Genomic DNA, 115,343 nt, shown 5'->3' with positions numbered 1-115,343 from the left:
GAAATTTTATTGGACAATGCTTATTTATCTGGTGCAAAAAATATAACCCCTCCTCGAGAAAAAACTGGTTCTACTGATTTTAGCATTGTTACACATCGTGTACCTGGTTCTTGTATTAGAATGGCATTTGTCCCATATGGAACATCGAACCATACGATGGAATGGGTAAAAGCGTCTAAAAGTGAGGAAGGCTATGATGCCATTATATCTGCTGCTAAAACCTTATCAGGTTCTTGTTTCGATTTAATTAATTCACCCGACTTGTTATATAAAGTTAAAAGTGAATTTGATTCAGTAAAACGCTCACAAATATCAACGAATGAGAAACTTTCAACAGCAAATTAGTGGCCATATTTAAATTGGAGGGATTTTTATGAAATTCAAATTTACTTCTCTTTTTTTTGTACTCTTGTCCTTTGTACTTATTTTAGCTGGTTGTACCGCAACCACAAAATCACAAACATCATCAAAGGATGACAAAACATTAACGATTTCCTTAGGACCAGACCTTATGACATGGGATATTCATAATCATACGACGACATCTACAGAAGTGGTTCATGCTAATGTGTTCGATTATTTATTAATGAGGAATCAGGATGGCGAAATTAAACCTCACTTAGCAAAAAGCTGGAAGAAAACCAATGATACAACTTATGAATTTGAACTTGAACAAGGAGTGAAATTTCATAATGGGGAAGAATTAACAGCCGAAGATGTTAAGTTTACATTTGAAAGAGTTGCAAAAGATAAAAGCCTGAGAAGCCATAGTGATTACAGTAATATAAAAGAAGTTAAAGTCTTAGATGACTTAAAGCTTCAGATTATTACTAGTGAACCAGATCCAATGCTATTGAGCAGAATTTCAAGACAAGCTTCTGGAATCTTGCCTAAGGATTATATTAAGGAGAATGGATGGGACCACTTCAAGAAAAATCCAATTGGTTCTGGTCCGCTAAAGTTTGTTGAATGGAAAAAGGATAACCGCGTCGTTTTGGAACCGTACGATGAATATTTTGGAAAGAAAGTAACTGATTGGGGTAAAGTAGTTTTTAAAGCCATACCTGAGGATTCTACACGTGTGGCCGAGCTTCTCGCAGGCAATGTAGATATTGCAGCCAATATCCCCCCAAGTGACTGGGATCGTATAAAAGATTCTAAGAATAGTGAAGTTGTGAATGGACCATCTAATCGTACGTATTTGCTTTTTTTAAGAACACAAGAAGGTTGGCCGACTGCTGATCTAAAGGTTCGTGAGGCTATTGATTATGCAATTAACGATAAGGCTCTTGTCGAAAACTTATTGAGCGGTGGAGGAACACCATCACTTACTCGTGTGAACCCTGGTAATTTAGGAGCAAATGAAGAGTTATACGGTAAATATAACTATGACGTTGAAAAGGCAAAGAAATTATTGACTGAAGCTGGATTTAAAGATGGGTTATCGATACAACTTGCGGGTCCATCAGGAAGGTATTTACAGGATCGTGAATTACTACAATTAATCGCTGGAATGTTAGAAAAAGTCGGAATTAAGACTGATATGAACATCTTAAAATGGGGACCATTTGTAGAACTAAGGGAACAAGGAAAGTTTAAAGATGGTTATTTAATTGCTCTAGGCGCTTCATTCTTTGACGCTGGACAATCCCTAGATTACTACAGTTCAGAACGGGCTAAAACTATTAATGGCTATAGTAATAAAGAAATTGATCGGTTATTGAATAAAGCTGCGACATCCACAAATGAGAAGGAACGTATCGAAATGTACACACGTGTTCAGGAAATAGCAAACAAAGAGAAACCGATTTTACCTTTGTTCCAACTCGATCAATTTTATGGGCTTAGTGAAAATGTTAAGTTTCAACCAAGGATTGATGAACTCATTTATGTCCCGGACATTGAGAAGAAGTGAGTTAAGAGGAGATTTATTTCTCCTCTCTCTTCTCTTCTTTTCATTTAATTTATCTTTTTGGTAATGATAATTAATTCTTTCAATTGGAGAGGGTAAAGGTGTGGAAATATTTTATACGTCGATTACTACAAGTTCCACCAGTTATTTTTATTATTACACTTATGATCTTTGGCCTTGTTTATATTGCAGGTGATCCTGTCCTAATGATGTTACCTGCTGATGCAACACCACAGGAGATCCAACAACTACGACACGCCCTTGGGTTTGATCAACCATTTTATATTCAGTTCGGAAATTACATTATGGATCTGTTACGTGGTGATTTTGGTGATTCTTATCAATATGGGGAGCCTGCATTGTCACTTGTTTTGGAAAGACTTCCCGCAACTCTTGAATTAGCGACTGCTTCGATGATTGTTGCGATTATTATTGCAATTCCACTTGGAATTTGGTCCGCAATTAAACCAAATACATTCATCGACTTGTTTGCGACTGGGTTTTCCGTTTTAGGAAAAGCGATTCCGAACTTTTGGTTAGGGATTATGTTAATCCTAATTTTTGCAGTCAACCTTCATATCCTGCCAGTCTCAGGTACTGGAACTTGGTGGCATCTTGTATTACCTTCGATTACTTTAGGCACTGCAATGTCTGCTGAAATCACGAGACTTGTTCGGTCAAACATGCTAGAGATCATGAGCCAAGACTTCATTAGGACGGCTCGTAGTAAAGGTCTAACTAGTTTTATAGTTATTTTCAAACATGCATTTAGAAATTCATTAGTACCGGTAATAACCATAACTTTTCTTCAGGCAGCCGCCTTGGTTGGTGGTTCATTAATAACAGAAATGATTTTTGCGTGGCCTGGTCTAGGACAATTGATAATTCAGGCAGTCTATGAAAAGGATTTACCTATTATTCAAGCGGCAGTTTTTGTGACTGCACTGATGATCATATTAATTAATTTACTTACAGATGTACTTTATCGGATTTTAGACCCAAGAATTAAATTTAATTAAAGGGGGAGGAGTAGATGGAGGCTAATAATGCAGAACTATCTCCTTATCATGTAGATAAAAAAGTAAAAAAATCAATGAAAAACAATAAATATAGGACATATATCAAGAAGTTGATCAAAAGTAAAACTGGAATTGTAGGCTTTGTTCTTGTTTTGAGTATATGTTTTATAGCAATGCTTGCACCACTTTTAGCACCATATGATCCATATAAAATCAATGCTGCTCAGATGTTGATACCTCCAGTATGGATCGATGGGGGTACAAGTAATCATATCCTTGGAACAGATAATCTTGGGCGTGATATTTTAAGCCGTCTTATCTATGGTTCTCGAATATCTATTATTGTAGGAATACTTTCAGTAGTCGTTGCAGGATTCATTGGAGTCGTGTTTGGCCTGATAGCAGGTTACTATGGTGGTTTCATTGATACTGTTGTGATGAGATTAGTAGATTCGTTTTTATCAGTTCCAACGATATTATTTTGCTTAGTATTTCTAACAGTTTTAAACCCTGGTTTATTTACTTTAATTTTTGTAATAGGTGTTACGAGTTGGGTAATGTATGCAAGGTTAGTCCGTGGGGAGACCTTAAGTATAAGGGAACGGGAATATGTGAAAGCCGCAAGAACAATAGGTGTATCAAATTTAAAGATTATTACGCGACACATCTTTCCGAACGTGATCTCCTCTGTGATTGTTATTTCAACCTTAAGTGTTGCTGCTTCGATTATCACTGAGTCATCTTTAAGTTTCCTAGGTTTAGGTATCCAACCCCCTACCATTTCATGGGGAATTATGTTAAGCGAAGGAAGAGAGTATATTGCTACTAGCTGGTGGCTATCAACCTTCCCAGGTATCGCAATTACGTTAACCGTTCTCGGTATTATTTTTTTAGGAGAGTGGTTACGAGATGTATTGGATCCTAGGTCTCGTGGAATGTAATTTTAATTGACGGAGGGCATTCAATGAATAAACTACTAGAAGTAAATCAATTGAAAACATATTTCTTTACTGATAATGGTACAATTCCGTCTGTAGATGGAGTTTCTTTTTCAATCGATAAAGGACAAACGACTGCAATCGTTGGTGAATCGGGATGCGGTAAAAGTGTCACATCCTATTCGATTATGAGATTAGTTGATTCTCCCGGAAAGATCGTAAATGGAGAGGTTCAATTTGAAGGTAAAGACTTAACAAAAGTTACAGAAAAGGAAATGAGGACGGTACGTGGAAATGAGATTTCAATGATTTTTCAGGAACCGCTAACTTCCCTTAACCCCGTTATAAAAATCGGAAATCAACTTGATGAAATTTTAATTCTCCATCAAAAAATGTCGAGAATTAAGGCGAAAAAGCAAAGTATTGCGATGTTACAAAAAGTTGGTATTCCTAGAGGAGAACAAATATACCGATCCTATCCACACGAATTAAGTGGGGGAATGAGACAAAGAGTAATGATTGCCATGGCATTATCTTGTAACCCGAAGTTATTAATAGCAGACGAACCTACGACCGCGTTAGATGTCACCATACAAGCTCAAATCTTAAAATTAATGAAAAAGTTAACTGAAGACTATCAAACATCAATTCTATTAATCACGCACGATTTAGGTGTCGTTGCTGAAATAGCGGACCGGGTCATTGTTATGTATTCTGGTCAAGTTGTAGAAGAAGCAGATGTATTTACTTTATTCGCAAACCCGAAGCATCCGTATACAAGAGGGTTATTAGCTAGTACCCTCCAATTAGATGAATATAAAGGTAATCTAGACACGATTCAAGGAAATGTTCCTTCTCCATCAAATAAGCCTACAGGATGTTACTTCCACCCAAGATGTCCGGTAGCAAAAGATATTTGTCGAAAGGAAATGCCTCAATTAAAAAATTTAGAACAAACAAATAATCGGGTTCGATGTTGGCTTTTTGAAGATGAGAAGGAGGGTTTATTACATGCAGAAAACGCTTAAAAGCAACATTGAAGATGATAATACCCAACTGCTTTATTTAGAAGATGTAAAAAAATACTTTGATGTTAGCGACCGTATCTTTAGTAGGAAAAAGGAATACTTAAAGGCGGTAGACGGCATCAGTCTAAAAGTGAATAAGGGTGAAACATTAGGGATTGTTGGTGAATCCGGATGCGGTAAATCAACTTTAGGTAATTTAATCATGGGGTTATTGAAACCAACTGAAGGTAAAATTTTGTTAGAAGGAACTGATTTAACAACATTAAACGCTAAGCATTTAAAGAAAAAACGATCCGAATTTCAAATGATTTTTCAAGATCCATTTTCGTCTCTCAACCCTAGGATGCGAGTATTTGATATCATAGCAGAGCCGCTTATAACCCATAAAATTGTAAAAGGAAAGGAGTTAGAACAAAGGGTGTTAAATTTAATGGAGGATGTAGGACTAGATGTATCATATTCCGATCGTTTTCCGCATGAATTTAGTGGGGGTCAACGACAAAGGATTGGTATTGCCCGCGCTCTTGCATTAAAACCAAAGCTAATCGTTTGTGATGAGCCGATTTCCGCTTTGGATGTATCAATTCAATCTCAAATCTTGAATTTATTATCCAACCTTCAAAGAAAATATCAATTAACTTATATCTTTATTGCCCATGGTTTACCAGCTGTTAAACACATTAGTAATCGCATTGCAGTAATGTACTTAGGTAGTATAGTTGAACTAACGACAAAAGATCAATTATTTAGGAACCCCATGCATCCTTATACAAGAGGTCTGCTGTCTTCTATACCTATCCTCGATCCAACGCTTAGGGGAAATAAACAGAATAATCTTATAGAAGGAGATATTCCAAGTCCAGTTAATCCACCGAGTGGGTGTAAGTTTCATAATAGATGTCCTTTTGCTACAGATAAATGTAAAGAAGAGATTCCGTCCTTTACTGAGAGGGAACCAGGGCATTTCGTATCTTGCCACTATTCTATATTTGATTTATAGGTAGAGCCATTAGCACATGGCTCTTTTCATATGTTCAACAAAGTCATTTACAGTAATTAATTCAAGTGATGATTCTCGAAAAATCAACCAAGTTTTACGATAAATTAGTTGCCCAGTATCGTTATTTAAGTCACGTGTGTAGAATGTATCGTTATTTGTTAAACATGATTTTGGAATTATCGAATATCCTAAATTGTTTTGAACCATCTCTTTGCAAGTTTCAACTTTATCAACCTCCATACTAACCATTGGTGGTGCCTTAAAGTTTTCTTGCCACCAATTTTCAACTAATTCAGATAGAGGGTTTGTTGGCTTCTGAGTTTTTCGAATTAAGTTATTAGGCTTATACAAGATCATTGGTAAGTAGGGAAGTTCTTGTAAATCGATTGGTTTCTTAGAAATAATCGATATAGGATCCTGATTAAGGAGTATTTTTTCTTCAAACCAATTGTAGTTGCCAGTCACAATTCCAATTTGAATCTCGTTCTTCTTTAACAATTGTACAATTTCATGGCTCCAACCAGTACTAACTTTAACTTGTACCTTTGGATTTAATTCGATGAAAGTCTTTATAAGTGGGGGAAGTTTATACAAGGCAAAGTTACTAGAAACTCCAATTCTGAGCCTACCCTGTGTATCATTTTTGATCGTTTTGAGAAAGTCCTTCATTTTACTTAATTCAAGAAGCATTTTCCTTGAAAAATCAACCAAATATTCCCCTTCTAGAGTAAAGCGAATTTTGTTACCTTCCCGATTAAGTATTTTTATTCCATACTCTTGTTCAATTTGTTGTAATCGATAAGTAAGTGCTGGTTGAGAGATAAATAAACGGTCAGCAGCTTTGGTAATGTTTTGTTCCTCATAAATTGTAACTAATAATAAACAGTCCTGTTCTTTCATAGTTAGTCCCCTTTTAATAATGTGAAAACAGTTAAAATATTCATAATTCTCTTAAGTTTACTATAACCTAATAACTTATATAAAACTATAGATTAACAGGTACACCGATACCAAAAAATCTTTAACTCAAAATATAAAGAGCCTGCCAATGAAAAGGGGTTATCCAAACAGGCTTTATATATAGTCCATTACTTTGATTGACACTCATACGCTTTTTGAGAACCCCCCACCACTTGAGATTTAGTTTTAAAGGATCGAACTTTTTTGTGAAAAGGAAATAAAGAACTTATATCGAATTTTTATAGACTATATGTGCGTGTTCAAAAAGTAGACGAATCAGACTTTCTTATTGGAGGTCCGACTAAATACGTTACATCCTGTAACAACGTCGAACTGACTCACATCGTGTGAGCCCAAGGCACGACAGTTTTGAGGACCGGAACGACGAGCGATGCTTACATGAACGCTGCGAGTTGCACCGAGAAAGCCTGCTTCGAAGAATAAACTTGTAGACGCAGGTACATATGGAACTTCGACTAAGTACTTCACGTCCTGTGAAAACGTCGAAGTCAGCACGTCCATGTGCAAGTCCGGAAAAACCGAGTAACGTAGAAATTCGTCGTTTATCAGTTGGATACTTTTTGAACAACCTCTATATACTATCCTCTACAAATGAATTGATTTTTATCATAAGGAACGTAAATAGTAGTTTTAAAAAATACAAGACATTCGTAATAGTTGATCCACAAGTATGGGGAATTATTTTTTTGCAAGAAGGACTTTATATGGGGGCTGATGGCAAGTGAATAATACGGATTTTGTCTCTCAACGATTGTTCAATCACCGTATTGACGGTGAGAAGTTCGAGAAGCCTGAAGAGGTGGTTAAATGGATGGGTGCTATTCAGGCACAAAATTATTCGCAGTCATTGTGGGGGATTGGCCTTCGCATGCAATCCGGGACAATTACGAATATCGAGCAAGCCATAGCTGACAGAAAGATCATCAGGACTTGGCCGATGCGAGGTACAATTCATTTTGTGCCGCCAGAAGATGCTAAATGGATGCTGAAGCTTTCAGTTCAACGCATGCTAGCTAAGGATAAGCGAAGGATGGAGCAACTTGAACTTGACGATAAAATCATGGAACGTTGTAAGGAGCTTTTTTATAACGCGCTGAAAGGTGGAAACCGATTATCTCGTCCAAACATGATGAAATTACTGGAGGACGCAGATATTAGTACCAAGAATCAACGCGGTTATCATATCTTGTGGTACACATCTCAGACTGGCTTGATTTGCCAAGGTCCGATGCAAGACAAACAGCAAACTTTTGTCCTGCTGGATGAATGGGCACCCAATTCTAAAGAGTTATCCCGGGAGGAATCACTTGCCGAGCTCTCCAGGCGTTATTTTGCAAGCCATGGGCCAGCAACCATTCACGATTTCGCTTGGTGGGCAGGATTAACGGTCACCGATGCTAGACTAGGACTTGAGGTAGTAAAACCAGAACTAATTTCAGAAAAGATAAATGGTAAAGAACACTGGATGGCAACTAATGCCCAGAGTCATAAAGCGGATGATAAATCTAGTGTCCATCTACTTCCAGGTTTTGATGAATATCTGCTCGGCTACAAAGACCGAGGTGCCGTGCTGGACGTAGAACATGCACCAAAAGTGGTCCCAGGTAAAAACGGTGTGTTTCTACCAACAATTGTCGTCGGTGGCCAAATCGTCGGTACCTGGGAACGGACGATTAAGAAAAACTCTATCGACATAACACTCAATCCCTTCATACAACCTGGTGATTCGGAAGAGGGAATGATTGAAGCGGCAAAATGGTACAGCGATTTTATTGGGTTGCCCTTGTCATCAACAACAATAAAGGTGAGTACTTAATCGCCTTTTTCTATTGTTTTGGAAACTCTAGTGAGAACCAATTTTTTCATTTGAACTGTTCACAACGTCATAAATAAATGTTCCTATTATCCTTAAGTGTACTCCTTTTCAAAGGAATGAAGTAATTCGACAGGTATTTTTACTGGACTTTAAAATGATTAGAAATGAATTGTATGCGGAATGTAATAAGAGGAGGATTTTGTGGCTATTAGATAAGTTAATTTTCAATCGTTCTGCAGAGATTACTTTCCTTCTTTAAGTTTTTCCCGGAATTTCTGTAAGTCAAGTTGATCTAAGACCGGATTTTCATAGGAAAGTTGAAGTTCATTCTGTATAAGTTTAAAATCTAAATCATTATTACTAAAAAGAGTAGCATTTTCTACTATTGCAGTAGCAGCTATAATTGAATCAGGTGCTTTAAGTCTTTTTTGGTGGTTTATTCTAAGATATCTTCTTATCCTAGCTGCTTCTTGTGCAATTTCCCTTGTTAGAGGAATAATGTTGTTTTTAGCAAGACTAATATAATCGTCTATTTGTGCCTTTGTAACTTCTTTTTCTTCATACCTGGAATAAGATAAAAGTTCATGTTCTAGTATAGACGGCATAATAACAGTTGCATTTTGTTTTGCATTACTAATAAATGCTTCTACCACTTCAGGATATTGAATGGAAAGATCATTATAAAAATTGGTATCATAAATAACTTTATTCAATATCGTTATTCCCCCAGTCCTCATCAGTTTTATCTCCAATTTTATATAATTCAGCAATGGCTTCTTTATTCATTTTTTTCCCTCTATTTCTAATACGATCAATGATATCTAAACTCTCCTGAATTTCTTTTTTATGATCCTTATTTTTCATATCTTCAACACCTCCATTTTCAGCTTCATCACCAATGATGGTTATTTCACCTCTAAATCTCTCCAATATACGACTTACTTTATCATTCGCATTGAAGTCATCAGCTGTTACTTTATATTCCTTTATTGGCATTAGTGTCACCGCTTTCTTTTCCTTAATTATACCAATTATATAGGCTAAAAGCTAAAAAGTATTTATTAAGTCTCAACAAAATACATATAATTGGGAACGTTGACGCAATTGTTAGGATCTATTGATCAAATAATGTCATTTAAAATAGCTATATGGTTCTATGCTCAAGCATCTATATTAACAAATATTAAATGGACACTATAGCCCCTTTATTCTTAACAATCGTTATGGTTCTTGGTCCATTATTATTTGGACTTCGTTTTTTAACTGAAGAACCAACTAAAGAAATAGCAAAACCTTTTTCAATTATTAATATAGATGGAGAGCGTTTTAATTCGGAACGTTCGGAAACAAATTTGATTTCCGAGCAGATCGTAAAATCCAATGCAAGTACCGATGAAGATAGTGAAGGTATACCAGCGTGGACCTCCCAACTGAACCACAATAATAAACCCCTGTCATCTATCAATGAAAAGTACAAAACCAAGATTAAGCTCTTATATGAAAACCTCCAAAACCAATGAAGTAGTTTTGGAGGTTTTCATTTGAAATATATAAGTTTGCGAATTGATCTCTGTTCCCCAACAAAGTTCGGTTGTCGACCGTAAGACCCATGCCACTTTCTAAATGTGAGCGCCATGGCTTTTGAATGACATGGCGTTTTATTATTTTCATTTTCAGTATTTAGCGGGCGCTTCCACTTTTCTTATATTCCCGGCAGTACTGGTGACAACAAGAACAACACATACACAACTGCAAGAGCTGTCAATCCAGCGACGAATCCTCCAAGTGTCCATGTTTTCATAGTTTGAGGGATTGTGAGATTACCGAATTTGTTAACCACCCAGAATCCTGAGTCGTTAGGTAAGGACAATCCAATTGCACCGGCACAAATGGCAAGACCAAGTAGAACAGGCGAGATACCGAGTGCTGCGACTTGTGGCCCTAAGATACTGGATGTTGTTACAAGAGCCACGGTTGCTGATCCGAGTGATGCTCTTAAAATTTGTGTGAAAATGAATGCAAGTAAGAAGATATGGATATTCCAGCCTTGCATCACGGTAATCAAGTGATCACCGATTCCGCTTTGATTGATAACTTCCCCAAAAGCACCACCTGCACCCGTGATCAGTAGGATAACTCCTGCTGAGTTGACTGCTTCACTATATAATGTGCCGTAATTCTCTGAAATATATGGTTTTAAAACAATAATGGCAACGATAACACTGATGAATAAAGCGACATTTTTGTCACCAATGAACGTAAAGATCGTGGCTAGCAATGAGCCAGGTGCAACCATTTGGGTAACGGTATTCCCCACGATAAGTAAGATAGGTAACCCTAACATGAAGAAGGAAAGGCCTGTCGAGATTTCTTTTTTATACGTTTGTGTTTCAACTGCTTCCACTTCTACATCCTTGTCGACTTTGATTCGTTTTCCAATAAACATTCCATATAAGTAACCACCGACAAGTGTTGCTGGGATTGCGATGATAAGGCCGTATATGATGAATAATCCCAAATCAGACCCTGTATTTTCGGCAACGATCATCGGTCCTGGAGTTGGGATGATCGTACTGTGGGAGACGATCAAACCAACGGCTAAAGCGGTTACAAATGTAACTGCAGGTATTCCTGTTTTTTTAGATAAACTTTTAATTAATCCACTTAAAATAACGAATGCCGCATCGAAAAATACTGGGATAGAAACCGCTGTACCTGTCAATGCAATCCCTGCTGGAGACTTTTTCACACCAAACACGTTAAGAATCGCTTGAGCAATTTTTTCAACAGCACCTGATGCTGCAAGAAATTGGCCGAATATGACTCCTAAACCTATTAAAATACCAACACTGATAAGCGTGTCACCAAATCCACTTGCAACAATTTGAGAAACTTCATCAATTGGAAATCCTACTACTAATGCTGTTAAAAACGCTATCCCAATTAACGCTACAAATGGTTCAAGCTTTGCTTTTAATATCAAAAAGAATAATAAAAGCAATGAAGCAATAAAAATCCCGATTAATAAATTGCCTGTTACCATGAAACTCTCCCCCTATGATTTAATTATTCTAAGTTTTTCGCTATCGTATATAAATCCGTAACTTTCCCAACATTACCTGGGAAGATGACATATGGCATATTTGAGTATTTGCTGCTGCGATCTGTTTTCCATACTGGGATGCCTGGTAATGCTTGTCCTAGTACAAGTGCTTTTGTTACATCTAGTGCAGTTGTACCAATTTCGCTTGATGTAATACCACCTTTAGCGATAATATATTTAGGCTTACAGGTTAGGGATTGAATGATTTTAGTCAGCCCATCTGAAATTTTTACGGATAGCTCTAATTCTTTTTCAGCCATTCCCTCACCTAAATCCAACCGCTTTCTCTTTGTAAAAATCACACAGGTTTGACCTTGATTAATCGTTGAATCAACTTCGACAATTCGTTCATTGATTTCTTTTTCAAATTTACGTTCATCTAAAACGAGATCACTATTGAACTCGATCGGTTTTACTGCTTCCAATTTCAATAACTCATTCAACTGTTGTGTGGTTTTGTTTACATGAGAACCGACGATGATTAAACCACCAGATGTACTGTTCGTCTTAATCATATCGTCCTTTGATAAAAGAGCTTGATCGGAGACGTGGCCAATCACTTTTGTAAATGAAGCTGCTGTTCTAAATAAAAATCGTTTCCCGGTTGTAAGTGCTTTAATAAGTGAAATAGCAAAAACTTTCAAGTCATCATCTGAAATCGCATTTACGACAACTTTATTAAACTTGTTTACATTCATTAGTTGGTTCGTTATTTTTTCAATGTTGAGTGAACGTAAATCATTTAGATCGATGTAGGTTACATCTTCTTTTTTGAACGTTCCATTTGACTTTTCTTCTACATATTCACCTAAGTGACTCGTTTGAAATCCAAACGTCCGATCTTTAGCAAATTCCGTTTCATCTGCTGGCACTAATTCATCATTCATTTCGACATAATGAATATTGTCGATCGTGTACCTTCCACCCTCTTTAAAAAATGGAATGATGATTTCTCCGTCCGATGTTGATTCCAATGTTTCATTGATGGTTTGTGTTTCAAGAGGAAAGTGCCCTCTAAGTGTTGAATCACTACGGCTAATGATGATAAAAGGCTGATTGAATTGCTTGGAAGCCTTTTCAATTCGTTTTGTAATCGTTTCATGGACTTGTTTCGTTTTCTGTTTAGAAAAAGCCCTTGAATTTGTAAGGATAAAAAACATTTGCTCATCCGATTTAAATCCATCGATAATGGAAGCTTCGTCCCAATTCGTATATACATGAATATCATGCACTTTCTGTATACCTGTCGGGTCATCGTCAAGTACAATGATTTTATGATTGAACTGCTTCATCGCATCATCGTATATGCATTTTAGTCCAGAAAGATCGTATTCTGGATAGTTGTTCAGAATTGCCGGATTCATTTTATTTTTTTCCTCCTCTCGGTGTTTGAAAGTTTGCTAGTTTCTCGAAGTAGTCAATAATATAGGAATGATCTTTACCAGCATTGTCGTTAACAATTTCCGAATTGAAAATTTCTTTCACCTGACTTGTAATCGGTAAAGGTACACCTACCACATTTGCTGAAGATAGTACATTATTCAAATCTTTGAAGTTGATGTCAATTCGACCACCTGGTTCAAAATCTCGAGAAATGATTTTCGGCATTTTAGCTTCCATAACGGCACTACCAGCTAATCCCCCACGAATCGCATCGAACATTTTATTTAAATCGATCCCTGATTTACTTGCGAGTACAACCGCTTCAGATAATGCAGCAATGTTAACGTTAACGATGATTTGGTTGGCTAATTTAACGGTTGAACCAGCACCATTTTCTCCAACATGAATGACATTTTCCCCCATGGATTCAAATAATGGTAATACATGATTAAAGTGTTTTTCATCGCCACCTACCATAATGGATAGCTTTCCTTCAATTGCCATTGGTTCCCCACCACTGACAGGTGCATCTAAAATAAACATTTCATATTCTTTCAGTTGTTTAGAAAAAGATTTAGCATCCTCTGGTGATACGGAACTCATATCGATGATGATCGTATTCGGTCGACCATTTTTTGCAATCCCGTCATCATCAAATAAGACCCGCGAAACATGTTTTGCGGACGGGAGCATGGTAATGATGACATCCGATTTTTCCGCAATTTCCTTATTTGAGTTACATGGATGACCGCCTAATTCAGCTAATTCATTAACAGCATCTAGGTTTAAATCTAGTAAATTCGTTTCAAAGCCATCTTTGATCAAATGACTCGCCATCGGTTTCCCCATAATTCCTAATCCAATAAATCCGACTTTCATGTAAATTACCTCCGAGTAAACGTTTTCAACTTCGATTATATTGGCATTGTATACTATTATGAATATTTTGTATACAAATAAGTATAATTTGTATACATTTTTGAGATAGGTTTTGTTATGAGTGAAATATTGTATAATAATAAACGGAATAACAAATGGGGTGTACCAATGGAGAATAGTAAAAATGAAAAAACATATGAAACCTTACGAGATATGATTTTTAACGGTGATTTAAAGAAAGGTGAAAAGATTACCGAGACTAATTTAGCCAATACATTAGGAATTAGTCGTACACCGGTAAGAGAGGCAATTAGAAGATTAGAACAAGAGAAGTTAATCGATAATAATCGAATCGCGAATCCGACAGAAAGAGATTACCAAGATATTTTTGAAATGAGAATCTTGATCGAGAAGTTTGCTGTCGCTAAAGCCACACAATTTTTTTCACCGTCAGACATTGAAGAATTAGAAAACTATGTGGAAATTGGATATTCTGGAGAACTTGAAGCAAAAATGGATGTCAACAAGTCATTCCATGAGAAAATTGTAAATGGGACAAAAAATAAAATGATGATTGAATACTTCAATCAAATGCAGTCGATCATCTATTTATTCCGAAAAACAGTACTAAGTTATAAACGCCCAGGTTTGATCGATGAGCATAAAGAGATTGTTACGGCTATAAAAGAAAGAGATACTGAACGGGCTGAAAAGCTTATTGTGGAACATTTGAAAGCGGATTTGGAGTTTGGATTGTATTATTTGCGGGATGATGAGTAGGGATTGAGTCAATATAAAAATATTTAAGAGGCCTTTAATCAAGCATTAACTTGTCAAGGCCTCTTTACTTACTATCGTCCTTTTAATTTTAAAAAATACAATACAATCCAGAACATAGAAAAGTAGCTTATTTTTAACTGGGGGAAATTTTAGATAAAACAAAAAGTAAACGTTAAGATGCTTTACTGTGAATCCTCTAGGGTTTTAATAGTAATAAAAATAGCACCTACTTCATGTTCTGAGTAGTCGGGGTTAGAAAAGTGACTGTTGATGACCTCTATATACTCTGATTCTGTAAATTCAAACGTCCATCCCTGGCTTTCTGAAAGTTCGTACATAAGATTAGATATACCATGAAACTTTTGATTGTCAGTTAAGCTGTTCCACTGATCACCATTCATGTACATAACGTTTGTATTTACATCATCGTCGGTATCCATTTCAACAGTAACAGGTTCGCTAGTTTCATCAGTGAAGGTATCGGTAACCTCTTGCTCTGCTAATGCCCTTTTTTCCTCAGCAGAACTGTAATCATCATCATCAACAATCGTGCTCACTTCTTTATCAGGGCCATCATTAATCATAAACACATAAATACCTAAAAGTAATAAAATGGTCCCAATCCACATCCATGATTTATATCCCATTGTTTTCTCCCCTTTTTATCACGTTCAATTTATTATATTTATCAAAATACTTCTCTAACCCTATAAGGTGTCAAAATTGTGTGGGCACTTAAAGGGACGCCTAGGATGTTATGAAAGGGATCTAAGCTTTTGTTCATTGTCGAGGTGACGATTCTATACACGTGGCTTTATTCAAAAAAAATTCTAGGGGACCCATCTAATAAAAGCCTTGTCAGTGTTCTAGATGAATCAGACTCATCAACTGAAATATAAAAACAACGTCGTATTTAAGATGTTTAGTTGTCATGAATCTCCATGAATCGCAATTTCCGTGGAAATGTTCGCGGAATTTACATTGCATAAATGACACCATTCGGGTAGAGAAAGACTATAGTCCGCTTTCTTTTTTCGACACACCCCTCACTTTAGAATGTTACGTAAATCAAGTTTCCAAAACTAAAGAAAACTCGGCGATTGCCGAGCCTTTAGGCGAAGTCAGAGCCGTAGTTGAACTTATACTATAGAAAGTATTTTTATACTTTCTTAACGTGTAAAAAAAGCCAAAACCGGTATCAGTTTTGGCAAACAGGATGGATCATGGAATTATATAGTCGGATGCGACACAATACATTCTGCGTCACCCTTTAAGGAAAAACGTTTTACGGTGGATGGTATGATGAAATGATCACCCTTGTTAAAGGTAGATGCTTCCCCATCCGTCCTGACCTCACCATTGCCTGAAAGCACACTTACAAGCAAATACGCCGGATTATCATATTGGTCTACTGTTCCATTCAATTCCCACCGATAAACCGTAAAATAATCCTCTTGGATCAGCTTTTGCTCATTTAATCCATCAAACGAGTTTTCTACAGGATCAAATGCCGCATCTTCATGTGGAATCATAGCGACATCAATAGATTTTTCAATATGAAGCTCCCGTGTATTCCCGGCTGCATCACGGCGATCGTAATCATAAACACGGTACGTTACATCAGAGCTTTGCTGTGTCTCAAGGATCATAGTTCCTGCACCAATCGCATGAATCGTTCCATTCGGTACATAGACAAAATCCCCGGGTTTGATCGTTACAGTTCTAAGTAGATCATCCCAACGATTTTCTTCTACCATTTTTCCAAACTCCGCTTTCGACTTGGCATGGTGCCCATAAACGAGTTCCGCTCCTGGTTCACAGTCGATGATGTACCAGCATTCTGTCTTTCCGTACGGCTCACTCTCTACTTTTTGAGCATACGTATCATCCGGATGGACTTGAACGGATAAATCAGTTTTTGCATCTAAAATCTTAACAAGTAAGGGAAACTCATCTCCTTCTTGATTTCCAAATAATTCTGGATGCTTATCCCACACCTGATTAAGCGTTTTACCTTCCAATGGGCCATTCAATACTTCACTCGGTCCGTTCGGATGAGCGGAAATCCCCCAACATTCACCTGTCGTTTCAGTTGGAATTTCGTAACCAAAGGCTTCTCTTAGCTTTGTCCCGCCCCAAATCCGGTCTTTAAATACTGGTTTCAAAAAGATAGGTTCATTATACAAACTAACACCTCGTTTATTCGCATTTACACAATTACTTTACCATTTAATAAGGGTAGGGTAAAAATTGAGGACCTATTTCGATACGAAAAGGTCCTCAATTTTTATTTGACATTATTGAATTTTCTCTAGCAGCTGATAAGCTTCTTCCCTTGTTTGTACATTCAACAATTGTCCTCTGAAGGATTCATCCATCAATTTGCGAGAAAGCAGTTGAAGGATTTTCAAATGTTCGTTTCCTTCACTTTGTTTCGGAACAGCAATCATGAAAATCAATTTGGCATCTGTTCCATCGAGACTATTCCAATCTACGCCATTCCGCTTAAGTCCAAACACGACACTAGGTTTCTTGACAGCATCCGATTTACCATGTGGAATGGCAATGTTCATTCCGATCCCTGTTGTGCTTTCCTTTTCACGATTTAAAATCACTTCTTTAAAATCCGTTATGGACGATAGGTAACCGGCTTTATCCAGCTTTTGAATCATTTCATCAATGACTTCATCACGGGTTGCACCTACTAAATCAATATCAACAAGATCTAAAGTTGTAATATCCGTCAATTTATTGATTTCCTCAGTTTTCACTACGTTTTGCTCTGGAATGGTTTCTAAAGGTTCTTGTTCTTCTTGGGCGTTTTCTTCAATAGGTGTGCTCTCTGGTTCAACATCTTTTTTCAAAACGTTGACCATTAGAGCAGTTACAATGGCCCCGGCAATCACCGCAACAAAGAACATGAACACATTATCTATTGCACCGAGTACGGCAACAATTGGTCCGCCGTGTGCGACCCGGTCCCCGACATGGCCAATCATCGCAATCACTGATCCTGTCATCGAACCGACCATGATGCTTGGAATGACACGCAATGGGTCTTGGGCTGCAAAAGGGATCGCACCTTCTGTTATACCGAATAATCCCATCGTAAATGTTGCTTTTCCAGCTTCCCTTTCCGTTTCTTGGTATTTCTTTTTATTAATAAACGTAGCAAGCCCCATTCCGATCGGTGGAATACAAATGGCCGCTGCGATCGGACCCATGATTTCATAGTTTCCTTCCCCGATCATTGCCGAACCGAATAGAAAGGCGACTTTATTGACCGGACCACCCATATCAAAGGAAATCATCGCACCGAGAATCAGTGCTAATAAGATAGAGCTTGTCCCTTGCATTCCTGCTAACCATGCTGTCAATACTTCGAATACTTGTGCAACAGGAGCTCCAATCAGAAACACAAACGCTAGTCCGACAATTAATGATGCAATGACCGGAATAATGATGATCGGCATGATCGGTTGAACTGCTTTTGGAACTTTGATCCTTTTAATAGCTAATGCAACATAACCAGCTAAGAAACCGGCGATGATCCCGCCGATGAAGCCGGCACCAGCTTCACTTCCATAAAAGCTTCCATTCGCTGCTATATAGCCTCCAATCACACCAGGAGCTATACCTGGCCGATCCGCAATACTATAGGCAATGAATCCTGCTAAAATCGGTACCATGAAGGTGAAGGATGCGCCACCGATCGCTTCGATGTGTTTCCAGAATGAATCTTCTGGTATCACGAGACCTCCTGGCGTTTTCTCTCCACCAAGCGTCAAGGCGATCGCAATCAACAACCCACCGACAACAATGAAAGGAACCATGTAAGAAACCCCATTCATCAAGTGGCGGTATATCGGATTTTCCTTTTTCTTCGATTTTGTCGGCAATTCCGAATTGGATCTTGGTTGATAGACTGGGACATCTCCACTTATGACCTTTTTGATCAACTGCTCAGGCTTGCGGATCCCGTCTTGGACCCCGACAATCAGAACCTTTTTCCCGATAAATCGATCTTTGTTGACCGCTTTATCAGCTGCGATAATGATTCCATCTGCTTCTTGTATCTCGATTTCGGTAAACTCATTTTCAACCCCGATCGAACCTTGGGTTTCAACCTTCATTTCAATTCCTAATTCGTTTGCTGCTTTTTGAAGATTTTCTGAAGCCATATACGTATGTGCTATCCCATTGGGGCACGATGTAATCGCTAATAATTTCATTTTTCACAACCTCCTGAATCTATTCGCAACCGCTTACATCTACTATACAGTGAAACGAAAGTTGTAAAAGTTCTTTTTACTTCCGCAACTTCCGGTAAATTTGTTTTTTAAAAGAAAACTCGGTGATTGCCAAGCCTTTAGGCGAAGTCAGAGCCGTAGTTGAACTTATACTATAGAAAGTATTTATACTTTTTATACATGTAAAAGAAAAGCTCAAAGCCCTTAATCTATACAACAAAGTTTCATACTTTCTCACCTATAACCACCTAAGAAAGAAACGGATCGGCCATCGTGTGGGGAATCCGTTCATTTTCTTGTACATTAGGAGTTTAAAATTTTTTCATCAAGGAATCAAGCGCAAAATGGGACTATTTTACTTTTCGTGGCCGATATATCGGATTCCGTGACCGATATAATTCAATCTGTGACCGAAATATCAGACGCGTGGCCGAAATAATTCAATCCGTGGCCGATATAACGGATTCCATAGTTTAATTAATGTTTTGGATGGAGGTTAAAGCATATTAAATCCCCAAAAAGGCATCTCAACTCAAACGTTATTTGACTTTCCCACTTAATTGGGTTGCAACGGATGAACTTTACATCGTTAAGTGGACGTTCCTTCGATTTATTCCTCGTAATTGTCCAATACGTCATCAAAATGCCCACTACAAATGTCAAAAAGACAACACCTCCAGGTCAACTTATAAATTCACAACACGCTTTTTTTTGTTTGTGGAAGATTCGAAGCGACGATCTGCGCACCGTGCGCTGGAGCTAGACATTGCATCTATGCATCCAAATTTAATACCTTTTTATCCGTAAAATAAAAAGCAAGGCTCGATCACCTTGCTTCCTCAATGGTTCAAATGGGATAAGAAATTCATGATATCTGTTTCTTTAATCAGCTTTTGTATCAATTCAGGCTGCTCACTGATTTGGGAGATTTCAACAAATAACCGTTTGATATCCTCATGTCCATCATTCTTGACTGCCAGCATAAAGATAAGCGATACATGTTCAGTACCCCATTTGATCGGTTCTTTTAAAGTAGCGATTGCAATGGCTGATTGTCTGATAAAACTTGGATGACCGTGCGGAATCGCAATGCCTGAACCGATTGTTGTCGCTGACATCCGCTCCCTGATAATCGAATTGGGGGTATATTCCTTCTCTACATAACCTTTCTCATAAAGAGAGTCCGATAATTTATTGATGATCTCATACCGATCTGTTTCTTCCATTTGTAAAAATACTAAAAATGGATTGACGTAATGTAAAAGAACAGATTCCTTTGAATCATCATAAATCGGATTGTCAAGACGTTTCACCAACTGCTCTAGCCGCTCTTCATCAGATGCTTCTAATAGAGGTGAGATGACAACATGTGGAACATCCAATTCTGGAAGTGAAACAGTACTGATCACAAGGTCAACAGGGTGTTTTTCCAAAAAGTGCTTTAGTTCAGACCTTGCGATACATGCGATCACATTCACTGAATGGAATTTCCGATCTATTTTCGTCTGTAATAGCTGAGACATTCCGATTCCCATATGACAAACGATCACCGCATCTTTCATGTTCCGATCATCATCTTTCAGTCTTTCGATCGACGCTTGAAAATGCAAAGTCAAATAGGCCGCTTCTTCTTCTGGAATTTCCAAGGATGTCATTTGATTGATCTCTTCTAACACATGAATGATCGTATCAAACATGTAAGGGTACATTTTCTTAATGTCATGGAGCATTGGATTGGTTACGGGAAGGTTATGTTTCAAGCGATTCAACGTTGTATATAGGTGAACCGTCAGTCCGTTGATCAACTCCGTGTCCTCATTGAAGTCAATCATATTCAACTCAGACATGTCATCGATCAATTGATATAGCACCATTGAAAGAACGGGATTATGCTCCGTCAGTTCATCTGTCTTATCTTTTCCATTTTCATGTAGATAACGAATCTTCCCCCCAAGAAAATGCAATCCTAAATAGACCCTCTCTTCTTCTGGAAAACGAACAGAAAAAAATGATTCCAGTTTCTTGAGAAATTCAATGACCCATATATATTCCTTTTTATCCTTCAAGAAAGAGATCTCCTCTTCAGAAATGGATATCGTTTGTTTCAGCTTTGCCCTTTTGATCATAAGGAGCGTATGTAACAATAACCGGTCAAACGTCTCATCAGTAAAATACAACGATTGTTTCTTTTGAAGCTCTGCTAATTCATTTTGAACAATCGTCACTTCATGTGTGGAGAACTGCTTTTTTATAAATTGATGCGTAAGTTCTATATTGCTGATCAACTCAGATAATCGAGCTAGTGCTAGTCTACGGTTTTTCTCCGTACCCTCCACAGTCAAACCTACTTTTTGTTTACTAACTAAAACTAGATCTTGCCTACCCATCCATGCCTCTATTTTATCAAGGTCTTTTTTGATCATCGTTTTACTTACAAAATATCTGCTCAGAAGGTCCTGAACAGTAACTGGTTTTGTATTCATCAAAAGGTAGTAGGCAATCTGAATGATTCTTTCTTCATCACCTTGTTCTTTAACTGGAAAACGGTCGAAATGTATTTTCTTGAACAATCTTGTCTTTTCACTATCGTCAATTTCTAAATGAACACCAAGGCCTGGTTTACGCACGAGTACGGCGGTTGAATGTTCCTCCAAGTACTGTTGAATCCGTTTCAAATCATTTCGAACCGTCTTTTCCGAACAATCCAAACTCTCCGCAAACTTTTTCACTAACCTATATTCATCAGAATGAGTAAATAGAATTCGGAGGATTTCCTTTTGCCTAGCATTCATGGTTTCACCTACTTTCGTCCGCGGCCTAATGTCATGTTTTATTCTGCAATTTTCCATTACTAATGATACGGTTCGCATGAGAAAAAGTAAAATACCCTACTAAGCCATAGTAATAGGGTATTTTCCAAAATTCTAATCACCGCTAAGTACGGTTGGTTTTTTCAATTTCCACAAAACCTTTTGCCGCCCTCATGACGGCCCTCCTCTAACTGCTGAGCACGAGAACAGTGCAAAAAAGCGTTACAGTTTGAATATATTCTTTAAACGATCTTTTTCGGTGATTTCTTTATTTTGTTTTGTACGTTCTGGTTCTTGCAAGGAAACACCAGAAACGAGTGCATTCAGCATGGAAAAAACAATTGGTGCAGTCTCTGAATGGGACCTATCAGCAAAATGCACTGTAAACAACAAATCTGCATATTCGGAGATGGGGGCAATACTGGAATCAGTAATACCAATAACGATCCATCCTCGTTCCTTGGCCTCTTCTGCAAGCAACAATGTTTCGATGGAATAGGCATGAAAAGAAAAGGCGATCAGGATATGTTTTTCTGAACCTGTTTCAAGATGGGCATCTAAATCAGGACGAAACAGGTGAGCGTTTATTCCAATCGAGTTAAGCGCATATGTGAGCCAATGTGCCATAGAAAACGTATAACGCAAACCAGAAACGATTACTCGATCAGCGTAGGACAAGTAATTAATTGCTTGTCTATATGTGTCTTCTGATACATTTTTAGCTGAAATCTCAATATTAATTTGGTCGTATTTCATCACTTGTTCATGAAAAGGAAGTTCCTTTTCATTCGAGTTTGTTGATCCATAATTTTGAAAGATCCTTTTTTGTTCAAAAACATGTTCCCGAACCTCTTGTTGGAGTTCACTATAACCACTGTATCCTAATGTACGGCATAATCTAATCACCATTGTTTCACTTACATCGATTGCTTTACCAACCTTTTCCGCTGAGTTAGCTGCAAATGCTGTAGGTTCCTTTAACAAATACTCAGCCACTTTTTTTAACCCTTTGGAAAGAGTTTCGTAATTTTGATCTATTCTTTCAAAGAATGTTGACATTAAAGCCTCCTAAAATAAAAGGATAAGATTCAAAAAAGTATTGAAATAAAGGAAATACTTTATTATAATTTACCACAACATCATACTTTTCTCAATTTTCCTATAATCCAAAAAATTACGACGATTAGGAGATCGGGAATTACCTTTAAGGAGGGAGGAGGACTTCTAAAAGAAATTTTCAAAAAATTCAAAGAAAGAGGGGTAACTTTTTATATGTCAAAAAATAAAGCTTCTTCACTAAAAAATAAAAAGCGATTTAATATGCCTGACGCGTATATTATAATGCTTGGAATCATGCTGTTAGTTGCAATTGCTACGTATATATTGCCAGCTGGGTCATTTGATCGAGAAAAGAATGGAGACATGACAACTGTTGTACCAAATAGTTATCATGCGGTAGAATCAAACCCCACTGGTATAATGGACTTCTTTTTATCTATTCCAGATGGTTTGGTTGAAACTGCTGGGATGATTTTTCTGGTTTTAATCATTGGTGGTACCTTTGCGGTAATCGAAAAAACAGGAGCTATCAATGCATCCATTATGAGAGCAGTAAATAAAACGAAAAATAGAGAGTACTTACTTATTATCTTTGTAGGGGTATTACTTTCTATTGGAGGGTTAACGGGGGCAATAGCCAATGCTGTTATCGCCTTTATCCCAATTGGAATCATTCTAGCAAGGGCATTGGATATTGATGCTATTGCTGGTGTTGCAATGATTAAGCTGACGGCATACGTTGGATTTAATACATCCTTTATGAGTCCCTTCACTGTCCTGTTGGCACAAGAGGTTGCTGATTTACCTTTATACTCAGGAATTGTTTTCCGTATTATTATTTATGTGGTTATACTGGCAGTCACACTGGCCTATATTTGTCTTTATATCAAAAGGGTTAAAAGTGATCCCACGAAGAGTCTGATGGGGGCGACAAGATTTCCTGAAACGGATGTCGAGGTTAAGGAAAATGTACGACTTGAATTCACTGGAAAACATAAACTTATTTTGAGCTTTGTAGTTGTTGCTATCGTAATTTACATTCTCGGTGCGTTGAAGTTAGGATGGTCCCTGAATCATATGGCCGCCATCTTTTTAATTATATCAGCAGGAACTGGTATTATTGCTAAAATGTCACCTGATGATGTTGTAAAAGAATTTATGGGCGGTGCTAGAAAACTTGTATACGGCGCACTCATTATCGGATTCGCACGTGCAATCGTTCTAGTGATGCAAAATGGAAAAATTTTAGACACAATTGTGCATTGGCTTGCAATTGCAATGGAACCTTTTTCCTCCGTATTTGGAGCAATTGCAATGTTTTTCGGTAATTCTCTATTTGCTTTACTTGTATCTTCTGGTAGTGGAAACGCGGTTGTTATGATGCCAATTCTTACACCGTTATCAGACCTTATGGAAATCCCAAGACAGGTTGCAGTTACGGCATACCAATTGTCAGACGGATTTATGAACAGTATTACACCGGCTTCAGGCGTATTATTGGCATGTTTGGCAATAGGAGGCGTTCCCTGGACGAAATGGGTTAAATTTATGTTACCACTTATCGGCATTTGGTACGCTATATCCATTATTATTCTAACAATCGGTGTTATGATTGGCTGGGGTCCTAATTACTAAAGTGCTTTCATTTGATTCAAATATTTCAAAGGAGCTATTGGTTCTAATAAGAACTAGTAGTTCCTTTTTTCATGTGCTATTTTTAGGTCCTATTGGATTTTTATTGTGTGAGATAATAAACAGGGTGAAGCTTATTTAACGGGTTTACTTGCGGAGTGCTAAACAGGAAATAACAGGTCAAATCACTTGTTCATTCGCATGTTTTTTCACCACTCAAGTCATATAAGGATTTGTCCTTCATAACCCAGATGAAGGACATTTTCCTTGTTGCCCAACCTGTTTTGTCCTTCATAGCTTAAATGAAGGACAATTTTCATCTTCCCCAACCCAGTTTTGTCCTTCATTGGCCTGATGTTGGACATTTCTCTTGTTGCCCGACCCAATATTGTCCTTCATTGCTCAAATGAAGGACAATTTTCATGTTCCCCAACTCAGTTTTGTCCTTCATTGGCCTGATGTTGGACATTTCTCTTGATGCCCGACCCAATATTTTCCTTCATTGCTCAAATGAAAGACAATTTTCATGTTCCCCAACTCAGTTTTGTCCTTCAAGCATTTATATTCCTTATATTAGAAGCTTATTAGGGTAGTTATAGGCTCTTATGGATAAGAGTAATTTTCCTCTTCCATCCAGAGAACGGGAAGAACGCCATCGGTGCTTGTAAGCCGATATTGACTCCAAGCATGCCGACCTCGATGTTCTCCTTGAAGTAACGGAGATTGCTGCCATCCTGTGTGAATAGGCACGCTCCGTTTCCGAAATCAGAATGGTTCGTCAATTCGATCGCTTTTTTAATACTATTCACACGTACGACAGAAAGGATCGGTGCAAAGATCTCATCCTTCCGAATTTTCATAAAAGGAGTCACATTATGAAAAATTGTTGGTCCGATGAAGTAGCCATTCTCATTGAACTCATCCGCTCACACCCAAAATTGTTACTAAAAAATTTCCTGTTTGTAATTCACGTCAATATGTTTGAATGTTTTTACGTCAAACAATCCTGTATCTGTTAGCCTTAGTTCTGGGATAACGGGAAGAGCCAAAAAAGATAAGGTTAAAAACGGATTGAATTCCATCGTACAGCCGATTTTCCTTAACGCCTTATTTAATTCCATTAACCTCTCATTTACGATTGATGATTGCGCTTCAGACATTAGGCCTGCTATTGGCAGTGGGAGAGAAGCCAATATTTGCCCGTTTTGAACGACTGCCAATCCACCATTCATTTGTGCGGTTACTGTTACGGCTTTTATAATGTCATCATCTGTTGTTCCTGCTGCCACGACATTATGGGAATCATGAGCGACTGTTGAAGCTATTGCCCCGTTTTTTATCCCCAATCCATTTATGATTCCTACACCAATATTACCTGTGTTTCTATGTCTTTCTATTACTGCTAATTTCAAAAAGTCTTTTTCTGTGCTGCTTTGGAAAAGGCCATTCATACAATCTACTTTTTCAATCAGATGTTTTGTCACAATGCTGTTTGGAATAATGCCAATTATGTTGGCCAAGCTGTCATCGGTAAGCTTAATTTGTAAGTGCTCGCTTGTAATCAGATTAAGCCTCATGCTGTCAATAATGGAAGGAGAAGGAGACGTTGTTGACTTTGTCCTTGCAGCCATTTCTCCGTTTTTGGCCACGAGCTTCCCACTTTTAAATACCAAATCAACTTGAATATTTTTAGGATCATCAATAATTAAAAAATCGGCTTCATATCCCGGAGCAATGGCCCCCTTATGTTTAAGGCCGAAGCATTCTGCTGCATTCAAAGTTGCCATTTGTATAGCGAGAAGAGGGTCTAAACCTTCTCTAATGGCCACCCGTACATTATGATCGATGCTGCCTTCACTGATGATGTCATCTAGATGTTTATCGTCGGTTACAAACAGACAGCGGCGGGCATTTTTCTCATTAACAGCTTTTAAAAGGGTTGTTAAATCTCTTGCGGCCGAACCTTCCCGCAGCATGACGTACATTCCTTTACGCAGCCGGTCTAATGCTTCTTCAGAAGTTACACATTCATGATCAGTTCGGATGCCTGCAGCCATATAAATGTTAATACCGTCTGAATCGATTCCCGCGGCATGCCCATCTATCCTCTTTCCTTTTAAAGAGGCAGACACAAGCTTGTTAAGCATTTTTTCTTCATTATGGAAAACAGCCGGGTAATCCATTACCTCTCCAAGCCCTAGGACTCTTGGATGCGCATAAAACGATTCCAATTGTTCATCATTTAATACAGCTCCCGCGTTTTCAAAAGGTGTGGCAGGAACACAGGAGGGAAGCATAAAGAAAACATCTAGCGGAATTCCTTCAGAGGATTTGATCATATATTCTATACCCAGGGCTCCACTGACATTTGCAATTTCATGAGGATCTGCAATGACAGACGTTACCCCATTTGGGAGAACAACATTAGCAAATTCTGCTGGTGTTATCATTGCAGACTCAATATGAACATGCCCATCAATTAATCCAGGGGCAATGTATTTTCCTGAGACATCTATTGTTTCATATCCTTCATATCTGCCAATCCCGGCAAAATAGCCATCTGCAATGGCTAAATCCCCTTCCAAAGTTTCATGAGTAAAAACATTAATGATTTTCCCGTTTTTTATAACAAGATCGGCAGGAGTTCTTTTAGCTGCCACATCAATTCTCTTTTTCAGCTGTTCAATTGTTTGCTTCAACAAGGACTCCTCCTTTTTTAGAAGTAAAGAATGTATAAAATATTTGCCGCATCGATGTAATGTCCAGCTACAGCGACCAACCACTTGGATCACTTCAGCCCTCCTGCGGCGGCGACAGCCTCCTCGTCGTTCTGAAGTGACCTTCGTGGCTAAGCAGGGCGCTTCCGCTTTTCTTTTACGTGAATGGTTCACAGCGGTTCGATAAATATATCCATTATGCCTCCGTCTTCATAAAGCAGCCCGCTTGTAAGGTCCACACGATGCTGAGCAGGAAGGTTTGATTGAAGTACCTCAATAGCTTTTTCAATCACCGCTGCTTCACCGCAGCCACCGCCGATCGTTCCTTCAATTTTTCCGCAATCAAAGATAATCATTCTGCCGCCTGCTTTGCGGGGGGTAGAACCTTTTGTGCGAATAATGGAGGCTAATGCTGCTTTTTCATCCCCTTTCCTAATTTCAATTGCGCGTTTTATGAGTTGCAGCTGCTCCATTTTGACCCCCCTCTTGAAACCCAAGCTTGGCGTATTTTTTTACTTTTTCACTTAAGGAGTGACCGGATTTTTGATTTTTCACTTTTAAAATTTCCGCCATTATGCTCACTGCAATTTCAGATGGGGTCTGTGCCCCTATATCAAGTCCAACAGGGGTATAAAGCTGGTCAAAACAATCATCAGGGAAGTCCTGTTTCAGTTCTTCAAAAACGCCGGATATTCGCCTTCTGCTGCCGATCATCCCAATATAAGCTGGTTTTTCATTGCGTTTTAATAGCTCTCTTAAACTCAAAACATCAAATTTATGTCCTCTTGTCAGCAGGAGAATATAGGTTTTATCAGATAATTTGACAGTTTGAAAATAGTGGAGATAGGACCTGCAAATAACCTGATCTGCAAGAGGGAAACGATCCCTGCTGGCAAATTCTTCCCGGTCATCCAGTACAGTGACAAAAAAGCCAAGCATTCTTCCCATTTCTGCAACCGGTTCACAAACATGGCCTGCACCGGCAATAATTAAGTGAATGGGAGCAGGGAAATATTCTGCAAAACACTCTATTGAGACCTCGTTCCACTGCAAATGTATCGTGCCGGACCGCTTTTTTTTCATTAGCTTTTCGCACTTTTCTATCAAACTTTTGTTCAAATCTAACGAAATAGGGTCTTCAGTATAAAAATCTCCATCAGGCCATAATAGTGCTTTAGCGCCAATTAATTGCTTTTCAGGATGGCTGGTAATCGTTAATAAGAATGTATCTTTTCGCTCATTAAGCGCTTCAGTGAGTTTTTCATACATACTCTCATTCATCATTTCGGGTCACCTTGCAGATTGGATATTTTCATTTTTTAAGGCTTTTAATGCATTAAAAACTCTTTCTGGTGTTGCAGGAAGATGCTTGATCCTTGCGCCTGTTGCATCATAAATAGCAGACATGATAGCTGGAATAATCGGGATCATTACAACTTCTCCAATACCCTTCGCACCAAATGGCCCTGAATGTTCAGCTTCCTCGACTGGAAATGTTTCAATTAGTGGAGTTTCTCGAATGGTAGGGATGATATAGTCTGTGAAATTTCGTGTTTTATGATAGCCTTCTTCAATTAATACATCTTCGAACAATGTGTACCCAATACCCATAACAGCTCCGCCTTCTGCCTGGCCCTCTAGTCCCTGCGGATTTATCACCTTGCCGGCATCAGGAATAGATACAACTCGAAGAACGTCTGTTTCACCTGTTAATGTATCAACCTCTACCATCACAACATGTGTCAGATAGCCGTATATATGATGTGGTGCTCCGCCTGAACCTTCAATTTCTTTCTTTTCTTTTGGAAGGAAGAAGTGACCTTCAACTCGAGTTTGTTTCCTTTTTTGATAGAGGTAATCAAATATAGACTGATATGTTAGACATGATCCGTTTGCTGCTATACGATTAGGATTAACTTCTACTTTTGATGCAGGAACCTCAAGCATTTCTGCGGCAGTTTCCGTAAGTAGTTTAAGCATATTTGGTGCTGCAGCAGCAACAGCTCTGCCTCCTGTATAGGTAGAACGGGATGCGGTCACAGTACCTCCGTCAATCGTCTTGGATGTGTCGCCTTGAACCACTTTGATTTGGCTTATATCACATTTAAGGATTTCAGCGGCTACTTGTGCATAGACTGTGCCATTTCCTCCGCCGATTTCTTCACAGCCAACTGCAACAAGGAATTTTCCGTCAGGCAAAAGTTCAATGGATGCTGCGCCATAATCAGGCAATCCTACTCCCATGCCAATTCCATGAAAGGAGGTAGCGAGGGATACTCCTCTTTTTTTCCAAGGTTCACTGACATCAGCTTTGTATTTTTCCCTGTTTTTCCATAGATCACAATTTTCTGCGGTTTCAAGGGTTTTATAAGTACCTACGCTCGTTTTTACGATATGCCCTAAGCTTGAAATTTCTCCTTGGTGATAGACGTTTTTCTTGCGAATTTCGACAGGGTCTATACAGAGCATCTCCGTAATCATATCTAAATGAGTTTCAATGCCCATACAGACTTGATTGACTCCAAATCCTCTAAAAGCTCCTGCTATCCCATTATTCGTATATACACAAAACCCTTCCAGGTTTACATTCGGTATTTTATAAGGACCACATGAATGTTCAATTGCAAGTGCAATAACCTCTCCGCCAAGCGATGCATAAGCTCCTGTATCAGCAACAGCCCTAACTTCGTTCGCTAATAAAGTGCCGTCTTTTTTCGCAGCTGTTTTCATATAAACCTTGAAAGGATGCCGTTTTATCCCTGCAATGACCGATTCTTCACGGCTGTAATGAATTTTTACAGGACGGCCATTCGTATGCATAGCTAGAAGAGCGAGGTATATCTGGACTGTTATTTCATCCTTTCCGCCAAAGGCTCCTCCGATTGGACTGGAAATGACTCGAATCCGCTCAGGATTGTAAGCGAGCGCACGTGCGATTTGCATTCTGTCGCGATAGGCATATTGGCCAGGACAGCGAATGGTGATGAAGCCTTCCTCATCCATTACACCCCAGCCGCCCTCTGTTTCAATAAAAGCATGCATTTGGCGGGGGGAGTAATAGGTGTTTTCAACGATAATATCTGCTTCCTGAAAGGCTTGATCAACCTCACCATTTTTGATTTTTACGTGGCTGTGGATATTTCCGTCAGGGTGGAGGTTTAGAGCTGTTGGTAACATAGCCTTTTCAGCATCTGAAATCACTTCGAGCAGTTCATAGTCCACCTCGATTAATTCAAGGGCCTGTTCTGCAATTTCCAGGGTTTCTGCCGCAACCAAAGCAATCGCATCAGCCGTACACCGGACGACTTTAGAGCATAGTACCGGCTGATCGGGAATAACGATACCGAAGCCGTTAAATCCAGGGATGTCTTGATGGGTAAGAACCGTTACAACACCGGACAGTTGTTCAGCCTTTTTTGTATTTATTGATTTTATCTTGGCATGAGGGTATTTTGCGCGAAGAACTTTTCCCCACAGCATATTGTCGAACTGGTAATCGGTCATGTATTTTAATTCACCTGTCACCTTTTCGGGTCCATCAATTCGTTTGACCCTTTTTCCTACCCAATTCAAGGCTTCTGTATTATTTTTCTCCATCGTTTTCCCACCTCCTTAAAAGTCGATATAATCCGCGTTCGAGCAGCGAGCTTGCCATATCTCTCCGGTATGCGGCAGTTGCTCTTCCATCCGTTATCGGCATCACCTCTTTCCAGGCGATTTTTCCGATATTTTGAATTATTTCATCTGTCAAAGGCTGCTGTGTCAATAATGCCTCACATTTTTTTGCCCTGATAATGGTGGGTGCTACGGCCCCAAAGGCAATTTTTCCGCCCAGGCATTTGCGATCCTTACCCATTAAAAGCGAAATAGCTACATTCACGATCGAAATAGATTGTGCTTTTCTTGGACCGAGCTTTTGAAAAATACCGATTTCATTTGCTTTTTGAGGTGGGATTATAATGTTTGTAATCATTTCTTTTTTCTTTAAAATGGTTTTACCTGGTCCTATAAAGAATTCTTCGATTGGTACCAGACGTACAGAAGTAATGGAGCGCAGTTCAAATACTGCACCGAGTACATAAAGTGCTGGGATGGTGTCCCCGGCAGGTGAAGCAGTCCCGATATTTCCCCCGATTGTTCCCATATTTTGCATTTGAATTGCACCTACTTCACGGGCAGCCTCCACTAATACATCGGCTTTCTTTTGAAGCAGGGTGTGGCGAATGATATCAGTGTGTGTTGTTAATGGTCCAATGTGGATGGCACCGTCCTTTTCTGAAATGTAACGCAATTCATGTATACCTTTGATGTTTATCCAAACTTCTGGACGCCATTTTCCTTCCTTCATCCTCACTGCTGCATCAGTTCCGCCCGCTATCAATCTATGGTCAATGCTTTCATCGGATATCAGCTTTAAGCATTCTTGTAAAGAGACAGGGGAGACGAGGTCCAATTTCAGAGATTAGCATGGTGAACGGTCCTCCTTTATTGTTGTTTTAAGAGGTTGTTCAAAAAATCCGGAGGCTCACAGGATGTGAGTCAGTTCGACGTTGTCACAGGACGTGACGTTTTTAGTTGAACTTCAGAAATCTCGGCTCTTTTAATCCTCCTTTTTGAACACGCACTTTAAAGCCATTTGATAATCATCCGGGGTGTTAAGATTTAGTAGAATTGCTGGATTGTTTACAGGTACCTCCATAACAGTATCTTTATATTTTTGAAAAATGCTCCTAAGACCCATAGTTTCTTCATTGATGGTGAGCAGATCATTGTGTAATGACCCCGAAAAAAGAATGGGATGGCCTCTTTTTCCGAGGAAAACAGGCACTGCAATGGGGTGACCACTACCTGCTAGTGTTTCAGAAAGACTATTAATGGTATCAGTGTCTAAAGGCTGATCTAATGCTGCTATTAAAATATTATTTTTGGGATTTTTCATAGCTTGAAGTCCAGATAAGATTGAAGAGCATTTCCCGAATGGATAATTTTTATTGAATTCCATCCTTACTAGAAAATATTTTGCTAGTTTCATAAATTGTTCTGCGACTACGACAATGATTTCTTCCACGGAAGACTTTTCTAGTGTCATTAGCTGGTGCTCAAATAATGTTACCCCCTTCCAAGGAAGGAGACCTTTTAATTTGCCCATACGGCTTGACTGTCCGGCTGCAAGAAGAATGGCGGTCACACCCATTAACTCTATACTGTTCCTAGCTCTTTAAGATTCTTCTCCGCTGCTGTTTTTATAGCCTGAATGATTTTCGAATATCCGGTACATCGGCAAAGATTCCCGCCAAGGGCAGTCTTAATTTCATCAACAGAAGGAACATAATCTACGTCATTGAGAAAAGCCTTTGCGGATACGATGATACCTGGAGTACAGTAGCCACATTGTGTTGCGCCTTCTTCAATAAAGGACTCCTGTATATGATCCAGATGAGGAGTTAATCCGACCCCTTCACAAGTAATTACATTTTGATTTTCCACCTGCCCAACGAGAATCAGACACGAACAAACCACCTCATTATTAACAAGGACCGAACATGAGCCGCATTCTCCTTTACCGCAGCACTCTTTACTTGCTGTCAAATCCAAATCTTCTCTTAGAACATCCAACAGTGTTTTAGCAGGATGGCAAGTAATAGAGCAGGGAGCATCATTAACAGTAAAAAGAATTTTCCTCATCATAAAACTCCTCCAATTTACACAAAGATAGATTTTATCAAATCTGAAATACCCATCAACAATGGCAATGGCTCCAAAGATTAGTAATGTTTTTTATCTTTTGATTTTTCCCATGTTTTAAACGGTAAATCAAATTGATTTGGAGAAATTTGTTTCATAGTAATATTACGCTGGTCAATTGGAAGGGAAAGCTGTTCATAAATAAACTGATCGTCGAAACCTATTTTCGCCGCATCTTCCTTCGTACATGCATAATAAACAGCTTTTGGCCTCGCCCAATAGATTGCTCCGATACACATCGGACAAGGTTCACAACTCGTATAGATCTCACAATCGATAAGCTGGTAGTCGTTTAAATATTGGCAAGCTGCCCTTATGGCCTGCACCTCAGCGTGTGCAGTTGGATCATTTGATGCTGTTACCCCATTTCGGCCGGTACCAATTATTTTACCGTCTTTAACAACAACGGCTCCAAATGGTCCACCGTGGTTGGACATGACATTTTCTAAAGCCACTTCAATCGCTTTTTCCATAAAAGAGAAACCTTTCATATAACCACTCCTCGGTTCATATGATGCATTTATGCTAATAAATACGACTTAGCAAATAGAAGTATTACATAAAATAAGTTACATAGTTTTGTCGTGGAAGCCAAAATAAATGAGATTTTCGTATTTGGCCCAGTACTAGTGTAACCTGGGCAAAGTAGATTGAAATATTGGTAGGCTTAATGAGGAATTGTTTTATTGAAGCAGATGTTTATTATGATGAATTAGGACTCACATGGTAATTTCAAAAGGTTTATTTTTGTCGTTCAGTTGTTGGTTTTCCCCCATAAGCCTTCTTCATACGAATAGGTTATTGCCCCATTTTGTCGGGTAGAAGGGCGACCTCTTAGTCACTGTCCCCCCTAAGAACCGAACGTGTCAGTTTCCAACATACGGCTCAAGCATGCCTTTTATCCAGTCTGGGCTAGATTATTGAAATACAGCCTTTAATTTCAGGTACGGCAATAGTCCAGAGTATTTCCACTATGAATAACCTTATTCTAAGTTCTACCAAATTCTTAAAAATCCCTTCCCTTTTTAATAAAATGGCTCTTTAGTTGAATGAATAAGGTTGCAAATTTTCGGTATCCAATTCATTTGCACTACACCAGAAAAACTTTAGATGAGATTCGCTTGATTTTGGGATATAATTTGTATTTAATTCATCGCTTTAACCTTAAATACTTGGTTTATTTCGCAATGTAATATACCTTGTTTCTCCCATTTATGTTTTACTAATCTAAGGAAACCACCTACTGTACACTTAATACCTAATTCTTCTTTAATTTCTCTTATCAAGCCATCTTTTGAACTTTCCCCAAATTCAATGTGACCACCGGGTAAAAAACGCCTTTCGAGGGCATCATAGACGGCGTATGGTTCCCTTATCCTGGGGCATCATTGACTCCATACGAATACCTTATTCTGTAAAAACAGACCATCCTCCTCTAAAAGACCGAATATATCGACCACGGGTAGTAATAATGCACGGCTGGCTCACAATAATCTATACAAAAAGCCCAATTCCTCCGCATAAAAATTGAGAAATTGGGCTTTTCCATTAACAGGTTTATGTTTGATTGATGTCTTCGAATTCTCTTGCGATTCTTTCAAATGCTTCTTTTATAATTGGCCTAGGAGATGGGATACAAATTCTCTGATAGTTTAATCCCTCTTCTCCAAACATATTTCCATCTTCCAATAGAACATTGGCTTTGTTATAAATACGATCATGAACTTCTTCTGGAGATATGCCATAACCACTAAAGTCCATCCACATAATATAAGTGCCTTCAGGAATCCTCACTTTGACTTTAGGCATGCTTTCTGCTAAGAAATTTTTCACAAATTCCATTGTGCCATCTATATATTCTTTCAATTGTTCTAACCATTCTTCCCCTTCATTATATACAGCTATGAGTGCAGATATAGTAAATGGTGATGGTAATTGCATTCCCAATACGCCCCTGAATATTTCTCTCAGCTCTGGATTTGGAATGATTACATTCGTACAATGAAGCCCTGCTACATTAAATGTTTTGTTGATTGCTGTAAACGTGATAATATGATCCTCATTTTTCGCAGCTTTTCCGATTGGAATAAAGGTTTGATCACGTCTAATTAAATCTCCGTGAATTTCATCTGCAATGATGAGCACATCATTTTTTGCACAAATATCGGATAATTTTTTAAGCTCATCTATATTAAAGACTCTTCCTGTTGGATTATGAGGATTACATAAGATGAACAGTTTCGTATTTTCTTCTTTTGCTTTAGCTTCAAAATCCTCAAAATCTATCGAATAATACCCATCGTCATCACATTTAAGCGCATTATTCATTACTTCTCTTCCATTACCTTCTATCGCTGGTGTAAATGGTGGATAAACTGGACGTTGAATAATGATACCGTCCCCTGGACCTGTAAATGCTTTCACTGCAATATTCAACGCATGAACAGTACCTGGGCTGTAGATGATTTCTTCACCCTTGATATCCCAATCATGTCTCTTTTTAAACCAATGTTGAATCGCTTCAAAGTACTCATCGGGTAATACAGAATAACCAAATATTTTATGATCAACCGTTTTATGCAATGCATCTAATAATGGCTGCGGTACGGGCAAATCCATGTCCGCTGTAAATAAAGGTATCGTTTCTTCGTCGTATCTTTCAGTAAGACCCACCTGTTTTATAAGATCTCCGCCATCCCATTTAAGTGAATATGTACCTCTCCGATTTATAATTTCATCAAAGTTATATTTCATATTGACTACCCCTTTTCATGTTTAATCAACTTAGCTCAAACAGGTGATTTTTTATTTATCAGTGCTTTAATAGTAGCTTATCTAAATCACGGAAACTATCATATGACTCTAATAGTTGTTCAGGTACCACCGTTCTCCCAAATTCCCAAGCGTTCGCCTCTATTTTAGAAGTAAGGTCTTCTTTTTCTTCATCGTCACCAAACATCAGAATTCTTAAATCATATTTGTTTTTCTTATAATCTAAATAATAACCAATCATACGATAAACAATAAGTTTAACAAAGTTTTCTTCTGTCACTTTAATATTGATTTTACTTTTATAACCGTTAACTTGAAGGTAGTTAAATTTGATCGTATTTGTTGATACGTTATAACTCATAGGCACAGAAAGACTATTGTCAAAATCATAATTGATTTCTAAATTGAGCTCCTGTAATGTATTTTGAATAATATTTTCGATATTCCATATGTAAAGCACCTTATCGATCACTCCATTCCAAAATAGCTATGTATCCCACAATTCAATTTTAGTTCATTACCCCTTTTCTACGGGACGCAAATGTAAAAAATAATGGGATAACTTTTAGATTAAATTAACTATACATTCTGCAAGTGAATACGAATCCCTTCTTATGTTATCGTACTACTAAATCAAAGCACAATGATTTTGTAAACAAAAAAACCGCTAGTCTCTTAATAACTAGCGGTCAAGTTTTTCCTGATTATTTATCGTCTCCATTATTGTATGGTTTTTCTCGCTCCAAAACGATTTCTGCGGTCAATGGAAGGTGATCAGAAGCGTTGGTTGAAATCACTTCTGTTTCTCCCGTTTCAATATTATCGGACGTAAAAATGTAATCGATTCGCTTAGATGGGTCTTCTGCCGGATACGTGTATGCTTCTGGCGTTTTTGCAAAAGCATCTACATAATTAGCGTACATCAGCTTCATTTCATTGCTTGTTGGAGTCGCGTTCAAGTCTCCCATGATCACTTTTGGTCCCTTTTTTTCACCAGCGATTTCGATTATTTCTTTCAATTGAATTTCACGCTCTGCAGAAGTTAACGCCAAGTGCGTGTTATAGAAATGCAAGTGATTCCCTTTTACATTGATTGTTGTTTCCAAAAGACCACGTTGCTCTGTGTTCCCGATCTTCGTTAGTAGATGATTTTCAGACTCGATGATCGGATATTTGCTTAAAACAGCAGTTCCATACTGACGACGGTGCCCTCCCACTTCTAAAGGTTCGCGGTCAAGGTTAGGTGCATATGTATAGAACATTCCGAGACGCTTTGCCAGCTCTTTCGCCTGGTCTTTAAAATCGCTCCGTTCTGACCAATGATTGTCCACCTCTTGCAAGCCAACAATATCCGTATCAGAATCCTCAATGATTCGTGCAATTCGCTCTAAATCCAAAACACCATCAATTCCTTCAGCATGATGGATGTTAAATGACATTACCTTTACGTTTACCGGTCGTCCATGTTTCTCATCATCTTCCTCCGCATTCACATTGCTTCCGAAACCGGTCATGGAAACGATCATTAAGGCAACAATCAAAACCATCCATACCTTTTGCATGTTGAGTTTCCGTCCATTCTCTTGAATTTCCATTCCTACTCTCCTCCTATCTATTCAGGTTCATCATAAATAAAGTCTATAAACTTCAAATTAAGGAAGTGTACGGGTTTTGTTAATTTTATGAACCTTTTAATGCCATGTATAAACAAAACTCACAATTTGTCGATAGAAACTTTCGACTTTCGAAATATTCCACTGTTAATTATTCGAATATTCTGCTATATTAATTTGGTAGTTACTATATACATAGAAAGGAAGATTTTATGAAGAAACACGTTGCAGGTTGGCTGGTGTTCATAATGGTACTATCCATCTTTACACAAACTGCATTCCCTGTTTTCGCAAATGAAGCTGCAGAACAGTATGATGTAGTGGAACTTGAGGCAAGCAGATCTCTTTTTTCACTGACGGAAGCTCGTAAAGTTGAGGTAATAGCTGATTTTGGTGAGGAAATAGATTTAGATCAATTAGAATGGACATTTGGTGGAAAGAACCTATCTGATTGGAAAAAATGGAATAGTAGTGAAGAAAGTTTTTCTGGAGACCCCTTTATTACGGTTGTCGAAGAACCGCACTACGTTGAAGGGACAACTACTATCAAGGCAACTTTGGAGTTCGGACTTCTTTTTGACACTAGTAATCTATCAAACAGAACGATTCGGACGCAATATCAACAATTTATCGGCGATTATGAATTAGAATTGTTCCATCCGGAAAGTCGATCAAAGGCTGCAACGACTGTCAAGCTTAATGTATATGACGAATTCTTATTTTACGATCAAATCAAACCAACGATTGATCAAATATTTGAAAAGGCTGAAAAAACAAATGATCGCTACCTTGAGTACAAAAGTCTTGGTAAGACAGTACAGGGACGTGATCTTCACTTCGTAATCCTAGCAAAAGATAAAAATGCCGTTGATAAATATTTAAATGAAACATTACCTACCGCATTAGAAAATCCTCAAAGTTTAATCGAAAAACTCGAAAATGGGACAATGGGCAATTATCAAGTTCCGATTTGGTTAAACAATATTCATCCTGATGAAGTTGAAGGTGTGGATGCTTCGGTTGAATTACTAAAGAAGTTTGCGCTTAAGGACGAAATAACATTTAATACTGTTAAAAATGAGGAAGAAAGAAGTGTAACGTTAAATGTTGATGAAGTCCTCGATGATGTCATCTTCCTATACATGTTTACAAACAATCCTGATGGAAGAGTCGCAAATACTAGAGCGAATGCAAACGGCTTTGACTTAAATCGTGACAACCATTACCAAACACAAGTTGAAACACAAAAAGTGACACAAGCCATTGCAAAATGGACGCCGCTATCTTTTATCGATATGCATGGCTACGTTAATGGATTTTTAATTGAGCCAACAACGCCGCCACATAACCCTAACTTTGAGTATGATCTGCTTTACAATACGATGATTGAACAGGCTCATGCAATGGGAAAAGCAGGGATCAGCAACTCTGATTTAAGTTCTTATTTTATTCCGGCACTTGAGTGGAGTGATGGTTGGGATGATATGACTCCAGCTTATACTGCCATGTATGCGATGCTTCATGGATCATTAGGTCATACGATTGAAGTTCCTACGCTAAGTCAAAATTCTTTTAATGCCATGGTAGGTGCAGGTCTAGGGTCAACATTGTTTGTTACAGAAAACAAGGATCGATTATATAAAAACCAGCTTATGTTATTTAAGCGCGGCGTGAACGGAGAAGATAACCGAGCAGTAGACGAATACTTTGTTAATGCTGAAGGGGAATCGATTGGACGTAATAGAGGAGAAAATGAGAACTTCTTCCCGGATTACTATGTGATTCCGACAGATGATAAGGAGCAAAAAAATAATCTTCAAGCACACAAGATGGTAGAATATTTACTTCGTAATGGTGTGGAAGTTGTACAAACAACAAAAAACATGAATGTAAATGGGACAAAGTATCCTAAAGGAACATTTGTCGTACCTATGAATCAAGCAAAACGCGGGCTGGCAAATGCTGTGCTATATAAAGGTGAAAATGTGTCTGACTGGGGAGCAATGTATGACCCAGTAGTCGTCAATTTCCCGGACTTACGGGGATTCGATGTTCATGAAATTCGTGTACCAGGTGCTTTTGCAACGAACACTGTTGAATTAGAAAACGTAACCTTGCCAACGGGTAAAGCTGTTGGAAAGCCACCAATGCAAGTGTTGAAAAATACCAATAATGACACGATTAAACTAGTGAATGAACTTCTTAAAAATGGAAGAACTGTCGAAAAAGCGCTTGAAACAAAAGCCAGAGTCAATAAAGGAGACTATATTGTCCGTACAAAGGACCTAAAGATTTATGGAAAGAATTATTATTTCGAGTCAAAGCCTTTAGGTACTTCCAAGCATTTGAAAACGGAACAATTAAAGATGCCAAGAGTTGCGGTAACGGGGTCACCTCAATTAACATTCACCTTAAGAGAGCTAGGTTTTGAATTGGTCGATCAAGCTGATGCAGATGTAATTATCAGTAATGGAAGAAGCTTTGACCCGAATAGCTTATCCGGAAAATCCTTTGTTGGTATTGGAGTAAACACACTGAATGCTGTAGAAAAAAGCGGGGTGCTCACCGGGTTTGATATAGATTACACAAGAAATGGTCATGAAGGTCTTTTTAAAGCAAAGGTCAATGATCATATACTGACTTCTGGTTATGAGTCGAATGAACTTCTTTATACAACATCAGGTGCATGGATTACTTCAGTACCTGAGGATGCAGAGGTATTAGCATCCTTTAGTGAAGCTGATGATTTCTATGTTGCTGGATGGTGGCCTGGACACGAGAAAGCAAGGGGTCAAACACTTGCCTTCACAAAAGACCTTGAAGACACCACCATTACCCTTTTCGCTAATGACCTTGCATTTAGAGCACATACTCAATACAGCTATCGACTCCTAGCAAATAGTATCTTTGCTTCGGTAGGATCTGAGGTTAAAAAGAAAGGCAAAGGAAAAGCGAAAGGTAAAGCAATAAACGCTCAAAATAATAATGTGGAAAGATCCTACTATGAATTTGGCAGAGACCGGGATTAACCGTCCCTTGGCCAAACCGTATTTGTGAAAATAGCACAGGGGTTTAGTGATATACTACTAGGTTGAAATTCCTGCGAGTGAGAGAAAGTTTACCTTAAAAGGGGCATTTACGAAGAAAGTGTATTAGAATTTAAAGAAAACTTGGCAATGCCAAGCCTTTGGCGCAGGGTGAGCCTTAGTTGCCCTTATACTATAGAAAGTATTTTTATACTTTCTTAACGTGTAAAACAAAACAAGAGGTTCTCGATTCTTGAAATGAGAACCTCTTGTTTTTCATGTCTTTTCTTGATGCATATTGTTCATATATTGGTTTAGTCATTTTGTAAAAACCCTGAGTCACACCGTTACAAAAGGATTCTTAGGATTAAGTTCCGAAAATCAAAAGACATTTCTTAATGATTATGTACTTGAGCATAGAATGGTTTTAGAAATGGTATGGCAAGATAAAATTAATGACTTTACTTTTAATAACGATCCCCCTGAGGATGGTTTCTCTTTATTTTTACAATAATTACAAAAGTGATTAAGGCTACGTAGATACTGATAAGATTCCTACAATTTAGAACTAGAAAAGTAGATAGGAGCCTCGTAAACTACATTAAGTACTCCTATCTATTCGTTTGCTCATTTTAAGAGGTTGTTCAAAAAGTCCGGTAAAAATAGCTGTCAAATTTCTTCGTTCCTTGGAAAAGGAGTACGCTTTTCCTGCGTGCGAGGCATCGCTTCCGTAGAATATTCTTGTGCTCGGTCGTTTCGGTCCTCACGTATTAATAGCATACGTTCCGGTCCTCGAGACTTTTCGCGCCTCGGGCTCACACGATGTGAGTCAGTTCAACGTTGTCACAGGACGTGACGAATTTAGTTGAACTTCATAAAATTCGGCTCTTTTTATCCTCCTTTTTGAACACGAACTTTAATGCAAAAATTATATGTGCATTCCTGTCCATTGCCAATAAGTAAAATAGAATAGTATCATCATGAGTATATAAAGTGGCATAAGAATGGTGCTAAGTTTAACTAGCTGTTTGGCATCAAATGAGAGTTCGTCTTCTTCATAAAAAATAAGCAATGCCTTTGAACTAACAGGAAATGTAACACAATAATTCATACCAATTAAACTTAAAAAGACAACCGTTGAAGGATTAATCCCTATTGATTGACTAAATACGATTAAACTTGGAATAAAAATAACAGCACGAGTTGTATGAGAATGAATATATAAATGACTCGTAACCGAAATCAGTAAGATCATAAATACAATAATCCATTCTGGTGCATTTACGAACAAATGCAGGAAACTAAGTATTTCTTTTTCAACCCAACCTACTACCCCTGTATCAACAGTAACTTTCCCAAGGGCTGTAGCTGCAGCGACAAATAGGACTAAATGCCAGGAAACTGATTGCATTCCTTGCTTCCAACTAAGAACCCCAAATTTCGGAAACATAAATACCAACGCCCCCGCCATTGTGATAAATCCTATTTCATAACCGTGAATCCCTTGGGTCATCCATGCAAACATTAACAAGGAAATTAGGACCAACACCTTTTTTTCCTTCATATCCATCGATTGTTTTCCTAAGTTCCTACCTTCCGACCGTATGCTCTCTATCTCCTTCCTTGTATTTTTCGGCCACAACATCCATTTTGTAATCATAAGTGTGGATAGGGTGATAAAGATGGTAAAAGGCACACCCCATATCAACCATTGAGTATAAGAAATAGATTGATCAGTAGCAGTTTCGAGTAAACCAATCCCTATTAAATGAGACCCAGCACCTATTAATGTGGCTGATGTGCTCATTAATATAATGACCGGTACGATAATTGCCAATGCACGTCGTTCTTTACTAGAATGAAGGCTTTTGCTTAATTGTTTAATGATTGGCATTGATATGGCAGCCCGTCCTGATGTAGATGGGATGAAAAATGCTGATACGAATAGAGCCTTTGTTATTGAGAAAATCATAGTGCTTTTTTGATTGGATTGATTCAATAAGAAACGTATGAATCGTTCTGCGAGCCCTGACTGTTTAACAGCTTCCCCCATAATAAAAGCACCAATCATCAACCACACAACTTCCTCAGCCAGAGATTGATATAACAATTCAGCATCCGCTGCCCTCATAAAGATAATAAACACAATGACCATAACTGCCACAAAGCCAGCGGGTATTTTCGTAGTAGTCCAAAACGTCATTGCTGATAAGAAAGCTATGAAAGAAACCTTTGCTTGATAGTCTAGATCATCAATGACCAAAACGAACAATACGAATAGAATGTGGACAGCTATCATAACGAATGTTTTTTTTGATAGTTGATTCATCAACGTATGTATCCATTTATTGTTTCTGGTGTCCGTCCACCCTGTATATCAATTAATGTACCCTTTTTTTCAGCAATGTGTAATCCGATGGTAATCTGCCTTAATACGGACTCTGTACATTCTTCAATCCATTGGGGTGCTTTTCTCATCGCTTCTTTTAACGATATTGGCTTTTGAGTAATACTTAAAAAAGCGTCAATCCCGACATTATAATTTAAATTTGCTCCATTACCGATCGTTCCTGTTATGATAATGACTGGCACATTGTGTTTTTTAGCAATTCGGGCAACCTCTGACGGAATTTTTCCGTTTAGGGTTTGGAAATCTAAGCTTCCCTCTGCTGTGATCACGACATCCGCAGTTGCAATCGCTTGTTCAATATTAATAAAGTTCCTAATAATATCAAATCGGGGATATAAAGCTGCCCCTGCAAATGCGACCAGGCCCGCACCTAATCCGCCAGATGCTCCACTGCCTGGTAAAGATCGAACATCTATCTTCATTACCTCCTGAATTAACAGTGCATAATACTCTAACGCTAATGATAATTGTTCGACTTGTTCTTTTGTCGCTCCTTTTTGAGGACCAAAGACACGTGCAACTCCCTTTTCCCCACACAAAACATTTTGCCAGTTGCATGCAACATCTATGTTAATGTTACGCAATCGTTGATCAAGGTTTGTCGTATCAATAAAGTCAACTTCTAACAGATCCCCTCCCCCGTTAATGGTCAAAGCTTGGTGTTCTTTATCCAAAAATTGAACCCCTAATGCTTGGGCCATACCTGCACCACCATCGGATGTACCGGAATCACCACAACCGATTAGGATACTGTCAACACCTATGTCGAGTGCAGATAGAATCAATTCTCCGACACCGTAGGAAGTCGTCTTTAATGGATTTCTTCGATGAAATGGTACAAGCTTTAAGCCAGCAACTGCTGCCATTTCGATCACGGCTATTCGTTTACCATTCTCAACAAAAACGCCAAAGTAAGTTAAAATTCTCTCCCCTATCGGACCGGTCACTTCTTTATAAATCAATTCCCCTCCCTTTATCTTAATAATGGCCTTTGCAAATCCTTCCCCGCCATCAATCATAGGTATCACCTCAATGTCCATGGACCGAACAAAGTGTCGAGCTCCCTTTTCCATTGCTGCAGCTACTTCCTCCGCATCTAAACATTCTTTAAACCCAGACGGTATCATTACAACTCTCAACTGTAACCCCTCCTTGGTAAATATTTCTTACTTTGAATCTACCAATTGAAAATGAGTAAATAGAGAGAAGGGGATTAGAAAATAATGAGAGTATTATGAGAAGACTGAAATACAACGTTGGTTAGGTGGTTCCTCGTACTATTAAACTTTTGCTAACCTCATATAATAAATTTTTATGTTAACTAAAAATGCATATTAGATAATTTCAATCAAATTCCCGTCTCTCTGACACAGTCTGCAAATGCAGAGAACGTTTTGCTATGAAACTGTTCTTTTCGGAAAACCAGTCGCGTTGTTGCGAATCGGTACTGTTCCGGAACCGGATGAGCCCTTACGCGATCATCGCTCAAAGCAACGGCCGATTTGGTTAGAAGCGAGTACCCGATTCCTGCTCGTACGCAGTTCAGCATCGTCTCCAGCGTGCTGATCTCAACGATGTTCGTGGGGGTTGCACCGACGTCGTGAAGCCAATCTTCGATAGTTGCACGTAAAGGGCAGCCCTTCGAAAATACAACCCATGCTGCATTCTCAACATCCGGAAAAATTGAAGGTTCATTTCCATCAGCGGCAGTCAGAAGGACGACTTCTTCTCGAATCTCATAGGCGACTTGAAACTGGGATAAGTCAAATTCGCCAGTAAAGAAAGCGCCATCCAACTGGCCGTTCAACACTTTCTCGTAATTAAGCGGCGACGTCCCAGTGATCAGTGATAACGCAACTTCGGGGTATTTGCTTTGAAACTTGGATAACGCGCGAATAAATGGTCCAGAGGAAGCGACCGTCTCCACAACACCGATCACAAGCGGCCCACATGGGTAATCTGGTTCTTTTACAGCCCTCATGGCCTCCTCCATCTTAAGCAAAATATTCGAGGCATAAGTGCTGAAGACGAGCCCCTTCTCAGTTGGAATTACGCCTTTCGGATTTCTCTGAAAAAGCTGGGTGCCAAGCTCCGACTCCATCTTGCGAACCCGCATTGTAATGTTCGACTGAACGTAGCCCAGTTTCTCTGCCGCACGGGTTATGCTGCCCTCCTCTATGATCGCCATAAACACTTTTAAATCGGTTAACTCCATAGGAAACCCTCCAATTACACATCAATAATTTTGATGGGTATATCAATATTAATCATTTTATTATATGGAGTTAATGGAATACAATAATATTAATAAAACAAATCGCGTCGGTGGCAAAAAATTGCGCTGCCACGGTAAACTATAGGAGGAATTCAATATGAGTAAATATTCCAATCTTTTTTCTACATTCCAATTAGAGTCCCTGAAATTGCCGAATCGGGTGGTATTATCGCCAATGACCCGAACAAGTGCAGAACCGTCCGGGCTCGCAAATGAACGTATGGTCCGTTATTATACCCGTTTTGCGAAAGGTGGTTTCGGTCTCATTATCACGGAAGGCATCTATCCCGATACAGTGAACAGTCAAAGTTATGAGAACCAACCCGGCATAGCCAATGATGCACAAGCTGAGTCGTGGAGACCTGTCGTTCAGGCGGTTCAACGAGAAGGAGGAAAAATTGTCGCACAGTTAATGCATGCGGGTGCACTTGTTCAGCATGACAGATTTACGCCAATCGCTCCGTCAGCAGTAAAACCGGTGGGTAAGAAGCTCGAAGATCATGGAGGGAGTGGAGAGTTCGCCGTTCCGAAAGAGATGACCCAAGAGGAAATCCGCAAAGCAATCGACAGCTTCGCACAATCTGCTCTCCGTGCTAAGCAGATTGGCTTCGATGGGGTGGAAGTCCATGCAGCGAATGGCTACCTGCTCGATCAATTCATCACCGATTATACGAACCATCGAACAGATGAATATGGCGGTTCAACGGAGAGACGAATCCGCATCGTCGTGGAAGTGCTAGAAGCCATTCGTGCTGTCGTCGGCCCAGATTATATGGTAGGTGTTCGCATCTCACAAGGGAAAGTAAACGATTTTCAACACAAATGGGCAAACGGAGAGACGGATGCGAAGATTATTTTTGAACAATTAGCGGCTGCATCCCCAAGTTACATCCATACGACCGAATATAAAGCGTTTGTCCCGGCTTTCGTGGAGGACGGACCGACGCTTGCCAAGCTAGCTAAGCGATACAGTGGCCTTCCCGTCATCGCCAATGGCAAATTAGGAGAACCGGAGGCAGCAAAACTCCTCATTGAGTCGGGAGATGCTGACCTAATCGCAATCGGAACGAGTGCATTGGTCAATCCGGACTGGGTGAACAAAGTACAAGAAGGCAAAGAGTTAATCCCTTTCGACCATTATTTCTTGCACCCTATAGCGACACTGAAAGAGGAAGAAGTTATAGTCTGAGAACTTCCAGTCAATAAAGTCTGATCGTTTATAAAAAAGTTTAATCAAAGGGGCTGTCCCATAAGTCGGTGAAAACCGACTTCTAGGGACAGCCCCTTATTGACTTAATATTCTACTTTTCTGTAGTATCTTCTCAACTCCAACGGATGATTTCTTTCCCGTTCAAGGTAAACGCTGATTCGGCCTAGGACAGCCCAGTTTACGCTTACAGCAAAGTGTTTCCTGAACTCGTCGCTAATTCCGTCTAATGCAAATTCTTTTGTATCAATGACAGTAAGTTCCTTCGTTATTTTTTCAGCAAATCTTTCCACTCGATCCACCAATGGTCGGGTTTCGTCTTCTCCTTTCAAGAGGACGACACTCGTTTCTTCTTCTACAAGTTCAAGCGTTCCGTGGAAGAACTCTGCAGCATGAATGGATTTTGCCTTAATCCACTGCATTTCCTCTAGAATACACATGGCGTAGGAGTAAGTGTTTCCCCAGAGGTTACCGGAACCTACTAACATGTGATAGTCAGTATCCTTGTGTTTAATGGCAAATTGTTCTGCTATTTGATCGAATGCTTCCATCGCATTGACAATCCCTTGCGGAAGTAAAGCAACTTCATTGGTAAACTGGTTGTATTGTGGGAATTCGTCATTGTTATAAATAAAACGAAAAGCAAGCATGTATAGATGGATAAAGAATGTATCAAACGAATGTTTATCCGTTCCTGTTGAAATGCAATAATCTACTTCTTCTGCCAATGGCGTACCAGAAATAGCTACTAATCCAATGGTTGTACCACCCTTTTCTTTACAGAATTGAGCTGCGGCCACCGTTTCTTTTGTTGTACCCGTGACAGACGCAAAGATACAGATAGAATCCTTATTGAGGTGTCGATGGTTCATGACCACTAATTCTGCTGCGATCTCAGCATGAACTTCAAGCGATGAATTAGATTTAAGAATATACTCATACGGATACATCATCGCAATTGTTCCACCAGATCCAATAAGAAAAATGTTTTTGAATCCCTTATTTGAAATTTCATCGACCACTTTTTCAATTTCTTCTCTCTTCGCGATAGCGTCTTTGCCTACTAGTTCTAAAAAAGATTGTGATTCAAGTTTTAACATGCCTATACCTCCGAAATATTATTTTTATTTCTCCTGCAAACACTTTAAACACTTTGTGTGTGAAAGCAAAAAATATCTTTATAACTAAACTACCAAACTCTTAATAAGGTACCTTACAAATATTTCTTGTGTACATGAGCGAAGACGAACCGCCACAAGCCACGAAATAGACCCGATCAAGTTCTCGATTCTTAAATACATCTAAAACCTTCTTCACTTGTACTAGCATCACTTCATTCCATCTTTATTTATTTAATTTCACCGAGATTGCCCTTCAATCCTGGGTCCCTAGTCTTAATCCTTCACTGTAAAAATGGAGCAAGCCTTTTCAACGATGTCTCAATTGCCTTGTTTGGATTCAGTAAGTATTGTGAAGACGTAAACTCAAGTGTTAGGGCGCCATTATAGTTGTAGTCCGCTAGGGTATTGAGATATTTTTCTAAAGGTAGATTCCCATCACCCCAGGCTAAATGTCCGCTAGGGTTCCCATCGATAAAGTGGATATGAACAAAATTATCCCTTAATTGTTCAAAGTAGCCTACCAATTCCTCGCCTTCCACTGCCAGCGGAATCGTATCCACCATCCCTTTTAGAAAAGGAGAACGAACCGAATCCAGCATTTCAACCAGATCGGGAAGCGTGCAAATCAAGTTTGACTCGATTTTTTGCAATGGTTCAAGTGCCAAAACGATTCCCTCCTTTTCAGCATAATCAGTCAGTTGCTGCAATGAATCATTGGTTCGGTTCCAGGCTTCCTCCCTAGTTTCATTGCGGTAGCCCCAACCGGCTGTTACCAATACCATTGGTGCTCTTAACTCTACAGCAGCATCGATTGACTTTTTAAAATAATGAACACTTCTCTCACGTATTTCTTTTTCTCTAGCTGCCAGGTTGATTGGATACATACATTGTTCTGGGGTAAAGCAAACCACCTTTAACTCTCGACGGTTAATTTCGGCCCTAATACCACGAATATCGGATAGTGACAAATCCTCAACATACAGGTGTGGTGCAGCTCCCCACAATTCAATATGCTCAAACTGATAGTGCACCATGGCATCAAGAAAATAGTCTAAAGGATAATGTAAATAGTGAAAGTTCATACCCGTTATTTGCGACCGTTTGATTTCGCCCATCAAATCCCTCCTTTTATCATTGTTTGTTTTTACACCAACAGAATTAATGGTAAGAAGATGGTATATCCTATTTTGGTATATACCATTTACATTATTCCTGTAAAAATGCCTTACCTGAATAGGAAGCAAAAATAGCTACAATTCCTATCCACCATCAATGAGCATATCCCACAAGCAATGGACGGCTAATCATTTTCAATTTATCCTTTTACACTTCCAGCAGTTAAACCGCGAACAAATTGTCTTTGGAAGATGATATACACGATAATCATTGGTAGAGCAGAAATAGCTAAACCAGCCAATTGAATACCGAAGTTTGTGTTTAACTGACTTCTTAAATTCATCAACCCTACAGGAATGGTTCGAAGGCTTGAATCTTCCACGAATACTAAGGCAAACATAAATTCGTTCCACACATTCATGCCCGTTAATAAAGCGCAAGAAGCAATGATTGGTTTACCCATCGGTACTATAATATGCCAATAGACTTTCCAATTATTACACCCATCAATGATAGCGGACTCTTCTAGCTCCCTTGGTATGGAAAGAAAATAAGATCGCATTAAGAAAATGGAAAATGGTAATTGAAAAGAAACGTATGGCAAGATTAATGCCCAATAAGTATTGTAAAGCCCAATCACCTGTAGCATTTTATATAAAGAAATCAAGCCTACCTGTGGAGCTAGCATCAGCCCACACAAAATAATAATCAAGAGGACGTTCATCCCTTTAAAGCGAAACCGGCTTAGACCAAATGCAGCCATGGACCCGAGCAACATGACAGTCACAACCGATACAGTGGATACGAGAACGCTATTCAGGAAGAATTGTCCAATCCCAGCGTCCCAAGCCGCCTTGTAGTTTCCCCAAAGCCATTCTTTAGGTAGCGACCATGTATTCAAAAAGAAATCACTATTCGACTTAAGCCCACTTAACCCCAGCCAGATCATCGGATAAATGATAGTAAGTGAAAATAGTGCAAACCACACGAGTATGACCAAACGGATCATTCTATCTTTGATTGTCATCTGCGTTCGTTACACCTCCTGCCCGGATTTCCCCAGTTTCAATTGGATTAAAGATAGGGTTAATGTAATCAAAAATATCATTGTTCCGATCGTGGATGCATAGCCCATTTCATCATTCCGGAAGGCGGCTCGATAAAGCATAGTCCCTAAAACTTCCGTGGACCGACCTGGTCCGCCAAAGGTCATAATATACACTTCATCAAACACCTTAAAAGCACCAATAACCGTAACCACAGTTCCGACCAAAATCATTTCTTTTATTTGAGGTACCGTGATACTAAAAAATGTTTTAATCCTTGACGCCCCATCCATCATCGCTGCTTCATAATATTCGGCGGGAATTTTCTGCATCGCAATCAAGAATAGCATCGTCATGTACCCAGTGTATTGCCACTGGGAGACTGCCACAACCGCATAAATTGCCGTTTTACTGTCACCTAGCCATGAATGTGCCCAATCCGATTGTCCGATCGCATGTAATGCACCATTGACAAGTCCGATCTCAGGGTTATATATTAGCTGCCATAACAAACCAACAACGACAATGGAAACAACAGAGGGCATAAAAATAACAGTACGAAAGAATGGTTGAAACTTTCTAATTAATTTATCCTCTAAAATAGCGGCAATGATTAACCCACCGCCCACCTGGAACATAAGGGATATAACAGCAAATAGAAAATTGTTTTTTAATGCAGTATAAAAGATCGGATCTTTAAAAAGCCTAATATAATATTCCAAGCCGACAAAAACTCTTCCCGCCTCAAACGCATTCCACCTATACAAGCTGTAAAACAAATTTAAAACAATCGGCAGAAAAACAAAGGAAAGAATTAGAAGGAGTGCTGGCAAAATAAATAAAATCGCGGTACGGGCATTTTGATTCGTCTTTGTCATCCTTCTCCCTCCTAGGTAGGGGTAAGCAGCTAATACTGCCTACCCGAAAATCTTAGTCCATTTGCACTTGTTTCGCTACATCTTGAACTTCTTTCATGATCTCTTCTGGAGATTTCGTTCCGTCAAGAAGCAATTGGATATTGGTTAAATAAACACCCGCTACTTTTGCATGGACGTCCGTATCAAGCCATTCCACCATTCCCTCGGCTTCCTTCATCATGTCTACACCTTCTACAACCTGCTTCAAAGCAGTGTCAGGATTTGTTGCTCCATCAATAGGACTCGGCCATCCAAGCTGTTCCGCTAGCTTCACGGCATTTTCTTTACTTGTTAAGAACTTTAAGAAAGCAATCGCTTCCTTCGGATGTTCGGTTTTCGATGAGACGATAAATCCATCCGGTGCACCAGTGATGAAATTCTGATTCCCTTTTCCTTCTTTAATTGGAGGCATTGCAAAGAAGTCCCAATTCCCCTTCAAGTTCTTCTCAATATCTGGGAACTCTTCTAATTCCACATAGAAGATTGCTCCCTTACCCGCAAAGAACAATTGCAATGCCATGTCATGTGAACTCGCATTAACATTTTCCATAAAATAGCCTTCTTTATTCAAATCTCTTAACATTTCCATCGCTTTAATGTAACCAGGGTCCGTGAATTCTCCTGTACGAGGATTATAATCTTTCAATCTCACATCATTTGGCACCATTTTCTGGTTTAAACCAGTTAGATAATGGATCGCCGCCCATGGACCTTGATTTCCTAGAATAATTGGTGTTTCTCCACCTTGTTTTAATGTCTCCAATACTTGTAAAAACTCATCAAAATTCTTAGGTTCTTTTAACTGATATTTGTCAAAAATATCCTTATTGTAGACAAAAAACTTTCCATTAAAACGTAAAGGAATACCGTAGTTTTTCCCATCTGAAGAGAATGGCTGCAGGGATGCTGGAATAAAGCTATTCTTCCAGGCTGTATCTTCATTTAAATAAGAAGTAAGATCGAGTGCTGCTCCAGCGCGAACAAATTTCTTAGCAAATTCTCCTGACCAAGAGAACATGATATCAGGAACATCGTTACCTCCGAGAACAACACGAAGTTTGTCTTTCATCGGTTCATCGGCAATCGCTTCCATGTTAATCTTGATATTGGGATTTTGCTTCTCAAACTCTTTTACTACGTCTTCAAAATAAGGTGCGTATTGTGGTTGAGGCCACTTATGCAAAAACTTTAGTTCAATTTTATCAGAGGAATTTTCTCCACCGGTTGCAGAAGTGCAACCCGTGATTAGGAGTCCGAAGATCAGAGTAACCACCACCAAAACCTTTGTTTTCAATCTCATTCATTGACCCTCCTCATTTTTTTTAAAACAAAAAGATTACTACGAATCTACAAACCATCCACCTCCTATGTTTTAATTATTTTAAAATGGTATATATAGAAGTCACCCACCCAACAAGACAATTAGAATGAAATTCCACATCCAAAAGCACCCTCGACGAGGCATGTTTTCGCCGCGAATTTTGCTCCTTTCCCTAAGCTCCTCTTTAAGAGAACAGCTTTTGGAATGTTTGTATTCTCTTGTTTCGCGAGAAGATAATCCAAGATAAACCCTGTGAAAAAGGAATCTCCTGCACCCAAAGTATCAACTGGCTGCACAAAGTATGGCTCTTGGCGGTAAAATTCTTGACCATCATAAACCATTGAACCACGTGAACCCATTGTGCCGATTGCCAGTTCGCTTCCATAGGAATGAACTCGTTTTAATAGTTTTTCAACCTCCCCTTCCTGTAGTTGACTACAGGATAACAGGCTGAAGTCAACATTTTTGCAAACATTTTCTAAAATTTCATCATTATACTCATTAGAAAAATCAAACGAAACGAGTATTCCTATATCTTTCAATTTCTGAAGTTCTAATTCCATCCCGCTGTAAATGCTGCTATGGGCAATTCCAAACGTTTTAATATAGTTCAAGTCCTGCTTCGAAAGAATAATCGGATGGTCTTTTTGTACTCCGCCCTCATTCCCGCCGATAAACACCCGCTCCCCATCAATTAAGTCAACCGAAGCATATCCATTTTCGCCAACGAGTTTTCGGCAATGGGTAATATCCACTTCTAAACTCTGCAATGTCTCGATAATATGATTCGCTGCCTGATTATTCCCGAAGACACCTAAATATGCTGTATCCATACCTAACTGCTTAGCATAGACACTAAAATTTAGAGCATTTCCACCCGGATACATCATTTTCTTGTATAGATATTTATCGACCACATTGTCACCTACGCCTATGACTCTCATTTTCATTCCTCCAAAAAAATTTCATATATAAATGGTATATACCATTTTTCTTATAGCTGAGCTAAATCTTACTTATTTCAGATTCAGTTCAGTATAAAATTTTACAATGTCACTTCGAGTAATGGACGTCGAAAATTCAAGTTCCCGTTCCTCACGATCAAAGGCCACCGCTTCCTGAAAAATACAGGCACTGTCTGAGCGAATTCCTAATAGCTTGCTATCACTTTCTTCCGAAAACATTACATGCATATATTGTTTTGCTTTTACAAGGACGATACCATATTCCTCTTCTAAGATTTGGTATAAAGAAATGGAGTCAGTTATTAAGTTTTCAATATTAGGGCAAAATTTAACCGGGATAAATGATTCTTCGATTGCTATTGGCTTTTCGTTTGCCATCCTCAATCTTTTAATCGCGATCATCTCTTCTCCTGAAGGGACTTTCAATTTATTGGCTAAATTAGGCTTAGCTAGAATTTTCCTAACCGACAGCACTCTAGTACTTGGGATTAATCCCCTACCCAACATGGTGTTGGTGAAACTGTCAAATGTGATAAAATCCATTTCAATTTTATGGTTAGAGATAAAGGTTCCAGCTCCTACTCGCCGGTTCACAATCCCTTCCCTCTCTAATATCGATAACGTATGTCTCGCCGTCATACGGCTGATTCCATATTGTTCTGCTAACTCTCTTTCGGATGGCAGCTTATCCCCGTGCCTCAATTTTCCATTCTCAATGTCATCAAGGATTTTATCTTTTAATTGTTTATAAAAAGGGTTTAGTTCTTTCTCACTGAAGATTTCATTCATTTACAACTACTCCTATATGGTAAACTCTTTTAGTGAATTGCCTCGATAATAGATATCTTAAAGGAATATTTATTTATATCAAGTTTGGTATATACCAATTTGTTGAGCCAGAAAATATGTACACAAAAGTAGTAAACAAAGTTGCGTCAAATAGAAAAGCATTTATAAAGTGGAGACAACAATGTTAGTATCGTTACCATGATGTAATTTCGAATTTATATTATTAGATTAATCTAAATGTTCAGTCTTGTCAATACATCTTCCCAATTTAATAAAAATTTCTTTGATGTTGGGGCATGTGGACTACCCCCTGAATTAATTTTCCCGGCTAACCACTGAGAGGTATCATTTACACGATCAAGATGTTCCTGCTACCCACGCTTGATCGTACTTGGAGAAGATCGAGGGAGTACCACCCCCCCTGCAATTGTCGAATGCTTACCTCTTTTTTACGTACGGAGAAAAAGTACTTTTTTAGAGTTAAATCATTATACTTTTTATGATGATTTGTTATATAATATTATATAACGATTTACTTCAAGGAGGTATAACCTTTTGAAACTTAATAATTCAAGTTCACTTCCTTTATATGAACAATTATTGAAAAATATAAAGGACGAGATTGAAAAAAATGTTTATCAAACCGGCGAAAAAATTCCAAATGAAATAGAACTTTGTGATATTTATGGTGTAAGCCGAATTACTGTTAGAAGAGCTATTCAAGAATTAGTGGAAGAGGGGATTTTAGAGCGTAAGCAAGGGAAAGGCACCTTTGTTTCAAGAAAAAAAGTAGCAAGAGAATTGATTGCTGTTGAAGGATTTTCTGATTTTAGCAAACAACAAGGGATAAATTCCTCCAAAAAGGTTTTAGCGTGTGAAGAAATAAAAGCTTCAAAAAAGGTAGCGGATGCACTTCAAATAGAAATTGATTCACCAGTTTTGAAGCTCTCCCGTTTAATGTTTTTTGATGACCAACCATTTACCATTGATATCGCTCATTACTCACTTGATCGCTTTCCAAAATTGATGGAATGTATTTTTGATTACGAATCTACTTATGATGTTCTTAAAAATATCTATCATGTAAATATACCATCTAGCTCTTCCACAAAAATTCTTACAGCTATACCGGCTACAGGTATGGAAGCTGAGTATTTAGATTGTGAGATTGGGGATATGCTTTTTAATATTGATAAAACGGTATTTGATGAACAAGGGATTCCTATTCACATTTCTACTTTTAAGGTTCCAACAACACATATTGCTTTTACGATCTCAACTTAAAGAAAACTTGGCTAGCACCAAGCCTTAGCGCAGGTGATCGCCGTAGTTGCGCTTATACTATAGAAAGTATTTTTATACTTTCTTAACGTGTAAAGAAAACTTGGCTAGCGCCAAGCCTTAGCGCAGGTGATCGCCGTAGTTGCGCTTATACTATAGAAAGTATTTTTATACTTTCTTAACGTGTAAGAAAAGCGGAAGCGCCCTGGGTAGCCAGGAAGGTCACTGGAAGGCCACTGAGGAGGCTCGAACCAAACTCTGTTTGGTCCTGTNATACTATAGAAAGTATTTTTATACTTTCTTAACGTGTAAGAAAAGCGGAAGCGCCCTGGGTAGCCAGGAAGGTCACTGGAAGGCCACTGAGGAGGCTCGAACCAAACTCTGTTTGGTCCTGTGTGGGAATACACATGATGTAAATCAGTGTGTTGCCGCCGGAAGGGGACTGAAGTGATCCGAGTGGCTGGGCGCTGGAGCTAGACATTGCCTCTTTGCATCAAAATTTTATACTTTCTTACCTCTTAAAAAAGGAATGGAACTCAGCCACGATAGTTATGGCTAGTTCCATTCTTTTTACACAATTAATTGTTTTCCATTTCCAAATGCACCGATCACTTCACACGTTTGTGCTGCTTTCAATGCAGCCGTTTGTAAAGACTGTTCAATAGTACAATTAATTAAATAATTGGTAAGAAATCCGGCAATAAATGAATCTCCTGCCCCCAATGTATCAATTACATCGACTTCTTTAATCCCTTGCTGATATCTTTTCATTTGATCAGACATGATCACTCCTTTAGATCCCCTTGTCACGAGGACGTTTGGAGTACCCAATTTATGAATGGTCAGAATTAAATCTTCAATTTCTTGAGCAGATAAATCGCTGCCTGAAACAAATGCAAAGGTGAGGTATGGACACACCTTTTTCAACGTATTATCTGTAAAGTGAGTAGAGAAATCATAAGAAATTGGTAAAAGTTTCTGCAAGTGCGGCAACTGTTCTTCAAGACTACTATATATACTCGTGTGTAATACATCATACTTTTTAATATAATTATAATCCTCCTGGGTCAATCTCAGCTTCATTTTGGACTGAACTCCTCCTTTATTGGAGTTAACAAAAATTCGGTCCCCTTCTTCATCAAGGTCTACATAAGCTTTTCCACTTTCGCCATACGCTTTACGTAGTTTACTTACATCCACCTGATTATTTTTCAACGATTCTACAATATGATCTCCTTCAATGTCATCTCCAACAATTCCTATAAATGCAGTTTCTGTAGCTCCATATTGTCTAGATAAAACAGCTACATTCAATGCATTTCCTCCAGGGAACATTTCGTTTCGTTCAATATATATATCTACAACGTTATCGCCAATTGCTATTAATTTCATTCAAGTTCAACCCCTTTGTTATCCTTTTACACTTCCTGAAGCAAGTCCACGGATGAAATATTTTTGCATGAATAAAAACAATATGATAATCGGGGTTGCCGAAATCATTAAACCTGCTAACAAAACCCCCCAGTTTGTTTGTAGGGCGTCCCTAAATTGCATTAAACCTGCTGGAATGGTTTTTAACGCTTCTGAATCAATAAATATTAACGCGAACATAAATTCATTCCAAGTAAAGTATGCCGTTAAAACAACACCTGTTAACAGAATAGGTAAGTTAAGTGGAATGAATATTTTCGTAAATACGGACCAAGTATTGCAACCATCCAGAAAAGCCGATTCTTCCAATTCTTTTGGTACTTCAAGAAAAGCAGCACGGATTAGTAAGATTGTTATTGGTATACGATAAGCAATGTATGGAAGAATTAACGCTAAATAAGTATCATGTATTCCTAAGACTTGTATAAGTTTGTACAAAGGTACTAAACTTACTTGAGGAGATAGCATCATTCCGCCCATACAAAAGATTAGTAAAAGATTTTTACCTTTAAAATTAAATCTCGTTAATCCATATGCACCAAGTGCGCTAAGGAAAACAGTTCCTAAACAAGTGCTCACCGTTACTAGTGCACTGTTAAAGAAATAACCCGATATACCTGTATTCCAAGCATGTACATAATTGGACACCAGCCAACTTTGTGGTAAAGCCCAGCTATTAGAGAAAATCTCTTCTGTTGTTTTAAATGAATTGATGATCATCCAAAACAAAGGATAAGCAATAATGATGAAATAAAAGAGTAATATGGTGTATAAAGGAACAGATCCAAGGATGGCCTTTTGCTTGAATAGCTTTCTCGTACCAGGATTATATTCATACTTGACCGTTGCTTTGTCCGTTTCCATATTAACCATCCTTTCCTGTTCTAAATAATTTCATTTGGACTAATGAAACTAATAACGTAAGAATTAAAATGATAGTTGCGATGGCAGATGCATAGCCCATCTGATCTTTAAAAAAAGCTGAATTATACAGAAGTGTTCCAAGTACTTCACTGGCATTTCCAGGACCTCCACCTGTTAAGATGTATGGTTCATTAAATACAGTGAAAGCTCCTGTTAGGGTGAGTAAGGTGGCAACAAAAAACATCTCTCTCACTTGTGGAACCGTTACGTAAATAAACTTTCGAACCTTACCGGCACCATCTATTTCTGCTGCTTCATATAGTTCTCTAGGTATTGCCTGTATAGATACGATAAATAGCATCATGATGTAACCAATACTTTGCCACTGGGAAACAGCAATGACCGCAAAGATAGCTGTTTCGGATTCTCCTAACCAAGCTCTTGCCCATTCTTCTAGGCCTAATAAACTTAAAAAGTTGTTTAAAATCCCAATGTTAGGGTTATAGACAAAGCTAAATAATAAAGCAATGACAGTTATAGATATAACTACAGGTAGGAAAAATATGGTTCTAAAAAAACCACTAACAAATCTAGTAACTGGATCTTCGAGTATAGCTGCTAAAATCAGCCCTCCAAATACTTGAAAGATAATTGATATGACCGCATACCAAATATTATTTTTTAGAGCTATATAAAAAACCTCATCTTGAAATAGATTAAGGAAATTTTCAAATCCAACGAATACTTTATCTGGAGAAAAGGCTGAGAATTCATAGAAACTAAATCTAAAATTTTCTACAATGGGATAATACACAAAAAGTCCCATGATTAATATACAAGGTGCAATATATAAATAGGGCACGATTTTTCTAATAGACAATGTTTATCACCCCTTCTTTTTAAAAAAGGTGGTCGACATTCAAACCACCTTTTTTTTAATAATCTTTATTTTTCTTTTAATTTTTTTGCTGCTTCTTGCACATCAGCCATGACCTCTTCTGCAGTTTTCTTTCCGTCTAACATCAGCTGTGTACCAGTCAAGTAAGCATCTACAATCGTTATATCAACAGCTGTATCAAACCATAGATACGTTTTATCTGCATTAATAATTAAATCAATCGCTTCTTGTTGAAGTGCTGAAGCATTTTCAGAAGTAGTTGTTCCTTTTACTGCGCTATACTCACTTACTTCTGTAAGCTGCTCGGTTCCCTTTTCTTTAGAAGTTAAAAACTTGATGAATGCCATTGCTTCTTTAGGATGTTTTGTTTTTGAAGAAATCATGATCCCTTCAGGAGCTGCTGTAATGGAATTAGGATTACCTTCCCCACCCTCAATACTAGGAGTATTAAATACACCTAGATTTTCTTTAAGACTTGGCTCAATCAATCCGATTTCGGCTAATTGGAAGTATCCAATAGCGGCTTTTCCACCATTAAATAATTCCCGAGCAAATTGGTGATCAACAGAATTTACGCCTTTATTAAAATAAGGTTGAAGCTCGATGAATTTTTCCAATGCCGTAACATAGCCTGGATGAGAAAATTCACCATCTGGATTGTTAAGATTATAGTCTTTAGCAATTACCTCTTCTGGAACAATCAGTTCATTTAAAGAACCAATATAATGGGAAATGGTCCATGGTGCTTTACTACCGAAAGAGATAGGAATAATTCCAGCTTCTTTTATCTTTTCTGATACCGCGATCAGTTCACTCCAAGTTGTTGGAACTTCCAAATTTAAATCATTAAAAATCTGTTTATTATAAAAGAAGGCTTTTCCATCAGTAGACCAAGGAATACCATAAATCTTCCCGTCAAGCGTAAAGGGTTTATATTGAGACTCGATTATTTGGCTCGACCATTCTTTATCCTCATTAACGTATTCTGTTAAATCTAATGCTTGTCCAGCACGAGCAAAGTTCAATGCAAACTCGCCACTCCAAGAGAAGTAAATATCTGGTGGATTATTAGAACCTAACACGATTCTAATCTTCTCTTTATACGAGTCGTTTAACACAGCTTCAGTTTTAATTTTAATATTGGGATGTAATTCCTCGAATTCTTTGACAGCGTTTTCAAAGTACTGCTTTTTAGGCTCGGTAGGCCAGCGGTGAAAAAATCGAAGTTCAACGGTATCACTATTACTATCAGAAGATGTATCAGTAGAGGTACACCCTGCCATAATTGAAAGAAATAAAATGGACACGATACTTAGAATGAATAACTTTTTCATAAACCTTCCCCCTTCAGAAATAAAAGCTATCAAACTATAAAAATAAGGATAGTGGAAAAGCGAGCGATGACGTCGCTTTTCCACCTTTTTTATTTTAATACTCTACTTTCCACATATATCTTCTAGTAGATAATGGATGGTTACGCTGCTCTGCTAAATTGTCAGCATACTTTCTTAAAACAAAATTTAGCACTAATGGAGCAATATAGCCTTTTACCTCTTCTCTAATTCCTGAAAAGTCAAAATCTTTCGCATCTAATACTACTAGTTTTTTGCCATATTTCTTAGAGAACTTTAAAGCTCGTTCTTCTAAATGTCTTGTTTCGTCCAATCCAAGTAGAATAATAAATGGTGTTTCTTCATCGATGATTTCAAATGGGCCATGAAAATACTCTCCAGCATGAATCGCATGAGAATGGACCCATTGCATTTCCATTAGAATACAAATCGCATAAGAGTATGCTATACCATAGTTTGCTCCACTAGCCATCGTATAAATGATCTTTTCGTCTTTAAAGTATTGACCAAATTCTACAGCACCTTCATTTGATTGTGAAGCAGCTTTTTCATAAACAGGTTGTAAGTTCTCTAAGCTCTCTTCAATCAAGTCAAATTTCTCATTATTTTCTACCGTTTTAAGTACTCCAAAAACTAATTGGTAGAGTACAGAATAGTTAGTAGTAAAAGCATCTGCCTCTTCGCCCCACTCATATTTAAGGACAACTTCTGAAGCCTGGGCTAAAGGAGAACCAGTTTCGTTCGTTAAGGAAACCGTTAAAGCACCCTTTGATCTAGCAAACTTTGCAGATTCCACTGTTTCAGGAGTATTTCCAGAGTGGGAACATAAAATGACAAGAGATTTGTCACCAAGTTTGGAATGATTACGATGAATAAATTCATTAGAACTATAAAGATGAGCATCAATCTTTTTAGCTTCCCGATCAATTACATACTTGCTCGGATACATTAAAGCGGAAGAACCTCCACAAGCTACGAAAAAAATGTTCTCAATTTTTTTTTCCCTAACTTCTTCTAGTGCATGTTTGATTTGATTTTTTACATCTACTACCAGTTCAGTACCCATTAATAATATGGCCTCCTCAAGTTATTTTAGTGATAAGTCTAAAACCCACCCTCCTCACGAACAATACACAACATTATAATACGTTATATATTGTTATATTAATAAATATAAAGTATCATGCTTATAAAATTAAGTCAACAAATTATTCAGAATATTTAATCGACAATTTTCGCAATGTTTTTCCGGATGTTCATGACTCCGTTCCTTATCTATCACGTTTAGATCGTCAAATCACAAGGTTTGGTTTTGAAGTAGAAGCTGTCGCATTAGACTCAGGTTATCTTCTTAAGAATATAAAAAATGCCTGTCGTCAATTAAATCCCATCCACCACAAGAACTGCTTGAAAGTTGATTCGAAGCTTAATTTTTGGATCAAACGTTTGTTTGAACACAAAAAAGCCTAATTTCTCTTAGGAAACTAGGCTTTTTGAATGTTCATATTAACTACCTTCATCACTTCGCTTTTTTACCAAAATCAACCCAATACTCGCCATCGCGATTTTCCATTTGGAATCCTCGCCAACCTTCAGTAAGAAGAGCTTGCTGAGCGGCCATGTTGTCCATTCGAGCCGTGGCGACTTCTGTCCAATCTCTATCCCTTTCTTCCGCTATTTCCTTTACAAAGACATAGCGTACTCGGCCGCCATATTTTTCCTTCAACGCAGTAATTTCCATTCCTTGGTTGAATTTATCTTTTAAACTTGGAATATTGAATGGCGCGACTGTGCAACAAATATAGGAATAATCCTTGTAATCCTGTCCTAATTCTTGCATGACGAGGATCGCTAATGTTTGCTGCAGGCGATTCCCTCGGTACACAGGATGAACATTCGATATTTCCTGATAGATGACACTTGCTAAATCTTCTTCTGCTAACCCTAAGTCCCAACCTAAATGTTCTTCATCGATTGGAGGTACCAAGAGCGCACGAAAAGCTATGAGCTGTTCCTCCACGAATGCTCCGATTATCAGGCCATTTCCTTCCAAAATATATTGAAATTCCTCTTTGGTAAGGGGTTGCAGCGTGTCTTTGTTTTCCAATGATTCAATGACAATTTCCTGTAAGGCTAATATTTGGTTTAAATTATCCAAGGATAACGGTAGAACCTTGAATTGCTCGTTATTATTCAACGTTCCTTCAAAAAGAAGTTTCATAGATTTTCCTCCTTCAGTCAATAACATCTTGAAAAACAGTCAATTCATGTAGTATATCTTCATTGACATCTATACCTAATCCAGGCTGTTCAGTCAGTCGTATAAAAGGTACATCATAGTGAAGATTGCCAACATCTTTTGTAAACTTCAATGGGCCTGTTAGTTCTACACTTGTGATGATTTTTTTCGAAAAGGCGACATGAAATCCAGCAGAGGAAGCGATAGAAGATTCGACCATTGAGCCAACTTGACACTCGATTCCGGCCATTTCTGCCTGATGGGCTAATTTTGCTGCTGGGTAGATGCCACCGCATTTCATCAATTTAATATTCACTTTATCTGCTGCACGTTTCTGGATAATTTCTCGCATTTCACGAGATCCTTTAAGTCCTTCGTCAATCATAAGTGGAACATCTGTCTTCGATTTAATGAAAACCATTCCATCGATATCATCGGCCAGGACAGGCTGTTCAATCCAGTCAAGGTTCAGATCACGCAATGATCTTAGTGCAATTAATGTCGTTGCACTGTTTTTCCAACCTTGGTTGGCATCCACACGAATGGAGACATCATTTCCTACTCGTTCACGTACAGCCTGAATTCTTTCTACATCTTTTTGCACATCGGTTCCGACTTTCATTTTAAACGAATCATACCCTTTATCAACCATGGAAGCTGCCTCTTCAGCTATATGTTCAGGCTCTTTAATACTTAGCACATGGGTAATTGGGAACTTATCATGATAACGCCCGCCGATCAATTGGTAGGCTGGTTGTCCAAGCTTTTTCCCTATGAGATCGAAACAGGCAATATCGATTGCGGCTTTTGCAGTCGGTGCACCGTAAATCGCTCCATTCATGATATCGTGTAAGTTCTCAATATTCTTTGGATTACTACCCAATATTACAGGAGCTAATGTATTTTTCAAAATGTGATACGTGCTTTCCCACGTTTCACCAGTCACATGCTCGTCTGCTACACCTTCCCCATAACCGACAATACCCTCGTCGGTTTCGAGTTTCACAATAACAGATGGCATATGATTATAGGAGTGATAACTCACAACGAATGGAACACGAAGAGGCAAGTGAATGGCATAAAGGTGAATCGCTGTAATTTTCATGAAATTACTTCCTTTCAGTTTACAATGGTTTTTGTTATAGTTGACGTTAAATAGACGTAAAACAAATAAACTTTTAAATACTTAGGAGTTGTTACGATGACGACGAAAATAGCGGTCATTGGTTCAGCAGATTTTATCAATAACATTTTCTCTATTGCACCTCGAATTGAGGATATCGAAATCGAACCCTATGTATATCAACAACCACAAGAAGCTGCGGAGCTTATTAGACTTCTTAAACCATGTGACGCCGTCTTTTACTCTGGTGTATTACCATTCTACTTTTCTAAAGAGATGCAAGAACAATTACCAATTCCAGTTCTTTTCTTAGAGCAGGATGAAATGGCTATTTCGTCTTCTTTACTGTCCATTAACTATCATCAGAACATAGCAATTGAGCGAATTTCAATTGATTTAATCGATTCTTCTTTTGTCGAAAATGTATTAACAGACATAGGCATCGATCGTGCTCCTCGGCATGTGATGGATTATGCAGACATGTTACCTAACAAATTTGACGCAACAGAGATCATCGACTTTCACCACTCACGCTTTAAATCAGGAGAAACTGACTTTGCATTAACGAGCGTCCATGCAGTATACGACGAACTTCAACAGCTAGGCGTACCCTCGCAACGTATGCTTGATCCAACAAAAGCGTTGATTCGCGGATTGCAAGATGCAAAGGCACAAGCTGAGTCAGCTAAAAATCATTCTGCCACAGTGGCTGTCAGCTATATTTCGTTACCGGTGCCACATGGAGTTCAGAACAATTATCTGGACGTTTTCGCTAATTACATCCATGCTTCTGTTCAACAAATAGATGACTCGTCATTCAAACTTTATAGCACACGTGGCGATATTGAATCACTTATGAAGAACGGTGCCTTTCATGAATTACTATTAAATTGGCAAGAACCTGTAACAGTTGGTTTTGGATACGGAGCCACGACGGCAGAAGCCGAACAAAACGCAAAAATCGCACGAAGTTTCGCAACAAAGCATGAAAACGAAAGTTGTGGATACATCCTGACGGAAGAAAAAGAACTGCTCGGTCCATATCCAAAAGAAAACAAAACACAACGTCTTAGGAATGATCATCCAGAACTTCTACAAATAGCGAAAGAAACAAAGCTTAGCCCTGCTAACTTGTCTAAAATCATACAATTTAGCAAGTCACGTCAGTCCCTTCAATTTACAGCTGCAGATCTGTCAAATTACTTGCAAGTTACGCGTCGTTCGACAGAGCGTATCTTAAAAAAACTCGTCGACCATGGATCTGTCAAAATCGTCGGTGAAGAAATGACATACCAACAAGGCCGCCCTCGCGCTATTTATGAACTTAATATACCCATCTACCGATAAGGAAAACAAGGAAAACGGCGCTGGCTTATATATTTAATGTATGGTCTTCCTCTTCTTTCTTCAACGCAAATATTTCTGATTCTGTCAACTTTACAATGGTTAATCCAGTAAGTGCATATATAATTGATATAATTGGTACTATGAAATTAAGCACAGCATATGGGGCATAATCAAACGCATGTACTCCAAGTGTTCCCAATATAAACACACCGCACGTATTCCATGGGATAAAGACTGATGTTAACGTCCCTCCGTCTTCAAGTGCGCGTGACAAGTTTTTCGAATGAAGACCTTTGTCATTATATGCTTTTGCATACATACGAGAAGGAATGACGATGGAAATGTATTGCTCAGAACAAGTTGCATTTGTCGCAAAACAAGAAAGGACAGTTGATGCAACGACCCCTCTTGCTGTTTTAGCAAGCTTTAAAATTTGCTTCACAATTGACTGAAGCATTCCTGTGTGTTCCAAAATACCACCGAACGTCATCGCTACAATCGTCATGGAAACTGTATACATCATGGAATCTAAGCCGCCACGGTTAAACAAATTATCAACCATATCATTCCCCGTATCGATTACAAATCCACTTTGCAAAGTAGCAACCGCGTCAGAGACAGAACCACCTTGGATAAGAACTTGTGATAAAAATCCAAGAAATATCCCTACAATAAGTGCTGGAATTGCGGGTACCTTTTTGGCAACGAACACAATGACAAGTAACGGAATGATTAATAGAAAAGGTGAAATCACAAAGTTATCTTGTAATACGCCCATCGTTTGTTGAATATCGGCCGTGTCAACTCCGCTCTTACCAAAATCCTTTCCTAAATAGGCATACACTGCTAACGCAATGACTAAGCCCGGAATCGTTGTATAGAGCATATGACGAATATGGACAAACAAATCGGTACTCGTTAACCCTGCCGCTAAGTTTGTCGTGTCTGAAAGCGGTGACATTTTATCCCCAAAATAAGAACCTGAAATAATAGCACCGGCAATCATCGGTGCGGGAATACCCATGCTTAGTCCAATACCCATACCTGCAACACCAATCGTTCCCATCGTTGACCACGAGCTTCCGATTGCTAACGAAACAACTGCACAAATAATTGCAATGGAGACTAAAAACATTGAAGGTGTCAAGATTTTTAATCCGTAATAAACCATTGTCGCTACAACTCCGCCACCAATCCAAGCGCCAATTGTTAAGCCGACAAGAATAATGATGCTAACAGCTGGTAATGCAAGGCGGATTCCCTTATACATAGCCTCTTCAAGATCTTTCCACTTGAATCCGCAGCGCCATGCAACAAGTGCAGCAACAGTCGTTCCGACAATTAACGGAATATGCGGCCCCTGTTCAAGAACAACAATTGTTATCGCCATTACAACAATCATTACTACGAGTGGGATGATTGCCACCCAAAACGGTATCTCTTTTTTCATACTTCCCCTCCAAACCCATTTACAATTTTTTGATAATTTTAAATTGTCGTATAATAGTCGCTATTAGGGTAATAATAAACGTTCTCTCCCTATTCGTCAATTTGATTTTTTATTTTATTTTTAACACCAACATTTATGCTCTCTTAAATGCCTCTGCTACAATCCGCGCACCCATGTCTAGAGCCGACTTGTTGAACGACATATTCGGATGATGCAAACCAGGTACTAAATCTGCACGTTTACGTCGATAAAACGTCATGGCCGAAGCACCCCAAATGAAACCACCAATGATGCACAATACTTGATTTACAACGGGCCAGTCATTTAAGCCGAAATATAAAGTGAACATATAAGCGAAGTTCTGTACAATTCGAACATCAGGGATTATTATGACAAGTGTCACACTCATCATGATGGAAAAGAAGAGGAACAATGTACGTAGAATCCTATTTGTGGAAGCCTTGATCATGGCAACCGCGATACCTGCTCCAGCAAAGCTTATGATTCCGATAATAAAGCCACCGGCAATTAGCTAGATATTTACGGTCAATCGCTTGACGTGGTCTTTCAAACCAACCATGCTTAATCATTAAATTTGCAGCATCTCGATCAAATCCAAATAAGAGATGTAAAGTATTTAATCTTGAAGCAGAAAAAAAACCACTCAGGGTGGTTTTTTAATCACGCATTGCTCCTGCTTCTCGGGAAGTCATTGCTCCTTGTCCTTCGCTTACATCTTTTTGAATTTCTTGTTTTACTTTTTGTGCATCAGTTCCGGAAAATTCTGGTTTCATAATAGAACCCCAATTCTCTTTAGCTTGTTGATCCTGTTGCATACAAGTCCTCCTCAAATTATTGTTTAACAATCTTATTATTTACAAAAGAACTCTCGGTATATCCGCGGGGATTTCAGCGAATTTCACTTAGTTTTAATTAGAATATTCTGAAATACACGCAGTAGCTTTAATGACGGCATCATTCATTACTTTGTCGTTTCGAAAAACGCGGCATTCGGCAACAATTTCTTGTCTAAATCTTTCAAATAAGGAACTTCTTTGCGCACATCCGGAATAATTGAAAAATCCACGTCATGAATCAGAATACTTTGCTCTGATCTTGATGCTTCACATAGGACCTCACCGTTCGGAGCAACAAGCTTACTCTTTCCGCAGCTTCCTTCGTTTACTGTATTCACCCCAAGAATATAAACAGAATTATCGAGTGCGCGTGCAGGAAGCTGGATATCCCATCTTGTTTCAGCACCGTAACTCCATACAGATGGCACAATAATAAGTTCTACACCCTGAAGAGCAAGGATCCGGCTTGGCTCAGGAAATTCAATATCTGCACAAATGAGAACACCTATTTTTCCTTTAGAAGTATCAATTGCGTTATAAACCCTTTCACCAGGGGTAAAGATTTCTTTCTCCCTCCCCCACAAAAATGATTTTCGATAATTCGCAAGAACCTCACCAGTTGTCTCAATCACAGCTAATGAAATGTAAAGGTGTTCATTTTCTCCCTCTACATAAGGTACGATCAGCATGACACCTAACTTTTTTGCAAGCTTTTGAAATAATGAAACAGTCTCTCCAGTCGGCACCTCTTGCAATGACTGGAATTCATCCTTCGTCAAATAATAACCACTCACCCAAAGTTCAGGTAATACAATTAGTTCAGCTCCTTGTTCAGCAGCTTTTTCCACCATTTCTATACAATTTCTAATATTTTTATCCCTTTGACCAGGGAATGCTTGTAACTGGATTGCAGCAACCTTCAGCATCAAAAGCACATCCTTTTAAAAAAAATGACTATTGTCATACTATTTTGAAGTTTGGATCTGATTTAATACTATTTTATTTGAATGAATAAAGAAATGGAAATTTCTTTTTGTAATTGATTTTGAATTTTTTATTTCAAAAAATCTGAAGATTATGTAATATGTAATTAGTTGCTATTGTTTTTGTTTAGAAATTAATCACAAATGGTTATCAAATTATTATGTTAGGGAGGGCTTACATGAAAGTTAAAACGAATGAATTAGAACAATCGCTCAGTGCGCGTCAAATGTCTATGATTGCAATTGGAGGAGTGATCGGTGCAGGTCTTTTTGTAGGTAGTGGCGCTGCCATACACAAGGTTGGGCCAGGCATCTTGGTTTCTTATGTGATTTCTGGTGTTTTAGTGTTCTTGATTATGAAAATCCTTGGAGAAATGGCCACTGCTAATCCTACAAGCGGTTCATTTTCTGAATATGCCCGAGATGCCATTGGACCATGGGCGGGGGTAACAGTTGGTTGGCTTTATTGGTTTCAATGGGTAGTCGTTATAGCTATTGAAGCGATTGCCGGTGCAGCTATCATCAATATATGGTATCCAGGTATTCCTTTATGGTTGCTTACCTTAGCTCTGACTGTTGCCTTGACTTTAACGAATATCTATTCTGTTAAATCTTTTGGTGAGTTTGAATATTGGTTTGCCATGATTAAAGTAGCAAGTATTGTTGCATTTTTACTTTTAGGGATTTCTTATATATTCGGATTTGTCGGGGGATCGGCAGTTGGAACGTCTAACCTTTTACAAAACGGAGGATTTTTCCCAAATGGTGTAAGCTCCATATTTGTCGGGGTCATAACAGTATTTTTCTCTTTTGCAGGTACAGAGGTAGCCACGATTGCAGCAGCCGAATCAAAGGACCCTATTAAATCTGTTTCTAAAGCCATCAATAGTACGATTTGGCGTGTCGTGATCTTTTACGTCGGCTCCATAGCCGTCGTCGTCACCTTACTACCTTGGAATTCTGCTAATGTATTGCAGAGTCCATTTGTCGCTGTTTTAGAAAACCTTGGTATCCCTTTTGCTGCTCAATTCATGAACTTTATCGTACTAACAGCGGTATTATCCTGCTTGAACGCTGGATTATATACAACATCCCGAATGATCTTTTCTCTTGCAAAAAAAGGGGACGCCCCAAAATATTTTACCAAGTTAAATCGAAAAGGCGTTCCAGCAAGAGGCGTTTTTGCATCCACCATTTTTTCTTATGTGGCAGTTGTGATGAGCTATGTTTCTCCAGAGGTGGTCTTTCTGTTTCTAGTCAATTCATCAGGAGCTATCATTTTACTCGTTTACTTAGTCATCTCCATTTCCCAGTTGAGGATGAGAAAAAAATTGGAAAAGGAGAATCCTGAAACTCTGAAAGTGAAGATGTGGTTGTTTCCATATTTGACGTACGCGACGATCATTAGTATTTGTATCATTTTAATTTCTATGGCGTTTATCGAGTCTACAAGCAGCCAACTTTATTCAACACTGTTATTGACTGCCCTAATCATTGTTTTGAATCATTTTTTCGGCAATAGTGCAAAGAATAAAAGTAAAATAACCAATGAAATGGATTCATTGAAACATTCCAAAGCAAAATAAGGATTTTTCTAATTCAAGTAACTCCTGAAGCAAATTTTTCAGAAGTACGGTCATGTTTTCGTTCTCTCTAGAAAATCTTAAAAACAATGGAAATACAACACCTTCACCTCACTTGGGAGAGATCAAAACTGGAAAACCACAATAGGTCGGTCCTTCAGCTAAGGAGGATGTGTTAAACGAATTACATTGGGATGAAGTTCTTTCTTTTATTGAGGAGAAGCTATCAAGGCCTTCTTTTGACACTTGGTTCAAGTCGACAAAAGGGGAAATCGACGGCGATACGTTGACGATAGTTACGGGAAACGATTTTTCAAGAGATTGGTTAGAAGCTCGTTATCGTTCCCTTATTTCTGAGGCTTTCAGTAAGATTACCGGGCTAACGATGAACCTAACATTCAAATCGGAAAAAATAAGTGAAGACCCTAGCTTCTTAAAAGATCGAACCCGCCATGAGAAAACAACCGAAACATTGATGATGAGCTGCAAAACATAAAAACATTGTTAAAGCTCTCACTGGAGGAGCAACAAAAAACGAACAAGCTCCTTTCTGAACTACTTAAAAATAATTAAACTTTCTGCCTTAAAAGGACCGGAAATTTGCCTCCGGTCCTTTCGTTCGCTATATATATGAGTTGGCTTCGAGTAATGTACTCCATTTTCTAAGCCTAATTCTTTTCTATATTATTATTGTGTTCCTTTACCTTAGAAAATTGACTTTTGTATCTTGTAAATTTTTTAATGATAGAAAGTGATACGCCCAAAATAATTGTAATGATAAATAGCGGCATAACTACAAAGTTAAAAAGTATTACATCTATTAAGATAATATCTATGAAAACAAAAATTGCTATCAACGTCATTAACATTATTTCTATTTGTGTAAAAATTGGTATGAAATGTTTCTCCTTAATTATTTTCAGTAGAACACTCAGTTGTTTAAAGAAGAAATAGAACAATAATAGTAAGAAAAACAGATACATGGCGAGTTCTTTATTTCCACCCAACAAAGATACCCAACTATTAATTAAGAAATCTAATAGGATTTGTAAAAATGTTTCAATACTTTTCGAGTTTAATAGAAGTATAGTATAAACAAAAAGAATAAATATAATCAAACTAAAAAAAGGTAACATTTTTATTATAAATTTTTGTAGCCCTATCCTCTTTATCTCATCTTTTATTTCGTTGAATAGTTGCTTTTGTGTACTCTTATAATCACCCACAATCCTTATGAATTCCGAATACGTAAATGCCTCGTTGTAAGCACTTTCAATTAGGCCTTCTTCTTTAACTTGTTTTAGTGCTAAATTATATGCAGTTCTTCCACTACTCAATACTTGTGCAAAATTAAACATGATCCCTATGAGTATAATAATAGCGTTAATAAAGTTTTCATTATCTAGTTGTGGTAAAATGTATAAATTTATTTGCGTGAATGAAAAGCCTAAAAATAAAAAGAAAATAATTAGCCAAAAGACAAACTGTCTAAAAGTACGCTTTAATTCATCATTAGTAGCCTCAAGAAAAAGCATCATTAGAATTAAAATAAATACCACTCCGCCAAATAATATGTGGTTACCTTGTAGCTGTGGGTAATAAGAAAGTATTTTAACTCCATTCATTACCATTAAATTAACAATGGTAATTAGTAACACAAATGTAATCAAAGTGCTAAAGATTTTAATTTCTATTCTTCTTGTAAGTGATACAAAAATAAAATGCACTTCGATTAATACTTTAGGGATACTGTATTCTCTATTTGATTGGTTCAAGAGAATAGGTACCATAAAAATTAATACCAAAAGAAAATATATATACTTATACACTTCCAACAATGGAATGTTTGGATAAGGAGATAGTATTAAAATGAATGCTAACATAGGAAATGCTAATGGAATGCAAAATACAAACACGAAAATTGCTTGAATTAAAATACATAATATTTGATCAATAGGTTTTTTTCTATCTGGAAAAACATTCTGTAAAAGTGAATCTCCAAAAATACATGAATATAGAAAATATTTCCTAAAACTATACATAATATGACTCCTTCCGAAAGCTAAATTTATAGCATAAGTATATATGCTTTCAGCTTAAAGTATTTTTCCATATAAATGCTTTAAATTACAGTTCTTTATAACTTTGAATCTAGGATTTCTACAACCTCTGAAAACCCTATCCGCCTTATTCGATGGTATGACTCACTTCTATGTTTTCGCCCCTATCTCGATATTATCCTTCTATATATGTTCCGTCCTTTTTGAAGCAAGTAACCATCTACTTGGAGCAATATTAGTGGAGTATTTACTATAACCATCAAAAAAACTCATAACATCATATATTTGTCTAGAAATACACAACCCTATTTCTACACATGTCGGGTTCGTGAAAACTATAGTCCTATTGTAAATTCCTCTGTTTTTCTTCAGATAAATTTAGAATCAATTCAATATCATACAATGTCATATTGCATAATAGAGTTTATTCCTCTCCCTAGCTGCCTACAATGAGGTTTAGAGGTGGTTATGAATGCATTGGTTTAATGTGGATTTGATCGAAGTGGACAAGCTACAGCACTTTTCACTTTTTACAATAGTCTCTTTTATATTTGGGCTTGGGATCCTATGCCTCCCCCACTTTAGAAATACATTCTACCGATTAGCTGCTGTTGGGTTTTCATTGACTTTAATTGGAATCATTGAGGAGTACCGTCAATGGTTTGTTCCGGGGAGATATACTGAATTGTATGATGCTTTGGCGAATATTTCAGGAGTGGCTGTTGGGCTGACGATACTATTTGTTATGTATATAATATGGAGATTGTTACATAGAGGGAAGGAGAGAACGACTCTCAGAATAACCCCGATGTTTTTAACAACTGTTGTGGTGATTGGAGCATCATTATTCGGACTTCATTTCTTATCTGAAGAACCGAACAAAAAAATAGCTCATTCAAAACCAACTCACAGTATAAATACAACGGGTGTTAATTCGGAATCTAATATTCTCTCCGATCGGGACGGATTCATCATAAAGACTTCTAATGGAAGAATCTATAAAGAGGCTGAAAATATTTCTGACCAGCCCCACTTTAGAAGTACATTAATGATCCTTAAATGAAGCTTTCAATTGATCCAAATCCTAATTAGCCTTAACAATACACCTAATCCAATTTTCTTTACAATTGTGATTGATGCTGCTTCTCGCATTTCATCAGCTTGAACGCTGATCCTAAGATAGCGATTGTTTCCCTTCAAGACTTCCGGAACCGAATCGTTTCACCGCTTTTTCTACTAATATTCTTTGTTGGGCATTATTAACTCGTATGACGGATTTCAATAAACACAAAAAAATCTTCAGGCTAAACTTGTTCCATACTTTTAATTTTACTCGCCTTGACTACTTGTTCAAAAGACCTTAATATAGTCGAGATTGCAACAATCCCTACATAGTCAGCACCCTTTTTAAATGCATGCTGTGCTCCTGATGCACTAGCAGCCACTGTCCCAATTTTCAACCTTTCCTCTGCAGCTTTTCGGTATAGATCGTTGACAACCTTTTGAACATTTGGATGTTTTGGGCCTTCCGATTTATAGCCCATGTTGACCGACAAATCAGTGGTGCCGATGAAGGCCAAATCTATTCCATCTACACTCATTATTTCCTTAAAGTTCTCCGCAGCTTCCAGGGTTTCAATGTGTGGAATTACTAATATATTTTCATCGGAAGCATCTAGAAATGCTTTCCCACTATCTTTGCCAAATCGCGCTGCTCGGTGAGAGTAAGCTGCTCCTCTCGTCCCCCTTGGCGGGAATTTCGCTTTTTGGACAGCTCTTTCAGCATCCTGTTTTGTATTCACCATTGGAACTTGGATCCCCTTTGCTCCTCTGTCCAATGCTTTTTGGATGCTTGATCGGTCATAGGAAACACGGACAATCGGAACGACATCGACGGATTCCGCTGTGCGAATTATGTTTTCCAATTCAGAATGACTGAAAGCCCCATGTTCATCATCAATGACAACAAAATCAAAACCAGAATAACCGATCAGTTCAATTAAATTGGGGGAATAAATCCCTATAAAACTTCCGAGCACCTTTTCACCGTTTTTCAGCTTTTCTTTAACAGCGTTCTTCAATGATCATCGCTCCTTGTCATCGATAATAACCAACCTCTAACCAGTTGTTTTCACCTTACTGACTAGAGGTTGACTTGAATTTATATTGATTATGTCTAAAGTTTTTTCGTTTATTGATGAGCCAGCAACCAGCCCTGTAAAGCGCATGTGACATGCTCAGGTTGTTCCAAACTACTTAAATGACCACAATGCTCAACAACGACTAACTTAGAATTCGGGATAAGATCCGCCATTTGTTCGTGCAGTTCAACGGGGCACACCCTATCTTCCTGACCTACTAAAAGGAGGGTTGGACACTGAATGTCTTTTAATCGTTCGCATGCGTTTGTGCGAGTTTTTACTGCCATTAATTGACGTATATACGCTTCTGGTCCAATATGTTCGGACATATTAATAATCATTGACGTTAATTCGTTGTGACCCAATCGTTCTGAATGTATTAAATTCGGTAAAAGATGATTTTCTGTAATTTCACTGAAACGACCTTTTTCAACCATTGAAACAAAATTATCCCACGTTTTCAGTTGTTCTGGCTTTGGTGCATACGGATTGGAATCAAGTAAAGCGAGCTTCCAAACACGTTCAGGCGCCTGTCGAATGACTTCCATCGCAACAATACCGCCAAGCGACAATCCAGCAAGTGCGAAACGATCAGGTGCATTGTCTAACACCGACCTTGCCATCCCCTCTACGGAGTCGTCTTTTGTAAGGTCTCCAACTTTGACATCAGCGATATCTGATAAATTCCGGATCTGATGAGCCCAAAGCCTGTCGTCACACAATGTACCCGGTAATAAAACCAACGGCTCTTTCCCCATTTAAAGAATCCTTTATTTTTCGCCCGCGCGAAGTTTTTCTGCCATTTGTTTTTCAAGTTCATCGAAATTTTCCGGCTTAATCATTTTTCCAGTTTCATCAGCATGAAAACCGAATTTCGCCGCCTTTTTCATCACTTGCGGGGACCAATATGGATCTTTTCCATCGAAGGCTTCATGTTGTTCAAGTACCGCAAAGCACCAAGCATCCTCATCGCTTACATTTTCAAAGCCGCGCCATAATCCCGGTGGTAATGAAATCATGTCCCATGTGTCAATGATTGTTTCACCTTCAATTTCATCCTCACTGTTTCCCCAATAGAAACGCCATTTTCCAGTGAGTGGTAGGAATGCCTCAATGTAATCATGTGAATGAAAAGCAGGGCCACTTCCTGGAGGTGCTTTTACCATACCGATTTGAAAGCCGTGTGGTTCCGTAATTTCAGGTGAATATTTATCATTCTCACTTGCAGTGTCACCAATTAGTGCATAGTTAAGGCGTTGATGTCCAGGAACAATACTGTCGATAAACATTAACGGAATCGCTTTTGATTTAAGTTCATCAAAACGGACAATCCAATTTTTCTCCATTTGTTCATTAGATACAACTTTCTTTACTTTTGGCTGTTGTGTTTGCATTATGAATCTCCCTTTCAAAATCATTTTTTCTAGTTGGTTTGATAAATAAAGTTTCAAAAGATTAAAAGTTTAATTTATATAACATAACGATAATGCATTTTCTTACAATTTGAATGTGACAAGCTTTAGCTCTGTCATCTCTTCAACTGAGTACTTTATTCCCTCACGGCCTGTTCCACTGTTTTTTACTCCGCCATACGGCATTTGGTCGACACGGTATGTTGGAATGTCGTTAATCATTACCCCTCCAACTTCAATACGTTGCGCGGCGTCAAACGCTTTCTGAACAGAGGTCGTATAAATACCGGCTTGGAGCCCATAATTGGAATCATTCACAAACTCAATCGCTTCATTTAAAGTTTCATACGGTGTGATATTAACAATTGGTGCGAATGCTTCTTGACAACTAATCGATAGTTTTGACGATCCTTCCGTAATAATCGTAGGTTGTAAAACGGCTTTATCACGTTTCCCGCCGTACGCAATCACAGCCCCTGATTTTGCTGCCTTATGAAGCCAATCTTCCACTCTTTCTGCCTCACTTTGATGGATCATTGCTGAAAGATCCGTATCTTCTGACATTGGATCACCAATGACAAGCTGTTTGGTCTTTTCAATAAACTTGTTGACAAATTGTTCATACAATTCATACTTCACGTAAATCCGTTGGACAGAAATACATACTTGACCAGCAAAACCATAGGCCCCTTCTACGCAACGAGCAACGACGGAATCAAGATCATCTGTACTATCAACGATGACTGCAGAGTTTGATCCTAACTCAAGCGTTACTTTTTTCAGCCCGGTTTTTTCCTTAATCCCAAGACCGACTTCAAGGCTTCCAGTGAATGTGACCATTTTGACACGCGGGTCTTTCACAAGCAAGTCACCAATCACGCTTCCTTTTCCGGTAACAACGTTTAACACACCGGCAGGTAAACCTGCTTCCTCAAAAATTTCCGCTGTTAGTAATGCGCTTAACGGCGTCTGGTTCGCCGGTTTAAGAACGACTGAATTCCCTGCCGCAATCGCAGGTCCGACTTTATGAGCTACAAGGTTATATGGAAAGTTAAATGGTGTGATCGCCGCAATAATTCCTAATGGCTCACGGATCGTGTAAGCAAAGCGGCCTTTGCCATTTTTCGCTGCATCCATCGGAATTGTTTCACCATGTATGCGTTTCGCTTCTTCTGCTGCGAACTTATACGTTTCTATCGTTCTGGCAATTTCGGCACGAGCCGCCTTTAGTGGTTTCGCACATTCCTTTGCAAGAATTAAAGCCGCTTCTTCAGATCGTTCTTCGAGAACCCGAGAAGCCTTTTCTAGTATTTGCGACCGTTCAAGGGATGTCATATTTTTGATAACTTGCGCTCCCTTTTCCGCACTATCAAGCGCCTCTTCCACTTCCCTGGAATTGGCTAGTGGTACTGTCGCGATAACCTCATCATCGTATGGGGATTTTAATTCGTAAGATTCACTTCCTTCGTGCCATTTACCCGAAATGAACAATTTCTTTTTTTCGATATTTTTTAACATCTTCCTCACCCCATGTTTCTAGTTTTAGGACCCTGGTAAGCCTTTTCATAGATTTGTAAAATCTTCTGTTCTGTTAAACGATACGGGGTATTCGATAATAGCCGGTCGATTTTTGAAGCTTGTTGGGCAAGATGCGGCAAGTCTTCTCTCTTAATTCCAAGTTCTGATAATGATGTTGGAAGATCGAGCGTTTCTAGCAGTTCATATAAGTATTGAACAACAGCATCCAACGCCTTGTGAGGATGATTGTTAAAATCACCGAGGTGTAAGTAGGATGCCACGTCGACCATTTCTTCCGTGCACGTTTTCCCTGTCACCTCAAAAACAAACGGCATAAGCATCGCATTGGAGACACCGTGTTCAATGTGATACTTTCCTCCGAGTGGATAGGCTAATGCATGAACTGCACCTACTCCTGCATTTGCCAAAGACACCCCTGCCAATGTACTGACCCAGCTCATTCCAATACGACCATTAATATCTTTACCGTTGTGTACGGATTTGGTTATGTTGGAAGAAAAGAGTTTCATCGCTCGTTCAGCATAAATTTTCGTTAATGGTGTCGCCCGGACTGCAATATAGGATTCAATCGCATGGGTGAAAGCGTCAACCCCGGATGCAGCCGTTACTTTTGGCGGGCACGAAAGCGTAAGTGCCGGGTCAACAATCGCGAGATCAGGCAAGAAGCTTCTGCTGACAATCCCCCGCTTTAACTCCTGTTCTTCATCTCCGAAGATTGCGTTCATTGTCACTTCTGAGCCTGTTCCAGACGTCGTAGGCAGTAAAATGCATTTTACAGTTCGGGATTCAATCGTCGACTGACCGCTCAAATATGGTGCTAGATCGTCCTTATCTGCAAGCGCTGCCGTTGCTTTGGCAACATCAAGAGCACTCCCACCACCGATTCCAATCACAAGCTCACTATTTTCCTTTTTCACATACTCGACGGATGTTTTTAATAAATTGAATGTCGGTTCACCTGAAATTTCTGTAAAGGTGGTACATTTGAGTGACAACGGTTCGATTAAATCCAGTACACGTTGAACAACGCCGACACGTTCTAAACCTTTATCACTAATGACAGTAATTTTTTGTACCTTTAGTTTTTTAACTTCGTCTAGTAAGGTATAGAATGTGTCGACACCAAAGCGAAAATTACCGGGCATTAAGAAATCTTGAAATGGAATATTGGTCGACTGTTGCTGTTTTGATAAGGTTTGTGTTGACATTACTTTTCCTCCTAATCACATCAGTTTTTTCATCACTAATAATGAGTACTTTTTTACATCTTTTGAATGCGCATTCAAAAAAGCATAAAGTTTTAATCTGGTATATAAAGATCTAAGGTAAATTAAATTGCTGTCCACCCACCATCGACTTTAATCGTTTCACCGGTGATAAATTTCGACATATCAGAAGCTAAAAAAAGGACCGCCCCTGTCACATCTGATGGTTGTGCTAGATTTCCCAGAGGAATTCGACTAAGCACATCTTGTTGAAAATCTTTGTCTTTAAACATAGTAGCTGTCAATTCCGTTTCTATGAACGTTGGAGCAACAGAATTTACTTTAATGTTATAGGGGGCCCATTCTACTGCCAGAGCCTTTGTAAGTTGGACCGCTCCTCCCTTGCTAGAACAATAAGCTGCACGTTTAATATAACCGACAAATGCCATTTGGGAAACAATATTGATAATTCTCCCGCTTTTTTGCGGGATCATATATTTACCGGCGCGTTGTGAACAAAAGAAACTTCCCTTAAGATTCGTATCGAGAATCGAATCCCAATCTTCTTCCGTAACTTCCAATGCGGGCTTTGGTATGTTGACACCTGCGTTATTGACAACAACATCCAGACCGTCCATTAAGGTTGCAGCATCATCGACCATTTTGTATATTTTTGAAACATTTTGCATATCGGCGACGATTGACGAACACTCATGATGATGTTGTTTCAATTCATGTACAGCGGCGGATAAGGCGGATTCGTTCCGACCAGTAATAATCACCGTTGCTCCTAGCTTTGCAAAAGCCAGAGCAATATCCTTGCCAATTCCTTTGCTGCCACCTGTAACTAAAACTTTTTGTCTCTGTAATTCTTTAAAATATGTCAAATTGATCATCCCCCCAATCTTGTAAAATCGTTGTTTTAAACTCCATTTTGAACACTGTTTACGCCTGTTGTCCTTCGTTGGATTAATTCGGGCTCCAATATAATTTGTATTGGGGAACCCAATTCATCATTTTCTTCAATTAGCGATACAAGCTTTTCCAACACAAGCGTCGCCATTTTTTCTTTCGGCTGCGTTATTGTTGTTAATCCAATAAACTGATTTTTAGCCATATCAATATCGTCAAATCCTATTACAGAGAGTTCTTGAGGCACGTTTATATTTTCACTGGCCGCTGCGTCTAACACCGCCAGTGCCATTTGATCAGAAGTTGCAAAGAAAGCCGTAGGTCGAGTTGGTTTTTTCAGGAGTCTTTTGGTAAACTGGTACACTTCATCGTAGGAGAATTCCTTATCATATACGAATGCTTTATTCACATCGATCCCTAACTCTTTAAGACCATCTTGAAAGCCTAAATTTCGGAGGTGTGTTGTTAAGTATTTAGAAGGGCCTGCAATGTAACCGATAAGCCGATGGTTTAATTGATATAGATGGCGAACCGCAAGTTTAGCACCCTTGTAGTTATTAACAGCAATATAATTTACCTTTTCATGATTCATCAAGCTGTTATACAAAACAACAGGAAATCCCTGATCATAAAGTTCTTTGATTTTCTGGTTATCTTTATCAGCAGATGTAATAATGATACCATCTACTCGTTTTCCTATAAGTGTTTGAATGTATTTATAAAGATTCTCTTCCTTATGGTTTGTGTTACAAAGGATTACATCGTATTCCATCTCTTGCGCTTTTCCGGTAATCACCTTTGCCGATTCTGCAAAAAATGGATTTGTAATATCTCCAACAATCAAACCAATCGTCCTTGTTTTTTTACTTGCAAGACTTCTTGCGATCTCATCTCTGGTAAATCCTAATTCCTTAATTGCCATAAGCACTTTTTGTTTTGTTGACTCTTTAATGTGTGGATAATTGTTAAGGACTCTGGATACCGTGGATTGTGAAACCCCTGCTTTACTCGCAACATCATATGCACTAATTGTGCCTTTCATAGGCAAAAACCCTTTCGTCCAATTTAAACTTAGTGAGAATTTGAATTTGTATTACAACCCATAAGCAAAATTAAAAAGTGTAAACCATTCTCATGAATCCGAATTCAAACCTAATTGTGCCTTAACTTTCTGAAAACCTCAATTAATACTATTATTAATTTACAATGAACATCTATAATATGACATCATACCTTCAGACAAACAGTTGATGAAATACTTAGCATCTCCAAAAAAGTTGTAATTTCAATATATTTCCGGAACGTCATATTCAATTGTGGACCATTACTTTTGAATCCGCATTCAATAATGATTCTACATTACTTTTCTGATAATTTCAAACGCTATTTATTTTGCTTTTTAGATTACATATCAATGGACGAGGATTCGTTATCCATGCCATATTTACTCCGATTCATCTGAACAAAATAGTAAAGACCAATAATTACCCATGCACCGACAAGGACCCATTCAGTCGGCCATGACAGTGAAGCCGGCATCCCTGGAAGATAGAGGGTGATGAAGCCCAAACAAAAGACCGCTGCAATCCATCCGACAGCACTGCTTTTTCCGGAACGATAAGGTCTTTCCATATCGGGTTCTTTTTTCCGAAGGACGATAAATGCAATCGCTACCATGAAATATGAAATTACAATCCCAAACCCACCAGCGTTTACCAGCCACACAAGAGCTGGCCTTCCAAGCAACGGGCTTAATACGGACGGTACGCCGATTGCAAAAACGGCGTTGGTGGGGGTTTTATATTTGGGATGAAGATACCCAAACCATACTGGAATCATCCCCGATTTTGCCATGGCATATAAAACCCGACTTGCACCGATCATTAGGGCATTCCAACTAGTGATGATTCCTGCCACACCGCCAAGAATCAGTAGATAAGCGAAAAATTCTGAACCGAAAAGTGCTTTCATTGCATCTGCAGTAGCAAGTTCTGTAGTGCCAAGTTCAGTTTGATCCAATGCCAGAGATACACCCAAAGAGATGAATGCATAGAACACAGCAACACAAACTACGGATATCATCAGTATTTTACCAATCTGACGAAAAGGAAGGTTAATTTCCTCAGCAACCTGGGGAATGACATCGAAACCGACGAAAAGAAATGGAACCATCACGAGTACTGTTGTAACGCCAATTGCCCCATCAACGAAGAGAGGCTTTAAATTAGAAGAATCTCCGTTTATCATTGATCCAAAAATCAGCATAACCCCCATAAGGAGAATAACCGCGGATAGTACAATTTGAATAAAAGCAGCTTGTTTGATCCCGAAATAATTAACAGCTGTAATAATAATAGAACCGATTATACCAATTAATGCCCAGGAAAAATAAACATCCCAACCTGCAATGGTCCACATATATCCGATTTCATAATTTGGAACAATGTAATCGACGACAGTCGGTAAAGCAACAGCTTCAAATGCTACGACTGAAATATAGCCCAGGGCAAGCATCCATGAGACGATAAAGGACGCATTTCTCCCCATAGCACGTAAAACATAAGCATGCTCCCCGCCGACTTGCGGCATGGCGGAAGCCAGTTCAGCATAGGTCAGTCCTACAAAAATGATCAGGAAGCCACCGATCACGAACGAGACGATGGAACCCATGGAACCGGCGGAAGTGACCCAGGTCCCTGACAAGGCAACCCAGCTCCAGCCAAGCATTGACCCGATAGCTAAGAAGAACACATCAATTCGTGATAACACCCTTGTAAAATCACTTTGCTTTTGAGACATACTAACTCCCCTCCGTAATTTTAGGTAAACCAGCAACTTTTCTGTTCTCTAGGATGACTTTCTAAATCAGCCCCTACAACACATTCAAAAGGTATGATTTTGAATGCGGATTCAATTAAGACCTGAACCAAATCGTTCGTTAAGACAATCGTACAGTAGCGGATAATTTATGGCCTTCCAATCCTTCAATTTCAGATTGATCTTCTGCATGGGATGCAAGGAACTGTACCCCTTCTCCTGTAATCTCTTGATGAGTAATCACTTTTAAGTAGCTGCCGACCCATAGTCCACCGGAATATCTAGCCGCTTTTTGTGTCGGCAAAGTATGATTCGTTCCAGATACTTTATCAGAAAAGACGACCGAACTGTCTTCATTGATAAACAGTGAACCGTAGTTAGTTAGACGATCCATCAAGTCTCGACTGTTTTTAATATGCAGATGAAGATGTTCAATAGCATAGTCATTACAAATCTCCAATCCCTCCTCTAACGACTCCGCGTAGATGACTTCGCCTCGTTTTGCCCAGGATTCATGTGCTGGGGAGGATGGGGAGAAATTAGGTAAAAGTTCATTGATTTCCTTGATCGTATTTTCTGCAATCGTACGGGAGGTCGTTACAAGGATCGCCCTAGCATAAGGATCATGCTCCGCTTGGGCAAGCAGATCGGCTGCAATTTTACGAGAAGAAGCGGTATCATCAGCAAATACCAGGACTTCACTTGGTCCGGCTATCAGATCTATACCGACCTTTCCGAATACCTGACGCTTCGCTTCGGCTACAAAACGATTACCTGGTCCCGAAATGACATCCACTTCAGGGATGGATTCCGTACCATATGCCATAGCGGCAATAGCCTGTGCACCTCCAATTGCAAAAATATCCGTTGCCCCTGAGCGGATCAGACCGTACAGGACAGCAGGATGGATCCCACCTTCATAATTCGCCGGACTGCATGCGACAATCCGTTTAGCCCCGGCTACCTTTGCAGGAGCAACAACCATTGGACCGGATGATAACAGCGGGAATCGTCCCCCGGGTACATAAGCGCCGATCTTTTCTACCGGAACGATCCGGTGCCCCATACGAATGCCTTCCCCGAATTCCTTTTCAAACGGAGAAAGACAATCAAGCTGTGCCTGTGCAAAATCGGATACTCTGTCAACGACCCGATCGATAAGGACCTTTACATTATCAGGTAATGTCTTCATGCAATGATCGATCTCTTCTTCACTCACCCGGACCGGCCGGACAGAGTTGCCGAACTTTTCTTCATATACCTTTACCGCTGCATCACCACCGGACCTTACGTCTGAGATGATGCTTTTTACTGTTTGTTCCACTTCATCTGAAGTAGTCTTTTCCAATTCTTCTGCTAGCTTGATATATTCCATTTCTCTGCCTCCTAGATTTGATTAAAAGAACGGTTGACTAAGGTCCGCTCCGATTTAAGAAACCCCGGTAAAGTTCCCATCATCATTATCTGAACCCTTATCTTCTGCAGGCTCGTCCTCATCCGGCAAATGAATTTGACGTAATACTTCAATGCCATCAAATAAAAACCATTCTTCTGCAATTTTTTCATTTCGAATTTTATAATGATTGATTCCAGCAATGTCAATTGCTTTTCCACTTGGTGGACCGAAATACCCCGAACCCTCATGTATACCCTGGATTCTCCAGCGGACGGCGACATCCCAATTGCTGTCTGACCCGCGTTTGTTACACGTCACCCGTTCAATAATGACTTTTCCATTTGGAACAGAGGCAAAAAGGCTGACAAACATTCCTTGAATTTCACTTATACCGATAATGTCTCTATTGCAAACATAGTGAACGACCGCATTATCTTCATAAAACTCTCGCACAAAATTAAAGGACCGTCGTGCCCAAACCCGGTTGAAAACCATCTGCATGAACTCACCGATCTCGAATTGATCGGAAGATGGTGTGAAGATTTTCGGTGGTAGCCCCGTCTCAGCCGTTTCATTGAAACCGAACTGTATAGATGGGGCAAGTTTACTTGTGCTTTTGGCAATTTTTTTGGCTACTTCTACCGGATCCAATCCCAGTTGCTGGACGAGATGATACGTATCCATCGCGAGCCATTCTTCATATATTTTATTATTTAAAATCATACAATCGGCCGATGTTCTGAAAATCACTTTCTTCCCCGTGGCAGGGCCATAAAGGCTGTCACCAAGGTTTGTAGCAGAAGAACGACCACGGTGTGAGGTGAAGAAACCTTGTTCATCGTCACCTGACCAGATCACACTCCAGCCAAGTCCTTTTCGATCCGGAAATGCATGAAGGGTTTGTAAAGTGCCCGAGATAACTTCATTAACTCCATGGCTGTTGATCAAGCCTTTATGAACGGTAATACCCGTACTGTACGTGTCATAGATTAACCCGATATCTTTTTCTTTCCAGATTTGGCGTGTGATCTTCACAATATAATCCACGATATTGTTGTATTCATCATTAAATCCATTCATCCGCTGTTTCTTTTGATGAGTTTCGTCTATATGAATGTAGTCATAATCATCCTTCGAATCGATCATGTTTACATCATTTGCGTCTGCGTAAAAAATTAAATTGTTTGGTGAAGCAGCCATTTTCGTTGTAGCCTTCTTTTCTCTCACAGGAGTTTCGGGAATGCTCGTCTGTTTTTCTGCCATGATAACCATCCTTTATGCTTTTAAATTGAATTGATTCTTTCATTGCGTTGACCCTTCATAAGACCTTACCTTCATTCTACCTGTTGTTCTCCGTATAATTAATTCCGGTTCCAGTGTTAACTGTATCGGTTTTGATACAGTATCTCCTTTTTCAATCAGCATCACTAGCTTTTCCAATGCCAGTGTCGCCATTCTTTCCTTTTGCTGTGAAACTGTTGTCAAGGCGATCGTCTCATTGGAAGAAAGGTTCATGTTATCAAATCCGACAACCGAGATATCTTCAGGAATTCGAATGTTTTTTTTCGCAGCGGCATCTAAAACCGCAAAGGCCATCTGATCGGACGTGGTGAAAAAAGCGGTTGGCGCGTTTGTTGCAGAAAGTGTCCGATCGACAAAACGATAGATTTTTTCGTATAAAAATTCTTCATTTATAAACTCTTCATTATATACATTCTCTTGATACAATGGCAGATGATGCTTTTGAAGTGCAGCCTGAAAACCACTGAATCTTTGATTCAAAGTAGAATATTTAAAGGAGCCTGAAACGAATGCAATCTTTTGGTGCCCGGATTCAACCAAATGGTCAACCGCGAGTTCGGCCCCTTTTCTATTGTTCAAAACGACATAGTTTACATCGTCTCCTTCAACCAAATTGATGAATAGGACGACGGGAAAATTTGCTGCAAACAGATCATTGACTTTCGTACAATACAAGCTTGCAGATGCAATCAATAGACCATCCACCCTTTTATTGAGAAGCGTCTGTATAGCTGTGTCAAGATCCAAATCATTGTGATTGGTATTACTGATGATCACATCGTACCCCAAGGTCTTTGCTTTTTCGATGATCACCTTTGCAGATTCAGCAAAGTAAGGGTTTGAAATATCCCCTACAATTAACCCAAGCGTTTTCGTTTTTTTTGTTATCATACTTCGAGCGATGGGATCAGGGGTAAAGTTAAGTTCTTCGATTGCATTCAACACTTTCAATCGCGTCGATTCTTTAACCTTTGGATAATTATTCAAAACTTTTGAAACAGTAGATTGTGAGACTTTGGCTGCCTTCGCAATATCATTCACCGTTATTCTCATTGACCTTGATCCCTTTCAACGTTTGATAAAAAGATTATTTCACTCCGCCGGATGTCATACCAAGGATGAACTGCTTTCTTACAAGCAGCATAAAGACAACAGTCGGTAAGACGAACACGATGCCAGCTGCGGCCATTTGGTTCCATAATACACCCTTTTCTCCATTAAAGAATGACAACGCAACCGGTAAAGTTACAGCGTCTTGTTGTGTTAAAACAAGGGCAAACATAAACTCATTCCATGTTATGACGAAACAAAAGACGGTCGCAGTAATAATACCCGGTTTCGCAAGCGGCAATAAAATATGCCAGAGAACTTGTAGTCGGTTTGCTCCATCAATAGTCGCCGCTTCTTCCATATCAACCGGGATGCGATCGATGAACCCTTTTGTAAGCCAAATGGCATAAGGGATCGTATGACCGAGGTTCACAATGATCAAGGCAAGTGTTGTATCAATGATTCCCCAGTTTCGAAACATGATGAAGAAAGGAATAACGTTCACAACGAGCGGAATAAACTGGGTTGCTAAAATCGCAAACATAAACACCTGTTTCCCCCGCATCTGAAAACGAGAAAGGCTATACGATGCCAGAACACTGACCGGGATTGTGATGATGAGCGTAAACAGCACCACAATGATGCTATTGGTATAATACTTACCTAAATCGAAAGCTGAGCCGAACACCGTTTTAAAGTTATCCAGCGTCGCCTGAAAAAAGAGACTGGTCGTGTAAACTTCTGATTCTGGTTTGAATGCGGTTATGACAATCCAGAAGATTGGTAGAAATAAGAAGATGGCAACCAGAATGACGCACAGGACTTCCAGAATTGACATGGTCTTTTTTGAGATCAATTTTTTCTTTTGGGGTAATGCTGCGCCTCTACTCATCAGTTCCATTCATCTCCCTTCACTAATCTCCTCATATAAATGATGACAAACACGATGGTTATCAATGCTAGAATGTAGCCCAGGGCAGAGGAGTAGCCCATATCAAAAAATCGGAAACCAGTTTTGTAAATGAAGAAGTTTAAGACTTCCGTTGAATCACCAGGTCCGCCTTGTGTCAGGGTGACAATTGGATCAAACGCCTTGAGTGTGAACATCGTCATTAAAATCGATGCGATCAGAATGATCGGCTTAAGCATCGGCAGGGTAATATGAAACAGCGTTTGCAGGCGTGTTGCTCCGTCCATTTGAGCCGCTTCGAATACCTCTCTTGGCATCCCCATCAAGCCACTGATAAACATGAGGCTCATAAATGGAAGCCAGATCCAGACGACGACTGACACAAGCGCGATCATAGCGGTCGTACTGCTCCCGAGCCAAACGACATCTGCGAGCGGCGGAATCAGAAATCCGATGATTTTATCAAATAATCCATAGTCAGGATTCAACATAAAGCGCCAGGAGAACCCGACCAGAGCCGGGCTCAGGGCAAATGGTATAATAAGCACCACTCGTAGATAGGACAGATATTTTTTATCCTTACTAAGCAGCAATGCCACAATGATGCTCAACGTTAACGTGAGGATGACCGTACTTGCTGTAAAAATGATGGTTATCCATACACTGTTCCAGAACTGTGAATCCGAAAAAGCACGAATGTAATTATCAAACCCGATAAAAGGACCCATCTCTGCAGATTCTTTTAAATCCCAGTCATGTAGACTGATCCAAAAAGATCTCATTAACGGATATAAGGTTGTACCGCATATAAAAATGAAAGCTGGTGCTAACAACCAATATTTGAAAAGCTTTTTTTTCACTTTATCTTCCCCCTACTATTTGGAACCAATCCCGATCCAACGAGGTGATGAAAGACTGGTTTATTTTCTGGCTTCAATTGCTTCTGTTCGGGACTGTCCTGGATAGAAAGCTATACGTATTACCCTTGGCACAGCCGTGTAAAGAGAAGAAATCATCTGAACCTTAATCGTAATAACCTGACTCCTCTAATAACTTCTCTACTTGTTCAGCCGCTTCATTTAATGTAGGTTCGACTGGTTCACCTGTTGCAATCTTTGAAATTGCCGAACTGATGATGTCGGAAACACGCGGCCATTCCTTCATTTTTGGTAATGTTTTAGCATTTTCCAGATTATCAGCTGCTACATTATAAAAACCATCGGTTAACTTATTGAGTTCTTTATTCCTTAGGTTTTCCGTTTGCGTAATCACGATTGACTTTTGATTAGAAGGACTTTCGCCTTTTAGCGTATCCATGACGATATCCAATTCCAACTCTGGGTCAGAAAGCCATTTCAGGACTTCCCATGCTGCCTCTTTGTTTTTGGATCCTTTCATCATACCTAGAGGGAATGTCGTTATGCTTGGCACGGATCCTTTTCCTTCCCATCCCGGAACTGTTGCGAAATCGACATTTCCGACCACTTCTGGTGCTGAAGCTTCACTGTCATTGAATTCAGAGTAAACCCACCACCAGCCAATCCACATTGCTGCCTTCCCCTGCTTGAAGTAGGTTCTGGAATCCTGTTCACCGAATGTTACAGATCCAGGAGGTGCTACTTTATCTGTGACTAGAAGATCGATATAACGCTGCGTAGCTTCCAGGCCCTTAGGACTGTTAAATACTGGATTTAAATCCTCGTTAAAAATCTTTCCACCGTTACTCCAAAGGTAGGACGTCCACATAAATAAATTCTGGCCATTGTGCCCTGCCCCGTAGTAAGGGACAATACCGTACAAATCCGTTTCATCGGTAATTTTTTTACTGGCGGCTTCAAGATCCGCCCACGTTTTCGGAGGTTCAAGGCCGAGCTGTTCGAAGATATCCTTACGGTAGAACAGCATCTGGGCATGTGCTCGTACGGGTAAGCTATAAAGTTTTCCATCAAATGTAGAACGATCGACTGACGCTTCTGGCCAACGATCAACATTAAAGTTGTCACGCTCCACATACTGATCAAGCGGCTCTAAAAACTGATTGATAGAAGAACCCATTGTATCAAGATGTGCAACTAAGTCATAAGCCCCTCCCATCGCAATCCCATCGGCTGTAATTTCTTCCAGGAGGTTCTCATACGGTGTTTCAATAAATTTAATTTTAATGCCTGTCCGTTCTGTAAATTCTTTACTTCTTGCCTTCCAGGCATTAAACTGGCCAACATCTCCCGCAGAAAGCAGTACTTTCACGGTTTTCCCTTCCGTGCTTTCTCCTCCGGCATCAGAATTACTACATCCGGTTATGAGAAGTGTCATCATCAAGCCCAAAATAGCGACCATGCGGACTATTTTGAATTTTTTCATGAATCTTTTTCCTCCCTTTTTGTTGGATATGTTTTTCATATCCTGAATAATGTACCTCAATTTAATCGTTGAACCATTTTGAATGCGCATTCAAAAATGTATGAATGCGCATTCAATTTTAACGAATAAAAATGACTTCTATTGAAGTACCGTTGGTAATACTTTGAAAATAAAAACGAATACGTATTCCTTAGTCATTATCTTAATCTATACAAATTACCTGTGTCAATACTTAATGTGTGAATAATTTTATTTTTCACACTATTAGGATTAACCCAATTTACTTTCACCTTCACACTTAGCGGTTCTTTTTTTGTAAAACTCCGGTAAGGCATATTGTTCATAACTGTATGCTGCACGGAACAATAGATCTTCTCTATGGTGATTGGCAATTAACTGCAACCCGATGGGAGTCTCGTCATGTGTAAGCCCCATTGGAATCGATAATGCAGGATGTCCTGTTATATTGAAAAGGCTCGTGTAGCGGATCATACTTTCGCCAATGGACTCCCTCACACCGTTGATTGTGACCTGATTCATCTCAACATCTGTTGTTTTGATCGGAGTTACTGGGGTAAGCATCACATCTACCTTAGAAAAAACGGCTGATACCTTATGAGTGAATTCTTCACGTTTTTTCAAAGCTGTAACATATTCAAGTGCAGTGATTGCCCGGCTTTTTGAGAACGTATTTTGTGCTTCTTCGCTGTACAGTTGTAAGGATGATTGTATACGATCCTTGTGAACATAACCGACTTCAGAGGTGCCAATTGTAGTTGCAACACCGAGTACGTTTTCTAAAAATGATACATCTACTTCTACTAGATCGGCACCAAGTTCACCAAGTTGTTGTGCCGCTTTTTCATACATCCTTTGCACTTCGTTTTCCATTTGCTCAGTGAAAAAGTGGTTGGGTATTCCAATTCGAAGCCCTTTTAGATTATCTGTAAAAGACATAGTGTACGATTTTTTGGTGAGAGCTTGCATAATGAAGGCTACATCTTCAACAGTACGTGCAATCGGACCCGCATGATCGAGGGACCATGCTAAAGGTGTCATACCCTCCATACGAACCAGACCATAAGTGGGCTTTAAGCCCACGACCCCACAACAAGCAGAAGGAACACGAATCGAACCTGCCGTATCGGTCCCAATGGAACCTAGGCAAAGATTCGCCGCTACAGCCGCAGCTGAACCGCCGCTTGAACCTCCTGCCGTCCTTTTCCTGTCCCATGGATTGATGACATCACCGTAAAAAGGATTTTGTGAGGTAATTCCAAATGCATATTCATACATGTTGTTTTTTCCTAATTGAATACCGCCTTCCCTTTCAAGGTCCTTGACAATTACTGCATCCTCTTCAGGAAATCGGTCTTTGTCAATAATCGATCCACTTGTTGTTAGGATTCCTTTCGTATCAATGGAATCTTTATAAGCTAATGGAACACCTAGAAAATTATTGTCCTCCCCTTCCATCAATCTTTTTTCTGCTTGAATCGCTTGTTGTAAGGCAATCTCCTCCGTAACAGTAATATAAGAATTAATTCTGGGATCCAACCTTTTTATTCGATCTAGATACCACTTGGTTACCTCAATAGGGGAAACCTGCTTACTTTTGTATCCATCCATCAGTTCCTTAATAGTTCCATACATTATCTTGTCCCTTCTCTCTTCTATTTGTTTTTATTACAGCTATTCCTGTTTAATTTATCACACTATTATTTCGTAATGTTAACTTGGCTCCTTTAAAAAATGGTTGAAATTCGCTAAGGATTCGTTACTCATACTTGCGATTCTATCAAATGCTTCCTTTATAATCGGTCTAGGAGATGGGATGCAAATTCTCTGATAGTTTAATCCCTCTTCTCCAAACATCTTTCCGTCTTCTAATAGAACATTGGCTTTGACTAATCGTAGTTAATGTTATGTTCATGTAATGGGGAACAAGCTACGGTCAATACAATTTGCTAGGCACCACGATGGACAGTCATCAAGAATTCAAGGAAATGCTTGAGCTAGTCAACAAATATAGAATCAAACTAGTCCTTGATCAAATCTTCCCTCATAGTGAAACAGCGGATGCCATGAAACGTTTAGAGGACTCTGAACAATTTGGTAAGATTGAGATTAGTAGATAATAAATAGTCAAAAGCCCTTTTTCCTTCCATACTAGGAAAAGGGCTTTTGTTTACTTCGAACCCATACTCATAAAAAACTTAACGTACGTGCCTGCATTTATTTTAACTATGAAGTATGAGGTCCTAGTGTAAACATTCATGAGTCGACAAATTGAAGTTATTCTCTAGTAGATATCATCACTTCATTCTTCGGGATGATAATTAAACTCAATCAAATTACCATCCGGATCACCGACATACACTTGATACCATCCCGCAGCATTACTCGGGGTCGTTAGCATCGAAACGTTATGAGCTTCCATACGCTTAATAAACGCTTCGGTATCTGTCACTCGAACAGCGAAGTGACCATCAGAACTGTCCAATTCAACCGTTCCTCTCAATGTCTTCCCTTCGTTATAAACAATCAAATGTAACTGAGTGTTTCTTATTTGATACCATGCACCAAGTGTATCAAAATTCGGCCTCTCGATTTCTTCAAATCCGATAATCTTTCCGTAGAAATGTTTCGAACGTTCTAAGTCTGTGACGATTAAAGAAACATGGTGAATCCCGGTGTAGTCCATCTTAAAGCCTCCTGTTAAGTCTCCTCACTATGATACTTTAATGAGTTTTTGGCTTATAAATCTAAGGCATTTTTCGGAAGATTCATTGGAAATGGTACTGGTTTGTCACAAGAACTTTTTACTTCATAATGCTTTCCTTCTTCTGATGCAATGTGGAAGCCATGCATAAGCTCCAACACGTGATAGGCCATTTGTCCGCTTGCTCGATGCGATCTTCCGTTTTGAATGGCGTAGGCCATATCCAAAACACCAAGACCTCTACTATTCTCAGTGAATCCGTGTGTTAAAGGGATTTCGGTAAAATCCGTCTGATTATGCTGCTTTATATAAACTGGCCCGCCAAATGTATTGGGATCCGGAACAATGATCGAACCCATTGTCCCATGAATTTCTATATGTGGGGTCCGTGAGCCCCAGACATCAAAACTCGTAATTATGGTGCCGACTGCTCCATTTTCAAAATCCATGATACCCGATATGTGTGTCGGGGTTTCGACAGGGAATTTTCTTCCGTAATTCAATTCATTTGTAATCGATCTTTCCTGGAAAGATATTTTTGCAGATCCAGTCACACGACGAATCGATCCAATTAAATTAACTAATGCAGTCAAATAATACGGTCCCATGTCAAACATTGGTCCAGCACCTTTTTGATATAAGAAATCAGGATTCGGATGGAAACTTTCCGGACCATGGTACATCATAAACGCCGTTGCGGCAATCGGTTCACCAATCCAGCCGTCATCAATCAACTTTCGGCAGGTTTGAATTCCTCCTCCTAAAAATGTATCTGGAGCGGATCCTACTAAAAGTCCTTTCTCATTTGCGAGAGAAAGAATTTTTTCAGCATCTTCTAGTTCAGTGGCTAGAGGTTTTTCTCCGTAAGTGTGTTTTCCTGCCTCAAGCGCTTTTAGATGAATTTCTGCATGAGCACTAGGGATCGTCAAATTGATGACAAGCTCAATTTCTGGATCGGAGAGTAATTCTTCCACCGTAGATGCTTTCGGAACATTGAATTCTTCGGCACTTGCCTTTGCTCTTTCCAAATCCAAATCCGCACAAGCCACAATATCTAAAACCTCAAATTTTTTCCCTGCCTCAAAATAAATCGAACTGATATTACCGCAACCAATAATTCCTACTTTCACTTTTCTCATCGTACTCCCTCTCTTTCATATGGATAACGAACATTGTTCATTGATAGTATTTTTTCGACTTTGTGCCTAAGCTAGATTTCACTATATCACCCATTCAACCATAAAGAGTAGGAAAGAAAGTTCTGGCTCCTACTCCTTCACTACATCCTGCCTTAATTGTTAAACCATTTAGCATTCTAATTATTATTTCTCACATCTAATTCCTGAATAATTTCAGCATGGTTTTGATCGAGCTTATAGAACGCTAGAGTAATTACTTGGATAATGGTAAATGCAATGAGACCGGCAAATAGTAAAAACCGGATCATACTTAAAGCAGTATCTGTAATCGCATCAGGGTTATATCCTGCCCACCCTAAAGCATAGGCGACCAATGACGAACCGATCGCAATTCCAAATTTGGTCGCAAAGCTATATCCAGAATAAAGCAGACCTTCTGTTCTCTGTCCAAATTTCCATTCTTGATAATCGATTGTGTCGGCTAACATTGCAAAATTGGCTGCACCGTTTACTCCGATTAATGTTAAAGCGATAAAAAACACAGTGGCAAAAAGGGTAGTTGACCCACCTTCCAAGAAGATTAACAGAACAAATAATGGAACGGACGAAGAGAGTAAAATGATACTGCCATTTCGATTGCCTAGACGTTTTAAAATCGAAGGAGCAATGGCCCCGCCTGCAAAATTCGCCACACTTGCTAATGTTAAATAAAGTGGAACCAATGCAGGTTGTCCAAGTACATAATTTACATAGTAGATTAAGACACCGAATAGGACCCCAATTCTTAAAAACTGAACAATGGAATTGATCGAAATCACTACCCAATGGTGATTCTTAAGCATGTTGGAAAAAGATTTGCTGATTTTCATATTGTTTCCTGACTCGAGATTATTCGAGTAGCGTTCTTTACAATTCTTGAAGGTGATAAAGAATAACATCACTCCAACAATAGAATATACGGCCATCGTAATAGGAAATCCTACCTGTAGATTGCCGTTTCCAAAGAATTCTACTAATGGCATCGTAAGAGCGGAAACAATAATCATCCCGATCGCTAACCCCATCATACGGAAACTGCCTAATTGTGATTTTTCATTTGAATCTCTAGTCATCGTCGACATTAAGGCTCCATAAGGAAGATTAATAGCTGTATAGATCATCCCCAGCAAGAAATAGGTGATATAGGCATACACTAATTTCCCTGTATCCGAAAAATCCGGTGTAATGAAGGTCAATACACTTAATATTCCGAAGGGTATGGCTAAATAAAGTAAATAGGGCCTTGTTTTTCCGTGCCTACTTTTTGTTTTATCAACAATAATGCCCATCATTGGATCGTTAATCGCATCCCAGATTCTCGTAATCAAGAAAAGTGTCCCCACTGCCGCAGCAGAGATCCCAAAAATGTCTGTGTAAAAAAAGAGTAGATAGCTTGATGTCATCCCCCAAACAAAATTAGAAGCTAAATCTCCTAAACCATAACTCACCTTTTCCTTCGTCCCTAACTTATCTGATTGAAGTTCAACACTTGTATCCGCTTTCAATATAGCCAATTATCTCATCCCCTTTACATTCATTCCCTTATATTAAAAAGGGAACAAGCCTTCAATAAATTATTTCTTATCCATTTTTATAAGGGTAAAAAGTTTTTTCTCGAATAAGCTACAGGAGTCAGGTTTAATTTTGTCAATAATCTGATTTTTTTCACGAAAAAAATGAAGTGTTTTCTGATCTGCTCTCTTACATAGGATAAGAGAGCAGATTCCTTTGACCTAGTTCAATCGCTTTTCCTGTTTCTGAAGATTGATAGATTGCTTCTAAAATACGCGTTACTACATAAGCCTCTTCAGGTTTTACCAACGGCTCCTTGTCTTCCAAAATGGCATCAATCCACTGTTTTGCCTCTAAGTAGCCTGCATCAACTTCTTGTCCTTCAAAATAAGCCACACTCGGGCCTGCTGATGTTTCTGCTTCCATCATTTGATTGTATTTTGTTGTGTTAAATGTGATATACCCCTTGTTATCCCAGGCTTCGCCAAACATTTCCGCTCCAGCTTCCGTACCGCATAATGTGACCTGGGCTTCTTTTCCACGGATCATATTTAACGCCCATGAAGACTCGAGCATGATGGTTGCACCATTTTCCATTTTTATATATCCGAATGCAGAATCCTCCACCTGATACTCCTTTGGATTCCAAGGTCCGAAGATGTTGCCCTCTGGCTTATCCTTCAACTTTTGAAAAGTAGACCCAACAACCAACGCTGGTTTGTAGTTGTTCATCATCCATAACGCAAGATCCAAAGCATGTGTCCCTATGTCAATGAGGGGGCCTCCACCTTGTTTCTCTTTATCCATAAACACTCCCCAAGTAGGGACACCTCGACGGCGGATCGCATGGGCTTTCGCAAAATAGATCTCACCTAAATCTCCTGCGTCACATGCTTGGTGTAAGGTTAAGGAATCGTTCCTGAAACGATTTTGATAGCCGATGGATAGTTTCTTGCCTGTACGTTTGGCCGCATCCAGCATTTTTTTCGCTTCTTCAGAGCTAATGGCCATTGGCTTCTCACACATCACATGTTTACCTGCTTCAAGCGCATTAACCGTAATCATAGAATGCGAGATATTGGGTGTACACACATGGACCACACCAATCGAACCGTCTTTTAATAACTCTTTGTAATCCGTATAGACTTGAGCATTCTCGTCACCAAATTCTTTCGAAGCCTTTTCTGCCCTCTCTTGAACGGTATCGCAAAACACGGCCAATTCGACTTTACTTGTTAATTTTGATAGAGCGGGTAAATGCTTTTGAAAGGCAATCCCTCCGCATCCAATGATGGCGATTTTCACCTTATCTTTTGCCAACATGTAAACCACCTCTCGTCATTTACTGAGCATCTAACAGTTGAATCATGTTTTTATAGCTTAACTCAACACTCTCTAATTGATTTTTTGTTGTTAAATCTTGCTCTACAAAAATGTATTTTGCAGCCCCAATTTGTCGTATCGTTTCAATAATGGATTTAATATCCATGGATCCTTCACCAGCTTCGGTGAAATACTCTGGTTTCGAGAAACCAATAAACTCGTCAAAGCCAATTTCTTTTTCTTCCCCAAGCACTTCAAACGCGTTCACAGGTTTGGCTGTTGCAGGTAAATCTTTTTGGTGAACCAGGTCGCAACGGCTGCCAAGTTTTTTCAGGTAATCTACTGGGTCGATTCCGCCTCTTAAAGCCCAGTACGTATCAAACTCAGATTTTACTAAACTTTCATCCGTGCTCTCTAATAAAATATCTAATACATATTGCCCGTCAAACTTTTGAAATTCTTGAAAGTGATTATGATAATAGAAGGCCAATCCGTTTTCTCTACACTTTTGGCCGCATTTATTAAGAGCTTTAGCGAAGTCAATCACTTCTTGTTTGTTTTTAAAGAAGGCGATGGAACAACCAATACCGGTGCTTCCGATTTCAAGATTATATTGAATGGCCTTTTCCAAAATGTCCTCATCCGTTAGGGGGTCAACATGCATGGAAACAGCATTCAGCCCTAAATTGTTAAGTACCTTCTTTAGCTCATTCGCTTCCATTCCACCGATCTTCATTCCTTTACTTGCATCGTGAATGAAGAATTCTACGCTTTTATAACCGATTTCTGCGACCTTTTGTAATGTACCGACAAAATCCTTTTCCAGTTCGTCTCTTACTGAGAATAGTTGCAATCCAAGTTCTAAGCTCATTATAAATACCTCCTCGAATGTAATCGATTACATTTTTTATTAAATAATTTTTTATCTTACAATAACTACCGTAGATTGTTGTTTTCCTAGGTTTACTCTTTATTGATTTAAAAAATCGATTACATTTTATTAGCACCACAAGAATGTCTAACCATCAATTGATCTTCAAGAACATATTGTTTCTTTGTGAGCTGCTCCTTTTTCATAAGACAAAGAAGTAATTCCATAGCTGTACTCCCAATCTCAAATGTAGGTTGAGCCACCGTTGTGAGTTCTGGTTCTAGTATAGAAGCCATATCAATATCATCAAACCCTGCAATGGCAATATCATTAGGTACAGAAAGATGATGTTTCTTTATGGCTTTGATCGCCCCTATTGCCATCTCATCATTTGCTGCGAACACCGCTGTTGGAGGGTTCTGTAAAGCGAGATATTTCTCCATCGATTTATAGCCCGACTCGTAGGAAAAGTCTCCCTCTTGGACTAATACTTGATCGATCTCACAACTATTTTGAGTCATGGCTTGCTCATAACCCTTTAATCGGTCTCGGCCTAAAATGATATTCATGGGACCTGAAATGTGTGCTATCCTTCGATGCCCTAGCTTAATCAAATGATCTGTTATTTTTCGAGCACTGCTTATGTTATCAATGGAAACCGTAGGAATCCGCGATCCCTCCAAATATTCACAGGCTAGCACAACTGGATAATCATCAGATAAGTCCTCAATCAAACGGGGATCCGTTCTTGCCGTAAGCAAAATGACACCATCTACTTGTTTATAGCGTAAATGATTTAGATATTGAGACTCACTTTGACCATTATTTTGTGAATCTCCCATGAGAACTTGATATCCGTTTTTAATGGCTACTGATTCAATCCCCCTTAATACTTTCGAGAAAAAAGTATTGGCAATATCCGGAACCACAACCAGAATGGTCTTGGTTTCCATTCTGCGGAGCTGTCTTCCCAAAAAGTTAGGTTGATAGTTTAATTCCTCCATCGCTGCTAACACTTTCTGTCTTGTCTTTTTAGTCACTTTCCCTGTGTTGGAAAGAACACGAGATACTGTAGCTGTTGAAACACTTGCTAGTTCTGCCACTTCTTTTAACTTAATCATTCTTCTTTCCCTCTTTCAAAAACCCAAAATTCAAAATGTAATCGATTACAATAGAACTTATCATAATTTTCGGAAATTTGTCAACACATTATTTTTTATCTTTTCATCTTTTTTCCGTCTTTTTCCGATTCCTTTGCAATCTCTCTGATAAGCCTTTCCGTATTGATTTTTGACACTCTTCATAGCTTCAATAACTTCAGGACGAATATTAGGTTGACCTGTGTGATTAATTTTTTTCAAGACAATTTCGCCCCTTTCACTGCCCTCAGTAACGATAACTTCGTCGCCTTTAAGGATATCGAATTTTAGAGCTAATTCTTTAGGGATACCAACAGATAAGCTATTACCGACTTGACTGACTCGGCGAGTGTAAGTTGAATTTTTTCTTTCCTGCATCTTATTCATCTCCTGCATGGCCGTTGATCAAACCCAATCGGTTCAGGCTCATTCCGTTTATTATAGGCGATGACAGCTTGATGCCCCCTATCCGATGAATCTGTGTATAGATCGGTTCGTAATCATAACCGGCATCCAAGGTGTTATAACGCAGGGAAGAAAGAGACAAACGCAATGCCCTTCATTAAGGGGGGCTCCGCCTTGCCGTCATTCAGGTTCCCGGAAGAAAAAAGGGAATGTAAGATGTATTTGCTCGTTGCCCCAACAGCTAGGTGGGCTTTATAGCCATATCAAAAAGCATATTTATTTTTTGTGTAAATTCCGATGCCAAACAAACTACAATCCCAACAACTGTTCCCAACAAAAAGTAGTACACTACTACCACCTACTATTGGGGGATAACAGTGATATATATCTTTTCTTACTATTCTTTAAACGGAAAAAAGTAGCACGGGAATGTTATCAAACCCATGCTACATCAATACGAATGTTCATTGTCCTTTTACAGTCTTATACCGTCCTCCACCGTTTAAGAATTCATTTTTCACTCATCACCTTTTATATACTAAAGACTATTTAATCTGAAGTGAGTACCCTGTCAAATTCTCAATTAATGAATCCACTTTCTTTGCTTCCGTATCGTTCGGAGTAGACGATAGTTTAATCGAAACCATTGCTTTGTCCATATGAAGCGAGGGGTTTTTCGTCATGCCCCATTCTGACGGAATGACTTCTTTCGTAGTTTGAATGATTTCATTTTGTTTTGGCTGCTTGGCAAAAGTCACCGACAAACCCGTCCTGTATGACAATTCCTCCAAATCGATCTCATGCCTTTTCGCCACTTCTGGAGAAATGAAATGAATCTCCATGATCGTTTGTTCATTGTATTGACGAAAGCTCGTTTTATATATTTTGATACCTCGGTCATTTGCCCATTTCTTTGTTTCCTCTATCGCTTGATTATTTTCCATAACCTTTCCATCTGCTTTCGACTTGTAAATTGAATCCGTTTTAGGAGCAGATCCAGCTTGTGATAACTGATCTGAAAACTGTAATTGGAAACCGGTTATTCTCGTAAACTGGGAAATAGCAGCTTCTGCTTGATTCGGTTTTGCTTCTTTCATTACTACAAGCTTTTCGTTTAAATGAATAGATGGTCCTTCCATTGCTCGTCCAAGTAATGAAGCCAGTAGTGGTTGAATGGCGTCTTGCCTGACTGAATCCGAATATGTTACCTTCCAACCCGTTTGCTGAAGCACGTTTTCCGCAATTTTTTCACGCTCGTCCTTCGTTACACCGTCCGGAAAATCGAACGAAATCGTTAATGATTCACGATCCGTCCCAGGATGCTCCACCCCGCAACGTATAAACCGGGGATGGTCTTTCAATTGTTCTCTTACACTGTCCATCGCAAAGGTCGGGTTGGTTTTCAATGCCTGAATCGGTAGATCGAGTATCGTGAGCGCTTTTTTAAGCTCATCCGTTAATTTATATCCAACTGTTCGTTCAGGATCTAGATGACGATGTTCATTAGGGATCGCTTGGAGCGCCAAAGCAATAGCTAGTTGTTCTTCTGCTGTTGTAATTTGTAATGCCTTGTATATTTCCTGGAGGGAGACAATTCGGTCCGGTATCAAACTCCAATTGATGTTTTCAATATAAGGTCGGCTGAATGTAAATACTCGCTGTACCGCCTCTTCCAGCTCTTCCATTGATTTGTTCCATTTTCCAACCGTTTCATGGATTTGATTCGGTGCCAAGTGTACTGTTTTCCCTTTCAGTGTTTGACACATCAAGGTGTTCGCTTTCGGACGAACTCCTGTACAAATGACTAGTTTAAGAGGCTGTTCGTCCGTTTCTCGGTAAAGGATCAAGCTTCCTATTTTATCCCGAAGCTGTGTATGTTCACGACTGGTTCGATACCTTTTTCCAACGATGCCCTTTCCAGACTTTCTTTTCTTAAACGGATAGGACTCACCATTTTCCGTTAGTATAGGGTTAAACCTTGGGTCTATTTTGTTACCAAGCTCATTTCTGGCATCATCATCACCATGAACCAGCAACGTGTAGGTTGGCTTTAGCGATTCAATAAACCGATTCATTTCCTCAGCATCTGCATGTGCCGACAATCCGTATTTTCCAATTTGGCATGAAACAGGATAGACTCTCCCGTTCAATTCAAGCGTCTTTTCAGTTCCGTCTGCTAGTGAAAGAAGCCGCCGCCCAGGGCTTTCTTCATCTTGATAACCTGTTATGAAGATCGCATTTTTTTCATCGGATAAAAGCTTTTCGGCATACCAAGCACTCGCACCGCCCGTTAACATACCTGAAGAGGCGACGATACAGCCTGGTTTGCTAGCAAGGATCTTTTCTCGTTCCTTCGGTGTTACCGCAATACAACGACCCTCTGTCAAAAAGGCATCTCCATTCACTTTGATACGATGTGACACAGGGCCTTTTAAATAATGAGGATAGCTCTTATAAATACGACTGATCGGTGTAACAAGTCCATCCACATAAATCGGAAACGCAGGGATAAGACCTTTTTCCATATAATCCTGGAGAATCAGCAATACCTCTTGAGCACGTCCAAGAGCGAAGGCTGGAATTAAAGCAAACCCTCCATTGCTAATAATTTCTGCCACATTTTCAGCAAGTCGCTTCTCCTCCGTGTTTCGGTCCGTATGCATCCGATTTCCGTAGGTTGACTCCATGATCACAACATCCGGCTCAATATCTTGTGGAACTTGGGCACCCGGTATTGTCCGCCCTGAACGAAAGGATAAGTCTCCGGTTACAAAAAGAGACTCGCCCTCTCCTTCGATTAAAAACATGACAGCTCCGAGGATATGACCAGCACGGAAAGCGGTTATTTTGACACTGCCAATCTTGAGAACACCATTCGCTGGAAAAACGAGGAGAGACTCAAGCAACGAATTTATTTGATCGTCTGTATAGGGCATAAGCGTTTGTGTCAGGCGTGTACGTTCTTCCAAAATTTTAAACGAATCCTTCATCATGATTTTCATTAAATCTATTGTTGGGGGTGTTGTATAAATGGGGACATTCGGAAAAAGCGAGTGAACAATAGGCAATGCGCCAATATGGTCAGCATGTGCGTGTGTAACCAAAATGACATCCGGGTCACTGAGCTCACTTAACATTCCAAAGGCTGGCAAGGCATTGTCCCCGTGCATCCGCATACCGGCATCTATTAATATGGTTGTATCAGCAAGCTCGATATGCAAACAAGAAGCCCCAATTTCATTCCCGCCACCTAAAATACTAACTTTCATGAAGCATGACTTCCTTTCATTTCCCACAGCATTTTTTGTATTTTTTCCCGCTTCCGCATGGACATGGTTCATTTCTTCCAACTTTATTCTCATTCACAATAGGACTTTGAGGTTGAAAAGCCGTTTCAGAAAACATAGGATCAGCATGATCGAACATTGGATGATCTGTTCCATTTCGAGATTGACTCTTTTCTTGAAAGTCCTGCTTCCATTGAGGAAGCTCCGATAATTCATACCCTGAAATGACACATGTGGCATATAAGGATTGCTTTAGTGGTAAATACCCTGGATCATAGTACTCGTCATCAATGTATTGCTTTACATTCGGAATTCCTTTTGTAGAAATCAATTTACAAAGTCCATCCGCCAAAGCAGTGATTGCGGTTATGTCATCCAATTCCTCATCATCAAGTAGTTCAATGATTGCTTGTTCAGCCTCTTCGCACTTGAGGTTCGCTAGGACACTGCTTGCAAACATGTTAAAACCGAAATCATTCCTTTTTATAAATTGCTCTTTAATAAGACCGATTGTTTTTTTGCTGCCAATCTTAGGTAACGCTTCTGCGGCAATTTCAGCTTCAAATTCATAGGCAAGCCATTCTATTAAGGCTGGAATAGCTTCCTCAATACGACGCTCACCAAAGATAAACGCAAGGTAGATGTTACTATATCCCCTATATGTATCAGGGTTATACGATTCAAACTGGTCCAGAATTTGATCGGAGGAAAGATCGTTTCTTCTCGCAAGCTCCCATGCGAGATATTTTCCGTATTTATAATTAAAATCGTTGATATACTTACCTCGAGCTTCATCTCCAAACCTTAATAATTCGTCCCAAAGCAAATCTGTATCCTGCTTCGTAAATTCAATCCTTTTCAGAATCGTTTCATAGGATTCCTTTGATAGTCGTAATTGTATCTCTTCTAGGAAAGTTGCTAGTAGAGTCGGATCTGCATTTTCAATAATACCTTTATACCAAAAGTTAATTTCCTTCTTAGTTTTCATTTTAGCTAGGATCGTTTGGATAGTTTCAGTGGTTTGAGGTAAAGATTTTGCGTGGGATAAAACGAGCCTATTATCCATTTCTTGCTCTGGATACATCTCACAACCCTCTAGGACGAGCGGCATTATTTCACGTTTATCAAACCCATCAATAAACCCTTCTGAAAAATACTCGACGGCCCAACGACGAATAAGACCTTCCTCATGTAAAAGAAATGGTTTTACTTTTTCTGGTGCAAGCATATAGAAGCTCCTCTCAAATACCTTCAGCTTTGTTACATCTTATTATATTGTAAAACATAGAATGAACCTATTACAACACTGGAAGTAAGGGATTCTCTCCGGTATGAGTAGTTTTCAAAGAACATCAAAAAACACAAAATACCGATCTATTGGACTAGCAATCTACAGCCTTGCACGACACATTTCGGGAGGATACAGACTATAGTCCTCTTGCAAATTTCGTGGTTATTCTTTTGTTTTAATACGGATTATACCTATGTAATAAAAAGTAAGGTCTATATGGAAGCTACAAAATTAGGAAGATAACGATTAGGAGTTTTCAAAAATGGAAGATATTAAAAAGGTTTATCGATACAAACTGGAGGTAAAAATATACAAGAAATCATGAAAGCAACTGTAATTCAGTGAGGATTGTCAGCTGTCTTTACCTTACACTATCAAATTAAACATATCATTATGACACTACAACTAAATAGCACTCGAAATCATCAATGATCTGAAACCAGAGTTCGGACCCATTCAGACTTAGAGACTAATAACAAAAAGCCCCGAACCATAGACATGTTATACGTGTCCATTATTCGGGCTAGATATTATAATGTTCATTTTAAAGAAGGGGAAATAATCCTATCTTCATTGTAAAAAGATTTTAATCACGGAAGCGATATTCTTCGAAGTTCGTTGAATATTTTCCGGTGCATTTCCTAGTGCTTCTTCAATCGTTATGACACCCGGCACTGAACTGAACAATGCGTCTATACCGTGCTCGTGTACCGCTTCATGCCCTTCAGATAGAGAACCAGCTATCCCGATAACAGGTACCTCATACTTTTTGGCGATATCAGCAACACCAGCAGGAACTTTGCCGTATGCCGTCTGACTGTCAATTTTCCCTTCTCCGGTAATGACAAGGTCTGCCTCTTTTACATGTTCTTCTAAATGGCAAGCTTCCATAACAATCTCGATCCCTTTTTTTAAAGTTGATGGCAGAAAAGCGATGAATGCCGCCCCAAGTCCTCCGGCAGCTCCGGCGCCTGCTACGTGCGCCACACGCTTACCCAAATCACGTTCGATGACATCGGAAAAATGGGTCAGATTGCCCTCAAGTGTTTGCACCATTTCTGGGGTTGCTCCTTTTTGCGGACCGAACACGCTTGATGCCCCTTGTGGACCTAACAATGGGTTGCTGACGTCACAAGCGATATCCAGCTTCACTTCAGCAAGTCGCCTATCCAATTGAGAGATATCAATGTTGGCTAACTGTGACAGTACTCCTCCGCCGTCACCGATATTCCGTCCATCAGTATCTAACAATTGGACACCGAGTGCTTGAAGCATGCCTACCCCGCCGTCATTCGTCGCACTCCCACCTAAGCCGATGATCATATGTTCAACCCCATGATCAAGCGCCTCAAGTATCAGCTCCCCGGTACCCCGTGACGTCGTCATTAACGGATTTTGTTTGTTTTGGGATACGAGATGTAAACCAGAAGCAGCTGCCATTTCAATCACAGCTGTCTTCCCGTCACCTGAAATTCCGAAAAAGCCTTGCACAGGGTCACCAAGCGGACCGGTCACCTGCTTTTCTATGATTTGTCCATCTGTAGCATTGGCAAGCGCCTCGACCAGCCCTTCTCCCCCATCAGACATTGGGACTTTCACATATTCAGCCTCCGGAAGCACTTGGCGGAATCCCTTCTCAACAGCGCTCGCCACTTCCGGTGCAGACAAGCTTTCTTTAAATGAATCGGGGGCAATGACGATTTTCATGACATATGTGGCCTCCTTAAAAATAAACAGACCCACCCGATCTACTCTTGACCAGGGGGTGCTGTTTTGAAAATTTTATTGTTTTAGATGCACTTTGTAAGATTTTTGCTGACAATGATGGTGAGTCATCGAAAAGGTACCGTCTTTAGGTTCGAGTTCACGTATAGCTTCCTCATTCAAGTTAACCTCTTCGCTTTTTTCCACCTCTGCCTTAAAGGATATCACACTATCCGTTCCTTCTGCTCTTGATGGATTGAATAACCGAATGACCAGTCCTTCATCTTGTTCCGCTTTTTTTACGACAGACAACACGGTAACACAAGCTCTTGTTGATAACTAAGTTAACATCGCAAATACATACACTTGTCTTTTGCTTTAATAAGATGATCCTGATATTTCTTTTTGTTCATCCAACATCTTAAATGCAAGTCACTGTCACATAACTTTAGTAATAGGACAATTTTCCTTCCTCATATTTTTATCATGAGGGAGGTGCAGAAAATGTACAAAATTGAGTTTATTAACTTACAAGACATTCATCTTTTTTATAGACATCTTCCATCGTATGAGACATTATATAAAAGATTAAATTTCATTAAGGCGAAAGGCACACTTTTTCCTTATTTAACAGTTGAATCAAATCCCACACAGAAGTCTTATCAATTAATCGATGGGTATCAAGAATATGAAACATTACACTTTATTGACTCAAATAAGAAGGTCCCCTGTTGGGTTGCTCCATACACAAGTGAAAAGGGACAAATTTATTTGGTTTTAAAAAAGTTGTACACCTTTGATCGGGTACCTTGGCTGTTAAAGTATGATTTAATCAAATTATTAATAGACAAGGGAGAGACTAAGCCAGAAGTTGCCAATCAGTTACAGATAACTCCGTCGCAAGTTGAACGGTATCAAATAAACAAAGAAGTCCCAAGAATGTACATCCAAAGAGGAATAAAGAATAATGCAGCTACTAAATTAAACAGAATTTGTAAGCTAGACTTAGAAAGCGAAATAAAAATGAAGTTGTATGATAAAGCTGTTCTACCAGAAGGGCATCCCGAAAGACTTATACATGACCAAATTGACGCAATTGTTAGGATGATGAGCTATACAAAAGGATTCTTAGGATTAAGTTCCGAAAATCAAAAGACATTTCTTAATGATTATGTACTTGAGTATAGAATGGTTCTAGAAATGTTATGGCAAGATAAAATTAATGACTTTATTTTTAATAACGATCCCTCCGAGGATGGTTCCTCTTTGTTTTTACAATAATAGTTTAAACAACTGAATGGTTCCTATCATTATTATTTGGGCTCTATTTTTTAAGAACCAACTAAAAAAACAGAAAAAAACTAAAACTGAACCCTTATATAAAAACCTCCAAAACGGGTTTTGGAGGCTCTAAGTTACAATATATAATTTAGGGGTTTGCTCTCTATTCTCCAACAAAGTTCGGTTGTCTCTTATCATAAAATGCTTCCGTTCCTTCTTCTTTATCTTTTGTACCAAACAATACAGCTTGTAGCGCTTTTTCTAATGCTAACCCTGAGGACAAATCAGCTGTCGCACTCTCGTTTAGAGAAATCTTTGCTAACTTCAGAGCAACAGGAGGTTTGTTAGCCAAATTAGAGGCTAGCGTATAAACTTTATCCATTAGGAATTCGTGCTCAACAACTTCATTCACTAAACCTATCCGATATGCTTCATCTGCATCAATAATTTTACCAGTTAGAACAAGCTCTTTTGCATTCTGCAATCCAACAATTTTAGTCAGTTGTTGAGTACCTCCACCGGCTGGAAGGATACCAAGATTTATTTCTGGTTGGCCCATTTTTGCATGACTGCTTGCAATTCTAAAATCACAAGCAGTCATTAATTCACAGCCTCCACCTAGGGCATACCCATTTACAGCTGCAATAATAGGTTTGTATGATCTGTACAGTTCCAACAAAACATCCTGCACAGCAGACCCATAAATATCAAGTGGTTTTCTGTTCTTGAGCCATTCAATATCTGCTCCAGCTGCAAAGGATTTTCTTCCAGCACCAGTAATAACAATTACTCTTACCAATTTGTGATTATTCAAAAATCGAACACCGCTCTTTAATTCTTCCCAACTATCTACGTCCATTGAATTACGCTGCTTCGGCCGGTTAATGGTTATGGTCCCAATATTATTTTGAATATCAACTAACAGGTGTTTTAGATTCATCTTTTTGAGCCTCACTTTTAACTGAGTAGTCATATACGCCTTTTCCAGTTTTCCTACCTAGCCTCCCCGCCTTCACATACTTAACTAGTAAAGGGCTTGGCCGAAATCGTTCCCCTAACGTATTGTACAAATACTCAAGATTTCTTAACCTTGTGTCTAATCCGACTAAATCACCTAATTTAAATGGTCCCATCGGATAATTAAGTCCTAGCTCAATCGCTTGATCAATTTCTTCAGGAGTTCCTACACCCTCCATTAGCATGTTAAAAGCTTCATTCCCTACCAAACTGCTAATTCTACTCGTAATAAAGCCCGGATATTCATTTACAAGAACGGTTTCTTTTTTCATATTTAGAGCTATCATTCTGGTCAATTCACTCGTTTCATCACTTGTTTCCAATCCTCTTATAATTTCAACGAGTTTCATTTTTGGTACTGGATTAAAGAAGTGCATTGCAATAACTTTATCCGAGCGCCTTGTATACGATCCAATTTCAGTAGGGCTCATCGTGGAAGTATTCGTTGCTAGAATTGTATGTGGAGGACAATACTGATCCAACACTTCAAATACCGTTTTCTTGATTTCCAATTTTTCAGGGACAGCTTCTATTACAAAATCTGCTTTTTTTGCTTCTACTTCTAGATTTGTAGAATATGAAATTCTAGACTTAACAGCATCCTCCTCGAACTCTTCAATTTTTCCTTTCTCAACAGCCTTATTAAAGTACCAGGAGATTTCTGTTCTAGCTTCTTTTAGTTTCTCTTCCAAAATGTCTTGTAAAGTTACGTTATAACCCCCGATAGCTGCAGCGAATGCAATTCCTCTTCCCATAATTCCAGATCCAACAACTAATAGATTTTGTGTCATTTGGTCACCCCTGACTTATATCTTTAAAAGTATCTTTCCGACGTGATCTCCTCTTTCCATAAGACTGTGTGCTTCCCCCACATCCTCCAAATTCAATACCTGATAAATGTAAGGTAGTAAATTGAGGCGCATCTTCAGAAACTCAACTACTTCAATAAAGTCAGATTGATTCCCCATCCAAGATCCAGTGATCGTGAGTTGTTTTCCAAAAATATACCGTAAATCTGTTTCTGTCTTTGGACCCGTTGTAACCCCACAAAATGCTAAACGGCCACCTGTCTTTAACATTTTTAAACTTTTCGACCAGGTTTGCTTACCAACGTGATCTAAAACAACATCTACACCTTCATTTGCAGTCAGATTGCGGATATCTTTAACTACCGAATCTGATCTAACAACAATTTCACCAGAAAAACCATAATGGTTTAAAAATTCAGCTTTCTCCTCAGAACCTACAATACCGATTACCTTTGCCCCTATACCTTGCGCAATAGAAGCAGCAGCAAATCCCAGCCCCCCAGTAGCACCCCAAATTACTAAGGTGTCATTGGCATTCAGTTTCGATTTGGTTACAAGCGCATTCCATGCCGTAATATAAGAAATTGGGACTGCTGCCCACTTTTCTAAATTATCCTCTGGAATTTCAACTACTTGCTTCATATTCACTGTTATAAACTCTGAATAGCCACCATCGATGTTATAACCAACCACCTTAAATTCATGACATTGTGACTCCCTACCACCTAAACAGGCTTTACAATACCCACACCCTAATCCTGGGTAAATCAACACCGCTTCTCCAACATTTAGATGACCAACAGCTGAACCTTTATCAACAATCAGGCCGGCAATATCACTCCCTGGGACCCTGGGTAAGGATAATTTATCACCAGTCCCACCCCTTCTTAACCACAAATCCAAGTGGTTAAGAGCGCAGTATTTAACCCGGACTCTAATTTCATCTTCCTTCAATAAATTATTTTGACTCGTGGTCGAAACCTTTAATTGTTCAATTGACCCATGCTCTTCTAAAATAACGGACCTCACACCGTTACCTCCTTAGGACGCCGGTCTTCAAACCTTTTTAACTTTGCTCGATGGCCTCGACCAGTGTATTTCTCAAGTGAATTAACTGGAACAATTTCTACATTGATTTTAACCCCTAGTTTGTTATTTAACAGTTGTTCAATATTTTGTTGAAGGTTTGAAGCGACTTGGTCATAAGCAGGTTCGACTAATATCGTCATTTCATCACGGTCTGGATATCCATTTACCTTCTTACGTTCAACATAGCAGTAGTATTCCCCGTTGGTTTCTGCCAAATCTGCAATAACTTTACCGCAAGCTTCTGGCCATACGTTTACTCCTCGTAATTTAACCATCGTATCACTTCGTCCTTGAAAGTACTTGATTTTACGATGCCAACTACCACATGTGCATTGTTCAATTTCGTACATTGCTGAAATGTCTTGTATGTTGTAACGTACCTGTTGCGTTCCTGTTTTGTATAGGGCCGTAACCACAATGTTTCCTTTTTGTCCTGGTGGAACTGGCTTACCAGTTTCAAAATCTACGATCTCCACAATGAAAGCGTCTTCAAATATGTGCAATCCTTCTTTGGCTGGACATTCTGCTGCTACATATTGAACTTCGTGAAACGCGTAAGAATCATAAACAGGTATCCCAAACTTCTTTTCAACAGGTCTGGTATCACCGAATGCAAGAAGTGATTTAAAATTAAAATCGTTTTTGAGGTCATATCCCATCTTTTCAGCTGTATCCCCAATGTGCATTAGGTAATCAGAGGTTGCGATAATAGAAGTAGCCCCAAATGTTTTTGCAAGTTCAACCTGTTTATTAGTTGGTGTTACGTTCCCTGTGCTTGTGGTAATGGGTGTGACCCCTAACCAATGCCACAATCCATGATCCATGATCCAAGCCGCATTGTGTGTGGAATAGGCCCATGCATTTATGACAGCATCTCCCGGCCTTATACCTTGTAAATAAAATGTCCTTGCACTCAGAATTGCCCCGACCTCTCTATCCCATTGAGAATAAATGGTTGGTCTCGGCGTACCAGTTGTTCCACCACTAGTATAAAAACGTAATGGGGTGTGGGAACCATCCTCAAACGAATATCGTTGGTAATCTCCAAATGGTGGTTTTCGGTCAATACTTTCTCGGATATCCTCGATTGTATACATAGGAATCTTGTGTAAATCATCTAATGACTTTACATCAGCAGGATCAAAGTCATTTTCTTTCCATAATTTTTGATAAAAAGGTAACTTAGCTGCATGTTCCAAAGTCTCTTTTAACCGCCTGAATTGTGTTATTTCAATGCGATCCCGGTCCCAAACCCAAGCACCTTCCATAAACTCTTTTGGTGGTTCATATTCAGAAACCAGATAATCCCAGTCTAGAGATTTATAGTAATAAGGTATCTCCATTCGTTATCTCCCTTCCTTTTTCTAGATAGGTAGAAATGCTAGAGCAAGACCCCAAATTAATCCTACAGCAAGAAGAATCGGTAAACAGTACCCCATAAAATCCCGAACCTGTAACCTCGTTCCTACTGCTAGGATTGGAAAGTACAACAATGCCCAGAACGGTTGAACCAAGTTTGTCCAGATATCACCGTAAGTGATTGCCATGATCGTTCTAGGCAATTCCACTCCTAGTGCCTCTCCTGCTGGAATTAAGAACGGTGCAGTCGCGGTGAACTGAGAACCCGCCGATGGTACGAACATATTGATCGCCCCAGACAATAAAAATGTAAGGACTGGGAAAGTATATTGATTGGAAAAACTTACGATAGCCTCTGTAAAAATAGTCGCTAAACCTGAACCAACCAGTATCGATGCAATTCCGCCATAAAGTGGAAACTGTAATCCAATTGACCCAGTAGCAATAAGGTTTTTTGAAAATGATTGTGCATAACTCATTGCATCCTTTTGCACTAGTAATCCCATAACAAGTGCAATAAAGGCAACGGAGTTAAGATTTAACCCATCCAGACCATTTCTGACAAAATAAACAATTAGATACCCTAATCCAATTAATCCGATAACTAAAATGATCGGTCTGAAGGTGTTTATTTTCTCTGCAAATGAATTGTTTTCTGTTGGCTGCTCCCATTCGTCTTTGGCTAATGGTTCAGCACTGGCAGCCATTTCTTCCCTAGGACTAATTGCTAAATCATGGTAAGTAACAATTTCTTTTTTATTTTTTGCGATGAAGTAATAGACAAGTGTGGTAATGATAACAATCAGGGTACAGGAGATCATATTTAGTAGAGAGAATGTAGTCTGTTCAAGTCCAATTAAACCACCCATCAGGTCAGTAAACTGGCCTTCTGTTGCAACAAATAATGGAATGGACCCTGAGATTCCTGTAAGTGAAATGGTAAATGACGAATATGCGATTGCTGATATTAACCGATAATCGACACCTTTGATCTGTTGTCCCAGCGCCCTAGCGAAGATTGAAGTCACAACTGGTCCAATATACCAACCGATAAAGGACGTAATTGCTCCTAGAATTCCGGTCCACATATAAGCTGCCATCGGTGTTTTAACCACATTCGCCATTTTGCGGATATATTTTTGTACAACCGGTGTATCTACTAATACTAATGCCGCTGCATACGTAAACATTAATTGAAAGGCAAATGTGAACATCCATGGAATACCTTCAAACCAATACTCCAATACGCTTACAATCGAACTTTCAGTAAAAACTACCCCCAAAATCATTGCCAGCAACGTTAAGATTAGTGCAAAAATTAACGCGTCAGGAAAATACCTGCTATACCAATTTGCAACAGCTTCCGATCGAGAAAGTTTCATATATCCCCCACACTTTCATTTTTTATAATAGGGAGACCCAAAAGATAGAGATTTGCATTCCTAACGCATAATCAATGTCTTATTGGGTCTTCACCTAAAAAAATTCACTTTCCAATTGGAGCACCGCATACTCCACAGTGATTGAAATATTCTGGGATATCTTTTGTTCCACATTGATCACACTCTAACATTGGGGCACCCCATAAATGTTCGGAGGAACCTCCCGTTGCTGCACGATCACGAATTTTTTCATAGTCTGGTTTTCTCTTTTCACTGAATGCCCTCATTGATTCATAAGTTTCGTATGATCCGGTATGGACAGATAGCCAATCACGAGCATGTTGTACAGTTAAATTGAAAGACAGATTTCTCCAGAAGTTGGTTTGTTCTTTCGTATATCGTACACATTCTGGTAACTTGTTAAGTAACTTCTTAGCCATAGTATCAACCGCATCATCAAGCTCCACGTATGGAACGACCTCATTTACAAGACCCCATTCCATTGCTTTATCTGGTGTTATCTCCTCATTTAACCAGAGAATTTCTCTAGCTCTGCGATCTCCGACAATCAAAGGTAACCACTGAGTTGCACCGCCAGCCGCTACACTACCGTGTGAATTTCCAACCTGTTTAATGTAGCCATGGTCTGCCATGATGGCAAGGTCACAGTTAATATTAAATTCATTACCGCCTCCAACGGTAATTCCATTTAGTCTAGCGATTGTCGGTTTTCCTATGTTCTTTAACTTTTCATGGGCTTCAATAAAGGCTCCCATCCACTTCCAATAATTCCTTGGCCGATCAAGAATCTCATTGTTTTGTTCTTTCATGTCAGCACCTGTACAAAATGCTTTATCTCCTGCTCCTGTTAATACAACGACTCCAACTTCATCATCCCAGGACGCAAGCTCAAAAGCTCTTGTCATTTCTCGCAATGTCTGGAAGTTAAGGCAATTGTAAACTTCAGGTCTGTTGATCGTGATAGTAGCAACCCCGGCTTTTTTCTGATAAATTACTTTCTCGAAGTCCGTATCCTCTGGTTGTGTCGGGCTTAAAAAATGGTCGTTTGTTGTGTAAACACTTGTCATCGTATAAAACCTCCTAATTTTTTATAGGTCACTTTTATATAATGCAAGTCCCATGCCAACCTTTTGAGAGCCGTCAGATTAGTGCTTTTTAATTATTCAAAACTATCAGTTTAATACAGACGTTCAATAAATGAAAAAGACTGTTCAAATAATGAACAGCCTTTTAAGCCATCAGATCTTCTTCTAATTCTTTTATCTTTTTCCAAACGGTGGTACGACTAACACCTAAAAGTTGAGCTACTTCCTGTTTGTTCCCTCCGTATTTTTCGTACAAACTCTGAATTATTTCCCCTTCCATATCTTTCATGGATCCAACATTTATTTCAATTTTTGAGGAAGGAGACTTCTCGTAATAGTTAACTGGATCATCGAACACGACGTCCCGAATATCATCTGGTGAAAGATGTTGCATCACTACAATTCTTTCCAGCACATTCTCAAGTTCACGTATGTTTCCGGGCCAATTATAAGCAAGTAATTCATATAATAACCGCTTCTCTAGTGATTCTATCGATGTGTTGTTCTTTGTGAGAATATGGTTGATAAGAGGTAGTAAATCTTCTTTTCTTTCTCTAAGAGGCGGTAATTTTATCTGTAGTATATTTAAACGGTAGTACAAATCTTCACGAAATTCTTTTTCTGCTACAAGTCGCTTAAGATTCTTGTTAGAAGCAGAAACTACCCTGACATTTACGGGGATAATCTTCTCTCCACCAATTCTCATCACTTCTTTCTCCTGGAGAACGCGAAGCATTCGAGATTGTAGGTCTAGAGACAATTCTCCAATTTCATCTAGAAAAAGTGTACCTTGGTGAGCCATTTCAAATAATCCAGGTTTTCCACCTTTTTTTGCACCTGTAAAAGCTCCCTCTTCATAACCAAACAGTTCACTTTCTAGTAAATCTTTTGGGAGTGCTGCACAATTGACCGCAACAAATGGACCTTCTTTTCGTAAACTTTCATTATGTGTACTCTGTGCAAATAACTCTTTACCTGTACCGCTCTCACCATTGATAAAAATACTACTATCAGAAAGACTAAACTTTCTGGCGATCATGATTGTTTTCTTCATAATTACACTTTCATGAACAATGTCATTAAATGTGTGTTTGGCAAAAAAGCGTTTATTATGTAGCTGACGCCGCAACTGTCCATCCAATTGTACTAATTTATTTACCTCCTGAAAGGTGATGACAAAGCTTTCATTATTCTCAGCAAGCTTTATCCGATTTACAACAAATCTCTGGCTACCTAAAGAAACTATTTTCTTTTCTACTGTTTTTCCATCTCCAAATAACTTTTGAAGAAATGGATGGTGAATTTTCTCAAGCTTTCTTCCAATTATCTCAGTTGATTTCAACCCGATTAATTTTTCAGCAATTTCATTGTAAACAAATACTCTTCCTTCGAAACCTGTGGCAATAACGCCATCAAATGCATACGAAATAATTGCTTCGAGGTGTGTTTGGCGTAACTTTTCTTTTTCATATAAATAGTATGTTTCAACAGCTTGGTTTAAAGCGTCTAGAATTGCTTCACGGGCTGAATCAACTACGTAGGATTTAATCCCTTTCTTAAGAGCTGTATTTGCAAGACATTCTGCTGTACCAACGATTACACTTGCAATTTTACTCTCTGCTACATCTTTAATATGGTTTGTAATGTCCCGTTCGTCCTGATATTGCCGGAGGATAATTTGAATCGAAAACAGTTCCTCTAATAATTTTAGATCATAATTATGGTAGTTTTCCTTGGAATCAATAAATACAATTTTGTTCCCCAATTGTTGTGCTTGTTTAAACGTCTTCAATAAATCAAATCCATTTACTTTAATTTTCACGACAGGGATTGATAACTTTTCATCTAATAGTTGAGCTGTTGCACCACGAGCAACAATTACAGATACTCCGTGTTGTTCCACTAAGTTTTTTGCTTGAACCAATCCTCTTTTTAAAGCCCCTTGTTTGATAAATACAGGAATATTAGTCTGTTTAGAAACTTCTTCTGCAATTCTTGTAAACTCTACTGAAGGTGAAATAATTCCGATCTTCACCATGAAATCCCCCTCTTGATAAGAATCAGCGACAGGTAATCTAACATTTTTTATTCTTGATCAAAAATAAGGTTTAAGAATCACTTGTAGGATTTGATACTATATTGTCTGAGTATTACTGATTTGTATACTTTCGGCTTCAAGGCTCCTTGAAAATGCAACGATTACTTCCATTTGTAAAAACATTTCTTTTGAACCCACAGTTGGACGAAGAGCCGTATTATCCGGTACTACACTTTTATAAATGGTGCGGTTATTTTGAGTCGATGCTCTTATTTTTAAATAGCCAGTCACTATAACGGTATCCAGATAAACGTTTACTTCCATGCTATTTGCCCCTAATACACAAATATTTTGTACATTAGAGGATTCGCTATTTAAATCCTCTTTATTCTTGTCGTGCTTAAGAATATAATTTCGACATTCTTCATTTATTGTGTCATCAAAATTGATCGTAATTAGATTGGCTAAATATTGATTCTGTTCTTCTTTTGTCGAAAATTCTAATTCATCATACGATTCCTTATTTAGTTGTACTAATTCATTTTGTTCAAATAATTGTTTAACAGAGGAATAAAAGGAGCAGCTATTTGGATTTGCTTTCAAGTTGTTTAACAGTGTTTCATAGTCTTTTTCGCTTGGAGTTATAATAATTGGGTTATGAATATTCTTTTCTTTTAAGAATTGAGCATAAGACAATGAGAGGATTGATTTTTTATATTCACTTTTATTAATATTTGAATCTATATTCTTCGCTGAACTTAATACTAACTGAGGAGTGATATTACTATAGTAGGGGATAATTGTAAGAAATTTATTCTTCACTAGATTGCTATAGAAATCGTCCAATTGAGTACAATAGGATCCTATACCTTCTAATAAAAACAATTCGTTAAGATCTTTTTTGATTAAAGGTTGTAGAAACACCTTGTTCCGGTTTAGTACATTTAAAACGTTATGAAGTTGGCCTTTGTACATTGACTTTGTCTCAACTAAATCTATTTCAGATACACAAAGTTTTATCTTATTTCTTTTTGCCAATTCAAGAAGAGTCCGATGATAAATACTTTTAAAGTAAGGGTCCTCTAAGATGATTTCAGCGCTTAAAAAAACATACATCCTACCACCTCATCCTATTTAAATAGTTTTATCATACAAATAATCGTCAATTAATTTCGATTGATGAAATAGTTGCTATAATTTTCTTATTCGATTAATTCTACTAAAATCCTCCAAGGTTCTCTAGATCGGTATGTTTTTATTTTTTATTAAATGTGATTAAGTTTACCTAGATGCTGATAGGTTTCCTACAGTCCAGAACATAGAAAAGTAGATAAGAGCCTCATACCCATTATAAGAAACTCACATGATTTAATAATCACACTCCGGGATAAATGAACTGTATCCCGAATAATGGACACTTATAAAAAAAGTCCGTTATTCGGGATTTTTTGTGTTAACTTACACAGAAAACCCGTTATAATCAAAACAAATGGAGAGAACGGGGAATCAAGTATGAGTAAACGAATCTTTAACGAATTTCAACGTAGACAACTAGAGAATAATCCAAATGTCAGCCATGTTTCAGATCGCGCTATCGGTTATCAACCAGCATTCAAAGTAAAGGCTGTGAAGGAGAACCTGGAAGGAAAAGGTCCTAAAGCTATCTTCCTAGAAAGTGGATTTGACT

At 38.9% G+C, this 115,343-nt stretch carries 99 protein-coding genes and 2 pseudogenes (1 of these 101 running past the window's edge); 19 read left to right on the top strand and 82 right to left on the bottom strand.

What is annotated here, in order from left to right; genetic code table 11:
* From NON16_RS04215 to NON16_RS04190, 6 genes are all read left to right on the top strand, one after another.
* A protein-coding gene (locus tag NON16_RS04215) for a M20 family metallopeptidase (protein ID WP_257347355.1) crosses the window boundary here: on the top strand, positions 1-345 show its 3' portion. It extends 861 nt beyond the left edge of the window; 345 of the gene's 1,206 nt are visible here — the last part of the coding sequence; its start codon lies off the left edge, out of view; the stop codon is at positions 343-345.
* A 28-nt stretch (positions 346-373) separates the two neighbouring features.
* Positions 374-1,915, top strand: a complete 1,542-nt coding sequence (locus NON16_RS04210; RefSeq protein ID WP_257347354.1) for an ABC transporter substrate-binding protein — start codon at positions 374-376, stop codon at positions 1,913-1,915.
* A 98-nt stretch (positions 1,916-2,013) separates the two neighbouring features.
* Entirely contained in the window at positions 2,014-2,931 is a 918-nt protein-coding gene (locus NON16_RS04205; RefSeq protein ID WP_257347353.1) for an ABC transporter permease, read from the top strand.
* A 74-nt stretch (positions 2,932-3,005) separates the two neighbouring features.
* Positions 3,006-3,872, top strand: a complete 867-nt coding sequence (locus NON16_RS04200; protein WP_372508744.1) for an ABC transporter permease — start codon at positions 3,006-3,008, stop codon at positions 3,870-3,872.
* 23 nt (positions 3,873-3,895) lie between these two features.
* Entirely contained in the window at positions 3,896-4,897 is a 1,002-nt protein-coding gene (locus NON16_RS04195; RefSeq protein WP_257347351.1) for an ABC transporter ATP-binding protein, read from the top strand.
* Entirely contained in the window at positions 4,881-5,897 is a 1,017-nt protein-coding gene (locus tag NON16_RS04190; protein ID WP_257347350.1) for an ABC transporter ATP-binding protein, read from the top strand. The genes NON16_RS04195 and NON16_RS04190 overlap by 17 nt, the downstream gene beginning before the upstream one ends.
* 9 nt (positions 5,898-5,906) lie before the next feature.
* Here NON16_RS04190 and NON16_RS04185 read toward each other — a convergent pair whose 3' ends face one another.
* A complete protein-coding gene (locus tag NON16_RS04185; protein WP_257347349.1) occupies positions 5,907-6,797 on the bottom strand; it encodes a LysR family transcriptional regulator in 891 nt (296 codons plus the stop codon).
* Between the two features lie 524 nt (positions 6,798-7,321).
* Between NON16_RS04185 and NON16_RS04180 the strand changes: the two genes are divergently transcribed.
* Both NON16_RS04180 and NON16_RS04175 read left to right on the top strand, forming a co-directional pair.
* The gene (locus tag NON16_RS04180) at positions 7,322-7,603 is read left to right on the top strand and encodes a hypothetical protein (protein WP_257347348.1); all 282 of its coding nucleotides are present in this window, start codon (positions 7,322-7,324) and stop codon (positions 7,601-7,603) included.
* Positions 7,600-8,694: a winged helix DNA-binding domain-containing protein gene (locus tag NON16_RS04175; protein WP_257347347.1), complete on the top strand. Its 1,095-nt coding sequence runs from the start codon at positions 7,600-7,602 to the stop codon at positions 8,692-8,694. Before NON16_RS04180 ends, NON16_RS04175 begins: the two co-directional genes overlap by 4 nt.
* Before the next feature lie 242 nt (positions 8,695-8,936).
* Here the strand turns inward: NON16_RS04175 and NON16_RS04170 are convergent, their stop codons facing one another.
* From NON16_RS04170 to NON16_RS04145, 6 genes are all read right to left on the bottom strand, one after another.
* Positions 8,937-9,407, bottom strand: a complete 471-nt coding sequence (locus NON16_RS04170) for a PIN domain-containing protein (protein WP_257347346.1) — start codon at positions 9,405-9,407, stop codon at positions 8,937-8,939.
* Positions 9,400-9,690 (bottom strand): hypothetical protein, encoded by a 291-nt coding sequence (locus tag NON16_RS04165; RefSeq protein WP_257347345.1) that lies wholly within the window; start codon positions 9,688-9,690, stop codon positions 9,400-9,402. The genes NON16_RS04170 and NON16_RS04165 overlap by 8 nt, the downstream gene beginning before the upstream one ends.
* 187 nt (positions 9,691-9,877) lie before the next feature.
* The gene (locus tag NON16_RS04160; RefSeq protein ID WP_257347344.1) at positions 9,878-10,135 is read right to left on the bottom strand and encodes a hypothetical protein; all 258 of its coding nucleotides are present in this window, start codon (positions 10,133-10,135) and stop codon (positions 9,878-9,880) included.
* A 261-nt stretch (positions 10,136-10,396) separates the two neighbouring features.
* Entirely contained in the window at positions 10,397-11,737 is a 1,341-nt protein-coding gene (locus NON16_RS04155) for a GntP family permease (protein ID WP_257347343.1), read from the bottom strand.
* Between the two features lie 23 nt (positions 11,738-11,760).
* Positions 11,761-13,161, bottom strand: a complete 1,401-nt coding sequence (locus NON16_RS04150) for a four-carbon acid sugar kinase family protein (protein ID WP_257347342.1) — start codon at positions 13,159-13,161, stop codon at positions 11,761-11,763.
* A 1-nt stretch (position 13,162) separates the two neighbouring features.
* Positions 13,163-14,059 carry a 2-hydroxy-3-oxopropionate reductase gene (locus NON16_RS04145; protein WP_257347341.1) on the bottom strand — a complete coding sequence of 299 codons (897 nt, stop codon included), beginning with the start codon at positions 14,057-14,059 and terminating at the stop codon, positions 13,163-13,165.
* A 168-nt stretch (positions 14,060-14,227) separates the two neighbouring features.
* On the opposite strand from NON16_RS04145, the gene NON16_RS04140 reads away from it, so the two are divergent.
* Positions 14,228-14,839: a GntR family transcriptional regulator gene (locus tag NON16_RS04140; protein ID WP_257347340.1), complete on the top strand. Its 612-nt coding sequence runs from the start codon at positions 14,228-14,230 to the stop codon at positions 14,837-14,839.
* Positions 14,840-15,021: 182 nt separating this feature from the next.
* Here the strand turns inward: NON16_RS04140 and NON16_RS04135 are convergent, their stop codons facing one another.
* From NON16_RS04135 to NON16_RS04115, 5 genes are all read right to left on the bottom strand, one after another.
* Positions 15,022-15,486 carry a hypothetical protein gene (locus tag NON16_RS04135; protein WP_257347339.1) on the bottom strand — a complete coding sequence of 155 codons (465 nt, stop codon included), beginning with the start codon at positions 15,484-15,486 and terminating at the stop codon, positions 15,022-15,024.
* 582 nt (positions 15,487-16,068) lie between these two features.
* Positions 16,069-17,025 carry a mannose-6-phosphate isomerase, class I gene (gene manA, locus NON16_RS04130; RefSeq protein ID WP_257347338.1) on the bottom strand — a complete coding sequence of 319 codons (957 nt, stop codon included), beginning with the start codon at positions 17,023-17,025 and terminating at the stop codon, positions 16,069-16,071.
* A gap of 111 nt (positions 17,026-17,136) precedes the next feature.
* Positions 17,137-19,071 carry a PTS fructose transporter subunit IIABC gene (locus NON16_RS04125; protein ID WP_257347337.1) on the bottom strand — a complete coding sequence of 645 codons (1,935 nt, stop codon included), beginning with the start codon at positions 19,069-19,071 and terminating at the stop codon, positions 17,137-17,139.
* Between the two features lie 857 nt (positions 19,072-19,928).
* Entirely contained in the window at positions 19,929-21,881 is a 1,953-nt protein-coding gene (locus tag NON16_RS04120; RefSeq protein WP_257347336.1) for a BglG family transcription antiterminator, read from the bottom strand.
* A gap of 240 nt (positions 21,882-22,121) precedes the next feature.
* Positions 22,122-22,958 (bottom strand): MurR/RpiR family transcriptional regulator, encoded by an 837-nt coding sequence (locus NON16_RS04115; protein WP_257347335.1) that lies wholly within the window; start codon positions 22,956-22,958, stop codon positions 22,122-22,124.
* A gap of 213 nt (positions 22,959-23,171) precedes the next feature.
* Between NON16_RS04115 and NON16_RS04110 the strand changes: the two genes are divergently transcribed.
* Positions 23,172-24,593, top strand: coding sequence for a YfcC family protein (locus NON16_RS04110; RefSeq protein WP_257347334.1), 1,422 nt, complete (start codon positions 23,172-23,174; stop codon positions 24,591-24,593).
* A 623-nt stretch (positions 24,594-25,216) separates the two neighbouring features.
* Here NON16_RS04110 and NON16_RS04105 read toward each other — a convergent pair.
* The 13 genes and pseudogenes from NON16_RS04105 to NON16_RS04045 form a co-directional block, all read right to left on the bottom strand.
* A pseudogene (locus NON16_RS04105) lies at positions 25,217-25,501 on the bottom strand (aldehyde dehydrogenase family protein); the annotation flags it as partial.
* Between the two features lie 33 nt (positions 25,502-25,534).
* Positions 25,535-27,289 (bottom strand): adenine deaminase, encoded by a 1,755-nt coding sequence (gene ade / locus NON16_RS04100; RefSeq protein WP_257347333.1) that lies wholly within the window; start codon positions 27,287-27,289, stop codon positions 25,535-25,537.
* Positions 27,290-27,477: 188 nt separating this feature from the next.
* Entirely contained in the window at positions 27,478-27,780 is a 303-nt protein-coding gene (locus tag NON16_RS04095) for an XdhC family protein (protein ID WP_257347332.1), read from the bottom strand.
* Positions 27,746-28,591, bottom strand: a complete 846-nt coding sequence (locus NON16_RS04090; protein WP_257347331.1) for an XdhC family protein — start codon at positions 28,589-28,591, stop codon at positions 27,746-27,748. The genes NON16_RS04095 and NON16_RS04090 overlap by 35 nt, the downstream gene beginning before the upstream one ends.
* 6 nt (positions 28,592-28,597) lie before the next feature.
* Positions 28,598-30,904: a xanthine dehydrogenase family protein molybdopterin-binding subunit gene (locus NON16_RS04085; RefSeq protein WP_257347330.1), complete on the bottom strand. Its 2,307-nt coding sequence runs from the start codon at positions 30,902-30,904 to the stop codon at positions 28,598-28,600.
* A complete protein-coding gene (locus NON16_RS04080) occupies positions 30,891-31,760 on the bottom strand; it encodes an FAD binding domain-containing protein (RefSeq protein WP_257347329.1) in 870 nt (289 codons plus the stop codon). The genes NON16_RS04085 and NON16_RS04080 overlap by 14 nt, the downstream gene beginning before the upstream one ends.
* Positions 31,761-31,907: 147 nt before the next feature.
* Positions 31,908-32,501, bottom strand: a complete 594-nt coding sequence (locus tag NON16_RS04075) for a nucleotidyltransferase family protein (RefSeq protein ID WP_257347328.1) — start codon at positions 32,499-32,501, stop codon at positions 31,908-31,910.
* A 5-nt stretch (positions 32,502-32,506) separates the two neighbouring features.
* Positions 32,507-32,995, bottom strand: coding sequence for a (2Fe-2S)-binding protein (locus NON16_RS04070; protein ID WP_257347327.1), 489 nt, complete (start codon positions 32,993-32,995; stop codon positions 32,507-32,509).
* 77 nt (positions 32,996-33,072) lie between these two features.
* A complete protein-coding gene (locus NON16_RS04065; protein WP_257347326.1) occupies positions 33,073-33,543 on the bottom strand; it encodes a nucleoside deaminase in 471 nt (156 codons plus the stop codon).
* Between the two features lie 654 nt (positions 33,544-34,197).
* Positions 34,198-34,338, bottom strand: coding sequence for an NUDIX hydrolase (locus tag NON16_RS04060; RefSeq protein WP_257347325.1), 141 nt, complete (start codon positions 34,336-34,338; stop codon positions 34,198-34,200).
* Positions 34,339-34,609: 271 nt separating this feature from the next.
* A complete protein-coding gene (locus tag NON16_RS04055; protein WP_257347324.1) occupies positions 34,610-35,806 on the bottom strand; it encodes a MalY/PatB family protein in 1,197 nt (398 codons plus the stop codon).
* Between the two features lie 58 nt (positions 35,807-35,864).
* On the bottom strand, positions 35,865-36,284 hold the full coding sequence (locus tag NON16_RS04050; RefSeq protein WP_257347323.1) for a hypothetical protein: 420 nt from the start codon (positions 36,282-36,284) through the stop codon (positions 35,865-35,867).
* Between the two features lie 244 nt (positions 36,285-36,528).
* Positions 36,529-37,419 carry an endonuclease/exonuclease/phosphatase family protein gene (locus NON16_RS04045; RefSeq protein WP_257347322.1) on the bottom strand — a complete coding sequence of 297 codons (891 nt, stop codon included), beginning with the start codon at positions 37,417-37,419 and terminating at the stop codon, positions 36,529-36,531.
* A gap of 230 nt (positions 37,420-37,649) precedes the next feature.
* Here NON16_RS04045 and NON16_RS04040 point away from each other — a divergent pair, with 230 nt between their 5' ends.
* Positions 37,650-40,466, top strand: coding sequence for a M14 family metallopeptidase (locus NON16_RS04040; protein WP_257347321.1), 2,817 nt, complete (start codon positions 37,650-37,652; stop codon positions 40,464-40,466).
* 925 nt (positions 40,467-41,391) lie between these two features.
* Here the strand turns inward: NON16_RS04040 and NON16_RS04035 are convergent.
* The 3 genes from NON16_RS04035 to NON16_RS04025 form a co-directional block, all read right to left on the bottom strand.
* The gene (locus NON16_RS04035) at positions 41,392-42,792 is read right to left on the bottom strand and encodes an SLC13 family permease (RefSeq protein WP_257347320.1); all 1,401 of its coding nucleotides are present in this window, start codon (positions 42,790-42,792) and stop codon (positions 41,392-41,394) included.
* On the bottom strand, positions 42,792-44,012 hold the full coding sequence (locus tag NON16_RS04030) for a glycerate kinase family protein (RefSeq protein WP_257347319.1): 1,221 nt from the start codon (positions 44,010-44,012) through the stop codon (positions 42,792-42,794). Before NON16_RS04030 ends, NON16_RS04035 begins: the two co-directional genes overlap by 1 nt.
* Positions 44,013-44,221: 209 nt before the next feature.
* A complete protein-coding gene (locus NON16_RS04025; protein ID WP_257347318.1) occupies positions 44,222-45,088 on the bottom strand; it encodes a LysR family transcriptional regulator in 867 nt (288 codons plus the stop codon).
* Between the two features lie 157 nt (positions 45,089-45,245).
* Between NON16_RS04025 and NON16_RS04020 the strand changes: the two genes are divergently transcribed.
* Positions 45,246-46,337: an NADH:flavin oxidoreductase gene (locus NON16_RS04020; RefSeq protein WP_257347317.1), complete on the top strand. Its 1,092-nt coding sequence runs from the start codon at positions 45,246-45,248 to the stop codon at positions 46,335-46,337.
* A gap of 104 nt (positions 46,338-46,441) precedes the next feature.
* Here NON16_RS04020 and NON16_RS04015 read toward each other — a convergent pair whose 3' ends face one another.
* From NON16_RS04015 to NON16_RS03985, 7 genes are all read right to left on the bottom strand, one after another.
* Positions 46,442-47,455, bottom strand: coding sequence for an SIS domain-containing protein (locus NON16_RS04015; RefSeq protein WP_257347316.1), 1,014 nt, complete (start codon positions 47,453-47,455; stop codon positions 46,442-46,444).
* A 302-nt stretch (positions 47,456-47,757) separates the two neighbouring features.
* Positions 47,758-48,591, bottom strand: coding sequence for a TIM barrel protein (locus NON16_RS04010; RefSeq protein WP_257347315.1), 834 nt, complete (start codon positions 48,589-48,591; stop codon positions 47,758-47,760).
* A gap of 200 nt (positions 48,592-48,791) precedes the next feature.
* Positions 48,792-49,619, bottom strand: coding sequence for a carbohydrate ABC transporter permease (locus NON16_RS04005; protein WP_257347314.1), 828 nt, complete (start codon positions 49,617-49,619; stop codon positions 48,792-48,794).
* 9 nt (positions 49,620-49,628) lie between these two features.
* Positions 49,629-50,516 carry a carbohydrate ABC transporter permease gene (locus NON16_RS04000; RefSeq protein WP_257347313.1) on the bottom strand — a complete coding sequence of 296 codons (888 nt, stop codon included), beginning with the start codon at positions 50,514-50,516 and terminating at the stop codon, positions 49,629-49,631.
* 52 nt (positions 50,517-50,568) lie between these two features.
* Entirely contained in the window at positions 50,569-51,855 is a 1,287-nt protein-coding gene (locus tag NON16_RS03995; protein WP_257347312.1) for an ABC transporter substrate-binding protein, read from the bottom strand.
* A 122-nt stretch (positions 51,856-51,977) separates the two neighbouring features.
* Positions 51,978-52,820 (bottom strand): fructoselysine 6-kinase, encoded by an 843-nt coding sequence (locus tag NON16_RS03990; protein WP_257347311.1) that lies wholly within the window; start codon positions 52,818-52,820, stop codon positions 51,978-51,980.
* Positions 52,821-52,892: 72 nt separating this feature from the next.
* Positions 52,893-53,630, bottom strand: coding sequence for a GntR family transcriptional regulator (locus tag NON16_RS03985; RefSeq protein WP_257347310.1), 738 nt, complete (start codon positions 53,628-53,630; stop codon positions 52,893-52,895).
* 555 nt (positions 53,631-54,185) lie between these two features.
* Between NON16_RS03985 and NON16_RS03980 the strand changes: the two genes are divergently transcribed.
* On the top strand, positions 54,186-54,914 hold the full coding sequence (locus NON16_RS03980) for a GntR family transcriptional regulator (protein WP_257347309.1): 729 nt from the start codon (positions 54,186-54,188) through the stop codon (positions 54,912-54,914).
* Between the two features lie 567 nt (positions 54,915-55,481).
* On the opposite strand, the gene NON16_RS03975 is transcribed toward NON16_RS03980, so the two are convergent.
* From NON16_RS03975 to NON16_RS03945, 7 genes are all read right to left on the bottom strand, one after another.
* A complete protein-coding gene (locus NON16_RS03975; protein ID WP_257347308.1) occupies positions 55,482-56,303 on the bottom strand; it encodes a PfkB family carbohydrate kinase in 822 nt (273 codons plus the stop codon).
* Between the two features lie 18 nt (positions 56,304-56,321).
* Positions 56,322-57,206, bottom strand: a complete 885-nt coding sequence (locus NON16_RS03970) for a carbohydrate ABC transporter permease (RefSeq protein WP_257347307.1) — start codon at positions 57,204-57,206, stop codon at positions 56,322-56,324.
* A gap of 1 nt (position 57,207) precedes the next feature.
* A complete protein-coding gene (locus tag NON16_RS03965) occupies positions 57,208-58,032 on the bottom strand; it encodes a carbohydrate ABC transporter permease (protein ID WP_257347478.1) in 825 nt (274 codons plus the stop codon).
* Between the two features lie 119 nt (positions 58,033-58,151).
* Positions 58,152-59,438, bottom strand: a complete 1,287-nt coding sequence (locus tag NON16_RS03960) for an ABC transporter substrate-binding protein (protein ID WP_257347306.1) — start codon at positions 59,436-59,438, stop codon at positions 58,152-58,154.
* Positions 59,439-59,532: 94 nt separating this feature from the next.
* Positions 59,533-60,522, bottom strand: coding sequence for an SIS domain-containing protein (locus NON16_RS03955; RefSeq protein WP_257347305.1), 990 nt, complete (start codon positions 60,520-60,522; stop codon positions 59,533-59,535).
* A gap of 453 nt (positions 60,523-60,975) precedes the next feature.
* A complete protein-coding gene (locus tag NON16_RS03950) occupies positions 60,976-61,677 on the bottom strand; it encodes a GNAT family N-acetyltransferase (RefSeq protein ID WP_257347304.1) in 702 nt (233 codons plus the stop codon).
* Between the two features lie 13 nt (positions 61,678-61,690).
* Positions 61,691-62,800, bottom strand: coding sequence for a mandelate racemase/muconate lactonizing enzyme family protein (locus NON16_RS03945; protein WP_257347303.1), 1,110 nt, complete (start codon positions 62,798-62,800; stop codon positions 61,691-61,693).
* A 96-nt stretch (positions 62,801-62,896) separates the two neighbouring features.
* Here NON16_RS03945 and NON16_RS03940 point away from each other — a divergent pair, with 96 nt between their 5' ends.
* A complete protein-coding gene (locus NON16_RS03940) occupies positions 62,897-64,165 on the top strand; it encodes a transcriptional regulator (RefSeq protein ID WP_257347302.1) in 1,269 nt (422 codons plus the stop codon).
* Between the two features lie 25 nt (positions 64,166-64,190).
* Here NON16_RS03940 and nhaC read toward each other — a convergent pair whose 3' ends face one another.
* The 4 genes from nhaC to NON16_RS03920 form a co-directional block, all read right to left on the bottom strand.
* Positions 64,191-65,615, bottom strand: coding sequence for a Na+/H+ antiporter NhaC (gene nhaC / locus NON16_RS03935; protein WP_257347301.1), 1,425 nt, complete (start codon positions 65,613-65,615; stop codon positions 64,191-64,193).
* Between the two features lie 133 nt (positions 65,616-65,748).
* Complete coding sequence (locus tag NON16_RS03930; protein WP_257347485.1) at positions 65,749-66,048, bottom strand: hypothetical protein; 300 nt, start codon at positions 66,046-66,048, stop codon at positions 65,749-65,751.
* A 244-nt stretch (positions 66,049-66,292) separates the two neighbouring features.
* Positions 66,293-66,451: a hypothetical protein gene (locus tag NON16_RS03925; protein ID WP_257347300.1), complete on the bottom strand. Its 159-nt coding sequence runs from the start codon at positions 66,449-66,451 to the stop codon at positions 66,293-66,295.
* Positions 66,452-66,597: 146 nt separating this feature from the next.
* Positions 66,598-67,398, bottom strand: coding sequence for a nitrilase-related carbon-nitrogen hydrolase (locus NON16_RS03920; protein ID WP_257347299.1), 801 nt, complete (start codon positions 67,396-67,398; stop codon positions 66,598-66,600).
* 236 nt (positions 67,399-67,634) lie between these two features.
* On the opposite strand from NON16_RS03920, the gene NON16_RS03915 reads away from it, so the two are divergent.
* Both NON16_RS03915 and NON16_RS03910 read left to right on the top strand, forming a co-directional pair.
* A complete protein-coding gene (locus tag NON16_RS03915) occupies positions 67,635-69,041 on the top strand; it encodes an amino acid permease (protein WP_257347298.1) in 1,407 nt (468 codons plus the stop codon).
* Between the two features lie 169 nt (positions 69,042-69,210).
* The gene (locus tag NON16_RS03910) at positions 69,211-69,534 is read left to right on the top strand and encodes a DnaA N-terminal domain-containing protein (RefSeq protein ID WP_257347297.1); all 324 of its coding nucleotides are present in this window, start codon (positions 69,211-69,213) and stop codon (positions 69,532-69,534) included.
* Positions 69,535-69,706: 172 nt separating this feature from the next.
* On the opposite strand, the gene NON16_RS03905 is transcribed toward NON16_RS03910, so the two are convergent.
* Positions 69,707-71,080, bottom strand: coding sequence for a hypothetical protein (locus NON16_RS03905; RefSeq protein WP_257347296.1), 1,374 nt, complete (start codon positions 71,078-71,080; stop codon positions 69,707-69,709).
* Positions 71,081-71,570: 490 nt separating this feature from the next.
* Between NON16_RS03905 and NON16_RS03900 the strand changes: the two genes are divergently transcribed.
* A complete protein-coding gene (locus NON16_RS03900) occupies positions 71,571-72,161 on the top strand; it encodes a VanZ family protein (RefSeq protein ID WP_257347295.1) in 591 nt (196 codons plus the stop codon).
* Positions 72,162-72,402: 241 nt separating this feature from the next.
* Here NON16_RS03900 and NON16_RS03895 read toward each other — a convergent pair whose 3' ends face one another.
* The 15 genes from NON16_RS03895 to NON16_RS03825 all read right to left on the bottom strand — a co-directional run bounded on the left by NON16_RS03895 (position 72,403) and on the right by NON16_RS03825 (position 89,796).
* Positions 72,403-73,179 carry an HpcH/HpaI aldolase family protein gene (locus NON16_RS03895; RefSeq protein ID WP_257347294.1) on the bottom strand — a complete coding sequence of 259 codons (777 nt, stop codon included), beginning with the start codon at positions 73,177-73,179 and terminating at the stop codon, positions 72,403-72,405.
* Between the two features lie 110 nt (positions 73,180-73,289).
* Positions 73,290-73,997, bottom strand: a complete 708-nt coding sequence (locus tag NON16_RS03890; protein WP_257347293.1) for an alpha/beta fold hydrolase — start codon at positions 73,995-73,997, stop codon at positions 73,290-73,292.
* Between the two features lie 12 nt (positions 73,998-74,009).
* The gene (locus tag NON16_RS03885; RefSeq protein ID WP_257347292.1) at positions 74,010-74,633 is read right to left on the bottom strand and encodes a cupin domain-containing protein; all 624 of its coding nucleotides are present in this window, start codon (positions 74,631-74,633) and stop codon (positions 74,010-74,012) included.
* A 102-nt stretch (positions 74,634-74,735) separates the two neighbouring features.
* Positions 74,736-76,169, bottom strand: a complete 1,434-nt coding sequence (locus NON16_RS03880) for an aldehyde dehydrogenase family protein (RefSeq protein ID WP_257347291.1) — start codon at positions 76,167-76,169, stop codon at positions 74,736-74,738.
* A gap of 5 nt (positions 76,170-76,174) precedes the next feature.
* The gene (locus NON16_RS03875; protein ID WP_257347290.1) at positions 76,175-77,398 is read right to left on the bottom strand and encodes an iron-containing alcohol dehydrogenase; all 1,224 of its coding nucleotides are present in this window, start codon (positions 77,396-77,398) and stop codon (positions 76,175-76,177) included.
* 122 nt (positions 77,399-77,520) lie between these two features.
* Positions 77,521-78,282, bottom strand: a complete 762-nt coding sequence (locus NON16_RS03870; RefSeq protein ID WP_257347289.1) for an SDR family NAD(P)-dependent oxidoreductase — start codon at positions 78,280-78,282, stop codon at positions 77,521-77,523.
* A gap of 35 nt (positions 78,283-78,317) precedes the next feature.
* Positions 78,318-79,349, bottom strand: a complete 1,032-nt coding sequence (locus NON16_RS03865; protein WP_257347288.1) for a LacI family DNA-binding transcriptional regulator — start codon at positions 79,347-79,349, stop codon at positions 78,318-78,320.
* Positions 79,350-79,711: 362 nt separating this feature from the next.
* A complete protein-coding gene (locus NON16_RS03860; protein WP_257347287.1) occupies positions 79,712-81,106 on the bottom strand; it encodes an APC family permease in 1,395 nt (464 codons plus the stop codon).
* Between the two features lie 139 nt (positions 81,107-81,245).
* Entirely contained in the window at positions 81,246-82,499 is a 1,254-nt protein-coding gene (gene hisD, locus NON16_RS03855; RefSeq protein WP_257347286.1) for a histidinol dehydrogenase, read from the bottom strand.
* Between the two features lie 54 nt (positions 82,500-82,553).
* Positions 82,554-83,783 (bottom strand): ester cyclase, encoded by a 1,230-nt coding sequence (locus NON16_RS03850; RefSeq protein ID WP_257347285.1) that lies wholly within the window; start codon positions 83,781-83,783, stop codon positions 82,554-82,556.
* 39 nt (positions 83,784-83,822) lie between these two features.
* On the bottom strand, positions 83,823-84,875 hold the full coding sequence (locus NON16_RS03845; RefSeq protein ID WP_257347284.1) for a LacI family DNA-binding transcriptional regulator: 1,053 nt from the start codon (positions 84,873-84,875) through the stop codon (positions 83,823-83,825).
* Positions 84,876-84,909: 34 nt separating this feature from the next.
* Entirely contained in the window at positions 84,910-85,773 is an 864-nt protein-coding gene (locus NON16_RS03840; RefSeq protein ID WP_257347283.1) for a carbohydrate ABC transporter permease, read from the bottom strand.
* Positions 85,764-86,642, bottom strand: a complete 879-nt coding sequence (locus NON16_RS03835) for a carbohydrate ABC transporter permease (protein ID WP_257347282.1) — start codon at positions 86,640-86,642, stop codon at positions 85,764-85,766. Before NON16_RS03835 ends, NON16_RS03840 begins: the two co-directional genes overlap by 10 nt.
* Positions 86,643-86,805: 163 nt before the next feature.
* Positions 86,806-88,143: an ABC transporter substrate-binding protein gene (locus tag NON16_RS03830; protein WP_257347281.1), complete on the bottom strand. Its 1,338-nt coding sequence runs from the start codon at positions 88,141-88,143 to the stop codon at positions 86,806-86,808.
* 270 nt (positions 88,144-88,413) lie between these two features.
* Complete coding sequence (locus tag NON16_RS03825) at positions 88,414-89,796, bottom strand: amidase (protein WP_257347280.1); 1,383 nt, start codon at positions 89,794-89,796, stop codon at positions 88,414-88,416.
* A 311-nt stretch (positions 89,797-90,107) separates the two neighbouring features.
* On the opposite strand from NON16_RS03825, the gene NON16_RS03820 reads away from it, so the two are divergent.
* On the top strand, positions 90,108-90,281 hold the full coding sequence (locus NON16_RS03820; protein WP_257347279.1) for a zinc-binding dehydrogenase: 174 nt from the start codon (positions 90,108-90,110) through the stop codon (positions 90,279-90,281).
* A 182-nt stretch (positions 90,282-90,463) separates the two neighbouring features.
* On the opposite strand, the gene NON16_RS03815 is transcribed toward NON16_RS03820, so the two are convergent.
* The 12 genes and pseudogenes from NON16_RS03815 to NON16_RS03760 form a co-directional block, all read right to left on the bottom strand.
* Complete coding sequence (locus NON16_RS03815) at positions 90,464-90,847, bottom strand: VOC family protein (protein ID WP_257347278.1); 384 nt, start codon at positions 90,845-90,847, stop codon at positions 90,464-90,466.
* Positions 90,848-90,900: 53 nt separating this feature from the next.
* Positions 90,901-92,004, bottom strand: coding sequence for a Gfo/Idh/MocA family protein (locus NON16_RS03810; protein ID WP_257347277.1), 1,104 nt, complete (start codon positions 92,002-92,004; stop codon positions 90,901-90,903).
* Between the two features lie 176 nt (positions 92,005-92,180).
* Positions 92,181-93,557 (bottom strand): glycoside-pentoside-hexuronide (GPH):cation symporter, encoded by a 1,377-nt coding sequence (locus NON16_RS03805; RefSeq protein WP_257347276.1) that lies wholly within the window; start codon positions 93,555-93,557, stop codon positions 92,181-92,183.
* 187 nt (positions 93,558-93,744) lie between these two features.
* Positions 93,745-94,878: a Gfo/Idh/MocA family protein gene (locus tag NON16_RS03800; protein WP_257347275.1), complete on the bottom strand. Its 1,134-nt coding sequence runs from the start codon at positions 94,876-94,878 to the stop codon at positions 93,745-93,747.
* 19 nt (positions 94,879-94,897) lie between these two features.
* Entirely contained in the window at positions 94,898-95,749 is an 852-nt protein-coding gene (locus NON16_RS03795; protein ID WP_257347274.1) for a sugar phosphate isomerase/epimerase family protein, read from the bottom strand.
* A gap of 119 nt (positions 95,750-95,868) precedes the next feature.
* On the bottom strand, positions 95,869-96,870 hold the full coding sequence (locus NON16_RS03790; protein WP_257347273.1) for a LacI family DNA-binding transcriptional regulator: 1,002 nt from the start codon (positions 96,868-96,870) through the stop codon (positions 95,869-95,871).
* 60 nt (positions 96,871-96,930) lie between these two features.
* Positions 96,931-97,266 (bottom strand): AbrB/MazE/SpoVT family DNA-binding domain-containing protein, encoded by a 336-nt coding sequence (locus NON16_RS03785; RefSeq protein ID WP_257347272.1) that lies wholly within the window; start codon positions 97,264-97,266, stop codon positions 96,931-96,933.
* Positions 97,267-97,289: 23 nt separating this feature from the next.
* Positions 97,290-97,556 (bottom strand): annotated as a pseudogene (locus NON16_RS03780) (transposase); the annotation flags it as partial.
* A 282-nt stretch (positions 97,557-97,838) separates the two neighbouring features.
* A complete protein-coding gene (locus NON16_RS03775; protein WP_257347271.1) occupies positions 97,839-100,562 on the bottom strand; it encodes an MBL fold metallo-hydrolase in 2,724 nt (907 codons plus the stop codon).
* Between the two features lie 16 nt (positions 100,563-100,578).
* Positions 100,579-101,808: an SEC-C metal-binding domain-containing protein gene (locus NON16_RS25430; protein WP_308216577.1), complete on the bottom strand. Its 1,230-nt coding sequence runs from the start codon at positions 101,806-101,808 to the stop codon at positions 100,579-100,581.
* A 633-nt stretch (positions 101,809-102,441) separates the two neighbouring features.
* Positions 102,442-103,578 (bottom strand): glycerate kinase, encoded by a 1,137-nt coding sequence (locus NON16_RS03765; protein ID WP_257347270.1) that lies wholly within the window; start codon positions 103,576-103,578, stop codon positions 102,442-102,444.
* A 75-nt stretch (positions 103,579-103,653) separates the two neighbouring features.
* On the bottom strand, positions 103,654-103,890 hold the full coding sequence (locus NON16_RS03760; RefSeq protein ID WP_257347269.1) for a glycosyl hydrolase-related protein: 237 nt from the start codon (positions 103,888-103,890) through the stop codon (positions 103,654-103,656).
* Positions 103,891-104,079: 189 nt separating this feature from the next.
* Here NON16_RS03760 and NON16_RS03755 point away from each other — a divergent pair, with 189 nt between their 5' ends.
* On the top strand, positions 104,080-104,856 hold the full coding sequence (locus NON16_RS03755; protein WP_257347268.1) for a hypothetical protein: 777 nt from the start codon (positions 104,080-104,082) through the stop codon (positions 104,854-104,856).
* 163 nt (positions 104,857-105,019) lie between these two features.
* Here the strand turns inward: NON16_RS03755 and NON16_RS03750 are convergent, their stop codons facing one another.
* The 8 genes from NON16_RS03750 to NON16_RS03715 form a co-directional block, all read right to left on the bottom strand.
* Positions 105,020-105,796 (bottom strand): enoyl-CoA hydratase/isomerase family protein, encoded by a 777-nt coding sequence (locus tag NON16_RS03750; RefSeq protein WP_257347267.1) that lies wholly within the window; start codon positions 105,794-105,796, stop codon positions 105,020-105,022.
* A complete protein-coding gene (locus NON16_RS03745; protein ID WP_257347266.1) occupies positions 105,771-106,664 on the bottom strand; it encodes a 3-hydroxyacyl-CoA dehydrogenase in 894 nt (297 codons plus the stop codon). Before NON16_RS03745 ends, NON16_RS03750 begins: the two co-directional genes overlap by 26 nt.
* A 15-nt stretch (positions 106,665-106,679) precedes the next feature.
* A complete protein-coding gene (locus tag NON16_RS03740; RefSeq protein ID WP_257347265.1) occupies positions 106,680-107,711 on the bottom strand; it encodes a zinc-binding dehydrogenase in 1,032 nt (343 codons plus the stop codon).
* The gene (locus NON16_RS03735) at positions 107,708-109,114 is read right to left on the bottom strand and encodes a phenylacetate--CoA ligase family protein (RefSeq protein ID WP_257347264.1); all 1,407 of its coding nucleotides are present in this window, start codon (positions 109,112-109,114) and stop codon (positions 107,708-107,710) included. The genes NON16_RS03740 and NON16_RS03735 overlap by 4 nt, the downstream gene beginning before the upstream one ends.
* Positions 109,115-109,135: 21 nt before the next feature.
* Positions 109,136-110,512, bottom strand: coding sequence for a TIGR00366 family protein (locus NON16_RS03730; protein WP_257347263.1), 1,377 nt, complete (start codon positions 110,510-110,512; stop codon positions 109,136-109,138).
* Positions 110,513-110,616: 104 nt separating this feature from the next.
* Entirely contained in the window at positions 110,617-111,600 is a 984-nt protein-coding gene (locus tag NON16_RS03725) for an enoyl-CoA hydratase/isomerase family protein (protein WP_257347262.1), read from the bottom strand.
* Positions 111,601-111,763: 163 nt separating this feature from the next.
* Positions 111,764-113,656, bottom strand: coding sequence for a sigma 54-interacting transcriptional regulator (locus NON16_RS03720; protein WP_257347261.1), 1,893 nt, complete (start codon positions 113,654-113,656; stop codon positions 111,764-111,766).
* Between the two features lie 96 nt (positions 113,657-113,752).
* Complete coding sequence (locus tag NON16_RS03715; protein WP_257347260.1) at positions 113,753-114,772, bottom strand: hypothetical protein; 1,020 nt, start codon at positions 114,770-114,772, stop codon at positions 113,753-113,755.
* Between the last annotated feature and the right edge of the window lie 571 nt (positions 114,773-115,343).

It is taken from the genome of Pseudalkalibacillus decolorationis (assembly GCF_024609785.1).
Taxonomy (GTDB): Bacteria; Bacillota; Bacilli; order Bacillales; family Fictibacillaceae; genus Pseudalkalibacillus; species Pseudalkalibacillus decolorationis.
This window is presented reverse-complemented; position numbering and strand designations above follow the sequence as displayed.

Bases quoted from the DNA above. Each gene is read 5' to 3' on its own strand.
- NON16_RS04070 (WP_257347327.1), bottom strand. From the start codon at position 32,995: ATGATGAGGAAAATTCTTTTTACTGTTAATGATGCTCCCTGCTCTATT.
- NON16_RS04020 (WP_257347317.1), top strand. From the start codon at position 45,246: ATGAGTAAATATTCCAATCTTTTTTCTACATTCCAATTAGAGTCCCTG.
- NON16_RS04185 (WP_257347349.1), bottom strand. From the start codon at position 6,797: ATGAAAGAACAGGACTGTTTATTATTAGTTACAATTTATGAGGAACAA.
- NON16_RS03995 (WP_257347312.1), bottom strand. From the start codon at position 51,855: ATGAGATTGAAAACAAAGGTTTTGGTGGTGGTTACTCTGATCTTCGGA.
- NON16_RS03970 (WP_257347307.1), bottom strand. From the start codon at position 57,206: ATGGAAACGGACAAAGCAACGGTCAAGTATGAATATAATCCTGGTACG.
- nhaC (WP_257347301.1), bottom strand. From the start codon at position 65,615: ATGAAAAAAGAGATACCGTTTTGGGTGGCAATCATCCCACTCGTAGTA.
- NON16_RS03880 (WP_257347291.1), bottom strand. From the start codon at position 76,169: ATGTTAAAAAATATCGAAAAAAAGAAATTGTTCATTTCGGGTAAATGG.
- NON16_RS03945 (WP_257347303.1), bottom strand. From the start codon at position 62,800: ATGAAAATTACAGCGATTCACCTTTATGCCATTCACTTGCCTCTTCGT.
- NON16_RS03800 (WP_257347275.1), bottom strand. From the start codon at position 94,878: ATGTTGGCAAAAGATAAGGTGAAAATCGCCATCATTGGATGCGGAGGG.
- NON16_RS03720 (WP_257347261.1), bottom strand. From the start codon at position 113,656: ATGGTGAAGATCGGAATTATTTCACCTTCAGTAGAGTTTACAAGAATT.
- NON16_RS04120 (WP_257347336.1), bottom strand. From the start codon at position 21,881: ATGAATGCTAGGCAAAAGGAAATCCTCCGAATTCTATTTACTCATTCT.
- NON16_RS04115 (WP_257347335.1), bottom strand. From the start codon at position 22,958: ATGTCAACATTCTTTGAAAGAATAGATCAAAATTACGAAACTCTTTCC.
- NON16_RS03795 (WP_257347274.1), bottom strand. From the start codon at position 95,749: ATGAGCTTAGAACTTGGATTGCAACTATTCTCAGTAAGAGACGAACTG.
- NON16_RS04015 (WP_257347316.1), bottom strand. From the start codon at position 47,455: ATGTTAAAACTTGAATCACAATCTTTTTTAGAACTAGTAGGCAAAGAC.
- NON16_RS03730 (WP_257347263.1), bottom strand. From the start codon at position 110,512: ATGAAACTTTCTCGATCGGAAGCTGTTGCAAATTGGTATAGCAGGTAT.
- NON16_RS03830 (WP_257347281.1), bottom strand. From the start codon at position 88,143: ATGAAAAAATTCAAAATAGTCCGCATGGTCGCTATTTTGGGCTTGATG.
- NON16_RS04085 (WP_257347330.1), bottom strand. From the start codon at position 30,904: ATGGAGAAAAATAATACAGAAGCCTTGAATTGGGTAGGAAAAAGGGTC.
- NON16_RS04125 (WP_257347337.1), bottom strand. From the start codon at position 19,071: ATGAAATTATTAGCGATTACATCGTGCCCCAATGGGATAGCACATACG.
- NON16_RS03775 (WP_257347271.1), bottom strand. From the start codon at position 100,562: ATGAAAGTTAGTATTTTAGGTGGCGGGAATGAAATTGGGGCTTCTTGT.
- NON16_RS03825 (WP_257347280.1), bottom strand. From the start codon at position 89,796: ATGTATGGAACTATTAAGGAACTGATGGATGGATACAAAAGTAAGCAG.
- NON16_RS03915 (WP_257347298.1), top strand. From the start codon at position 67,635: ATGAAAGTTAAAACGAATGAATTAGAACAATCGCTCAGTGCGCGTCAA.
- NON16_RS03845 (WP_257347284.1), bottom strand. From the start codon at position 84,875: ATGAGAATAACGGTGAATGATATTGCGAAGGCAGCCAAAGTCTCACAA.
- NON16_RS25430 (WP_308216577.1), bottom strand. From the start codon at position 101,808: ATGCTTGCACCAGAAAAAGTAAAACCATTTCTTTTACATGAGGAAGGT.
- NON16_RS03905 (WP_257347296.1), bottom strand. From the start codon at position 71,080: ATGTATAGTTTTAGGAAATATTTTCTATATTCATGTATTTTTGGAGAT.
- NON16_RS03735 (WP_257347264.1), bottom strand. From the start codon at position 109,114: ATGGAGATACCTTATTACTATAAATCTCTAGACTGGGATTATCTGGTT.
- NON16_RS03715 (WP_257347260.1), bottom strand. From the start codon at position 114,772: ATGTATGTTTTTTTAAGCGCTGAAATCATCTTAGAGGACCCTTACTTT.
- NON16_RS04145 (WP_257347341.1), bottom strand. From the start codon at position 14,059: ATGAAAGTCGGATTTATTGGATTAGGAATTATGGGGAAACCGATGGCG.
- NON16_RS03940 (WP_257347302.1), top strand. From the start codon at position 62,897: ATGACGACGAAAATAGCGGTCATTGGTTCAGCAGATTTTATCAATAAC.
- NON16_RS03745 (WP_257347266.1), bottom strand. From the start codon at position 106,664: ATGACACAAAATCTATTAGTTGTTGGATCTGGAATTATGGGAAGAGGA.
- NON16_RS04200 (WP_372508744.1), top strand. From the start codon at position 3,006: ATGAAAAACAATAAATATAGGACATATATCAAGAAGTTGATCAAAAGT.
- NON16_RS03975 (WP_257347308.1), bottom strand. From the start codon at position 56,303: ATGAAATTAATAGCAATTGGCGATAACGTTGTAGATATATATATTGAA.
- NON16_RS04090 (WP_257347331.1), bottom strand. From the start codon at position 28,591: ATGATGAATGAGAGTATGTATGAAAAACTCACTGAAGCGCTTAATGAG.
- NON16_RS04140 (WP_257347340.1), top strand. From the start codon at position 14,228: ATGGAGAATAGTAAAAATGAAAAAACATATGAAACCTTACGAGATATG.
- NON16_RS03725 (WP_257347262.1), bottom strand. From the start codon at position 111,600: ATGACAAGTGTTTACACAACAAACGACCATTTTTTAAGCCCGACACAA.
- NON16_RS04150 (WP_257347342.1), bottom strand. From the start codon at position 13,161: ATGAATCCGGCAATTCTGAACAACTATCCAGAATACGATCTTTCTGGA.
- NON16_RS03900 (WP_257347295.1), top strand. From the start codon at position 71,571: ATGCATTGGTTTAATGTGGATTTGATCGAAGTGGACAAGCTACAGCAC.
- NON16_RS03990 (WP_257347311.1), bottom strand. From the start codon at position 52,820: ATGAGAGTCATAGGCGTAGGTGACAATGTGGTCGATAAATATCTATAC.
- hisD (WP_257347286.1), bottom strand. From the start codon at position 82,499: ATGGAATATATCAAGCTAGCAGAAGAATTGGAAAAGACTACTTCAGAT.
- NON16_RS04190 (WP_257347350.1), top strand. From the start codon at position 4,881: ATGCAGAAAACGCTTAAAAGCAACATTGAAGATGATAATACCCAACTG.
- NON16_RS03755 (WP_257347268.1), top strand. From the start codon at position 104,080: ATGTACAAAATTGAGTTTATTAACTTACAAGACATTCATCTTTTTTAT.
- NON16_RS04000 (WP_257347313.1), bottom strand. From the start codon at position 50,516: ATGACAAAGACGAATCAAAATGCCCGTACCGCGATTTTATTTATTTTG.
- NON16_RS03765 (WP_257347270.1), bottom strand. From the start codon at position 103,578: ATGAAAATCGTCATTGCCCCCGATTCATTTAAAGAAAGCTTGTCTGCA.
- NON16_RS04005 (WP_257347314.1), bottom strand. From the start codon at position 49,619: ATGACAATCAAAGATAGAATGATCCGTTTGGTCATACTCGTGTGGTTT.
- NON16_RS03860 (WP_257347287.1), bottom strand. From the start codon at position 81,106: ATGTCTCAAAAGCAAAGTGATTTTACAAGGGTGTTATCACGAATTGAT.
- NON16_RS04075 (WP_257347328.1), bottom strand. From the start codon at position 32,501: ATGGGTGTGACCGCCATTCTTCTTGCAGCCGGACAGTCAAGCCGTATG.
- NON16_RS04035 (WP_257347320.1), bottom strand. From the start codon at position 42,792: ATGAATCAACTATCAAAAAAAACATTCGTTATGATAGCTGTCCACATT.
- NON16_RS03785 (WP_257347272.1), bottom strand. From the start codon at position 97,266: ATGCAGGAAAGAAAAAATTCAACTTACACTCGCCGAGTCAGTCAAGTC.
- NON16_RS04165 (WP_257347345.1), bottom strand. From the start codon at position 9,690: ATGCCAATAAAGGAATATAAAGTAACAGCTGATGACTTCAATGCGAAT.
- NON16_RS03850 (WP_257347285.1), bottom strand. From the start codon at position 83,783: ATGGCAGAAAAACAGACGAGCATTCCCGAAACTCCTGTGAGAGAAAAG.
- NON16_RS04135 (WP_257347339.1), bottom strand. From the start codon at position 15,486: ATGGGATATAAATCATGGATGTGGATTGGGACCATTTTATTACTTTTA.
- NON16_RS03960 (WP_257347306.1), bottom strand. From the start codon at position 59,438: ATGAAAAAGTTATTCATTCTAAGTATCGTGTCCATTTTATTTCTTTCA.
- NON16_RS04110 (WP_257347334.1), top strand. From the start codon at position 23,172: ATGTCAAAAAATAAAGCTTCTTCACTAAAAAATAAAAAGCGATTTAAT.
- NON16_RS04155 (WP_257347343.1), bottom strand. From the start codon at position 11,737: ATGGTAACAGGCAATTTATTAATCGGGATTTTTATTGCTTCATTGCTT.
- NON16_RS03840 (WP_257347283.1), bottom strand. From the start codon at position 85,773: ATGGAACTGATGAGTAGAGGCGCAGCATTACCCCAAAAGAAAAAATTG.
- NON16_RS03985 (WP_257347310.1), bottom strand. From the start codon at position 53,630: ATGAATGAAATCTTCAGTGAGAAAGAACTAAACCCTTTTTATAAACAA.
- NON16_RS03815 (WP_257347278.1), bottom strand. From the start codon at position 90,847: ATGGACTACACCGGGATTCACCATGTTTCTTTAATCGTCACAGACTTA.
- NON16_RS03955 (WP_257347305.1), bottom strand. From the start codon at position 60,522: ATGGGTACTGAACTGGTAGTAGATGTAAAAAATCAAATCAAACATGCA.
- NON16_RS04010 (WP_257347315.1), bottom strand. From the start codon at position 48,591: ATGGGCGAAATCAAACGGTCGCAAATAACGGGTATGAACTTTCACTAT.
- NON16_RS03875 (WP_257347290.1), bottom strand. From the start codon at position 77,398: ATGTCAACACAAACCTTATCAAAACAGCAACAGTCGACCAATATTCCA.
- NON16_RS03925 (WP_257347300.1), bottom strand. From the start codon at position 66,451: ATGCAACAGGATCAACAAGCTAAAGAGAATTGGGGTTCTATTATGAAA.
- NON16_RS03885 (WP_257347292.1), bottom strand. From the start codon at position 74,633: ATGCAAACACAACAGCCAAAAGTAAAGAAAGTTGTATCTAATGAACAA.
- NON16_RS04055 (WP_257347324.1), bottom strand. From the start codon at position 35,806: ATGAAATATAACTTTGATGAAATTATAAATCGGAGAGGTACATATTCA.
- NON16_RS04065 (WP_257347326.1), bottom strand. From the start codon at position 33,543: ATGAAAGGTTTCTCTTTTATGGAAAAAGCGATTGAAGTGGCTTTAGAA.
- NON16_RS04025 (WP_257347318.1), bottom strand. From the start codon at position 45,088: ATGGAGTTAACCGATTTAAAAGTGTTTATGGCGATCATAGAGGAGGGC.
- NON16_RS04095 (WP_257347332.1), bottom strand. From the start codon at position 27,780: ATGGAGCAGCTGCAACTCATAAAACGCGCAATTGAAATTAGGAAAGGG.
- NON16_RS03865 (WP_257347288.1), bottom strand. From the start codon at position 79,349: ATGAAAGGCACAATTAGTGCATATGATGTTGCGAGTAAAGCAGGGGTT.
- NON16_RS03950 (WP_257347304.1), bottom strand. From the start codon at position 61,677: ATGAAACTTCTTTTTGAAGGAACGTTGAATAATAACGAGCAATTCAAG.
- NON16_RS04195 (WP_257347351.1), top strand. From the start codon at position 3,896: ATGAATAAACTACTAGAAGTAAATCAATTGAAAACATATTTCTTTACT.
- NON16_RS03750 (WP_257347267.1), bottom strand. From the start codon at position 105,796: ATGAATCTAAAACACCTGTTAGTTGATATTCAAAATAATATTGGGACC.
- NON16_RS04045 (WP_257347322.1), bottom strand. From the start codon at position 37,419: ATGGAAATTCAAGAGAATGGACGGAAACTCAACATGCAAAAGGTATGG.
- NON16_RS04180 (WP_257347348.1), top strand. From the start codon at position 7,322: ATGGAACTTCGACTAAGTACTTCACGTCCTGTGAAAACGTCGAAGTCA.
- NON16_RS03920 (WP_257347299.1), bottom strand. From the start codon at position 67,398: ATGCTGAAGGTTGCTGCAATCCAGTTACAAGCATTCCCTGGTCAAAGG.
- NON16_RS03965 (WP_257347478.1), bottom strand. From the start codon at position 58,032: ATGGGACTTTTTGTGTATTATCCCATTGTAGAAAATTTTAGATTTAGT.
- NON16_RS03790 (WP_257347273.1), bottom strand. From the start codon at position 96,870: ATGATTAAGTTAAAAGAAGTGGCAGAACTAGCAAGTGTTTCAACAGCT.
- NON16_RS03810 (WP_257347277.1), bottom strand. From the start codon at position 92,004: ATGAGAAAAGTGAAAGTAGGAATTATTGGTTGCGGTAATATCAGTTCG.
- NON16_RS04040 (WP_257347321.1), top strand. From the start codon at position 37,650: ATGAAGAAACACGTTGCAGGTTGGCTGGTGTTCATAATGGTACTATCC.
- NON16_RS03890 (WP_257347293.1), bottom strand. From the start codon at position 73,997: ATGGGGAAAGAGCCGTTGGTTTTATTACCGGGTACATTGTGTGACGAC.
- NON16_RS04210 (WP_257347354.1), top strand. From the start codon at position 374: ATGAAATTCAAATTTACTTCTCTTTTTTTTGTACTCTTGTCCTTTGTA.